The following is a 92,722-nucleotide window of genomic DNA, read 5'->3' as shown; positions in this document are numbered from 1 at the left end:
TGCGCGACTACATCGCAGACTGGTGCGCCCAAACATTCAACGAAATGGTGTAGACCTCATGGCTGACTTTACTTTCCATCACGGCGGCGTGTCGGTCCCCTCGCTCGAACAGGCGATCGAATGGTATGGCACGATCCTCGGCTTCACCGTGGAACACCGCTTCTACATCGAGGCCGCGAGAAGCCACACGGCCATGCTGCGCAAGGGGCCTCTCCGGTTCGAAATCTTCGAGGTCGAGGGGGCAGCCCCCCTTCCGGACGAACGCCGCTACCCACCGCGCGACGTTCAGACTCACGGCAACAAGCATGTCGCCTTCCAGGTCGCCGATCTGGATTCCTTTCTCGCGGAAATGAAACAGAAAGGTGCGGACATCGCGATGGTCGTGCGCGAAAGCTTCGGCAAGGGATGCTTTATACGTGACTGTGCGGGCAATCTGATCGAATTCGTGGAGGGCGCGGTCTGACTCCGCGACGAACGAGGCCCTGAATCCATTGACCCAAGGTCAGATTGGGGATCCTCTGCCCACAGCTGAAGTCTGGGCCTGCTCCGATCCCATGCAATGAGACGAATAGGGGCGCCTCTCTGTCGGGGCGCCCCTTTCTGCAATCTCAGATGGCGTGCTCGTCCTCTTCGGTCAGATTTGCCAGATCGCCCTCGATCGGACGTTTCCCGGGCTTGGAGCGACGATAGGGATCGAAGCTTTTACGGTCGAGGTCGAAGGTCATGTCCCAAGGGATGTCGTCGCCCCGGAAGATCTTGGGAGCGTTGTGCGACCAGAGCAGCGAGCCGAACTTGAAGTCCCACGCACGTGGCACCCACCCATCGTCGACATAATCCGTGTCGGCATGATATTCGGCCTCGCCGGCATGTCCCGGAATCTCGCAATAATAGTAGATTGCACTCGAGATACGGTGCCGGGAGATACCGCCACTCGTGTTCATGGTGGTATTTTTCCAGCCCTTGTTGTCCATGATGTTGGCGCCGAGCATGACCTCGTCGATGTCATCGCAGCCGAATGCGATATGCATGAACTTGAAGTGATCCGGAGCGATGGGAAGATCGCAGTTCACCCAGAAGATCGAATGATGCTCGAACGTACCCCCCGCCCGGGCGAAGATACCGGTCCCCTTCGAATGATCGACATAGCGGAAGCCGAGGTGCCGTTCGTAGAACTCGAAGCTGCCGACATAGTCGGTGCTGAAAAAGACGACGTGGTTGATCGTCTTTGGCCGTGCCCGCTTCCGCCAGATGCGGTGCTGGTTGAAGCGCGGCCAGCTTGACGGCGTGTTGACCGGACTGGCTTCCGAAACCACCGGCTTCTTCTGCCAGACACGCAGGGCAATGGGCTGACCATCCGGGCAAACGCAATGCACGGTTCCATCCGCGTCCCGGGCGACCGGCACTTCGCTGGCCAGGCTCGCGGCGAGCAACTCGAGATTTTCGGTCGTGTCTACCCCCCAGACAGTCTCCTTGATCCCGTCGCCGACATAGGGATCAGGTGAAGGCAGCCTGGCGTCCCCATGCGGCAGAAGCACGATGCGACTACCGGATGGCAGGAGAAAGGACGCCTCCTCTTCGCTGGCGTGTTCGATCTGCAGGCCGAAATCGACCCAGAAGCGGGTATGCTCAGCGATGTCGGTCACGCCGAAAACGACACGTTCGATACCGATGACGGCTGTAGAATCCTTGGGTGGCATGATTACTCCGGAAGTCCCCTTAGCCGGACTGTCATGCCTAATAACCGCAAGGTCCGGAAACCAAAGTTTCCGGACCCGTGATATCGATACCGCAAATGGATCAGACGGGTTCGGCAAGTTTCTTCCGAATCTGATCGGTCAGCTGCATCGGATCGCCGGACCTTTCCGGATGCATTTCCCACTCGCCAAGCCGGATTGAACTCAGGCCAACCAGCTTTGCGCGTTCGAACCGCCGATCCATGAACGCCGCCAGAGCGCTGTCTACTTCGCGCTCCGCGACTTCCTCGGCCAGCACAACCGCATCCTCGACGGCCATGGCTGCGCCTTGGCCCAAGTGTGGTGTGGCGGAATGCGCAGCATCGCCAATGAGAACAATCCGCCCTCGATACCAGGGAGCCGGCATGATGCAGGCTTCCAACGGGCGATAGACCACGAGCGAAGGGTCGGTGACATGCCGCGCCGCCTCAGCCAGGATGCCGCCGTATTCCTCTAGGCGCCGACGCATCTCGGCCGCGAGTGTTTCGGCAGGGAACCGGGGATTGCCAGGTTCTTCGAAGACCGCAAAGATGTACATCTCTTCAGGCGTCAGAGGGCAATACCCGGCCTTGCCCTTGTCCTTGCCGATGTAGATGTCTGCCCACTCCAGCCCTTCCGGTCGGGGCACGTTGTAGCGCCATACGCCCTGCCCCGTGTATTGGGGCTTCGCTTCGGGCCAGAGCGCCTTGCGGACGGCGGAGTAGTTGCCATCCGCACCGATCACCAGATCATACCTGCCGCAGGTTCCGTCGGTGAACTTGACATCGACACCGTCGCCATCGTCATCGAGACTATCGAACGACACGCCAAGCCGGACCGGAATGCCAAGCGCACGGACCTTCTCGGTCAGCACCTTGTGCAGGGCCGGACGGGTAAGGCCGAGGTCCGAGGGCAGGCCGTCGACTGCCGTGTCACCGGGCAATTCCTTCAGGACGTTCCCGTCGATGTCGAGGAATCGCGCGCCGCGGTAGGCGTAGCCCGCCGCGACTGCGCGATCGCCCAGTCCCAGCATGTTGAGCGCGCGGACGAAATTGGCCTGCACGATGATGCCAACGTGATAGACCTTCCAGTCTTTGTCGCGCTCGACGACTTCAACTTCTATGCCGCGCTGGTGCAGGCCGATTGCTGCCGCGAGGCCGCCCACGCCGCCGCCGATGATGAGAACTCGGTTTGCCTTTGACATCGTATCGCCTTCCTTATTCGGCTGCTTCGGCCAGCGGGGCCGGGTCTGCGGGGTGGTAATGGAGCTGATCCGGCCGGGCATAGGTCACGTCCCAGTCCGGTTCGCTCTTCATGAAATCGGGGAGGTTCGTCATGTAGATCGCCGTGCCGAAGGCGCCGTCCCAGATGCGCGGCTTCCAGCTGTCATCGACGCAATCACAATCGGCGCCATACTCGGCCTCGCCACCGGCGGGACAGGGAACGTAGAAGAATGCCGCTGATGTCAGGCGATGGCGGCCGAAGCCCCAGTTCCAGTCGCCATAGGTATAGCCACGCCGATCCAGGTAGTTCTTGGCCACCATGAGTTCGTCGATGTCCTCGACTTCCCAGTTGGCGTGATGGAACTTCAGCGTGCCATTGAAGCCCGGCATCGGTGCGTGGGCATCGGCGAGGAAGATGTTGTGGTGCTCGTACGCGCCATCGGCCCGCATATAGACCCCGAACCCCTTCTGCATGTCGGTGATGCGGAAGCCGAGCATGTCGCGGTAGAAGTCGACAGCTTCCTGCACGTCGGGAAAGGTCCAGACGCAATGGTGCGTGCGCTTGGGCACAGCGCGATCGATCCATTTGCGCGGCTGGTTGAGGCGGGCAATGCGGCCCACCGTGTTCTGCGGCGTTGGCGCGCCGAACACCTGTCGCGGCTGCCAGACCTGCAGACCGATCGCCTGGCCGAAAGCGGTGACGAAGTGCACCACTCCTTCGTCATCGGTCTCGATCGGCACGTTGCGCTCAAGACGCGCGACGAGACGTGCTAGAGCCTGCTCGCTGTCAAGCGCCCAGACGCACTCGTGCACGCCTCGCGCGGTCTGCGCCGTGCCCTTGGGCAAACGCTCGTGCCCGCGGGCGAGGAAGAGCGATTGAGAACCGTCCGCTGCTTCGAACAGTGCCGAAGCGCCATCCTGCTCGACCAGCGTCAGTCCGAAGTCAGTGAAGAAACGAACGCAGGCGGCGACATCGTCCACCAACCATGTCAGCCGCCTGATTCCAATAATCGCCATCGCTGGTCTCCCGAAACTACGGGAAGAGTCATGACGGCGCGCAGACCTTGGATTGTTGATCTATCGCAATTCGACGGGATGCATTGTTTCGCTGCGATCCAATCCAGAAAACCGATATCAGTTCTTGCGAAACAGGAATGTCAGCAGAAACAGCACGGTGCGCAGATCGAGCAGCTTCAGCGCCGCGCGCGCCTCGGCAGGCGTAAGCTTCGCCACCATCGGCATGGCCCCGAAGATCTTGCCGCGAATGACCAGAGTGTTGCCATCCGGCTCGATCTTGCGGATCGCCATCAGTTCCTTGTCGTTGGCATCGAGAATCGTCGCCACCGGCACCTTCTTGCGTGCGCTGCTCATTACACCGGCCCCCCGCATACTTTGTCGTAGTCAATCCCCATGTCGTCCATCATCTGGATCGCGGTGGCGCGCCCTGCGCCAAACACGCCGCCACCCGGGTGCATGAACGGACCGACCAGATACAGCCCCTCGATCCCCGGCACGCGCAGGTTGCCGAGGTCAGGCGTGGGGCGGTGCCCTGCCGACTGGTAGAAGAACGGCGCGCAGCCATGGATGTCGCCGCGCACGAAGCTGGCCGGGCTGTCGCGTTCATGGTCCACCGGCGATCGCACGAGGCGGCCGGTGATGTTGTCGTCGGTGAGGTTCGAATAGAACTTGCGGTACTGGGCCAGCGCCTTTTCCGCCACTTCCATCTTGCGCTCCTCCCACGATGCGGGGCCGCCGGGGTATAGGTCATAGGGCGCGAAGTTCACGCCATAGAACACGCCCGCCCCTTCCGGCGCGCGGCTGGGATCGAAGATGGTGTTGTCGCCGCCCGCGATCAGTCGCTCGCTCACTTCGCCGCGCCGCAGCTTGTCATACTCCAGGCACATGTCGCGCACGGTGTAGAAGTCCATCAGCTCGGTCATCATCGCGTTGCAATCGTTGCCGACCTTCAGCTTCAGGCGCTCCTTCAACGTCATGTGGGTGAGGTTGATGGAGAACGTGGACTGCGTCACGCGCTCGGCGCGGGCCAGCACCGGCTCGGGCGTTTCGGCCACGAACTTGCGCAGCACGTGCGGGTGGATCGCGCCGATCACGCCGTCGCGAGCCCTGAAGGTTTCGCCGTCGACCAGCTCCAGCCCCGTCGCCTTGCCGCCCGAAACGATCACGCGCTTCACTTCGGCATTGCAGCGCACTTCGCCGCCGAAATGCTCGATGGCGCGGACCAGCGCATGGGAAAGCTGGCCCGATCCGCCCTTCGGCATGGAACAGCCATAGGTGTGGACGATGCCCGGCATCACGAACGCCCCCATGCCGGTGCCCAGTTCATCGGGCATCTGCAGGTTCTCGGTGACCATGCGCACGATGTGCAGCTTCAGCAGCTCGCTGTCGAAATAGGCGTCCACGATGTCGAGCGCGGTGCGCTGCATCAGGTCGAGCAGGAAGCGCCCTTCGTCCGACTGATCCATCATCGCCACGAACGCGCCCATCGGAAACGGCGGACTGTACAGACCGCTGACCAGCATCGGCAGCGCCGTCTGGCTCATCTCCACGAACCGGCGATAGGCTTCGGCATCCTTGGGGCTGCAGACGCGGGCCAGTTCCTCGCAGGTCTTGTCCAGGTCCTTGTAGCTGCGGATGACGGTGCCGTCGTCCCAGATGGAGACGTGGATCAGGTCGGGGTAGATGTACTCCAGTCCGAATTTGGAAAGCAGGCCAAGCTCGTCCTCGCGCAGCATGGGATTGCCCTGGATCATGATGTGCACGTTGGAGTGCTCGTCGTGCCAGAAGCCGGGGTGCAGCAATTCGCGCGTGGAAACGCCGCCGCCATAGTGGGGCTTCCGCTCAAGCACGAGCACCTTCTTGCCCGCCTTGGCCATGTAGGCCGCGGCGACAAGGCCATTGTGGCCGGCGCCCATCACGACAATGTCGTACTGGCTCATCTCAATGTTCTCCCGAAAAGAAGCTGCGGAAGCCGGCAAGGCCGGGCACGTGGCTGGCGCCGCCGCCGTCGCAGACAAGCACCTGGCCGGTCACGTTGCGGGCCGCGTCGCTGGCAAGGAAAGCCGCCGCCTCGGCGATGTCTTCCGGATCGCCCAGCTGTTCGCGCAGGGTTTCATCCTCCACCACCTTGCGCAGCGCGGGCGGAAAGGCTTCGCGCAGCGCCGGCGTCATGGTCATGCCCGGCGCCACCGCGTTGCAGCGCACGCCCAGCTTGCCGTGGCTGGCGGCAATGGCCCGCGTCATCTGGATGATGGCGGCCTTGCTGCTGGAATAGGCGGCCTGGATCAGGTGGCCCTGCAGCGCAAGGTTGCTGACCGTGTTGACGATGTTGCCGCGCACCTCGCGCAAGTGGGGCAGGGCGGCCCGGCACGCGATCATCGTGCCGCGCACGTTGACGGCATAGGTCCGGTCCCACAGCGCGGTGGCCATGTGTTCCACGTCGCCATCCTGCTGCGCAATATCGGGGCCCAGCAGCGCCGCGTTGTTGTGCAGCACGTCCAGCCGGCCGAAATGCTGCACCGTGGTGGCGATCATCGCCTCGGTCGATGCTTCGCTTTTCAGGTCCAGGTGGATGGCAATGGCGCCGGGCAGTTCGGCAGCCAGTCCCTCGGCCCAGTCGATCATGATATCGGCCACGGCCACCTTGCCGCCCCGCGCGCTAATCAGTCGTGCGGTGGCTGCGCCAATACCCCCGGCACCGCCGGTGATGATGGCCACCTTGCCGTCAAAGCGGGTTGCGTCTGCGCTCATGCAAGTTGCTTCCTTTCAGTTCCAAGTCTGGCGTCCAGCTTGATGGGCCATGACCGCACCGTAGCCCGGCAGGCGCATGGCGTGCCGCTGCGCCCGAAGATCGTTACCAACCGCTGATCGAGATCTGCGCCGCCGGCAGTCTGCGTAGGTCTTAAGACAGCTTCCAGCTGCTCTGTCGCTGCGACCTGCTCTCCCATGCAGTTGGCCCGATGCTCCGCGAAGGGTCGGCGATTGTCATTGCTCTTGGAAAGTTGGCTTAAACAGTTCGCGCGAGAGCGGAAGAAGGCACTTTTTTGTGCCTTGGGGAATGCCAGTGAAAGGCGCACGCGCGTCTTCCGAGAAGATCAGATCGCATGCAAAATCGTCCGCCAGCGCAGCACGACCGTGATTTTCAAGAGATCAGGTGCCGTGTCGGACGGGAGGTACCAAACCGTTTCAGCAGTATGAGGGGGCGTGACCACATCTGCGCCGAAGGGGTCAACGCTGGGGATGGTTCATCCGGTACTCGACCTCGATCTGGTTGCGGTCGATCAAGCCACCTGAAAGGGCCAGAACATTGGCATCCGGTTTCGGAGTATCCTTGCTCGCCGCAAACATCAGCCGTTCGACCACCCAGCGCAGTGCACGGTCATTGTTGTTCGCGATGTTCCACTGCACCGCTTCCCGGATCGGGGGGATGTCGAATGGAATTTCGCGCATGACAAGCGGCATCGATCGCACCACGATCTCTGCCATGCGTCGATGCATGGTTGCAATGCGCTTCGTGCCCAGGATCAGACCGGGCAGCGACAGGAAGGAGGGAGCCACGACTTCGACCCGGCGCTGCTGCTTTTGCCGCCTGACAAACCAGTCCTCGAAGGCTGGCACGCGCGCCTTGCCGAAACGCGGACTGACGTGTCCCAGTGCGAAGTACAATTCCTTGGTCATCGGGCCGGCCAAAGCCGGATTATTCTGATCGCCAACCACGACGTAGTCATCCTCAAACAGCAGCTGGCTCGGGTGGTCGGCGGAGATGGCGTAGTCGATGGTCAGAAGCAGATCGATATTGCCGCGCTCGATCGCTTCGATCGGGGTGTCGTTCATCGGCTGAATTTCGAACCGCATGCCGGGCGCGTCCCGCTCCATTTCAGCCAGAACCCCAGCCAACAGGACTTCGGTTGAGTAATCGGAAGCCATAAGCCGGATCGTGCGATCCGCAGTTGCCGGATCGAATGGCGGCGCGACGGCAACCGTGGTGCGGATCTGCTCGAGCACCGCGCGTACGGGCTCGATGAGCTCTTCAGCCCTAGCGGTCAGGATCATGGTTCTTCCCTTGACCACGAGCAACTCGTCGCCAAAGTACTCGCGCAAGCGACCAAGCGCGCTAGACGTGGCAGATTGCGAAAGGCACAACCTGTCGGATGCAAGGCTTACGCTCCGCTCTGTCAGGAGCGCGTCGAGAGCCACCAGCAGATTTAGATCGAGACGCCCGAACCGCATTGCCATCTCCCGTGCTCCCGTCAGATCGCAGCGAGAGCGTTGGAGACCAGTCTAGCAAGATCTCCGTCATGCGCAAAACCTGCCCGCATGGCTGCCGGAGTCTGGAGAGGCGGCTGCGCAGCAAAGGCAGCTTCAAGTGCCTCGTCATTGCCATAACTCACCAGCGCTTCAGACACGCCGCATTGTCGCGCGATCTCCGCCGCGAGGTCGCCCATGGAGACGCGCAGTGCCGGAAGGGTCACGGCCCGCGTGGTGGGCAAGCTGGATGTATTCAACCCGACTGCATGGCGGAAGTTCTCGGCGCACTGCCGGACGGACTGTGCCCAGATCGTTCCCCCGGCGGAAACCGGGCAGAAGAACTGCTCGCCAGCCTTCAGCGCGTGGAACAGATCGGACATGAACGCCGACTTCATGCCGGACGGTCCCTTCGGCCGGGCGAGAATACCTGGCAGTCTGACAGTCACCCCGTCAATCAGGCCGCGGTTGGAGAACATGGCCACGGCATGCTCCATCATCGCCTTGTGCCCGCCATAGATCATTTTCGGGCTCAGCGGCGTCGCGTCATCCACGACAGGTGGCAGAGGATCGCCGAACACGGCAATGGAACTGGCATAGACCACCTTCACACCATTGTTTGCAGCCGAAGCCTCGAGCAATAGATCATACATGGCATCGACATTGATGCGTCGTGACGCTGCCGGGTCCGCCTCGGCGGCTCCACCCGGAACGGTGGCAAGGTGGACAAGGGCATCACACCCCGATCCTATCGCGCGTCTCCGGACCTCCGCCTCTCCGAGATCGCCGGCAATTGCCTTGGCACCTTCAGGGATGGCATCGGCAGAAAAGTCCATACCCGTCACCTGGTGGCCGGCATGGAGAAGCAGGCGGACAAGCTCGCGTCCAACGAAGCCACCAGCGCCGGTCACCAGGATATTCATCTTCAAGTCCTCAGAAGTTGGCCGAGAAGCGCAGCCCATAAGTACGCGGTGCGCTGTAATGCGCGACGGCAACGCCCATCGGCGAGGACTGCGGCGTAAGATTGCGACGCTCGTTCTCGATGTTCTGGACATATGCCGTCAGGCCCCAAGCGCCCTCGGGCGCACGCAGGCTGACAGAGGCACCAGTCGTCCAGTAGGCAGGGACGCGCTCGAAATCGAGAAACTCGAAGGCTGCCCACTGGCTGTCGCGCCACGCGGTATCGACATTGGCAACCAGTTCGAGATCATTGCCAAGCGGCACAACCTGTTCGGCCGAAAGGTTCACCGTCCACTTCGGGCTGAACAGGAGTTGCTTGCCAGAGCAGTCGTAGCTGATGATCGGCGAACCGTTGCTTGTCGTTCCGGCCGAACCCGAAACCGGGCAATTGAAATTGTCGAACGGTATGGCCGAGGTCAGGGTCAGTTCCTCGTACTTGCTGTCAAGATACTGCACTTTGGCACCAAGCGTCGTGCCGCTCGCAGGCTTCACGATCACGTCCACATCGAAGCCCTTGATGGTCGATCGACCCGCATTCTCGTTCGAACTGATCAGGGTGCCGTTTGAATCCACTGTGAAATACGTGATCTGCTGATCGCGGTACTTCCACATGAAGCCTTCAAGGTTCACCTGCAGCTTGTTGTTCAGGAAACGGTTCTTCGAGCCGATGGTGTATGCGGTGATGAACTCGGGCTTGTACTTTTCCTTCAAAGGGGAATCGACCATCTGGATGCCGCCTGCGCGATAGCCGGATTCCACCGTGGCATAGACAAGGCTGGTTGGCGTCACATCGAATTCGGCAGAGGCCTTCCACGTCACTCTCGAGAAGGTGTCGCTGTCGTTGATGTTGTTGTACGTCTTCAGGATGATCCCGTTGGCACCGTTCACCATGGGATAGATGATCTGGCCGGACTTTGTCGTATTGCTCGGCGGGCTGATCGCGACATTGGTGTTGATGAAGCCGTTGCTGCCCAGCCAGCCAATGGCATCGTCGGCGTTGAAGAAGTTGGGCAGGTGGGGCATCTGGCCGATGCAGAACGGCGGCGCGCTGTCGTTGCAAACGGCAATGATGTTGTTGATCAGGCCGTTCACCGTCTTCTTGTCATGCGTATAGCGCGCGCCGCCGACAAGGCGAACGCGGTCCGAAACATGAGCAGTCAGTTGGCCGAACGCGGCAAGGCTCTCGGTCTTTGCCGTGTAGGTCTGGATCGGGAGCACGAACTCCTGATTGTAGATGTTGTTGGCGTCGATCGTCTCGTTGAAATAGAAACCGCCGACGACGTAGTCGAACATCCCTGCCTTGCCCGCCAGGCGCGCTTCGAGGCTGCTCTGCTTGGTATCTTCGCGCACGTTGCCGGTATTGAAAGCCGGCCCATAGAATTCCGAACGCTCGCGGGTCTTGCGATAGGCCGGGATCACGGTGAGCTTGCCAATGCCGGTCTGCAGGTTGAATTCTGCGTTTACGCCCCAGTAAGTGATATCCTGGCTGGGATCGCTCTGCATCGGGCGGCGGAAATCCAGGCCGGGCCCGCCCAGTTGCGTCGAAATCCATGCGCGCGAGGCTTCGCTGTTGAAGCCCTCCGACTGCGCGAGGCCCGACGAGACGAAGGTATAGCCGCTCCCTGTAGGAACGAAGGCACCAAGATAATTGCCGCCCACGCCCTTGCCGCCGACGTGGCTGTAGTCCGCACCGAGACGCACCGACAGGTCCGTCGAAGGCTCATAGAGGAACTGCGCACGCAGCGAACCGCGCTTGGCGTCGTCCGTGCCGTCCTTGTTGTAGCCATCGTGGGTCATGTAGGCGCCGGCAATGCGCAACGCGGTGTTCTCGCCGGTGGCGATGTTCGCGCGGGCATCCACGTCGATCTGGTCGTAATTTCCGTAGGCGAGGTTGAAGCCCATGGAGTTTACGCCCAGTTCCGGGCGCGCCGGCAGCACGTTGATGGCGCCACCGGTGGCATTGCGCCCATACAGGATGCCTTGAGGGCCCTTGAGCACTTCAACGCGCTGCAGATCGTAGAATGCCGCGCCGAAGACGCCGCCGCTGCGGCCGAGCACGACACCGTCATAGCTGGGCGTAACGGCCGGGTCGTTGTAGCTGCTCGTCGTGATGTTACCCACGCCGCGGATGAATACCGAGGCGACACCAGCGCCAGGCGCGGGAATGCTGAGCGAGGGCACCGCACGGGTCAGATCTGCAGCGTTTCCGATGCCGCGCTGCAGCAGATCGTCGCCCTTCACCGCGTCGATTGGAATGGCAGCTTTCTGGATGCTTTCGGTCCGGCGCTGCGCGGTCACGACGATCTCGCCGATGCCGCTGTCGTCCAATACCTCGGCGGATTGCGGCGCAGCGTCCTGCGCGATGGCTGGCGTCGCGATCGCGAACGTCGAGATTGCAGTCGAGACTAGAAGCAGATTGCGCATTGTTCCCTCCCCAGGGCTGTTGTCGCGTGAATTTCTGCCGGGTCGATAGCCCGCATCCGCGCCAATATCCCACCGATTGTATCAATGGCTTTCCATCCATCGTTCGGATTTGAACACATCGCCGCGTTCGCTAGGTCATGGCACCATGACTGGGAAAGCTATCAGCAGCATCGCCACGGCGCTCGTCGTCGGCGGGGGAATTGGCGGTATGGCGTGCGCGATCAGCCTCGCCGAAAGGGGGGTGGCGGTCGAGTTGATCGACCTTGATCCGGATTGGCGCGTATATGGCGCCGGGATCACCATCACGGGCCCCACTCTCAGGGCCTATCGCGAACTGGGCTTGCTCGAGGAGATCAAACAGTTCGGCGCGGTAACGAACAGGACCCGCTTGTTCAAATACGATGGCAGCCACATGCTGGACTTGGATGAGCCTGCTCTGGAAGAGGGGATTCCGGCGAACGGCGGCATCATGCGCCCCGTGCTGCACCGGCTCATGCAGAGCAAGGTCAGGGCGCTGAACATTCCGGTACGGCTCGGGATCACCGTTTCAGCGCTTGATGACAACGGAACCGGCGTAGACGTTCGCTTCTCGGACGATTCAACAGGCAGGTTCGATCTGGTTGTCGGTGCTGACAGTGTTTTCTCGGGGGTAAGGGACCTGGCTTTTCCGCACATGAAGCCCGCTGAACCGACCGGCCAGGGGTGCTGGCGAATCTCTATCCGCAAGCCTCCCGAACTTGATTCCGCGGAGTTCCTTCTCGGCCATGCCCATCCTTGCGGTATAACCGTGTGCGCACCGGACATGATCTACATGTGGATGCTGACCCCGCACGTTGAGCGCGAGAGCTTCATGTCGGATGAGGAAATGTTCGAGACGCTCAAGGAGCTTCTGGCCGATTTCGGGGGCAGCGCCGGATGGATACGCGACAACATGTCCAAGGACGACTGGATCAACTATCGGCCGCTTTCGGCAGCCCTGCAGCCACGCGACTGGTTCAACGGACGGGTGGTCCTGCTTGGCGATGCCGTACACGCCACGACGCCGCACCTTGCATCCGGGGCTGGCATGGCGGTGGAAAGCGCGATCGTCCTTGCGCAGGAGCTGGCCAGCACTGATGACGTCCCGGCTGCACTTCTGGCCTACCAGGAGCGCCGTTTCGACCGCTGCCGCGACGTGATCGAGACAAGCGTTGCGGTGGGAGCGCTGCAGTTGCAGAACGGGGACCCGAGCATTCACGCAACGATGCTGGGAGACGCCCTGCACCGCCTGAGCAATCCATTCTAGGATTACCTGGCACGCAAAAAGATACAGCGCGAGACTCCGCTCTCGCGCTGTTTTTTTATGGACAATCTTCGTCCGGCAAAAAGAAAGGGCGCCGCAGCCATGCCACGGTGCCCCGAATGTCGTTTGCTTTTGGCTACCTCGTGGTCACCACGATCGCGCCCTTGATCTTTCCGGGCTTGAGCGCGACGGGACGGCCGTTGAGCGTTATGCCAAGCGTGCCGGTGGCAGCCTCGATCCGCGCGCCGGGTTCGGTCTCGAGCGAATTGAGATAGCTGGTGCCGGTGACAACCCAGCGGGATGACTTGTCCAACGAGACCGTCAGGCCACCCTTTTCGCCCTTTACGGGAATCGCCGTGTTCGTGACGTGGCCAATCTCCTGAAAGGTTTCCTTCACGGGATCCTTGCCGCTCGCCGGGGCAACCGAAGACGTCGAGATGGTTCCGATTACCTCGGCATTCTCAAAGCGCAGCGCCATGGCGCCCTGCTTCGGCCGGCCGTTCCAGAAGTTGCCGACCAGCTTCGTGTTGCGGAACGTGCCGATGATGTTCGGGTCTTTCGGCTTCTCGTCCGGACGCCCTCCCGTCGGGCCCATGCCGGGCGGTGGCGCCGAAGCCCCTGCTGGCGCATTCCCGCTCATCATCGCCTTGAGGAACGGATCGTCGTTCTCCATGCCCTGCAGGATGGTGCCTCCTGCCGCAGTGACCTTGGCCGAGTCCACGACGATCGTCGTGCCGATCCCCTTCACTTCGATGGCGACAAGCCCGGCGTGGAGTTCGCTGCCCTTGTCGATGGTAAGCACGCCGCCGCCGACGCCGGAATGCATCATCACGCCATAGCGCCCCGCGTCGACGAGGGTGCGGTCGGTCAGGGTGATCGACCCTTCCGCCGCCATGATCGCTCCGACATCTGCCGCACGGATCACGCTGCGGCGGAAGATGTTGTGCGAATCCCCGATGGAGTACGTGCCGTAGCCAGACTTCACCGCTTCGACGAGGCTGTCGGTGACCGTCATGCGCACGCGCTGGTTGTCATCGGTCGACAGGACGCCCCATCCCTCCGAGCGAATGTGCGAGTTGTTGATGAACATCGTGGCGCGGTCGACCAGGTTGCTTGACCGGACATTGCCCGAAAGGCCCAGCATCCATGGCACTTCCATCATCTTGCCGACGTCGACCGTGAACTGGTAGTCAGCCGGCAGCGTACCGTTGTAGGTCTCGATCTCGGCATTGTTGATGTGCATGACGCTGTCACCGCCCGCGAACAGCGCAGTGCGGATGGCGCCGCGGGTCCGGATGATCGGGCGATTGAGCGTTACTTCGGCCTTGCCCGTCGACATGACGGCTGCCCCGAACCCGGCAAAGTCATTGCCGCCGTTGCCGATGAAGTCGATCACCGGATGATCGATCGTGTACTTGCCTTCTCCGGTAACGATGATGCCGTTGAAGCGATCGCCTTCCGAGGCGATCCGGGCATCGGAAACGGTGCCCGCGCCGAACGATGCGGCACGAACCGCTGCACTTACCGATTTCGCCGCGACCGGTGCACCGTTCTCGACATAGAGCGCCGTGCGGAAGTGATGCAGCGGAAGCTCATGGTACTTGACGGGAATGTCGTCCGTCACCGTGAGCACGACGTCGCCCGAATAGCGTCCCGGCGCAATTGCGCGTTCAACACCGTTGATAGTCAAGGTGAGAAGCTTGCCATCCGGTGCCGTCGGCAGGTTCCCCGCCACCAGAGTCAGTTCGGGCAAGGCCACGGTCTGGCCAACAACACCGCCGACTTCCTTGGCCGATGCCGCCGGTGCGCAAACTGAAACCGCAAGAATGATCGGAGCAAACACTGCCCCGATCATTCCGCTCGATGCCATATAACGTCTTTTCATCAGCAAAGCCTCTCCACTGGTTCAGACACCCGGATTAACCTTGTGCAATCGCTCCCACAATCGCCTACGAATGATCCTGACCATCCTGTTCCGGCGATACGTTTAAATCTGTATCAGAGTGGCGCGCGAACTCGAATTTCCGATACAATTGATACCTCCCACTTTGTATTCTTAGATATTTATCCCGTCATCTCATCACATTGCACCCCGCCCGGCCCGGCAAGATCTCCTGCCACGGCAATCCGCCCGAAATGAACGGAACGTTCCCCCATAGGAAGTCGATATCTGCGACCGGTTTCAGAACTTGGTTGCCCGAGAATGACCTGCATTCTCGGATCTGAGGCGCAGGATCTTGTTGGCCGAGAACGGCCCGGCCGAACAGCAGTGTTTCATCGACACCAAGAGCGCCCAGATTTTCGTCCTGCGCACCGTCAGGGAAGGAACGGTCCCCTCCCTGCACTGGGGCCGTATCAGGATCGAAGACGCGAAGATCTCCGAGCGGGAACTTTCCCACTCCGGCGCGTGGCGATGCCGGCTGCCTGCACCCAGACCATTGACAAGAGCCGGTTGCCCAGCCGCGAGGAACTGCTGCACGTTCGCCAGGCCATGTTCGACAGCGCGATCGCGCTCTCGGATCAATGCCACTGATGGAGACGGCTGTCTCCCCGTCGAAGGAGCCGAATGAAGGAAGTACAACGGCCAGCCCGCCGACAGGGGCGCGCAATCGGCCCGGCGCCCTGCTTGTTCAAGTCAGTGTCATCACTCGGATATTCCCGATGTCATCCTCGCCCCGCCGCTACTTCCAGAAAAATTCCCTGTTCTTTCGGCGCTTGCGCAGGTCCCACCAGATCTGAAAGCCAGTCACGCTGAGGATCAGCAGCGCAATCCCGCACAACAGGCTGACGATCCGGCCCCCCCAGCTGAACGTGTAACCCGCGTGAAGGTCCTGCAGCACAATATGGAAATCAGCCGGGCGCGGCGGTTCGATAATGCGCTTGCCGGTTGTCGCGTCGATCTTGATCTGCTTGCTGCCGGGGGCAAGTCCATCTGCCGCGACCAGCGTCACGTGCGTGGCATCCAGATTGATCTGGAGGGACCTCACCGGAAAGTCGGTCTCGGAACGTGCCGTTGCCGTCAGCGCGTCGACCATGGCCTCAAGTTCGGCATCGGATGGCAACTTTCGTGGCGGCGTCTGGATGGCATGATCCGAACCCGGCGGCTTTTGCCCGAGACGGATCATGTCGACATGAAGCAGCGTTCCGGTCAGCGCGACGAAGCCCAGCAGAATGGCGGAGGGCAAGCCGAACCATCTGTGCCAGCGGCGCATCTTCATGACTGCATCCCGCCCCACCCTCAGCCGGAGAAGACCAGGCTTCCGCCCGAGGGCAGCTTGCGCGGCGCGGAGACGCCAGCCCCGCGAACCTGAACCGTCACGCCTGCCGTCGCATCGATCGCGCCCAACGTGGCGCTGTCAGCAGCAGTGACAACGGAGTTTTCGTTCGCAGTCCACTTGCCGCCGCCCTTGATGGCCAAAGTGACGTCCTTGAGCGCGCCGGTAAGGGAAGCATGGTCGAGCACGACCATCGTCGTGCGATCCGGGTCGGTATCGATGATGCCGCCCTGCAGTTCCGAGTTGGTGACGGTCAGGAGAACGCCGGGCACCGGCTTGCCATTGGTCTTCGTCGCGTTGGCGTCATCGTTCTTGCGGACTTCGAGCAGGACGTTCTTGGCGCTTGCGACCTTGCTCGAGGCGATGGCGAGATTGGCGTTGGCGCTCTTTACCAGCAGCGCGCTGCCCCCTGCCACGACGTTCGAATTTGCGATCTCGAAGGTTGCTTGCTCGGTGATGTCGAAGGCCATGACCGAATGGATCATCATCACGTTATCGGCCGCCGTGCCGGTCACGCCGTCGTAGCGCGTCCGTGCCTTGCCAGCGATGATTCCCATCATCCCTCCGCTATCGATGCTCGAGCGGTTGACGACCACGTTCACCCCAAAATCGGCGTAGGTGCCATAGCCGGCGCGACGCACCCTGATCACGCAATCGTTGGCTTCAAGATACAGGGCATCGCCCGCAGCATCGGTCGAAAGCGCGCCCCAACCGTCGGCTTCGATCGTCGAATTGTAAACGTAGGTCCGCGAGTTGCTCATCGCCAGCAGGGTGCGCGCGGTGCCGACGAGGCCGAGCGGCGCAGGCGGCTCCATCATGCCGGGACCGATGCGCGGCTTGTAGTCGGCCGGCAGCGGGCCGCCGTTGGCAACGAGCTTGCTGCCATAGATCTTCACGGTCGCATTCTCGGCCGCGACCAGCGCAGACGAGATCGGCCCGTTGGTCTCGATGGTGGAATCGGTCAGGACGAGCGCCGCGCCGTCGCGCGCCAGAATCCCGGCGCCAGTGCCGAGAAAGTCGTTGGTACCGGTGCCGGTCAGGCGGATTTTCGTGCGCTTGATTGTGATAGCCGTCTTGCCGCCTTCAGCCAGGATCGGGTTGAAGGCGTTCTTTTCCGAGGTGATCGTGGCACCTTCGACCAGCGTCGCGGTCGCGGTTGCCAAGGCAGCGTCCTTCGGCGACGCGGCATTCAAGGCACCGTCGGTAATGCGAAGGCCGGTAGCATACTTAGTCGCAGCCATGGTCGGCATGGCGGGCATGCCGCCCGGAGGGGGCGCTGCGGGACCGGGGCCATTGCCAGGGGGCGGCGCGGGCTGAGCGTGGGAGGCAACTGAAATTAGTGCTGCTGTAGTAGCCAGCATGACCGCAAGACGCATGCGTAACCTCTTCCCGATTTCGACAGGTGGCAAGCCGACCTGCGCTTTGAACATTCGTTTTCCGGAAATCTGAAGGCAGTGCCGTTCACGCGAACATGAACGGCACTGCCGCGACGCCCCCCAGCGTCGCTGATCAGAACTTGTAGTTGGCGGTAAGGCCGTAGGTCCTCGGAGCGGCAAGCTGCGCGTATCCGAAGAAGTGCGACTGCTTGATCGCCTGATCGTTCACATTCTTGATGTAGCCCGTGAATGTCAGGCTGTCCGAGAATGCGACCTGGACCGAAACGTCACCTGTCGCATAGTCGTTCTGCACCGAAGGATGCGTATCGGCCACCACGGTCGTTTCCGGATATACGTTCGATGCGGACGAGAACCGGAGGTCGGCGCGCGGGGTGATCCGGACGTTCCCGAACTCGAAGGCATGCTCGTAACCGGCCTTGACCGACCACTTCGGACTGTTGGGGAACGGCACGCCCACGTAGAAGCCGTCGAGACCGTCCAAACGGGAATCGAGATAGGTGACCGAGGCATTGAAGCGCCCGCGTCCGCCCACGGCGATCACCGTCTCGGCTTCAACACCGTATTCGCGGCCCGGCATCGTCGGTACGAACAATTGCGGCGGGAACACCGTGAAGTTCGCGATCACCAGCTGGAAGGCCGAGTAGTCGTAGTAGAAGCCGGTCAGGTTGAAGAGCATGTCGCCATCGGCGAGCTTGTTCTTCAGGCCGATCTCATAGGACGTCATCTTTTCCGGTTCGAACGTGCCGAGCCCGAAGCTATACCCGCCCTGACGATAGCCCGAGGCGATCGTGCCATAAAGCTTGGACTTGCCACCGAACAGGTCGGCCTCCAGGCCGGCACGATAGTCGAAGTGCTCGTCATTGAGCGGCGTGAGCGCTCCGGTCAGGTCGAGGCTGTCGACGTTCTCGCCGCTCACCTTTTCCCAAGTGTAGCGAACCCCGCCGATGGCGCGGACCGTATCGGTGATCGGAACGGTGATCTGACCGAAGATGCCATCGGTCTGCGACCGGCGGATTTCGGGCTCGTACGATTCAGCGCGCGCCTGATCTGCCGAGAGGCAGGTGCCCGAGGCAACCGGGCCCGGAGGTGAGCCGACCGGAAGCGCACTGAAGCCCGCCGCCGGGATGACGTAGTTGCCATCGACGTCCTGGCACGGCGTCGACACGGCCTGGGTAATGTTGCGGCTCTTGTAGTGGTAGAAACCCACACCCCAGTCGAACGGCGAGCCCGGCTGCGAAGCGTAGCGGACCTCGATCTGCTCCTGACGCGTGAGCTTGGGATCCAGCGAGTCCGCAAGTGAACCACCGAAGGCACCGATGGTGCGTCCCTTGGTGATCTGCAGCGACGGCAGGATGCTCAGGGTGCCCGGCCCGATGTCCGCGCGCAGTTCACCCCAGTACTTGTAGGAATTGACGCGCTGGAAGCCGACGGACACGTCGGTCGTCTTACGCGTACCGGCAAGGATACTGGCGATCGGCACGGCACCCGGACCCTGGCCACGCAGCGCCGAATGCTCGACGCCGAGCAGCAGGCTGACATCGTCCGAAGGCTTGAACAGCAGCTTCGCACGGCCGGCATACGACTTGTTGTCGTCATGGCCATTGCTCATGTAGCCATCGCGCGAGATCCCGGCACCCGAGACACGGATCGCAACCTTGTCGCCAAGGGGCACGTTCAGCGCACCCTCGCCGTGGATCAGCGAATAGTTGCCGCCTTCGAGGCCAACATAGCCCTCGACCTTGTCGAGAACCGGGTTCTTCGAAACTACGTTGACGATGCCGCCTACCGAGTTGCGGCCATAGAGTGTGCCTTGCGGACCACGCAGGACCTCGACGCGATCAAGGTCGTAGAAGCCGACCGAGGCGTTTTCGGCACGGCTTGAGTAGGCACCGTCGAAGTTTGTGCCTACCGCGCCCTGCCCCATCTGCGGCGGCAGCGACAGACCGAGGCCGCGGATTGAGACCAGGAAGCCGCGGGCGGCACCCTGCACGACGACCGCCGGCTCGTTCTTGAGCACGTCGTCGATCTTCGTGGCGCCCGACTTGGCGATCGCATCACCCGTCACGACGGTCAGCGCGATCGGCGTGTCCTGAATCGAACGCGAGAACTTGTCGGCAGTTACGACAATCTCGGGAAGGCGGCCGTTGTCGTCTCCAGCCGCAGACTGGTCAGCCGACGACTGGGCGAGCGCGGGAATGGACAGCGCGGCAAGGCCTGCGGCTGCGCAAGACGCCAAAAGGCGCGGTGTGATCTGTGACAAAATCCCCTCCTCTTAGACACAATTCTTATGTGCAGCTTCTGGTTGAACGTATGGGACCGGTTGCACAAACTGAAGGATTCGGACGATACCTATCCATCCGACCGATAGGTCGTCGGGTCCTCCGTCAAACCCCGACGAAGCGGAATATCTGGCTATTTGGTCCGCTGATCCCCGCCGTGCGATCAGTCGCGGGTAGCGCGCCCCACAGTGCTGCTGCGGATCACCAGTTCGCCCTGGACCCGCAGAACTTCCTTCGGCACTTCCGAACCGCGTATTGCCGAGATGAGGCGCTGCCAGGCGGTCTCGACGATTTCTGGGACAGGCACGGCATAGGTCGTGAGGTCGAAGGCAGGCCATGCGGCAATCGGAACATTGTCGAAGCCGGCGACCGCAACATCCTCACCGGGGACAAGCCCGCAACCGACAACCGCCTGCAGACAGGACAGGGCCATGAGATCGGTTACGCAGAAGATGCCGGTGGGACGGTCGGGCAACCGCAACAGTTCCGCTGTCACGCGGGCCGTAGTCTCGAAATCGTATTTTCCGCAAGCGACGATCGGCTCAGGCAACCCTGCTCTCAGCACGGCATCCCTGAAGAACGCCGTTCTCTCAACGCTGGCCGAACTTTCGGCAAGGCCGTTGATGACAGCCGTCCGGGTAATTCCCAAAGACTGAAAATGCTGCGCAACCGCCTCCCCGCCATGCCTGTTGTCCGCAGAAACCCCGCCAACCTGTGCCGTCAGATCGACATTGTTCAGCATGATGACCGGGACGCCGGCATCCTCGCATTCGCTGGCTACCCGAGTGGCAAAGGAGGTTGAAGCCATGATCACGCCATCAAGCCTGAAGCCGAGAAGTTCATCGAGAACTGGCTCGAGCCCGGCCTCGCCGCGCGTTTCGAAGAGCACGCAGCGGTAGCCATCCAGACTGAGGCGGTCGTTCAACCTGTCGACCAGCTCGGGATAGAACTGGTTATCGAGTGCCGTGATGGCGAGGCCAATCAGGTTCGAACGATTGGTCGAGAGGGCGCGGGCGGCATTGCTGGGTCGGTAGCGGAGCTTGCGCGCAGCCTCGAAGATCCGCTCGCGCACCTCGGGCGCCACATACCCACCGTTGTAGGCACGCGAAACTGCCGACTTGGATACGCGAGCCAACCGGGCAACATCCGTCCCGGTGGGCACCTTGCTCTTGCTCATCACAACGAGCTTTGGCGCACTGCACAACCCGCTGCAACCGGAATAATGCAGATCGGGTACCGCGACCATGTCTTTCCGGAAAAGGGGGTGGGCGCGAACCGAACATGGTCCGCGCCCCCCCTCACCTCAGAACGAACGGCGGACCGAAACCGACCAGGTCCGCGGGCGGCCCGGCTGTCCCGATGCCGTGCCTGCGCCGAACGCTTCCTGCAGCAGGGTCAGGAAGTAGTACTTATTCGTCAGGTTCTGCACTTCGAGCGTGACGCCCCAGTCCTTGGCATCCGATTGCCAGCCGAGACGGGCATTGGCGAGGAAATAGCCGTCAATCCGGTTGGACAGGCGCAGCGTGGTGATCGGCCCGCCGCCACCGGCATTGCTGAACGGCGAAGGCGTGACCGGGCTGTTGGCCGCCACCGTGCTGCTTACCGCCAGGCTGTCGATATTGGCGGCCTCGGTGTAGATCTTCGATTGATAGGCACCATCGAGGCGCACCGTAACCATACCCTTGAGCACGTCCGGAATGTCATACTGCACGCCGATCGCCGCCTTCCACTTCGGCGTATAGGGCGTCACGTCGTTCAGTGTCACCCCGGTCGAGAGCGTATCGACCTTCTGGTACTTGAAATCGAGGTAGCTGAGCGAACCGTCGATCGTGAAGTTGTCGACCGGACGGATCAGCGTCTCCACTTCGAAACCCTTCACGTGGGCCGACCCGACGTTCGATGGCCGCAGGCACGGGGTGGCCTGCGAAGACCCGCCCGGACCCGCCGTGGCAAGGTCGAGGCAGTTCACGCTCGACAGGATGATGTTCTTGTAATCGTTGAAGAACGCCGATACGTTGAGGCGCAGCTTGCGATCGAACAGGTCAGACTTGAACCCGGCTTCGTAGGCGGTGATCGTCTCGGGCCGGAAGGCCGTGGCCTGGCTCGGGAAGAACGGACGCGGATTGACGCCGCCGGCGCGATAGCCGGTCGATACCTGTGCGTAGAACAGGAACTCGGGGCTGAAGCGATAGTCCGCCGCCACGCGCCAGTCGACGCGGTTGTCGCGGAACTTCGCGGTCAATCCGTCAAGCCCGAAAAGCAGGCAGTTGGGTTGGTTGCCAATGCCGGTCGGACCTGCAGTGGGCGCGCCGAGGAAGAAGTTGCACGGACCCTGGATGTTGGTTCCATCCGGATTCTTGCGGACGTAGCCATAGTCCTTCTCGTCCCATGACTGGCGGATGCCGCCGGTCAGGTTGGCCGCATCGCTCAATGCATAGGTGAAGTTGGCGAAGATCGCCTTGTTCTTGGCCGGCGTCGGATCGGGCCCGTGGCGGAAGTCGATCCCGGCATAGTTCAGGTTGATGCGGCCGGTGAAGGTGCCACGCGTATCGAAGTAGAAGCCGCCCACGGTGAAGTCGAGCTTGTCGTCGAGCACCTTGCCCGACAGGCGCAGCTCCTGGCTCCACTGGCGGTTCTTCTGGGTCTGGTTGAGATTGTTGTTGGCAATCGGCGAACCGTCGGAATCGTAGGACCAGTCCGCCGTGTACCGGCGCCATGACGTGATCGACTTGAGCTTGAGCTGGTCCGAAACGTCAACGTCGATGGTCAGCGCCGCGCCATAGTTGTCCAGATCCGAATGCGGATCGGTGAACGTCGGCTTGAAGGGCATCTGGCTGTCGGGCCGGGCCGGGTCCGCATAAGTCGCATAGGAGATATAGCGGCGATCGTATCCGGTGATCGTGTCGCAGCTGTTCACCCCGTTGGGCACGAACATGCAGTTGAGCGGAATGCCCGCGCCGTTGGTACCTTGCAGGAACGGACGGCCACCGGTGAAGGTCGCATTCGGGCCGTCGAACACTGCAGAGGTATTTGCATAGAGCAGCACGTTTGCGCCCGGCTCGTTGCGCTCGCGCGTGTAGTCGCCAGAAAGATTGATATCCACCGTCTCGGTCGGCTGCCAGCGCAGCGAGACCTTGCCCGCCACCGACGACGTGCCGCCGACATTGCCCAGCACCGGGTTCGCGCCCTTGGCAAAGGTCGGGACGTTCGTGCCCGGATGGGTCAGGTTGTAGTCGAGCCGCTTGACGTAACCGTCGATGTTCTTGGTCACGCCGGCCACGCGCATGAACAGGTTTTCCGACAGCTTGAGGTCGAACAGACCGCGCACGTCGATGCGGTTGTAGCGCCCGTAGGTCGCCTCCATCGAACCGCTGTTGCTGCCTTCCGGCTTCTTCGAATAGAGCTTGATCGAACCGCCCAGCGAGTTGCGCCCGGCCAGCGTGCCCTGCGGCCCGCGCAGCACTTCCACGCGATCAAGGTCGGTCAGGTCGAGCAGCGATCCGGTCAGCGTCGGCAGGTACACGTCATCGATGTACATGCCCACGCCCGGCTCGAGCGCGAAGTTCGGGTCGGTCTGGCCGACGCCGCGGATGAAGGCGATGATGCCGGGGCCGAGTTCCTGGCCCTGCGGTTTGAGCGTGACGTTGGGCGCCTGCGCGGCGATTTCCGACACGTTGGTCTGCCCGCGCTGCTGCAACAGCTCGCCGCTCACAGCCGTGATCGCCAGCGGGGTATCCTGAAGGTTCTGGGCGCGGAACTGCGCGGTGACGACGATCTCGTCGGTCGTTGGCACCTTTTCCTCGGCAGCATCCTGCGCCAGGGCGGTTCCGGTCATCGACAGGGCAAGCAGGCTCGCGCCCGCGCGAAGCAGTTTCATCATCCTCTCCTCCCACGCCGTGCCCGGTTGCGACCTGGAGGCTTTTCACCTGTCGGCACGCTCCGATTTTTTCGGATCGCGGCCTTTCGGTCGAAGCATCGGCGATATCGGGAGTATGCCCGATTTCATGTTATGGTCAATAGCAACTTTTGGTAGAATTGATGTGACGGGTTGGTGATGCAAATCCGCTTCGGCGATGATAGGCAGCAGGCATGAAAAATCCGCTCGATCCCATGCTGGGCTTTCATCTGGTGCGGACCGCGAACCTCGCCCTGCGCGCCGTCAACGCCTCCTACGGCGATCTCGGCTTGCGCCATACGGATGCCGCGGTCCTGCTGGTCATCGAGGCAAACCCCGGCATCACGCAAAGCGCCATCGGCAAGATGCTCAAGATCCAGCGCTCCAACATCGCGACGATGGTTTCGCGGCTTGTCGATCGCGGCCTGCTTGAACGCCGGCCCGGCAGGGGCAAGACCATCGGCATGTTCCTGTCGGGCCACGGCCAGTCGATCATGCCCCGCATCCACGCCGCCTCGCACGAAGGCGAGGCCCTGCTCACCGACGCCATCGGCGAAGACGCCTACCGCGCCGTCCTCGAAACGCTCCGGCAGATCCGCTAGGCTACCCGCCGCAGTTCGCGCACCGGCTGGCTGTTGTGCCCCGAGAACACCGCCACTGCCGTGGCAAGCCGGCCCGATGTCGTGGCCATGCTGCGCGTTGCCGCAGCGCTCTGCTCCACCATTGCGGCGTTCTGCTGCGTGGCAAGGTCGATCTCGGTGATCGCCTGGTTGACCTTCAGGGCATAGGCGGCCTGCTCCTCGGTCAGTTGCGCGGCTTCGACCACGCCCGTGCTGATCTCGGTTACCTTGCCGATGATCGCGTTGAGCATCCCGCCCGTGCCCTTGACCAGTTCGGCGCCGCGATCCACCTGCTCCCGGCTTGCCGAAAGCAGCTTCTTGATGTTGTCCGCCGCTTCGGACGAGCGCTGCGCCAGCGCCCGCACCTCGTTGGCCACAACGGCAAAGCCGCGCCCCATTTCGCCCACGCGCGCCGCCTCGACTCCCGCGTTCAGCGCCAGCAGGTTGGTCTGGAAGGCGATGCCGTCGATGATCTCGGCGATCTGGACCACCTCCTGCGCGCTCTGCTGGGCATCGTCCATTGCGCTGATCGCCTCGCGCACCGCCTCGCGGCCCTGCGTCGCCTCGCTCTCGGTATCGTGCGCCGATACCCTCAGGTCTGCCATCGACCGTGATGTCTTGTTGAGACCACTGCTCAGTTCATCGATGGCGCGCGCGCAATCCTGCACATTGTTGGCCTGCCGCTCGGTGCGCGAAGCCAGGTTCTCGGTTGCTGCACGAATTTCGTCGGTCGAGGTGGCAATGTGGCTGCTGCTGTCGGCCACGAGGCCGATCGTCGCGGAAAGCCGTTCCAGCGCCTTGTTGAAATCGTCCTCGACCTGTCGGAAGCTTTCCGGCAGGTCGCTCATCCGCGTCGAAAGATCGCCTTCGGCCAGCGCACGCAACGATACGCCCATCTTGCCCAGCACGATGTCGCGCGTGGTCTTCTCGGCCATTTCGAAGTAGGTCGAAAGGGCGATGTCCATGTCGATCATCGACACCTTGACCAAGGCCACCAGATCCTTGGCCATCCGCCGCCTTGCCGGCGAAAAGCGCCCTGCCCCGCGCAGCACCATCGCCTCGATCATGTGCTCGAGAATCAGCGCATAGCCGCCGATGTACCACTTGGGCTCGAGACCGATGCGGGCATGGGTATTCCCGATCGTCAGTGCGCGCTCGTGATAGGCCTGGTCGAGCCCGTCCTCGAACACCCTGATCCAGTGGTCGGCTTGCGCATTGCGGGCATGGCGCACCCGGTCTGACGAGGAGAAGAACTTGCCCAGCGCCGGAGTGGCGCCGAGCTTGTCGTAGAACTTCTCCAGCCCGCCATCCACCGTCCGCGCCACGAAGCGCGCCAGCCGATTGAAGCTGCCCTCGTTCCTGCCCAGTTCGTAGAAGCCGATGCGTTCCTGCAGATCCCGTGCGACGACCATGTACAATCCTTTCCGGTACAGGCCGCAAGCTAGTTAACCGGACTGAATTGGTCGGAAATGGGGCGTTATGGGAATCCGTCTATGCACGAAGGGACAGGGTCAGGTTTGGCCACTCAGCTGACTGCGGCGCCCTTCGCCTTCACCTCCGCCGCAGCCCGGAAGACGGCATGGTCGAAATAGAAGGGTTTGATTTCGCAGCATTTCCCGTCGCGGAAGCGGAACATTTCGCACAGTTCGGCCGGCGCAAGCGAAGGGTCGGCGAACTGGAACGATAGTATCGTCACCGCGTGATCCTTGCCCGCCGTGGTCTCGACACGGTTAAGACCAGCAACATCCACCAGACCCATGACCTTGATGTAGAGTTCCTTGAGCGCATTCTTGCCGCGATAGACGCCTTCCATCGGCAGGCCCGGCGCTTCGCTGACGATGAAGTCGTCGGTCAGCATGGAGGCTGCCTTGTCCCAATCGCCCGTGCCGGTTGCGGCATAGAGGTCGTCGACAAACTGGATCATCTCTTGTGCGGTCATGGTCATGGCGTTGTCCTCTCTCGTTCTTGGCCACAGGATCAACCATGCGCTGCTTCGCGGAAACCTAGCGATATGGCTAGCGATGCGTTTGCGCAGGGCGCCGCTAAGGTCCGCTCATGGAGAGGACACGCCAGATCACGCTCGCCCGCCGCCCCGTCGGCATCCCGGTCCCCGAGGACTTCTCGCTGGTCGAGGTTGACCGGCCTGTGCCCGGCCCGGGGGAAATCCTCGTGCGCATGCGGGTAGGCTCCTGCGATCCGGCCATTCGCGGTTTTCTTGACGACCGCCCGAGCTACTTGCCGCCCGTTGCGCTCGGCGCGCCGATCAACGGCATGTCGCTTGGCGAAGTGGTGGAATCGAACAACCCGGACTGGCCCGTCGGCACCCTGCTGCGGACCTTCGCGGTCTGGTCGGAACACTACGTCGTCGGCGCAGATGCGCTCGGGATCGAGAAAGTGGAGCAAGCCCCCGGCGTGCCGCTCCAGCATTACATGGGCGCACTCGGGCCGGTCGGGCTCACTGCGTGGGTCGGCCTGTTCGAGATCGGCAAGGCAAAGGCTGGCGAAACCGTGGTCGTCAGTGCCGCGGCAGGCGCGACCGGCAGCACCGTGGTCCAGCTTGCCAAGGCGGCAGGGTGCCGCGTGATCGGCCTTGCCGGTGGCCCGGCGAAAGCACAGATCGTCAAGGAACTCGGCGCGGATGTTGCCATCGACTACCGCTCCGTGAGCAATCTGGCCGAAGCGATCAAGGCAGCAGCGCCAGACGGGGTCGATGTCTATTTCGACAACGTCGGCGGTGAAACGCTCGACGCCATCCTGCCGCTGATGCGCCTGCACGGCCGCATCGCCGTCTGCGGCATGATCGCGCAATACAACGATGCCGATAATCCCCACGGCAACCGCAACCTGTGGCAACTGGTGGTCAATCGCCTGACCATGCGCGGCTTCATCACTTATGACCACCCCGAGGTTCTGGGCGAAGCGCAGGCCATGCTCGATCGCCTCTTCGCCGAAGGGAAGCTCAAGCCGCTGGAGAACGTGCGTTCGGGCATCGAGAAGCTGCCCGAAGCCTTCATCGAACTGATGAGTGGCAAGACCACCGGCAAGACACTGGTGCTGATCTGATGGCGGTGCTGGCCGGAAAGATCGCGTTCGTAACCGGCGGTGCATCGGGCCTCGGCGAAGCCATCGCCCGCGCCTATGCCAGCGACGGCGCGTCGGTCATCATCGCCGACATAGACCAGGCCAATGGCGAAGCTCTCGCCACGGCAATCGGCGCGCGTTTCGTCCATCTCGACGTGACGCAGGAAGTCTCCTGGGCCAAGGCGCTCGCCCCGTTTGAGCGCATCGACGTGCTGGTCAACAATGCCGGGATCACCACCCTCGGCTCGATCGAGGAGATCACGCTCGACCAGTTCCGCCATGAACTCGATATCGACGTGCTGGGCGTGTTCATGGGCACGCAGGCCGTCCTGCCGAAGATGAAGGCCCATGGCGGGTCGATCATCAACATGTCCTCGCTTTCAGGGGTGAAAGCCTCGGCCAACCTCGTCGCCTACAACGCGGCCAAGGCGGCGGTGACGCTGATGACCAAGTCCTGCGCGCTGCACTTTGCCGAAAAGGGCTATGGCATCCGCTGCAACTCGATCCACCCCGGCGCGATCCACACGCCGATCATCGACAAGGTGCTGGCGCAGAGTGACGATCCGGACGCGCTTTACCAGAGCTTCGTCGATGTCCACCCGGTCAAGCGCCTGGGCAAGCCCGAGGAAATCGCGGCCATGGCGGTGTTCCTTGCCAGCGATGCCAGCGCCTTTGCCACCGGTGCCGAATTCCGCGTCGATGGCGGCGCCTCGATCTGATGAGCGGGCTTCCGATCCGGCAGGTGGCGTTCTTCGTCGAAGACGTGCGCGCGGCCGCCCGGGCACACCATGAAGCCTTCGGCTCCGGCCCGTTCTTCGTGGCCGACAACATTCCGCTGGCCCGCGCCGTCCATCGCGGGGTGGAGCGCGAGCTGGATCACAGCTCTGCCTATGGCCAGTGGGGCGATGTGATGGTGGAGTTCGTCGCCCAGAACAATCCCGGCCCCTCCCCCTTCCGCGATCTCTATCCCGAAGGCTCCGGCCGCTGGGGAATGCATCATGTCGCGGTCTTCGTGGACGATGTCGATACGGAGCTTGCCCGCTTTGCCGCACGTGGCGCACCTTGCGCCCTGCGCGCCGAGATGACCGACGGGTTCGTCTTCGCCTTTGCCGACACCACCGCCACGCTGGGCCTGTTCACCGAACTCTACGCCCCCACAAAAACGCTGGTTGATTTCTACGCCATGGTCGCGCAGGCGGCTAAGGATTATCGGGGATCCGACCCGATCCAGACCATCCGAATGACTTGAGGACCGAGACGTTGAGCGAGACCTGGCACAGCCTGATTGCCGAAACCGAATTCCCTGCCGAGGGCAAGGTCGCCACGAAGATCGCCGGCTGGCACGTTCTTGTCGCAAAGACCGAAGACGGCCTGTTTGCCGTCAACGATCGCTGCACCCATCAGGCCGCGCTCATCTCTACCGGCCGCATCCGGCGCGGCGCGGTGATGTGCCCGCTGCACGGCGCGCGGTTCGAAATGGCCTCTGGCCGCTGCATCGGCGGTGCCTACAAGGACCTGCGCACCTTCCCCGTCCGCGTCGAAGGCGGACAGATCGAGGTGTGCATTCCCGATGATGCTCCCGGCATGGACGAGTTGCCGGTCGTCCTCTGAACTCGCTGCCTGAATTCTCTGGCCGAACTCGCTCAAAGCGCAGGTTCACCCTGCCCGCAGGCGCGTTAGTCTCCCCACAACCAAACCCAACGGGAGAGACAGGACCATGCCCTTCACTGGCCCCGCCGAAGACCGCCTCGCCATCCGCGAGCTGCTCGAAACCTATGCCGACGCCGTCACCCGCGTCGATGCCGACGACTGGGCCGCGACCTGGGCCGAGGACGCCGAATGGTCCCTGCCTGATTACCCGGAACTCGGCACCACCCGTGGCCGCGCAGCGATCAAGGCGATGTGGATCGAGGCGATGAAGAACTACCCCGGCATCATGTTCGAAGCCTGGCCGGGGTCGATCGAAGTCAATGGCGATACCGCCACCATGCGCAGCTACACCAGCGAGGTCTACGACCAGAACGGCACGACCATGCGCGACCGCGGCGTCTATGAAGACACCTGCGTCAAGATCGATGGCAAATGGCTGTTCAAGAGCCGCTCATTCCGCAACATCCACCGCCAGCACGCCCCCAAGGGCTGCTGAGCGGCAGCGCGGTTCAGGGTGCGCGGAACCACGCACCCTTGAACCACAGCGCCAGATTGACCAGCGCGATCAGCACTGGCACCTCCACCAGCGGACCGATCACCGCGGCAAAGGCCACGGGCGAGGCAAGGCCGAATGCCGCAATCGCCACGGCAATCGCCAGCTCGAAATTGTTCGACGCCGCCGTGAAGGCCAGCGATGCCGTGCGTTCATAGCCTGCGCCAATCGCCCTGCCCGCAGCGAACGCGGCGACGAACATCACCACGAAGAACACCACCAGCGGCAGACCCACCTTCAGCGCATCGAACGGCAGGGCAAGGATTTCGCCACCCTTGAGGCTGAACATCGCCACGATGGTGAACAGCAACGCCGCCAGCGTCAGCGGGCTGATCGCCGGCACGAACTGCGTTTCGTACCAGTCGCGCCCCCGCGCGCCGACCAGCGCCTTGCGCACCAGAAATCCGGCGAGGAACGGCACTCCAAGATATGTCAGCACCGCCTTGGCGATCATCGCGAAGTCGATGTCCACCACCTGCCCTTCCAGACCGAAAACCGGCGGCAGGAAGGTCAGGTAGAACCAGGCATAGGGCACATAGAACAGGATCTGGAACAGCGAATTGAAGGCGACCAGCCCGGTCACGTACTCGGGGCTTCCCCCCGCCAGCTGGTTCCACACCAGCACCATGGCAATGCACGGCGCAATGCCGATCAGGATCAGCCCGGTCATGTATTCGGGATTGTTCGGCAGCAGCAGCGCGGCCAGTGCGAACATGAACGCGGGCGCAACGATCCAGCACAGCCCGAACGAAACCGCCAGAATCTTGCGATCGCGGAACACCTCTCCCAGTTCCTCGTAGCGGACCTTTGCAAGCGGCGGAAACATCATCAGGATCAGGCCGATGGCAATCGGGATGCTGGTCGAACCGACCGTCATCGCCCCCAGCGCCTGCGGCACCGCCGGCACGAAACTGCCGAGCGCAATGCCCAGCGCCATCGCGGCAAAGATCCACAGCGTAAGCCAGCGATCGAGGAACGACAGGCGCGGACGCTCCGGCGCCAGTGCTGCAATCGTCGCCATCAGGCAGCTCCTTCCATCTGCCCGATGCGGGCAAGTTCGCGCGTCAGTTCGGCGCGCTCCATGGTTTCAAACGGCAGGGCCAGCAGCGCGGCCACGCGCATTTCCAGCCAGGCCCAGGTCTGCTCGAACGCGGCATCGACCGCAGCGTCATCACCTTCGACATCGGCAGGATCGGGCAGGCCCCAATGCGCCTTCAGCGGCGCCCCCATGAACACCGGGCAGGCCTCGCCCGCGGCATTCCCGCAGACCGTGATGGCCAGATCGATCGGCGGCGCATCCGCCCCGGTAAACTCGTTCCAGCTCTTTGACCGGAACGGCGCCACGTCGATCCCCTTGCGCGCCATCAGCCGCAGCGCGCCGGGATGCGGCATACCCTTGGGCTTGCTGCCGGCACTGTACGAAACGATCCGCCCAGCCCCCATGGTGCCAAGCAGCGCTTCGCCAAGGATCGAGCGCGCCGAATTGCCGGTGCACAGCACCAGTATCGAAAACGGACGGTCGCTCATCAGCAGCATCCCGCCTTCGCTGCCGGGGCGGCAACCTTCGGGGCGCAGCACGCCATGTCCGAGGCATGGGCCGAAGCGAGCGGCGCAAAGTCCGGGCTCTCGCCATAGACCGTGCTTTCACCTTCGGTCAGGAAAGCCTCCCAGATCACGCCATCGGGATCGGCGATCCAGCTCTTCTCCGACTTGGCGTAGCAGCAGGTCGTCGCGCCTTCCTCGATGACCGGTCCCTTGGCATTGGCCAGCCGGCCATAGACTTCGGCCAGGTCTCCGGCACTTTCCACCTGCAGGCCGATGTGTTCGATCCCCTTTGCCGCCCCGTCCTTGCACGAGATGGCAAAGTTGATGCGCGGGTCCTCCAGCATCCACTTGGCGTAATCGGCCTTGGTCACGGTCGGCTCTGCGCCGAACAGGCCGGAATAGAAAGCGATCGAGGCATCGAGGTCGGCGACGCCGACGTGAACATGGAAGCGCTTCATGCGACGTCCTTTTCGGTTGAGCTTGAAGGATGGCAATCGATGGCGGGCACGCAGGCCGCGCCGCCACAGCAGTTCTCGGTCAGAAAGCCCATGACGGCGGCCATCGCCCCATAATCGGCGGAGTAAAGGATCGACCGGCCCTGCCGCCGTTGCCCGACCAGCCCGGCATTGGCGAGCTGGGCGATATGGAAGCTGAGCGAGGACGGCGCGATGTCCAGCGCTTCGGCCAGCGCGCCGGCGGCAATGCCCTCGGGCCCGGCCTGCACCAGCAGCCGGAATGCGGCAAGCCGGTGCTCCTGCGCCAGCGCTGCCAGCGCGCGTACGACGAGTGCAGAATCCACGGCCTCACCTTTTCGATTCGATAATTCAAGAATAATTGAATTGATCGCCGATGCAAGGCGCAATCGTGCCCCCAAACGCAAAAGGGCGGAGCCGAAGCCCCGCCCTTTCAGTGTCGCTTGCGCCTGATGCGATCAGAAGCGCTTGATCACCGAGACCTGCACCGTGCGCGGCAGGTTGCCGAAGCCGAGCTGGTCGGCGCGGACGCCCGCCGCCGTGCCCGTGCCGCCACCGGTCGAAGGCCCATCGACCACGCCGCTGACGTAGAAGCGGTTGGTCAGGTTCTTGCCGATCACCGCGATCTGCCAGTTGTCGTCCTCCGCCCCGAAGCGGATACCGGCATCAAGCACGGCATACTTGCCCTGGCGCGAGAACGGATTGCCGAAGCCCGAGGCGAGGTAGCTTGAGGAATAGCGGGTATCGACGTTGAAGCCCAGCTTCAGGCCTTCGCCCGCAGCGGTCTCGTAGCCCACGCCAAAGGCCCCGGTCCATTCCGGCGCCACCGAAAGCGGCGCCCCGTTCAGGTTCTGGCGCGCATCCAGCCCGCCCACCAGCGTGCAGCCCTGCGACGGAGTCTGCCCGGCATAGCACGGTGCCGAGGGGAAATCGGTGTAGCGTGCCTTGGTGTAGTTGATCGAACCGTGGACGTTCAGCCCGTCAATGCTGCGCGGGGCGTATTCGAACTCCAGCTCCACGCCCTTGGTCCGCGCATCCGCCGTCAGCGTCTGGAAGGCGAAGATCGGGGAGTTGAAGAAGTCGACCTGCAGATCGTTGTAGGCATAAGTGAACGCCACCAGATTCAGGCGCAGCTGGTTGTCGGCCAGCGTAGTCTTGATACCGGCCTCGAAGCCACGTGCCTTTTCCGGATTGAAGGTGAGGTCCGCCAGCGGATCGGACGAGAACTTCGAGTTGATGCCACCGTTCGAAAATCCGCCCGACTTGTAGGCCGTCTTGTAGGCGCCATAGACAAGGATGCCGTCCTGCGGCTTCCAGGTCAGCGTGACTTCCGGCGACCAGTCGTCGAACACCTGCTTTGCGGTCACTTCGCCCAGGCCGTCGGGATCGTTCTGGTCACGGAAGATCCCCTGCACGCCCAGGTTGTTGTAGGGCTGCGTGAAGAAGCTGTCCTTGGTCTCGTGGGTATAGCGCACGCCGCCTGCCAGCTCGAGCGTGTCGATCAGCTTCCACGTCACCTGCCCGAACAGGGCCGCGGTCTCGCCATCGGTGAAGCTTGTCTTCGACGAGGCGACAAAGCGGTTGGCGGCAGAGGCGGTATCGTCACGCAGCCCGGCGAACATGACGTACTGCGCAAAGTCGCGCTTGGTCTTCTGGTACAGCCCGCCCACCATCAGGTTGATCGGACCGTCGAACGAGGTCTGCGCACGCAGTTCCTGGCTGAACGCCTTCCAGGTGCTGTTCTCGGTAGCCCAGGTGCCGTTGTTGCTGCTCTGGAAGTCGCAGGCACAGGTCCAGCGGTTGTTGTTGGTGTTGTAGTTGGTGACCGAGCTGATCGTCACGTTGTCCAGCTCGTACGAAACCGCGCCGTTGATCGCCCACGAGCGATAGCGGTTGTAAAGCTCGCCATTGTCCTTCGCGAAGGGGAAGTCCTTGGCAATATCGGCGGGCATGTTGTTCTGGTGCGTCACGAAATCGGTGCCGCAGCGATACCCGGTCAGCTGGCTCACGCCCGTGGCGAGGCCGCAGTTGTAGGCCACGTAGTTCCACGAGGAATTGTTGACCTGATTGTAGTTGTACGAACCCTTGAGCGTCATCGTCAGACGGTCGGTCGGGGTGTACTTGAGCGTCACGCGGCCCAGGAACTCGTCTTCACCCGGCGCGCGCGATGCGGCAGGCTTGGCCACCGAACCGATGGGATTGCCGCTGCCGCCCGCCAGCAAGTTGCGGATGTCGACGGTGGTATAGGTGCGGTCGACCGAGACGTTGCGATAATAGCCGCCATCCATGATCGAACCGCGCGCGGCAAAGCGCACGCCCAGCGTATCGCTCAGCGGGATCGAGGCGATCAGCTCGCCCTGATACTGGCGCGAACGGAACTCGTAACCGGCACGCGCGATGAATTCGCGGTCCTGGCCCGGATCGTTGGTGGCCAGGCTGATGACGCCTGCGGTCGCGTTCTTGCCGAAGAACAGCGCCTGCGGACCCTTGAGCACTTCCACGCGCTTCAGGTCGAAGAAGCCTTCCTGAATGATGCGGCCCTGCCCGTAATAGGCTCCATCCACGACTACGGCGACCGACTGCTCGATACCGATCGAGGTCGAGGACGAGCCGATGCCGCGCATCGTCAGCTGCGCGCCCGAACCGTTCGAGGCACGGCCGACGTTGAGGTTGGGCGTGGCCGCAGCGATCTTTTCGATCGAGGTGATGTCGCGCTGCTGGATGGTCTTTTCGGATATGGCGGTTACCGCCACCGGAACCGTCTGCACCGATTCCTCGCGCTTGCGCGCGGTTACGATGATTTCCTCGAGGCCGCCTGCAGATGCGCCTTCCTGTGCTGCATCCTGCGCCATGACCGGTGCGCTGACGCCAAGTGCGCAAGTGGCGAGAAGAATTCCCTTTATGGTGCGCATGACCGCATCCTCCCTTTGTGATTAGTCTCGCGCGTTTACGCCTCCTGTAACGAACGCTCGCCTCGCCAATGCGTTAGCCTCTTCCTTTGGCTAGGTGCTGCGCTGCCGTAGCGTCGGCACCTCTGTGCCTTGAGAGGAATTCCCATGACCGAAAACCGCTTCTGGCGCCTTGATCGTCACCCTGAAGGCTCAAACTTCGAAGCCGCGCTCAGCCTGCAGACCGGAGCCCTGCCGCCGCTGGCCGATGGCGAAGTGCGGGTAAGGGTCGGCTACCTGTCGATGGACGCGGGCACCCGCATGTGGATGAGCCCGCGCACCGATGGTTATCAGCCGCCCCTGCCGCTGGGCGCGAAGATGGCGGGCCTCGTGCTCGGCCACGTCAGCGAAAGCCGCGATCCCGCCTACCCCCTTGGCGCACTGGTGCGCGGCTTCGGCCAGTGGGCGGAATATGCCACGATGGTCCCTGCCCTCGCAGGCCTCGAAATCGTCGATGATACCGTGACCGACATCCGCCACCACTTCGGCGCGCTCGGCATGAACGCCTGGACGGCCTATGTGGGCGTCAAGGAAGTGGCCGCGATCAAGGCGGGCGAATGGCTGGTGGTCTCGGCGGCTGCCGGAGCCACGGGGTCGATGGCCTGTCAGGTCGGGCGCAATCTCGGCGCGAAAGTCATCGGCATTGCGGGCGGACCGACCAAGTGCCGCTACCTGACCGAACAGTTGGGCGTCGATATCGCCATCGACTACAAGAGCGATGATGTTGCCGCCCGCCTTGCCGGGATCGAGGGCGGCGTTCACGCCTATTTCGACAATGTCGGCGGGCCGCTGCTCGACGCGGTCCTGCCCAACATGGCGCATTATGGCCGCGTCGCCGTCTGCGGCATGGTTGCGGCTTATGACAACGATGCCCCCCTGCCCGGCCCCGCCCGCTTCGATCAGGTGCTGATGCGCCGCTTGCGCATCGAAGGCTTCTTCATCCCCGATTTCCTCCATCGCGGTGCGGAATTTCTGCCCGTCTTGCGCGAATGGGTCGATGCCGGGACGCTGACCGTCAATCTTGACGAGACACAGGGGCTGGAGAACACGCTCGTCGCCTATCGCCGCATGCTCTCGGGCCAGGCGATCGGCAAAGTCATCGTGAAAGTCGCCTGATGCCGATCATCAAGCACCGCGCCCCGCTCCAGTGCCTCGTCGCCGTGCGCGGCCATCCCTTCGATCGCACCGCCTTCGACGCCATGTTCCAGGCCATGGACAGCATCTCGGCCACCATGGTCGATCAACCCGCCGCCGCGCTGCTGATGAACCCCGATGCCATGCGCGGGTTCGATGCGCTGGTACTCTACGACATGCCCGGCCTCGATTTCGAAGCCCCGGAAAATGCCCCGCTCTACCGCGAGCCCTCGGCCGAACTGCAGGCCGGATTCCGCGCCCTGCTCGAACAGGGCAAGGGCGTGGTCGCGCTGCATCACGCGCTGGCAGGCTGGCCGACCTGGGGCGAATATCACGATTGGCTGGGCGGGCAGTTCTTCTACCATCCCGGCCAATGGCGCGGGGCTGCCGTGGAGGACAGCGGCTATTGCCACGATGTCACTCACGAGATTTCGGTCGTCGCCGATCATCCCGTCACCGCCGGCCTGCCTGCAAGCTTCACGCTCACCGACGAACTCTATCTCGGCCAGATCAATGAAGCAGGCATGACCCCGCTCCTGCGCTCAAGCGCCGCTTTTGATCGCGATCACTTCTGGTCGGCGGACCTTGCCGTCAAAGGCCAAATGTTCAGCCGCGAAGGCTGGGATCACCCGCCCGGCTCCAATCTCGTCGGCTGGACCCGGCAGGCTCTCAACAGCCGCCTCGTCTATCTCCAGCCGGGCGATGGCCCCTCGGCCTACGACAACCCGCACTACCGCCGCCTGGTCGAGAACGCGATCCGCTGGGTGGCCTCGTCCTGAAACAATGCGTCCCCGCGCAGGCGGGGACCTCGGTGATGTGACTGAACTTCAGCTTAAGCCGACTGCGGTCCCCGCCTGCGCGGGGACGCATCGGCCCGGCGCAATCAAAGCGCCGTCATGCCTCCATCGACCACCAGCTCGGTCCCCGTAACATAGCGGCTCTCATCCGAGGCGAGGAACAGGTTCATGTTGGCGATATCGAGCGGCGCGCCCATGTAGCCCATCGGCACCAGCGCGAGCGTGGCGTCATAGTTCGCCGCATTGTCTTCCTGCGCCACACCCTGGATGTTGGTCAGGATCATGCCCGGATGGACCGAATTGACGCGGATGCCGTCCTTGGCGGTTTCGACCGCGATCGTCTTTGAAAACAGACGCACGCCGCCCTTCGCCGCGGCATAGGCGCCGCAGGCGGGCACGCCGATCAGCCCCGCCACCGACGAGATGTTGATGATCGAGCCCTTCACCCCGGTCTTGCGCATCAGGATCACCGCGCGCTTGGTGCCCTGGAACACGCTGTCGAGGTTGACCGAGTTCTGCAGGGCCCAGTCGGCGCTGGTCATTTCCTCGATCGGGCGCAGCACCGCGATGCCGGCATTGTTGACGCACACGTCCAGCTTGCCGTCCTCGGCCTCGATCGCGGCGAAGACTTCGTCCCACTGCGCCTCGTTGGTCACGTCATGCAGCAGGGCCCGGGCCTCACCGCCAGCCGCCCGGATGCCTTCGGCCACCTTTTCGGCCCCTGCCAGGTCGCGGTCGGTCAACCACACCTTGGCTCCTTCCTCGGCAAAGCGCTGCGCGGTGGCGCTGCCCAGACCCGGCACCGAAGCGCCACCGGTGATCAATGCAACTTTTCCGGCAAGACGGCCCATTTGAAACTCTCCCTATAAAAAACCGGAGGGACGGAAAGGAACGTCGCCTAAGCGACCCTCCCCCGCCCCCCCGGCAAGGTGGATCAGGTTATATGCGCCGGCCTCAGAACTTGAAGCCCGCGGTCACGCCGTAGGTCCGCGGTTCAAGCGCCATGCCGAACGACCACAGGCCAGCCACGGTGAACGCGTGGGTCGTGGTCTTCTCGTTCAGCAAGTTGCGGGTGAACACGCGCAGGTAGGCCTTGCTGTCCTTCAGGTCGAAGTTGAAGGTCATCGACGCATCGACCAGATCCTGCGTGGTGGTGCGCACGCGCGGATCGTTGCCGCCCACCGTGATCAGCGTCGCCTGGCCCGAACCGTTCAGCGTCGGCGTCAGCGAAGCTGCCGAAAGCTGTTCGTCATAGGGCGAGATGTGGCGCCAGCCGACATTGGTGGTGATGTCGCCAAAGCCGGTCGGTGCGACGTATTCCGCGCCCAGCGACGCGGTGAAGTCGGGCGCATAGATCAGGCGGTTGGCCGAGTAGTTGAACGGCACCAGCCCCGCACCGCAGGCATTGGTCGCCACCGGCCCTGCCGCATAGGCGCCGCAGGTTACGAAGTTGCGGAAGTGCGAGTCCATTATCGCGATCGAGCCGGTGATGCGGAAGTTCTCGGTCACGCGCAGCGTGCCGTCCGCCTCGATGCCCTTGATCAGCGCGCCGCCCGGCACGTTGCCGGTGATCGTCTGGTTGCCGGTGGGGCCGCCCGGAACGGTCAGGTTCTGCTGCATGTCCTTGTAGTCCGACACGAAGCCGGCAAGGTTAAGCTCGAGCTTGCGGTCGAACGCCGAAAGCTTCACGCCCACTTCATAGGCGTCGACCGTTTCAGGCTGGAACGGCGTGCTGGCGGTGGCAGCCGTTGCCGCGCGCGGGCTGAACCCGCCCGAACGGTAACCGCGCGACCACGAGGCATAGACCATCAGGTCCTGGTTCGGGCGCCAGTCGATGCCGACCTTGGGCGTGAACTTGTTGAAGCTCGCCTTGCCGGTGCCAACGGGCACGAACTGGGACTTTTGCACGCTGTCCGGATCGATCAGCTTGCCACCGGCAAAGCCGTTGAACAGTTCCTTCCGGTCGTGGCTGTAACGTCCGCCGAACGAGACGCGAATCTGGTCGGCAACCTTCCAGTTGAAGTCACCGAACACCGCATAGCTTTCGGTAAGGCCTTCAACGTGCTGGGCGTTCTTGTCAAAAAGGGTCGGGGCGATGTTCGGGCTGTTGGCCAGCACCCGTGACCACTGCGTCAGGTCGTACTTCGAATGGAAGTAGAACCCGCCAACCACGTAATCGAGGCCATCCAGCAGGTTGCCGGCAGCCCGCAATTCCTGGCTCCACTGTTCGTAGTGCTGGCGGCGATCGACATAGTAGAGATCGACGGACATGCCGTCGAAATCCTGCGTCTGCGCCTCGGTGCTCTTGCGCCAGCCGGTGATGGAGGTCAGCGTGACGCCACCCAGATCGTAGTTCATCTCCAGCGTGGCTTCAGGAGCCCTGTAATTGCTCGAGGCCGCCGAACCGAAGGTCGTGTAAAGATCCGTCGTGTTGTTGCGATTGCATTCGCGCGGCGGCGCAGCAAGGATCGACCCGGCCGGAAGCCCTGAAAGACTGCCGATGAAGTCCAGCGTGGGTTGCGAACAAAATGCTTCGCCGCTGTTGGCAAGGCTGCTGACCACGGGGTCGAACACCTGCTCGACCTGGGCAACGGTCAGCTGCGCATCGAAGCCAGAACCGGTCGGCTTGAACAGCAGGCTGGCGCCGTAGTTCTCGCCATTGCTCCAGCCCGCGTCGACATTGCGGGTCACGTTCTTGTAAAAGCCGTCGGTCTCGTTGTGGAAGTACCACGCCTTGACGCCCCAGCTCTCCTCGTTGCCGAAATTGGCCAGGACCTTTGTCGAGAACGTTCCGAACTTGGCGAAGGTCGCCTCGGCCTTGAGGCCGGTCTTCATCGTCGGCTTGGTGCGCTGGATGTTGATCACGCCGCCGATGGTGTTGGCGCCGAACAGCGTGCCCTGCGGCCCGCGCAGCACTTCGAGCTGGGCGATGTCGAACGCATCCTGAAGCTGGCCGGTGTTGGTGCCGATCACTACGCCGTCGACCAGCACGCCCACGGTCGGCGTCTGCGACTTTTCGATGTCGGCATAGGTCAGGCCGCGGATCGAGATGTTGGCCGCCTGCGCGCCCGAATTCTGCTGGGTGATGAGCAGGCCGGGAGCCGCGCCCTGCAGATCGCCGATGTTCACGGCGGCCTTGCTCTCAAGGAAGGCGGTGTTGACCGCGGTGATTGCCACCGGCGTGCTCTGCAGCGTTTCCGAACGGCGGCGGGCGGTCACGATGATCGCGCCGGTATCGCCTGCATCGGCTGCTGTGGTCTCGTCGGCCTGGACCGCCTGCGGCTCGTCTGCTTCGGTGGCAAATGCCGGCAGCGCAAGGCCAAGCGCGGTCGTGGTCATGGCAACGGCAAGCATGCGCCGTGCAGCAGTGGTTCTCATGTCTATCCTCCCTCCAAGGGTAACCTCGTCCGCTCAGGGACGATGGCTCGCCTCCTTCATCCACCGCTGCGGGCATCGAACCAACTGCGACTTGTTACAGGTGCATGTGCCAGTGCATCATCCATCCTTGCCGTAGCGTTCGGACAAGAATCCGGGAGAGATCACAATGACCGTCAATCGCCGCTTCCTGCTGGCTCGCCGCCCTGTCGGCACACCGGTGCCAGAGGACTTTTCCCTTGTCGAACAAGCCGTTCCCTCCGCGCCCGAAGGCGGCTTCGTGGTGCGCAACTGCTATGCCTCGCTCGATCCCGCACAGCGCGGGTGGATGGACGATGCGCCCAGCTACATGCCGCCGATCCCCTTGGGCGATCCCGTCAGGGCGACGACGGTTGGCGTTGTCGCCGCTTCCAACTCGCCTGATTTTGCCGTCGGAGACTGGGTTCTGGGCATGAATGGCCTGGAAGACTATTCGGTCAATGGCGCAGGCGGATTCACCATGAAGGTTGATGTCGCCCAGGTCGATTCGCCATCGCGGTTCCTGTCGGCAATGGGCGCAGTCGGCCTCACCGCCTATTTCGGCCTGATCGACGTCGCAAAGCCAAAGCCGGGCGAAACGCTGCTGGTTTCGGGCGCCGCAGGGGCGGTTGGCTCCGCGGTCGGTCAGATCGGCAAGATTCTCGGCTGCCGGGTGATCGGCATTGCCGGGGGTGCCGAAAAGTGCCGCCGCCTGATCGAAGACTACGGCTTCGACGTCGCGATCGACTACAAGAACAAGTCGGTCGAACAGCTCGCCGCCGAAATCCGCGCCGCCGCGCCGAACGGGGCTGACGTGGTGTTCGAGAACGTCGGCGGCGACGTGTTCGATGCCGAACTGCTCAACCTTGCCAAGCATGCCCGCATCGTGCTGTGCGGGTTGATCAGCGAATACAATTCGCCCGCCAAGGTCGGCGCGCGCAACCTCTGGTCGATCCTCATCAACCAGGCCACGCTCTACGGCTACCTCATCATGGACTACGCCCCGCGCTTTGCCGAAGGCGGCGCGGTCATGGCGCAGTGGATGGCCGAAGGCCGCCTGCGCATCGACGACGACGTGCAGGTGGGCCTCGAAAACGCCTACGATGCCTTCATGCGCCTGTTCACGGGCGCCAATACCGGCAAGCTCGTGCTGAAGATCGCCGATGGCCTCTGATCGCCTCAAGAACCGCAAGGCCATCGTCACCGGCGCAGCCTCGGGCATTGGCGCGGCCACCGCTGCGCGCCTCCGCGCCGACGGGGCGCAAGTCTTCACCGCAGACGTGCAGGGCGATGTCGATTTCTCAGGCGATCTCACCGCCCCCGATGCCAATGCCCGGCTTGTTGAACACGCCGTGGCGGCGATGGGCGGGCTCGATACGCTTGTCCCCTGCGCCGGGATCAGCGCGTTTCACCCCCTCGAAGGCCATGACGACGCCTATTTCCTGCGCGTGATGGAGGTGAACCTCGTCGCCGTCTTCCGCCTCGTGCGCGATGCCGTGCCGCACCTCAAGGCCGCTGGCAACGGCCGCATCGTCACCATCGGCTCCACCACGTCGAGCCACGGCGACGAGGGCCTCAGCGCCTATTCCGCCTCGAAGCACGCGGTGCTCGGCTTCACCAAGTCGGTCGCGGCGGAACTCGGCCCGTTCGGGGTGACGGTGAACTGCGTCCAGCCCGGCGCCATCGCCACGCCGATGACCGCGCCGCCTTTACCCAGATGCCCGAATTCCGCACCTTCTGGGAGAACAAGGCCCCCTTGCGCCGCCTCGGCCAGCCCGAAGACATCGCCGACGTCATTGCCTTCCTGTGCAGCGACGATGCCCGCTTCATGTCCGGCCATGGCGTATGGGTCGATGGCGGGGCCATGGTGCGGCACTAAAACCCGTTCAGGCCGTTCCTTTTCCAAAGCCGGTCAAGGGCTTGGGCCAGGGGCAGGAACGCAGTTGATGAAGGTCGCGGCATTCGATGAAAGCAGCGCACGGGCCGATCCGCCGGCGGCCATGCGCATGGATTACTGGAAGCCCTCCCCCCGGCTCGAAGGGCTGGTCAGCGGCTACCATCTTTACGCCGTCGCGCCGCCGCAAGGGCAGGTCCACAGCGATGTGTTCCAGCCGGCCTGGTTCAACTTGCGCGTGCTGCTCGATCCGCAGACCCGCTGGCAGGTCCGCTGCGGCTCGCCCGAAGCCGTGCGCGTGCCCGATGTCGCGCTGTTCGGCCCCTCATCCACGGCCTGCTGGTCGCAAAGCGATGCCGGCACCGTCATCGGCGCAGGGATCACCCCGCTGGGGTGGGCGCGCCTCGGCAGCTGCTCCACTGCCAAGATCGCCGATCGCGTCGTCCCTGCGCGCGACGTGCTGGGCGAAGATGTCGAAGCTTTGGCCCGGCACCTGCGCAGTGCGGCGCCCGGCGCTGTCCCCGCAATCTTCGATGCCTGGCTGATCGACCGGATGGGCACGCCTCACCGCGACGAGGACACCATTGCCCGGATCTTTTCGGCCCTGCTCGATCCCAATCTGCGCACGGTCGGCCAGCTCTCGCACAGTCTCGACATTGCCTCGCGCCAGCTGGAGCGCCTTTGCCTGCGCTCGTTCGGTTTTGCGCCCAAGCTGCTGCTGCGCCGCGCCCGCTTCCTGCGTTCGCTCCATGCGCTGATCCGCGGCGGGCCGGGCCGACGCGCGCTCGCCATCGACGCCGGCTACACCGATTACTCGCACTTCATCCGCGAGGCGCACGAGTTCCTCGGCATGAAGCCCACGCAGTTCCTTGAAGCCTGCGGACCGATGTTCACCCGTTCGCTCCAGTTGCGCCAGGCCGTGCTCGGCGCACCGGCCCAGGCGCTCACCCGCCCGGCCGATTAGGCCTTCATCACCGGCATCGGCGTGCTGCCGCTTTCGTCGAGGTAATAGGCGATCCACTTGTGGAAGAACTGGTTGCCCGGCTCGTTCCGGCCGAAGGTCTGGTGCGTCATCGCGCCGGATTCCAGCCCGTTCTGCACTTTCAGGCCAAGGAAGTAGTCCTCCTCCTCCACCACATCGAAGAAGAAGTCGCACATCTGGTCAAGCGCGGCGAGGCCTTCCTCGGTCTCGGGCTTCACCGGGAAGATGTAGTTCATCACGGTGGTGTTCTGGTTCGCCTTCGGCCCGGGGAACAGCTGCGCCAGCTGGCCCATCTCGGGCGCCAGGAAGAAGCTCATGTTCGGAAAGAGCATGCGGGTGAAATCATAGCCATTGTTCTCCTGCCGCCCCCATTCCTCGCGCGGCAGGTCGGCCAGCCGGGTGATCGAGTTCTGCGGGAAGCCCAGCCGGATATGCGGCCCGAAGCCTTCGTAATGGGCGCGGTTCGAAGGGCTGCGCGTGGCCACCGTATTGGTGTGCGCGGCCTGGAAGTGATAGCCTTCGAGGTAGCCGTCATAGGCCACCTTCCAGTTGGCGCCCTTCATCGTGCGCGCCTTGTGGAAGTACCACGACTCCAGCTTCAGCGCGGCGAAGTCCTCGTACATCCCGCCCATCCATTCGATGGCGCTGATCGGCAAGCCGCCCTCGCTTTTGGGAGTCAGGATCACGAAGATCAGACCCGCCGCCTCGTCGCACGGCAGCTCGGTCATGTTGAGGGTGGAGCGATCCACCTCGCCGAAGGTGCTCGCCTCGGCAATGCCGATCAGCTTGCCCTCGTTGGAATAGGTCCAGCCGTGGTACTGGCAGGCAAAGGCCTTGCAATTGCCTTTGCCCTCCCGGGCCAGATGCATCGCGCGATGCTTGCACACGTTGAGGAACGCGCGCGCCTTGCCATCCTTGCCGCGGGTGATCAGCACCGGCAGGCCCATCACTTCCATCGCCTTGTAGTCGTTCACCTGCGGCAGCTCGATGGTCAGCGCCAGCATCAGCGGCAACCGCTTGAATATCCGCGCGATCTCCGCCTCGAAGCGCTCCTCGCTGAGGTAGTCGGCCACGGGCACCCGCATCGTGCCGCTTGCCATGTCGGTCGTCCTGGTCTCGACGAAATGGAGCATCCGTTCCGCAGCGCGGGCATACTTGTCGTAAAGTTCGGTCATGTGGGTCAGCCTTTCAATTCAAATCCTTGTCGTAGCTTATGCCCACCCCCGCCCCCTCCCGCCTGCGGGAGGGGAGTTGCAGCGCCGCTCTTCGCCATCCCGCAGGCGGGAGGGCCGCGAGACTTGGAGAGCGCAGCGAACCTAGTCGCAGCGGGGTGGGCATTCAGCGTCAAGCGTTCAGATAGGAATCCAGCGTCTGGTGGATGTGGCGGATGCGCACTTCCTGATAGTCGGCGAGTTCGACGCGCCCGTTCTTCGAAACCTTCAGCCCCTCGTGGCACAGCGCCATGTTCTCGCTGTCCTGATCGAGCACTGCGCCCAGCACGCCAAGCTCGGGCGCGTCGGCCCAGATCTCGTCATCGCCGAGCAAGTGCATTGGCACGCCAGCCGGGCGGGGTTGCCCTTCCGGAACCCGGGCGATCACGCGCACTTCCATCAGGCACTTGTCCTGATCGGGCCAGGGCCGCCAGCGATAGACGATGTTGGGCATGAACCCGCCCCACGGCGCAAAGTTGGGGAACACGTTGTAGACCAGCGCATCAAGCAGTTCGCTTTCGGAAACGCCCGAATAGTCTCCGCCGAACTGCTTTTCCGAAACCTCGCGCATCTTCGCGCCCAGCGCGGCGCGGGCGCTGCGCCCTTCCGGCACCGTGATCGCATAGTTGTCCTTGTCCGCATCGTAGTTGTCGGCGCTGCGGCCGTTGTACTTGCGGAATTCGTCGATGATGCGCTGCTGCGGCCAGTGTTCGGCCCTGGCCTGCGCCTCGATATGCGGGCTGACCACGCCGAACGGGGTGTAGTTCACGTTCACGTGCCGGCCCAGCACGTGATAGGCAGCATTGGCATCGCCGGTGAACGGCATCAGCTGCGGGTGGGTGACATAGGCGTGGTAGCTTTCCATAAAAGCTTCCATCGCGATCTTCCAGTTGGCCGGGATGACCTTGGCCACCCAGGCCACCGTCACGCAATCCTCGTGCCGCCAGCGCTTGAAGAACTCGGGAAGCGGATCGAGATATTCCTCGATCGTCGGCCCTTCGGCATTTTCGCGGATGAAGATATAGCCGCCCCATTGCGCCACATGGCCTTCGGGCAGTTGCATCTTCCGGTCCGTCAGGTGGGCAAAGTCCCAGCGGCAGGGAATGTTGCGTAAGGACCCGTCCGGGTTCCACGAAAAGCCGTGGAACGGGCAGAGGAACTGTTCGGCGCTGCCGCTGTCGGTCTTGAGCTTGCGGCCGCGATGCAGGCAGACGTTGTGAAACGCCTTCACACTGCCATCCTCCTGCCGCACGATCAGCCAGGACCGGCCCGCATTGTCATAGGTCACATAGTCGCCCGGCTCGGGCAGGTCCTCCTCGCGCGCGGCGAACTGCCACACCGCGGGCCACATCTTCTCGCACTCGGCGCGGAAGAATTCGGGGCTGTAATACCGCGCCGCATCGATCGGCTCGGAACCGAGATACTGCGAACGGTCTTCGCCCATGAAAGCGGGGGGCTGCACCTCGTCGGCAGCCAGAATGTCCTGCCAGCTGGTGCCGGGGCATCGGGCCTGTTCGAACGCGCCGGGATCGCGGTCTGCCATGTCTTTCCTCTCCATCCTGGTGATGGCGGGAAAGTGTCATGCCAGAGGCCCCCGTCGTTTGACCAAGGTCAAGAATCCCCGCCCAGCCCCCCTGTGACTTAGGCTAGGCCGCCGGGAATATCTGGGGTGACGACCGCTGTCATGACGCGCTGACGGGGCAGTGAAGGGCTGGAATGGGGTGGAAAAGGGTTGATTTCGGACTAGCATACGCGAATGGATCAAGCACTCGGGTCATGGCGGCAGGACGGGCGGGTTAGCCTTTGGCGTTACCGGAAAGCCCGCAGGATGTATGACGATTGGCACTTCACAGCAGATGCAATGGGCTGTGCCAGCCTGATCGAGTTGTGTTCTATTCTTTCCAGTGCGACAGAACCCGCTCATCGGACTATCAGGGTGACGGATCCCCGAGTGGTTGGGGCAGATAACATTTTCGGCGGTCACGACCTTCGCCTTGAAGTCCCCGCAAAACTCCGCCTTGGCAATGACCTAGAAGGAACCGGGTCGATCGGCCTTTCAGCCGAGATTTTTGCAATGCCCCTCAGACCGGAAGATATCTCCAATCTCTCGGAAGCTGTGAGAGATGTATCAGCCAATCGCGCTGACTTTGGAGTGAGCTTCGGCGCGAGCGACACTATCTTCAGGTTTTGGTGGTGGCCGAAAAACCGCTAGGGCTGAACGTCCGCAATGGCATCGTGTCCTGACAGTCCGCTTTTGGTCGCAAATGCCCGAAAGCCGCCAGTCTGCACCAACGGCCAGTCCGCCTGCCATGCCCTCCAATCAGCAGAAATGGGGCTCGGATGCAAAAATTGGCGCCATAACCGCTCAAGGCCCGTCACACCGGGCTTTACTATACAGCCTGCCCCGGGGCCCCGCTGCCCCTTCCCGCACCCCCAAGCAAACAAAAATCGGCCCGGAAAGCGCATTGCCTTCCGGGCCGTTCAGGTATTGCAGCAGCCTCAGGAGGGAGGATAGAGACCGCCGCAGGGCACTTCTTCAGATCACTTCGAAACCTTCACCACCGTTACCGAGCGCGGCGGCAAGGTGATCGTCACGCCACCGCCCGCTGCCTTGCCGCTGATCGCCTTTGGCGCGACGACCGATGGCGCGGCGAAGGTGTTGACGCTGTCCACCTTCGGCGCGGTCAGCACTTCGCCGCTGGCGCTCCGGAAGCCGGGGATCGTCACGCTCGTGCCCGCATCGGGATCGACGTTGACGAGCGAGACCCACACCTGCCCGCCCTTGTCCTTTGCCGCCATGGCATCGACGCGCGGCAGCTTGCGATCGCCCACCGTGTATTCACCCGCTGCAAACTTCACCGGCGCGAACTGCGCGTCCTGGAACGGCACGTACATCTTGAACACGTGATAGGTCGGCGTCAGCACCATCTTGCTGCCGTCGGTCAGGATCATCGCCTGCAACACGTTGATCATCTGTGCGATGTTGGCGATCTTCACCCGGTCCGCATGGCGCGCAAAGATGTTGAGGTTGAGCGCCGCGATCACCCCATCGCGCATCGAGTTCTGCTGCTGCAGAAAACCGGGATTGCTGCCCGGGGTCGGTGCAAGCCACGCGCCCCACTCGTCCACCGCGATCAGCAGCTTCTTGGCTGGATCGTACTTGTCCATGATCGCCTTCTGCTTCTTGAGCAGGGTGTCCATGGTCAGCGTATCGGCAATCATCAGGGCGTATTCATCGTTGCCGAAGCCGGTTGCCGGACGCACCGGCGGCCAGCCACCGCCGACGGTGTACTTGTGCAGCGAGACGCCTTCGATATCCCAGGAATAGACGTGCGTGCTCCACGCCTTCATCACTTCCTCGGTATAGTCGAGCTTGTCGCTGTCCCAGCCCACGGCATTGCGCTTCATCCGTGCTGCGCCTTCACGCTGCGCCGGGTTGAAATTGCGCGTAAAGTTGGCGAAGCGCTTCATTTCCTCGACATAGTGGTCGGCCGACATCGCGCCGCCGCAACCCCAGTTCTCGTTGCCGAGGCCAAGGATCGGCACCTTCCACGGCGCCGGATGCCCATTGGCGGCCCGCTCCTTGGCCAGCGTCGTGTCCTTCTCGGCGGTCATGTATTCGATCCAGGCCGAAGCTTCCGCCGCCGTGCCCGAACCGATGTTCACCGAGATATAGGCCTCCGACCCGATCTGCTCGGCAAAGTCCATGAACTCGTGGGTGCCGAAGGCATTGGATTCCGGCACGCCTCCCCAGTTGGTGTTGATCTGCACCCGGCGCTTGTCCGCCGGGCCGATGCCGTCGCGCCAGTGATATTCATCGGCAAAGCACCCGCCCGGCCAGCGGACGTTGGGCACCTTGAGCGCCTTGAGGGCAGTGACCACATCAGTGCGGATGCCGCGCACGTTCGGGATGGGCGAATCCTTGCCGACCCACACGCCGCCGTAGATCCCGGTGCCAAGGTGCTCTGCAAACTGGCCAAAGATATGCTTGTCGATCACCGGGCCGGTCGTGGCGGTATCAATCGCAACTTCGACCGCAGCATCCTTTGCCAAGGCAGGCATGCTCAACCCAGCTGCAAAGGTCGCCGCCAGCAGCACTGTCCGAAATTTCTTGGCAATCGGCTTCATCGAATTCGCTCTCCTTTGCGCCGGGGGCCGTTCATGCCCCCGGTCGTATTCTTCACCTGCGACGGATCAGTGCCCGCCCCAGCCTTCCATCTGCTCCAGTTCCTTGCCCTTGGTCTCGGGCAGGAAGGCCTTGACCAGCCAGAAGCTCACCGCCGCGCTCACGGTGTAGAGCACGTAAGTTTCGGCAAGGCCCAGACCGCTCGCCATCGCGGGGAAGCTCTGCACCACTGCATAGTTCGCGCCCCACTGCGCCAGGCCGCACACCGCCAGGGCCGATCCGCGCAGCTGGTTGGGGAACATCTCGCCCAGCATGACCCACATCACCGGGCCCCAGCTGACGTTGAAGAAGATCACGTAGATGTTGGCTGCAATCACCGCGATCATGCCCAGCGACGGGTCCATCTGCAGTGCCCCGGCCGCATCCAGCGTCCCTTGCGAGAACGCCCAGCTCATCGCGCCCAGCGCCAGCGTCATGCCGGCGGAACCGACCAGCAGCAGCGGCTTGCGCCCCACCTTGTCGACCAGCGCCATCGTGATGAAGCAAGCCGCGATCGAGACCACGCCCGAGATGATGTTGCGTTCGAGCGCGGCTTTTTCAGATACGCCCGCCAGCTTCCACAGCGTCTCGCCGTAATAGAAGATCACGTTGATGCCGACGAACTGCTGGAACACGGCAATGATCAGGCCAGCCCACACGATCGGGCGCAGCACCGTGCCGGGCGCAAGCACATCTGCAAGGCGCGGGCGGTGATCGGTCGCGAACGAGGCGCGGATTTCCTCGACCTTGCGGCTCGCTTCGGTCTCGCCGAAAATGCGCGTCAGCACGGCCTCGGCGTCATCGGCGCGGCCACTGCTCACCAGATAGCGCGGGCTTTCCGGGATGAACTGCAAGGCCACAAGGAACACCACCGCCGGCACCGCCTGCGCCAGGTACATCCAGCGCCACGCCGGAACGCCCGCCAGCTCGCCGAGCGAATCCCCGGCCTGCTGCGCCAGCACATAGTTGACGACGAAGGCCGCGGTGAGGCCGGTGATGATCATCACCTGCTGCACACTCGTCAGTCGGCCGCGAATCGCAGCAGGGGCAACCTCGGAGATATAGGCCGGGGACAGCACGCTGGCCGCGCCCACCGCCATGCCGCCGAGGAAGCGGAACACCACGAACAGCGCGTGATTGCCCGTCAGCCCCTGCACCAGCGCACCGACCAGGAACAGGATCGCCGCCAGCACCATGATGCGCTTGCGCCCGAAGCGGTCGGCCAGACGGCCTGCCATGAACGCGCCGGCAGCACAGCCGACGAGCAACGAGCCAACGGTAAAGCCCAGGCCATTGTCGTCGAGCGCGAAAGCCGCCTTGAGGCCGGCCTGCGTCCCGTTCACCGCGCCGCTGTCGTACCCGAACAGCAATCCGCCGATTGTCGCCACCGAGACGATTGCGCCGACAAGCGCCATGTTGACCCGGTCCTGCTGCACTGCAGCCATTTCCCTCTCCCAACTCGTTGAACTGGCCCGGACATTGCCATGCGCGATGCACAGCGTCGACGGCCCTGTTTACGTTCTCACCAGTTATCCCGGCCAGTCGCCTGGCGCGGCCACCGTTCATTTGATAGCGCTACCTTTGTATCCGAAGCCGAGCAGCATGCAAGCGCCAATTGCGTTTAAGTCTGCTTTATTCACAAACCCGCTTGCAAAGGGGATGTTGCAGCGTCAGGACTTCACGCAACGGGAGCCTGCAGAACATGAATGATACCAAGTCCCGCCGCAGCGCCGGACGTCCCACGGTCAACGATGTGGCGCGCCTCGCGCAATGCTCGCCGATGACGGTCAGCCGTGTCGTCAATGGCGGTTCCGGCGTGCGAGAGGAGACGCGTCTCGCGGTTGAAGCGGCAATAAAGCAGCTCAATTATGCTCCCAACCGCGCCGCGCGCAGTCTCGCCGGCGCCTCGCAACTGCGCATCGCCCTGCTCTACGCCAACCCTTCAGCCTCCTATCTCAGCGAGCTGCTGATCGGTTGCATGGACGCCGCAACCCGTCTCGATGCACACCTCATGGTCGAACGCTGCGAACCGGAAACGGATCAGTCGAAGATGATTGCGCGTCTTGTCGACAGTGCGGTCGATGGCTTCCTGCTGCCCCCGCCCTTGTGCGATGATACCGCCCTGCTTGCCCGTCTCCGCCGCGCCGGCACGCATGCGGTGCTGATTGGACCGGGGCAGGCCGAGGCGCACCACGGCGTCGTCATGATCGACGATTACCAGGCCGCCTACGACATGACGAAGCACATCCTCGGCCTCGGCCACAAGCGGATCGGCTTCATCATCGGCAACCCGCAGCAATCCGCCAGCGCCCTGCGCCTCGCCGGATTCCGCGATGCCATGGCCGAAAGCGGCGCCACTGTTGATCCGGCGCTCGTGCAGCAGGGTCACTTCACCTATCGTTCCGGCCTTGATGCGGCGATGGACATGCTCGCCCTGCCATCCCGCCCCACCGCAATCTTCGCCTCGAACGATGACATGGCCGCAGGCTGCGTCGCCGCTGCCCATCGCAACGATCTCGAAGTTCCGCACGACCTTACCGTCTGCGGATTCGACGATACCGCCTTTGCCTCGAACATCTGGCCGGAATTGACCACGATCCGCCAGCCGATCCGCCAGATGGCGGAAACTGCGCTTGATCTTCTGGCACAGGAAATCCGTGCCGAGCGGGCATCGGAAAAGATCAGGCCACGCCTGGCCACGCTCGACTACGAACTGGTCCGCCGCGAATCCGATGCGGCCCCGCCACAAGGCTGATCAGCGCACCACGTCCAGCGCAAACCCCGGCACGGCCTGCGCGCGCCCGTCGAACAGATTGACCACCGGGTTATCGGCCCAGCCGTAGCGAACTTTCGCCGCCGGCTTGCCATCGGTGGCCAGGACCACCGCATCGCCATCAACGCGGCCCGGTGCGAACCGGCAGGCGCCAGCGGCGTCGCACAGTTCGAACCCGATCGCGGTGTCGGAACTCCAGGCGTGAAGCCCGCCCTCGATGCCGCTGAAGGAAACCCGCACCGTGCTGCCTTCCGCCTTCGCCGCAAGTGGCATCGGCAAGGCCTTGCCTTGCGCGCCCATCGCCAGCCGCTGCGCCACCAGCAGCTTGTTGGCCGGATGAATGTCGGTCCGCTCCCCAAGATCGATGGCCGTCGCAAGGAACGCCTTCGGATCGTCGACAACGATCTGCCGCTGCACGTTGCGCGTTTGCGCCCAGCCGCTTTCGACCGGCTTGTCCGAAGCGGGACCATAATTGGCAAGCTGCACGATGCCGACCTTCAGCTCCGGTCCGAACTGCGCGCGCCATCCGGCAATCAGTCCCTTCATCCGGCGCGCGTAGTCCGCCGTGTCGACATCGCTCTCGCCCTGGTACCAGGCCGCGCCATCCATCGCGAAGTGTCCCAGCGGCGCGATCATGCGATTGTGCATCAGCCCGATGCCGGCATTGGCATCCCACGGTGCACGCGGCGGATAGGTCCTGGTCGGCGCGATGGCATAGCGCCAGCCCTCGCCCAGCGGCAGCTTCTCGCCCCCCGCCTGCGTCAGGAACAACCGCTCCGGGGCGCTGGCAAAGCCGCCGTTGCCATAAGTATTGGTCACCGCGACCATGATCTCGTTCACGCCGGACTTCAGGAACTTGGGCGGCACCGCATAGGCGCGCTCCTCGTCCCAGCCGAAGGTATTGCCCACCGCATGGCCGTTGACGAAGGTCATGTCCATGTCATCGAGCACGCCCAGCGCCAGCGTAACGCCCGCCTTGGCTTGCGCTGCGGTCAGCGTCACTTGCCGCCGCATCCACACCGTTCCTGTCGGCTTGGCAGCAAGAGGCGTAGCGTCCCAGGCCAGCCAGCCCTTGATGGATGGAACCGGCTGCCACTGCAGGGCATCGGGCTTTGTCCACGGAGTGCTACCGCCGCTCTCGCCCCCGTACCATGCCGTCCAGCGCGGCGCGAACTGCGTAACGGCCGCCAGCTTGTTCTTGGCGAACAGGCCGAGCAGCGCCATCTCCTGCGCGCCGCCGATCTCGGCCCCGGCTGCAGGGTCGAGCCATGGGGTCACCTTCGATCCACCCCAACTGGCGTGAATCGCGCCAATCGGCACGCCGCGCGCCCGGCGCAATTCACGCGCCATGAACCAGCACACCGCAGAGAAGCCGCCGCTCGTCTCCGGACCCGAAACCGCCCAGCGCGTCACCTTGCCGAATTCGCGCTCGGGCAGGTAGGACATCGCCTTTGGCACCTGCAGCAGGCGCAGTGCAGGATCGGCGGACATCGCCACTTCCATGCCACCGTTCAGCGCGCGAGAAAGCTGGAACTCCATGTTGGACTGGCCCGAACACAGCCACACATCCCCGACGAGCAGGTCGGCAACAGTCACGGACTCGGAACCTGAAGTTACCTTGAGGTCGATCGATTCCGCCGAAGCCTTGCGCGCCGGGAAGTTCAGTGCAAAGGCACCGTCAGCCCCGGCCTTGGCTTCGGCCTGCTCGGAACCCAGAGTTCCCGATACGACCGCGCCTGCTGCTGCACGCCCTTCGACCACCACCAGCCGATCGCGCTGGATCACCGCATGATCGCTCCACACCGCGCCCAACTCCAGCGCGGGTGCGGCCATCGCTGGTGCGGAGACGCCCGCGGCCAGCACCACCAGCAATGGCCGCATCACGCCCTGAACTCCGCGAGCGGGGCGGCAAAGCCCGGCACTGCCACATCAAACGCGAACAGGTCGCCCGCCATGGGCTGCGCGGCCAGTGCCTCGCTGTCCAGACCTTTGCGCGCGGTCGTCACGAAGGCGGTCTTCAAGTCCGTGCCGCCTAATGCCAGCTTCGTCACATTGGCGACGGGCAGGTCAACCTTCTGCAGCAGCTTGCCCTCGGGCGAATAGCGCGCCACGCCCCAGCCGTTCCACAACCCGGTCCAGACACACCCTTCCGCATCGCACACCGGCCCATCGGCATAAGCCTCGGGAAAATCGTCGGACACTTGCGCAAAGACCCGCGCTGCCCCGACGCTGCCGTCTTGGGCCAGGTCCGCCACATGAATTGTCCGGGCAAGCGTATCGGTGAAATAGAGCTTCGTCCCGTCGGGCGATACCGCCGGACCATTGGTGATGCACACCCCGTCCGGCCCTTGCGCCACCACTTCGCGGACATGGGCGCGGTAAAACCGCCCGCTCGGCGCTTCCTCGCCGTCATCCATCGAACCGAACCAGACGCGGCCCTGCAAGTCGACGCAGGCATCGTTGAGGCGGTTGCCCTCAGGCTCCCCCGGAACATCCGCCACGTGTACGCTCGTGCCCAGCGCCGGATCGAACAGGTGCAACCCGTCCTTCATCCCCGCCAGCAGCCTGCCACCGGTGGCAGGCACCACCCAGCCGACCTGCTCATGCACGCCGAAGCTTTCGTGCCGCCCGGTAGCAGGATCGAAGCTGTGGATGCGCCTGTTCTTGATGTCCACGAACCACAGGCACTCTCGCGCCGCGTCCCACACCGGCCCTTCGCCCAGCGTGCAGCCAAGCTCCAGAACCCGCCGCACAGCTGCCATCACCGCCATCCCCCGTCGACCCAGTATTCGTGCCCGGTGCAGAACCGCGCATCGTCAGAGGCAAGGAACAGGGCCATGGCGGCGATGTCAACCGGCTGGAGCCGGCCCTTGAGGCATTGCGCCGAAACGATTTCCGCCTCGCCTTCCGGCGTGTACCAGCGCATCTGCCGCTCGGTCTGCACGTTGCCGGGAATGATGGTGTTCACGCGGATGTTATAGGGCCCAAGCTCGCGCGCCAGGCTGCGGGTCAAGCCTTCCACACCGGCCTTGGCAATCTGGTAGAGCGCCAGTTCATCCAGCCCTAGGTGCCACGAGATCGACCCGAGGTTGAGGATCACCCCCCCGCCATTGGCCTTCATGTCCGGCCACACTGCCTGCGAGGCAAAGAACTTGTGCTTCAGGTTCACCGCCAGCCGCTCGTCCCAATAGGCCGGGGTGATATCGTCGAGCACGTGCCGGTCGTCACTGGCGGCGTTGTTCACCAGAACGTCGCAACCGCCAAGCTCGTCGACCAGCGCTGTCATCGCCGCGCCCAGTCCTTCGACATCCGATACGTCCTGCACTTTCAGCACCGGAACGTGGTGCGCGGAACCCAGCCGCGCGATGAGTTCCCTTGCGGGATCTTCCTGTATGTCGATGAAGCCCACTTGCGCGCCCTGCAGGGCAAAGCCCTCCACGATCCCCTCGCCGATGCCGCTCGCACCGCCGGTCACGATCACGCGCTTGTCGCGCAAGCTGGGGTATTGCGCCGCCATCAGCCGCGGCTCTGCCTGCTGGCCCGCAGCGTGATTGGCAAGGGTATGCGCGGCCATTCAGATCTTCTCCACCAGGCCGCGCGCGGCCAGATTGCGTATGTATGCGCCAATGCCCATCGTCCACTTGGGCGCATCGCGCGATGTCGTGACGGTGTTGCTCAGCGCGCCGAGCCGATCGGAACGGATCGTCACCACATCGCCCACCTTGTGGGTAAAGCCGCCGCCCGGCTCGTCGCGGTCCTGCACCGGGGCAAACAGCGTGCCGCAGAACAGCACGAAGCCATCGGGATAGCTGTGCTCGCTCATCGTCTGGCGGACCAGTTCCAGCGGATCGCGGCTGATCTCGGTCATGCGGTTGGTGCCTTCCATGCGGAAGTTGTCGGTGCCCTCGACCACCAGTTCCACTTCAGCGGCGCGCACGTCCTCGATGCCGAAGCCCTCGTCGAACAGGCGGATGAACGGCCCGATCGCGCAGGACGCCGTGTTGTCCTTCGCCTTCGACAGCAACAGCGCAGATCGCCCTTCGAAATCGCGCAGGTTCACATCGTTGCCCAGCGTCGCGCCGACAACTTCACCAGCGCCATCGCACACCAGCACCACTTCAGGCTCAGGATTGTTCCAGCTCGAATCCGACCGCACGCCGATCAGCGCTCCGTGCCCGACGGTCGACAGCACCGGCGATTTCGAGAAGACCTCGGCATCCGGCCCGATCGCGACTTCGAGATATTGCGACCACATGCCCTGCGCAATCAGCGCCGCCTTGAGCGCCATCGCCTCCTCGCTGCCGGGCACGACGGCGCGGATACCGGCACCCACCGTATCTTCCAGACCTTGGCGGATACTGGCCGCAGCGGCGGCATCGCCACGCGCACGCTCCTCGATCACCCGTTCGATAGCGCTAACAGCAAAGGTCACGCCACAGGCCTTGACGCACTGCAAGTCTATCGGCGAAAGCAGGGACCACCCCTCGGGCAAGCCATCCTCAATGGCACCGAGATCGCTTCCCCCCGCGAAAGTGCGGCGCGCAATCGCGCCCGACACGGAACTGGCCGTCTGCGTGATGTCGAGGATGCGGCCATCGCGCAAAACGATGACATGCGGCCCGTCAGGCGCTTCGGCCCGACCGATGAAAACGCCATCCGCGTAGTCGCGTGGCAGGCAAGCCGTGAGACCCAAACCCATCAAAACATCCCCCGGCATCCCATTGTCTGATAGCGCTACCTTAGATGGTCGGCGACGCAAGATCAAGAGCGCCTGACCTGATTTTCAGCATTGCAGGTTTGGCAAGGGCGACCCGGAGCCCCCAGGCATTTGCATCAGCTCCGACACACTGATACCGCTATCATAAATCGGGCCGGAAACCCCTGCAGAGAGGATCGGGAAATGACACGCCTGCGTGCAGCAATCGCCCTCGTGATGGCAACCTTGGCGTGCCTTGCCGCAGACACAGCGAGCGGGGCAGAAATCGAAGTCCCCCGCCGCTCCTCCACCATTGACCGCGCCGCTGCCGAATTGCGCCGCAGCCTGCCTCACCTGCCAGCCGCCGTGATGCTGGCCACCAGCAACGCCTCGCATCTCGCCTTGCTTGATCTCGATACGCGGGCGCTCGGCCATGAAGGCTATCTGATTCGCGAAGTCAGGATCGGCAACCGCGCTGTCATCCTCGTCACCGGCAACAGCGATGTCGCCGTGCTCTACGGCGCTTTTGCCCTGCTGCGCCATGTTCGCGCGAGCGAATCGACCGCAGCCATCAACATCGCGTCTGCCCCCGCAATTCCGCTGCGCCTGCTCAACCACTGGGACAACCTCGATGGTTCGGTCGAACGCGGCTATGCCGGGCAATCCTTGTGGGACTGGTGGACCCTGCCTGACTTCAAGGACCCGCGCTATGATGATTACGCCCGCGCCAATGCCTCGATCGGCATCAACGGCACCGTGCTCAACAACGTCAATGCCAAGGCCGAAAGCCTCACCGCGCCCTATCTCGCCAAGGCCGCCGCGCTAGCTGACGTGTTCCGCCCATGGGGCATCCGGGTCTATCTCACGGCGCGCTTTTCCGCGCCGATCGAACTTGGCGGCCTCAAGACTGCCGATCCGCGCGATCCGGCGGTCGCTGCGTGGTGGCAGGCCAAGGCCGACGAGATCTACCGCTTGATCCCCGATTTCGGTGGCTTTCTGGTCAAGGCCAACAGCGAAGGCCAGCCCGGCCCGCGTGATTATGGCGCCAGCCACGCCGATGGTGCCAACATGCTCGCCGCCGCGCTGCGTCCCCACGGCGGAACCGTCGTGTGGCGCGCCTTCGTCTATGCCGATACTGACCCGACCGACCGCGCCAAGCAGGCTTACAGCGAATTCCGACCGCTCGACGGCAAATTCGCGGATAACGTCATCGTTCAGGTCAAGAACGGCCCGATCGATTTCCAGCCGCGCGAACCTGTACACCCGCTATTCGGCGCCATGCGGCGTACAAGACTGGCTGCGGAATTCCAGATCACCAAGGAATACCTCGGCTTTGCCACGCACCTCGCCTACCTCGGCCCCCTGTTCGAGGAAGCGCTCGATACGCCAACCGGCCAGGCCCCGGGTCAGACCGTGGCGGCAACGCTCGGCGCGATCTCGGGCGTAGCCAATATCGGCCGCGATCGCGATTGGGCGGGCAGCACTTTCAATCAGGCCAACTGGTATGCCTTCGGTCGTCTCGCCTGGGATCCGAAGCTTTCATCGCAGACAATTGCGCGCGAATGGTCGCGGCAGACCTTCGGCAATGATGCGCAAGTCACCGATACGGTCACAGCGATGATGCTGCGCTCGCGCGAGGCGGTCGTCGATTACACCGGTCCGTTCGGGCTTGCCCACCTGTTCGGCCCCGATCATCACTATGGCCCCGGCCCGTGGATTGCCGATCTCAAGCGGCCCGAATGGAATCCGGTCTACTATCACCGCGCCGACTCAGATGGCATCGGCTTTGACCGCACGGCTTCCGGCAGCAACGCCATTGGGCAATATGCCCCGACCATCGCCGCACGCCTCGCCCGCCCCGAAATCACGCCGCCGCAGTTCCTGCTGTGGTTCCACCATCTGCCATGGACCTATCCGATGCCCGGTGGAGAGACGCTGTGGTCGGCCGTGGTCCGCCGCTATGATCATGGCGTTGCCGAAGTTGAAGCCATGCGCAAACAGTGGGCCACGCTGAAATCGCGCGTGGATGCCGAGCGTTGGGCCAAGACTGACGCCTACCTCGGCATTCAGGCCCGCGAGGCGCGCTGGTGGCGCGATGCCAGCCTCACCTACTGGATGTCGCTCAACCACCTGCCCCTGCCCGCCGGTTCACCACCGCCCGCGCACGACCTTGCGTGGTACAAGCAGCAACGCTTCCCATTCGCCCCCGGAGCACCACACTAGGCATCTCACCTATCCAAAACGCCAAGCGCGCCAGGGCCTGCTGTCCCGCATGATCATCGCAAAAGGATCAGGAGAGGATCAGGTCATGCAGCGCCCGTCGCACGTCCCCGCAGATCGGGTGGTCGATATCGACATCTATCTGCCGCCCGGGCTTGAAGCCCAAGGCTTCCATCGGGCCTGGTCTGCGCTTTCTGCCGACAATCCTGCCGTCGTCTGGACGCCGCGCAACGAAGGCCACTGGATTGCGCTGGGCGGCGAGGCCCTGCAGGAAGTCCAGTCCGATCCCGAACGCTTTTCCTCGCGTGTGATCGTCCTGCCAAAGTCGGTGGGCGAGATGCACGGCCTCATTCCCACCACCATCGATCCGCCCGAACATCGCCCCTATCGCCAGCTGCTCAACGCCCATCTCAATCCCGGCGCCATTCGCGGCCTGTCCGAAAGCATCCGCCAGACCGCCATCGACCTGATCGACAGCTTCGCGCACAAGGGCCACTGCAACTTCACCGCAGACTATGCCGAACAGTTCCCGATCCGGGTATTCATGGCACTGGTCGGCATCGATGCGGCAGAAGCTCCGAAGATCCGCCACTGGGCCGAATGCATGACAAGGCCGGGCATGGACATGACCTTTGACGAGGCCAAGGCCGTGTTCTTCGACTATGTCGGCCCTCTGGTGGATGCCCGCCGCGAAAATCCCGGCGAGGACATGATCAGCGCCATGCTCCATGCCGATCTTGGCGAAGGCCGCACGCTGAGCCGTGACGAGGCCCTGTCCATCGTCACGCAGGTGCTGATCGCGGGGCTCGACACTGTCGTCAACGTGCTCGGGTTCATCATGCGCGAGCTGGCGGAAAACCCGGCCCTGCGCGCCGATCTGAAGCAGCGCGGCAGCGATATCGCGCCGGTCGTCCACGAACTGTTCCGCCGCTTCGGCCTCGTCTCGATCGCCCGCGAAGTGCGCCATGACATCGCCGATTTCCATGGTGTCGCCCTGAAGGCGGGCGACATGATCGCCATCCCCACGCAAGTCCACGGGCTTGACCCGCGCGTCAATCCCGATCCCCTGGCCATCGACCCCGCCCGCAAGCGCGCCCGCCACTCAACCTTCGGCTCCGGCCCGCACATGTGCCCGGGGCAGGAACTCGCCCGCAAGGAAGTGGCGATCACGGTTGAGGAATGGCTGAAGCGCATCCCCGAATTCGCTCTGGGCGAAGGCTCCGACCTGTCCCCCGTCCCCGGCATCGTCGGCGCATTGCGCCGGGTAGAGCTTGTCTGGACTCCTTGAACCGCAAGACCGTCCTGCGTTGATCGTCACCCCGGGCAACGACCCGGGGTCCCGCTTTCTGTGCATCCACGCCCGAACCTAGCGCAACCGCTAGGTTGAGCCGACTCGCGCCTGCGTCCATAAAACAGGCAACACTGCCGGTTTTAATGAAGGCAGTCCCGGAGAGCCTGATGCTGGACGCGATCAACCCCCACGGACTGCCCGAGCCCGCCGTTGCGGATGACCTCGCCGCAATCCGCTGCCCGGACGCCCCGAGCGTCCAGCAGATCGTTGCGGCCGATGCGCTTCCCCCGCCCGCCGTGCTGACCATGGAAGAGCCTGTCTATCTCGGCAGCGCGCCGGTCAGCGTGAACCGCTATTTCGACCAGTCGATCTTCGAGGCCGAGATCGAGCGCATCTGGAAGCGCACCTGGCAGTGGGTCTGCCGCGAGGACCACATCCCCGAGCCGGGCGACTACTACACCTACGAAGTCGCCCACCTCTCCTGGGTCGTCGTCCGGCAGGAGGACATGTCGGTCCGCGCCTTCGTCAATTCCTGCCTGCACCGCTCGACCAAGTTCAAGCGCGGCGAAGGCGTCGGCTCGGGCGACAACTTGCGCTGCCCCTACCACGGCTGGACGTGGAACAACGACGGTACGCTCGCTTCCGTGCCCTGCGCCTGGGACTTCAGGCATATCGATCCGAAGACGGCCAACCTCCCCGAAGCGCGCGTCGGCCATTGGGGCGGGTTCATCTTCATCAATCCGAGCGCCGAGGGTCCCCAATTAGGCGGTGAGAGCCTCGAGGAATACCTCGCCCCCCTGCCCGAGCACTTCAAGGACTGGGACATCGCCGGGCGCCACGTCGCGGTTCACGTGGCGAAGGAACTGCCCTGCAACTGGAAGACCGCGCAGGAAGCCTTCCTCGAATCCTACCACGTGCTCGAAACCCATCCCCAGCTGCTGAAGGGCGTGGGCGATGCCAACGTGCAGTACGATTGCCATTCGGACCACGTGACCCGGTTCTATGCCGCCAGCGGCGTCAACTCCCCGCACCTCGCCACCCCCCTCAGCGAGGAAGAGCTCCTCGCCACGATGATCCTTGGCGACAAGGATTCCCGTGGCGAGGGCCTCACCGTCGGCCCCGGGGAAACCGCCCGAACCGTGATGGCCCGCCATCTGCGCAAGGTCATGGGCGAGGCCTATGGCTGCGATCTGTCGAAGGTCTCGGACAGCGAGATGATCGACACCATCGAATACCATGTCTTCCCCAACATGGTGCTGTTCCCGGGCCTGTCGCTGCCGATGGTCTATCGCTTCCGCCCGATCGGGACCGACCCCAACCGCACCCTGTTCGAAATCCTGTTCCTGCGCCCCAATCCCGAAGGTGGGCCGGCGCCCGAACCGGCCGAGCCCTTCCACGTCGCCGAGGACCAGAGCTACGCCACCGCTCCCGGCTTCGATCCTGCCATGGGCCACGTCTACGATCAGGACACCGACAACCTGCGCGCCCAGCAGCAGGGCTTCCGCGCCAGCGCGACAGGCGTTCAGCAGCTCGGCAACTATCAGGAATCGCGCATCCGCCACTTCCAGATGGTCGTCGACAAGTATCTGGCGGGGGAAGCCTGATGGCCTTCGACATCGAAGCCGAGTTGCGCGACCTCTGCGCCCGGCGCGACATCCATGATGCGCTGTGCCGCTACATGCGCGGGCAGGACCGATTGGACCCCGACCTCCACCGCAGCGCCTTCCATGATGACGCCTGGGTCGATTGCGGGCTCATGCAGGGCAGCGCCGACGAGTTTGTCAGCTTCGCGCAAGGGTTCCTCGCCGATCTCGATGGCAGCCAGCACGTCATCGGGCAGGCACAGATCAGCGTGCGGGGCGACGAGGCCAGCGGCGAGGTTTACTTCTACGCCTGGCACCGCATCCGCGAAGACGGCGAGCCCAAGGACCTCGTCGTCGCCGGACGCTATGTCGACGAGTATACCTGCAAGAATGGGGAGTGGCGTATCAGTCGCCGCCGCGAAATAGTGGACTGGGCGCGTACCGACCCGGCAGCCGACGGATTCCTTGAAGGCAATCCGCTGGTCCGGCCGGGACGGCGCGGAACGGACTTCAGCCAGACCCGAGACTGGCCGGTCTGAGACAGTATCAGAGGACGCCGAAATGACCGCTCAGGACAAGATTTCCCGCTATTCCCCGGAGTTCGACGTTGCCGTGCGCGGCGACACGATCACCGCCGACCGCTACATCACGCGCGAGTGGATGGAGCTGGAGAACAAGCACCTCTGGCCCAAGGTCTGGCACCTTGGCGGCGTGCTGGCCAATCTTGAGGAAGAGGGCGATTTCATCCGCCACAACTTCGGCAAGGAATCGGTCGTCATGGTCCGCCAGGCCGACGGTTCCGTGAAGGCGTTCTACAACACCTGCCCCCATCGCGGTAACCGCCTGGTGCTGGGCGATGTCGGTTCCGCCCCGCGCCTGACCTGCGGCTATCACGGCTGGCAGTTCGATCCCGATGGCACGCTGGTCCACGTGCAGGACCCGGACGACTTTGCCGGCGGCAACCCTTGCGGCAAGGTTACCCTGTCCGAACTGCGCTGCGACACCTGGGGCCCGTTCGTGTTCTGGTGCATGGACGATGACGTCGCCCCCCTTCACGAATGGCTGTGGCCCTATACCGAGCGGCTCGCCGGCTACAAGCTCGACAACTGGGTGCGCGTGCTCAATGTCTCGGCGGACTGCGACTTCAACTGGAAGATCATCCGCGACAACTTCAACGAGAGCTACCACCTCCCGACGATCCACCCCGAACTTGCCACCTTCATCAACGATGGCCTGCCGACCACCGTGTTCGAGATGTACGAGAACGGCCACAACGCGATGTGGATGATCGGCCATCAGGCCACCAGCCGCAAGGACTACGTGAGCGGCGACGTGCCGCCGGGCCTCTACGAAGCCGCGGAAGCCTGGGGCATCGATCCCAAGGAATACCGTGGCCGCACCGCCGACATCCGCGAGGCCGTGATCAAGGCCAAGCGCGAGCGCGGGGCCGACGAGGGCTACGACTACTCGTCGATGACCGACCAGCAGCTGGTGGACTACTTCCACTGCACGCTGTTCCCCAACCTGACGATCACGATGTCGCCCGAACAGTGCCAGATCCTGCGCACCGAACCGCACCCGACGGACCCCGAAAAGTGCGTGTTCCAGCACTGGTGCCTCTATCCGCCCAACGCGAAGATGGCCGAAGTCGTCACGCCCGTCGGCCCGGCGCCCCTCCGGCACGACGCGATCGCGCGCCATTCGGTCTATGGCGACGGCGTTTCATTGGGCTTTGTTGCGGATCAGGACCTGTCGATCGGCACCACGCAGCAGCAGGGCCTCAATTCGCGCGGCTTCAAGGGCTGCCTGCTGCCGGGCCAGGAAAAGCGCGTCCAGCGGTTCCATGAAAAGCTGAATGACATGGTGCTGGGGCATCCGACGGCAGCGCGGGAGTGATCTGATCACTGGCGCCCCCGCGCAGGCGGGGGCCTCGGTGTTGCTACAGAACGACAGCGTAAAACGACTGAGGCCCACGCCTGCGCGGGGGAGCAGGAAGGTTTTCCGCCTTGGAGAGGGACAAGGAATGAGCAACATCACCATCACCCCCGGCCAAACCGGCCCGCACGTCATGCAGGCAGCCTTCATCGTCGAGGACGTGGAAGAGGCGGCAAAGGCGTGGATCGCGGCAACCGGAATCGGGCCGTTCTTCATGGTCCCGCACATCGAACTGGCCGAGGCGACCTATCGGGGCGCACCTTCCGAAGGCATCGACTTCTCCGTTGCCCTCGCCCAGTCCGGCGGCGTGCAGATCGAACTGATCCAGCAGCACTGCGACCGCCCCAGCGCCTATCGCGATACCATCGCCAAGGGCCAGACCGGCTTCCACCATTTCTGCATCTACACCGCCGACTACGATGCCTGCCGCCAGCGCTATGTCGACCAGGGCTTTGCCGTGGCCATCGACGGCAAGTTCGGCGCGATGCGCTTCTGCTACGTCGACACGGCACCGGCGCTCGGCTGCATGATCGAGATTGTCGAAGAGGACGATAACCAGACCTCCGCCTTCACCCGCATCGCGCAGGGCGCCGCCGATTGGGACGGCGTGACCGACCCGATACGGCCCCTGTTCGATTAATATGTTCACGTAATGTTCCAAGCGATGTTTCCCCGGGGAAACATCCAACAAAGATAATAAGTATCTGAAAGGACACGACAATGAATTGCCCTATCGAGGATCGCCTGGCGATTCAGGACCTGATGATCGCCTATGCCCATGCGGTTGACACCATCGGCAATATCGATGGCATTCTCGATGTCTTTACCGAGGATGCGGTGTTTGACCTTTCCGGCATCGGCCTGACGCCGCAGGTGGGTCACGATGGCATCCGCGCCTTCTTCACCAACGTCTTCGCCAACATGGCGCATCACGCCCACTACCTGACCAACTTCGCGGTCACCGCCTACGACGGCGATACCGCCTCGATGCGCGCCTATGTGATCGGGATGGGACAGGGCAAGAATGGCAGCAGCGTGACTGTCAACGGTCGTTACTACTTCGACGTGCGCCGCACCGAAAAGGGCTGGAAGGCAACCCGCTACACGATGGACTTCCTGATGCCGCTGTCGGGCACGTTGGACAACGCGAAGTAAGATTGTGCCGGGTGGTGCCCACCCCGTCCGACTAGGTCCTGCTGCGCAGAACCAAGTCTCCCGGCCCTCCCGCCTGCGGGAGGGCGCCTATTCCCCCTTCTCGCTGGCGGGAGGGGTCGGGGGTGGGCACCCGCGCAAGCTGACGAAGAAAAGATAACTCGACCCAACCCCATCCGGCGCTCGGGGAGAACGCCGGTTACAGGAGTGCTGCACATGGCCACCTATATCCAGGTCCCCGAAGCCGATGCCCCCTACCCAACCCACGCCAGCGCGCAGTTCCCCGAACCGCGCGGCGATGCCATCACCGGTGACCGCTACTGGTCGAAGGAGTTTGCCGCGCTCGAATGGGAGCACATGTGGAAGCGCGTGTGGCATGTCGGTGGCCGGGAAAGCCAGCTCGAGGAGCCGGGCGACTTCATCACCCACAACTTCATGCGCCAGTCGGTCATCATGGTGCGCCAGAAGGACGGCGGCATCCGCGCCTTCCACAATGTCTGCCGCCACCGTGGCAACCGCCTTGTCACCGTTGAGGAAGGCGGCGTGGGCGAGCACTTCACCTGCCCCTATCACGGCTGGAAGTGGAACATAGACGGCGCGCTGGACTGGGTGCAGGACGAAGAGGATTTCCCGCAGGGCTCCCCTTGCGGCAAGTTGCGCATGAAGGAAGTGCCCTGCGAGACCTGGGGCGGCTTCATCTTCTACAGCTTCGATCCCAATGCCGTGCCGCTGATGGAATACCTCGATCCCATCCCCGCGCTGCTCGGAAATCGCGATCTCGCCAGCTGGAAGCGCGTGGTGTGGCGCACGCTGCGGGTCAACACCAACTGGAAGTTCGCTTCCGACAACTTCAACGAAGCCTACCACATCCCTGCGGTCCACCCGCAGTTCGAGGGCATGATCGACGATCACTACTCGACCACCGTGTTCGAAATGTACCCGACCGGGCACAATCGCATGATCGAGAAGCTGCAGCCTTCGAGCCGCTATCAGGACGCGCAGCAGATGAAACCGCTGTGGGCGCAAGTGCTCAAGGAGTGGGACCTCGATCCCGCAGCCTTCGAAGGCCGCGCACAGGAAGGCCGCCTCGCGCTGCAGCAGGCGCGGCGCAAGCTCGGGCCGGAGCGGGGCTACAAGCACTTCGAGAAGCTGGCCGATGACGAGCTGACCGACCAGTTCCACCACACCTGCTTCCCGAACCTGACGCTGACCGGCACGCCCGAAGGACTCCACGTATTCCGCACCGAACCGGACATGGAAGATCCCAACTGGTCAACCTTCGACTACTGGTATCTTGCGCCGGAAGTGGCCGGGGGCGCGGATGTGCCGACGCTTTATGGACTGCGCCCGTGGAAGGAAGCCGAGCATCAGAGCGGCGACTTTGACGCCTACAGCGCAGAGATCCCGCAGGGCGACTTCCTCATCCAGGATCTCGATGTGGCCGTGACGCAGCAGCAGGGCCTGCACTCACTCGGGCACGATGACGCCTATCTGGCACGGCAGGAAAACCGGGTGCGGCGGTTCCACGAGGTGATCAACGATTACATCGCGGGGCGCAGATGAATAAGCCCACCCCCGACCCCTCCCGCTTGCGGGAGGGGAGACGAAGGTAACGAGTACGCCCTCCCGCAGGCGGGGGAACTTCGATGTTGGTGCGTCCCCGCGCAGGCGGGGACCTCGGTGGTGTTACGGAAGGGTTCCGTAAAACGGCTGAGGCCCCCGCCTTCGCGGGGGAGCAGCAGCCCTAGAAATTAAAGAATTTGGACGGGAGAACAACCAATGACCCAACCCGCAAAGGGTATAGACCGGCGCCAGATGCTAGCAGGCGCTGGCCTGACCGCAGCAGTCGCCGCAACCGGCGGCATCGCCACGGCAGCACAGGCAGCAGACGCGCCCGCAGCAGGCTGGGACCATGAATGCGACGTCCTGTGCGTCGGCAGCGGCGCGGCGGCAGGGACTGCCGCCGTCACCGCGCTGGCTGCGGGCGCGAAAGTGATGATGGTCGAGAAGATGCCGATCCTTGGCGGCACCACCGCCAAATCAGGCGGCGTCACCTGGATCTTCAATCACTTCATCTTTCGCGAACAGGGCATTGAGGACCCCAAGGCCGATGCGCTGCGCTACGTCGTGCGTTATGGCTATCCGCGCCAGTACAACCCTAACAGCCCGACGCTGGGCCTTGATGAAAACCGTTACCGCGTGGTCGAGGCCTTCTATGACCATGGCTCTGCCGCGGTAGATCACCTGCGTGAGCTGGGCGCGGTGCAGTTCAAGCAGTTCCGCCTGTTCCAGGTGGACAAGCCCGCCCCGGACTATGCCGACCATCTGCCCGAGAACAAGGTGCCGACTGGCCGCGCGCTGGAACCGGCGGTGGGTTCGGGCTCGACCCAAGGCGGCGGCAGCCTTGCCTCGCAGATGCATGCATATCTGAAGGCCAAGGGCGTGCCGATCCTCACGCGGACCCGCGTTACCCGGCTGGTCAAGGATGGATCGGGCCGGGTGATCGGGGCCGAGGCCAAGCAGGGTGACAAGACCATCCGTATCAAGGCGAACAAGGGCGTGGTCTTTGGCACCGGTGGTTACAGCCACAACGTGCAGTTGTGCGATGTCCACCAGCCCGCCGTCTACGGCTCATGCTCGCTGCCGGGTTCGACCGGAGACTTTATTCCGATCGCGCAGGAAGCGGGCGCGATGATGGGCAACATGGGGCTTGGCTGGCGGACGCAGGTCGTGCTGGGCGAGGCGCTCAAGACGCGAGGCATCGGCCTTGGCGCCTTCGTTCTGCCGGGGGATTCGATGATCCTCGTCAACAAGTACGGCAAGCGCGTGGTCAACGAGAAGCGCGATTACAACGACCGCACGCAGGCCCACTTCTGGTATGACCCGGCGCACGAGGAATACCCCAACCATCTGATGTTCATGCTGTTCGACCAGCGCAGCATCGATGCCTTCGGTGGGGCCTTCCCCTTCCCGGTGAACAAAGCAGAGCAGCCACATCTGGTCGAAGGACAGACGTGGGACGAGGTCTTCGCCGGTATCGACGCACAGCTGGCAGCGTGGCAGGACCGGACTGGCGGCGCCCGCCTGGCGCCGGAATTCTCAAGCAATGCAAAGCAGTCAATCACGAACTTCAATGCTTACGCCAAGAAGGGCGTCGATCCCGAATTCGGGCGGGGGAAGTACCTGTACGACCGCGAATGGCACTTGTTGTTCTCGGCGCGTCGGCAAGGCACCAGCCAACCTGAAAACCCGTTCCCGAACAATACGATGCACCCGTTTTCTGCAAAAGGACCTTATTACGCGATCGTGCTCGCACCCGGCACGCTCGATACGGCGGGAGGTCCGCAGATCAATGCCGATGCGCAAGTGCTGGCTGCAAACGGGCAACCCATCCCGGGCCTCTATGCTGCCGGCAACTGCATCGCCGCGCCGACGGGCCAGGCCTATCTCGGCGCTGGCGGCACGATCGGTCCTGCGGTGACTTTCGGCTACATCGCCGGACGGCACGCGGTGTCGGCATGAAACAGCTTGCCTTGGGCGCTGCCCTGCTCGCTCTCGCCTTCTCGGCACGTGCTGAAGAACCTGCGCCAACCGTCTCGTATCAAACGGATATTGTGCCGATCCTGGAACAGAACTGTGCAACCTGCCACCTGACCGGCGAAGAGGCAGGGGGCATGTCGCTGGTTGGCGATGCGGCGATCGGCTTCCTTGTCGGCAAGCCTGCGGAAGGGGCGCCTGCGATCATGCGGGTGGCACCGGGCGCCCCGGACAAGTCCTATCTGGTGATGAAGCTGGAAGGTACGCATAACGATCATGGCGGACAGGGCGCGCGCATGCCCTTCGGCGGAGCGCCCTTGAACGAAACCGACATGGCCAAGATCCGCACGTGGATCGCACAGGGAGCTACATCGTGAATCCGAACCTCGTATCGCTTGAAGGCAAGGTCGCCATCGTTACCGGCGCGGGCGTGGGGATGGGCGCGGCAACCGCGCGCCTCCTCGCCGCGCGTGGGGCAAAGGTCATCGTCTCGGACATCAACGCAGACACCGCTGCCGCCACTGTCGCCGCGATCCGCGAGGCTGGAGGCAGCGCCCATGCCGTGCGCACGGACGTGGCCGACGAAGCCCAGGTCGAGGCGCTGGTGGCGGAAACGGTCGCCACGTTCGGCAGGCTCGATTGCGCGGTGAACAACGCCGCGATCACACCAGATGTCCTGCCGATCCACGAAGCCGACATGGCAGTGTTCGACAAGGTCCTGAGCGTCGACCTGCGCTCGGTCATGCTCTGCATGAAATACGAGATTCGCCAGTTGCTTGCGCAGGGCTCTTCAGGCTCGATCGTCAATATCGGGTCGGTCAGCTCGTTCCGTCCGCAGCCCAACAACGCGGCCTATGTTGCGGCCAAGCATGGCGTGATCGGCCTGACCAAGACCGGCAGTCTTGAATATGCCGGCAAGGGCATCCGCGTGAACGCGGTCCTGCCCGGCGCGATCGACACGCCGATGCTGCGTGGTGCGCTGGAGACGACCGGCTTCACCGAGGAAGAGTTCGCCCCCGCGCTCAGCCTGTTCGGGCGCTTCGGCAAACCGGAAGAGGTGGCAGAGGCAAGCGCGTGGCTGTGTTCGGACGCGGCGAGCTATGTCACCGGGCACAGCCTTGCGGTGGAAGGCGGCTACCTTACGCGCTAGGCGCTTTCGCGGGCGACGAGGCGGAAGCCGACATCGACCCAGCGCTCGGCCGGGGGCTGGTTCGGGCGGTGCTTGCGGATTGCGGCGATGGCCTCGCGCGCGATCCGGGCACCGTCCACCTCGACCGAGGTGATCGTGGGGCGCATCTCCCCGGCAATCGAGCTGTTGCCAAAGCCGACCACGGCAATGTCTTCAGGCACGCGAAGCCCGGCGGCCAGCGCCTCGACGATGACCCCTTGCGCGAGATAGTCCGAGCCGCAGACCACAACGTCGGGCATCTCGGGCAAACGGCGGACCTCGGCAAAGATGCGGCGGGCGTGCCCAAAGCTCGAGGGCACCTGCACGGAAGATTCACTGGGCGGTTCGTGCCCGGTTGCCTGCCATTCCTCGACGAAACCGGCGCGTCGCATATTGGCGCGTACACCTTCGGCGGTGACGACATGCGGACGGCGATAGCCGCGCGACATCAGGAAGCGTGCGATGTCACGCCCGGCGGCATGGTGCGAAAAGCCGACCGCCGTGCCGATCGGGTCTTCGGGCAGATCCCACATCTGGATGAACAAGGCGGGGCTGCGCCGCACCATGGCATCGACCTGCGGTGTGACTGGCCCGGTGAAGATGATCGCGTCGACTCGCCGGCTCAGGGCTGCGCGGATCAGGTCTTCGGTGCGCTTCTCCGAAACGCCGGTCAGGCCGAGCATGACCGTTGTCCCTGCTGCCGAAAGTTCTTCGACCATGGCCTGGATCGTATCGTTGAAGATCGAGTCGGTGAGATACGGAATCAGCACCGCGACCATCTTCGACCGGCTCGAGGCCAGGCCGCCCGCCAGCAGATTGGGAATGTAACCGGTTGCAGCGATCGCAGCACGGATGCGCTCTGCCGTACCCTTTGCCACGACCTCGGGATTATTGACGAAACGGCTTACGGTGGCGGTGGACACCCCAGCCATCGCCGCCACGTCGTCCAGTGTTGGCGTCTTGTCGATCGATGCGCTCATCCTGTCGACGCTAGCGCGACCGAGGGCGATGATGCAATCGCTCTCTTTTGCCGGATCAGGCGAACCGCAACGGTACCGAGAGCGCGCCGATCTCTGGCCAGCGGCTGACCGTGACCGGCCCGGAAAGCTCGAACTCGCTGGTTGCAGCCAGGATTTCCTCGAGCGCGACGCGCAGCTGCATGCGGCCGAGGTGGATGCCCGGGCAGTTGTGCGGGCCGCGCCCGAAGGCAAGGTGCTGCGCGATGTTGGGCCGATCCAGAATGAACTCGTCAGGGTTGGGGAACACGGCCTCATCCCGATTGGCAGAGGCATAGATCAGCGCAATCGCCTCGCCCGGTTCGATGGTGCGACCGCCGAGGTCCACCGGGCAGACAGCGGTTCGCGCAAAGCCGCGATAGGGCGTGTAGAGCCGGAGAAACTCTTCTATTGCCGCCGGAATGAGCGAAGGGTCAGACCGCAGTTTCTGCTGCAGCGCCTTGTCACGCGAGAGATGCACGCAGATGTTGCCGATCATCACCATCGGCGCGACCATGCCGACGACAAGGACCTGCCGGACGGTGCCGACCAGCAATTCGTCGGGCAAGGGCTCGCCTTCGTGCCGCGCCTGAAGCAGCGCGCTGGTGGGATCGAGCGCCGGGTCCTGCGGCTCGTCATGGCGCAGCGCGATCAGGGCGCGGGCCATGTCGTAGAGGCGGAGCGAAGTCTCCTTCATCACCTCGGGCTTGTTGGAATGCACGGCAAGGATGAAGGCGCGGCCATTGTTATGGAGCGTATCGAGCCAGTCCTCGGGAATGCGCATCCATTCGCCGAACACGTGGACCGGAAGATAGCTGGACAGTTCGACGCAGATATCTCCGCCTCCCCGGGACACCATCGGCGCCAGCAGGGCACGGGTCAATTCGCGGGCACGCGGAGCGAAGGTCTCGGCCCGATCGAGCGAGAGCAGCGGATTGAGCGCCTTGCGATATGGCGTATGCTCCGGCGGATCGAGGTGCAATGGCGGCCGACGCCCGGTATAGGCAACCTTCGGGATCACGTTCTGGACCGAGGTTATGAAAGTGGCGGAGTCCGAAGCAACGCGTTTGACGTCTTCATACCGCGTCACCGCCCAGAAGCTGCCGAGGCCTTCTGTCCAGGCAACGGGGCACTGCTGGCGCAGGCGCGCATATTCGGCATGGGGGCTGTCAAAGTCTTCCGGAAGTTCCGGATCGAAGTCCTGCAGTCGATCGGTCATGATCGGTTGCATAAGCACGCGTTCAAGCGCATGCAAGCGCTATCATTCAGTTTGCATGACATATGAACCATGGGACGCATCGGCGGTGAACCAGTGAGGGTGGAAAGAGGCTATCGCGCAACGATCGTGACCTTGGCGGCCATCGCCGCGACAGGATCGGTGGCCATCCACATGCTGGTGCCCGCGCTTCCGCTGATCGCGGCAGACCTGGCCATTGGCGAGGCAAAGGCGCAGCAGGTGGTCAGTGTCTATCTTGCCGGCCTTGGCTCCGGACAATTGGTGGCAGGACCACTGATCGACCGCGTGGGGCGCCGGCCGGTGATGATTGCCGGGTTGCTGCTGTTCATCGCGGGCGCATTGGCCGGAGCGCTGGCGACAACGACGGGACTGCTGCTCGCGGCGCGGGCGGTCCAGGCAGTGGGCGGTGCCTGCGGCGTGGTGACGGCGCGGGTCATGGTGGGAGATCTGTTCGGCAAGGAGCGGGCCAAGGGCGCGCAGGCCACGCTGATGACCATCGTTCTGATTTCGCCCGCAGTTGCGCCGGTGATCGGCGGAAGCGTGGCCGACCTCGCCGGATGGCGGGCGATCTTCGCGCTGCTCGCCGTTGCGGGGGCGGCAACGTTGATGGCAGCGTGGCGAGGGCTGCCCGAAACGGCGGTTCTCAAATCACCCAACCAGCGCAGCGGACTGATCGCTTCCTACGCCAAGCTGGCAAGAAACCGCCAATTCGTGCTAACGGCGGCTACCTTGGGCGCCGCCAGCAGCGGATTGTTCATGTTCCTTGGTGCCGCCCCCTTCCTGCTGGTCCACCGTTTCGGCCTGTCCTCGGGCGAAGCCGGCACCGCGCTGCTGTGGGTGGCCGCCGCAAGCATCGTCGGAACGCGTCTGGTCGTGCCGGTGGAGCGGCGTTCGAGTGCTCTGATCATCGGCACGGGCAGTTCTGCTCTGGGCGCGGGGATTGCGCTGGTGCTGGCGCTGGTGGGGATCGAAGGTGTCTGGCCTCTGATCGTGCCGATCATGCTGCTGGGTCTGGGAGCGGGCCTTGCCGGACCTGTTGCCTTCAACGCAGTGGGCTTTGCCGAACCCGGCCTTGCCGCCACGGCAACCAGCCTCGCAGGCGCGCTGCAGATGCTGGCAAGCGGCTCGGCGATGAGCGTGCTGGGGCTGTTTGCGCCCATAGATCCGCTGCGGTTGGCTGTGGCGCTGGTTATCACGACATCGACGGCATTGTGCTGCGCACTGGCGCGTTCACGGCTGGCGTCGGCGCGAGGCTAGGCCGCGCTGATATCGGCGACGACCGCGTCCAGCAAGCGCGCCGCGTCCGTTCCGGCCAGATGCACCTGCAGGCCGCGCTGGCCACCGTTGATGAAGATCGCGTCCCATAGAAGCGCGGTCTCGTCGATCACCACGGCCACGCGTTTCATCTGGCCGAACGGGCTGATCCCGCCGACCTTGTAGCCGGTGAGGCGTTCGGCATCGCCGGGACGCATCATCGTTGCAGACTTTGCCCCCAGCGCTGCCGCGACGCGCTTCATGGAAACCTCGCCGTCACTGGGCGCGATGGCACAGGCGGGCTTGCCGTCGATCAGCACCATCAGCGTCTTGAACACCTGCGCCGGTTCCACGCCCAGCGCGGACGCGGCGGCTTGCCCGATGGAGTCCGCATCGGGATCATATTCGTAGCTGCGCAGTTCGAACCGGATATCGGCCTGTTCGAGCGCTTTCGTTGCCCGGGTTGCCTGTGCCATAGGCGGTCCTTTGGCAGGACCGCCAATCGGAAGCCAGCCTGTTTGGAGTTTTGTGCATGAGCGTCGCGTTTCGCCGGGAAAGTGATGACGAACATCTTGAACCGGTGTTCGAACTGCCGATCCCGCCGGGGCCGAATCTGGTGACCGAGCGGGGACTGGCGTTGATCCGGACGCAGGTGGAGGCTTGCGAAGACAAGGTGCAGGCTCTGGTAGCCGAGGGCGCGGATGAGGCAGTGATCAAGAAGGCGCGGCGCGAACAGCGCTACTGGAGCACGCGCGCCGCAACGGCCGAGTTGATGCCCGCTCCCGATGGCGACACCGTGGCGTTCGGCTGCTCGGTCCAGTATCGTCTCAACGGCAAGGCGCGGTGGATCACCATCGTCGGCGATGACGAGGCCGATCCCGCCGCCGGGCTGATCGCATGGTCCGCGCCGCTGGCACGGGCGATGATGGAGGCCGAGGAAGGCGAGCTTGTCGATTTCGGTGGCAAGGCCGAGGCGATCGAGGTTCTGGCGATCCGACCGGCGTGTCTCGACGCCGAGGGCGCTTACTCCGTCGGCTGAAACAGCGCGCCAACGTCAGCCAGAGAATCGAGCCCGAGGATCGCATCGGCAAGGCGGCTGGCGGCCTCGGGCATGACGGGGACGGCTGCACGCCCGACGCAATCGATGAACTTGGCGCGTTGAGCTGCCGGGGAGAGTGGCCGCGCAGGGCAGCCCAGCGCGTTCTCGAGCCAGGCGTGATGGCTTTCGCCATCGTCCGTCACGATCCGCATCGCGCCGCCCACGCCGGGTTGCCATTCTGGCCGATGCTCCACCGTGGCCTGGACGCGGGCGACCATGGCCAGAACTTCGGGATCGGTGAGGCTGGCGGCGTCGAAATCGTCAAGCCGCACCGCGCCGCGCACCAGGGCCAGCGCGGTGGTGAAGGGAACCGAGAACTTGGCGTCAATCGCCGTCTCGGGCGCTTGCTTGCGGGCCAGCGGCTCTACGAGCATTGACTGGATGGCATCGACGCTGACTTCGACGCATTCGATGCTGGACTGCCTGATGCCGTGGCGCGCGGATAGGTCCAGCGCCATTTCGATGAACGGGTGCGTGCCGCGGCAGGACGGCCAAGGCTTGAAGGTCAACTCGCTGCCCCAGTAATGGGTGCCGAGGCGGTCCGTCAGGTCAGCCGGATCGAACTGTCGGCCAGCGTAGAGTGCGAAAAAGGCGGACTTGCCCTCGAGCGGCTCTTCGAAGCCGGCGACGCCTTCGCGCGCCAGCAACGCGGCGGTCAGCGCGGCCTGGGCCGGAAAGGCTTCGCGCACCGCGCGCAAGGTGGTGCGGCGGCTGTGTTTGATCTCGCCCGGCATCGTCACCTGGCACAAGGTCAGCGAGAGCGCATCCTTGGTCTGCTGAGGGGACAGGCCCAGCAGATTGGCCGCCCCCGCCACCGCGCCGAATGCCGCAACGATCGGCGGGGGGTACCAGCCACCCTGCTCCATCGGCTGGCGTAGCGAAAGCGCGATCCGGCAGGCCACATCGCCACCGACGGCCAGCGCGGTGAGGAAGCGGCGGCCATCGACCGGGCCTTCCGATTGGGCGAGCGCGAGCAGCACCGGGAAGAGCGAGGCGTTCGGGTGGGCCGGGGCGCGATCAAAGGCGTCCTCATAATCCACGGCATGGGCGAGCGCGCCATTGGCAAGCGCTGCGCCGAGCGGCTGGACACGATGTGGCGTCCCGATGATCGAGCACGGCCCTGCCCCGTTGGCACGGGCCAGCGCGATGAACGGTGCGGCCTCGGGCGCCAAGCCACTGGCCGCGTGCATCACGCCGATGGCGTCGAGCGCGACGCTGCGTGCGCCGTCCCGGGCATGATCGGGCAGGCTTTCCCATCGGGCCGTGGCAATATGGCGGCAGAGCAGGTCGCTGAGAGTTTCAGTCATCGTTTCAGCCGGGCAGAGGGCCATGCCAGCAGGGCGGGATCGTGGCGGCAGGTCCATTGGCCATGCTCAAGCCGGGCCGATGCCGGGAAGGCGCAGATCGGTCGAGTGAAGCTTGTGCCATCGGCAATCTTGCGCGCCTCGATGCGCGCGGGGGCGATGCCTTCCTCGACCCAGCGGATCAGCGCCCAAAGCATGTCGCTGGCCGGATCTTCGCTGATCGGCGCATGACCGGAAGCGCCAAATGTGTCCGCTCCCGGACCACCACGGCAATGGTACATGCCGGGGGCCATGAAGAGGCGCACGGCTTCGGACAGCTTCGCCAGACCGCCGTTATCGCGGGCCAGCGCGCCGTAATATTCGAGCGTCGGCCCGGCGTTGGTCGATGGATCCTGCCACCCCTGATAGACGATCGCGCGGTGCCCGGCTGCGAGGAAAGGGCTGATCGCCGTGCTGTCAGCCCGCAACTGCGGCATCACGCGGTTGATCGTGGCAAGATCACCGGTGCGGCTGAAGGTCAGCGCATCCCATTCGGGATCATCGTGCGCGGCGTCGGCCCTCATCGCACGCAACAGCGGCGACGGCGGGCCGGGGCGCGTGCGGACAGCGGGGAACAGGCCCCGGTCCATCGCCCTGCCCCGTTCGTCGCGCAATGGTGCAATGACGGCCTTGAGCATAGCAAGCTTGGGCGCGGTCAGGCAGCCTTCGGCCTGCCCCGGCTTGCACAGGAGCGTCGCCGTGCGGAAGCGGCATTGCAAGGGGTTGGTGATGATCCCGTCGACCTTGCCGTCCAGCGGATCGCAGGCGCGGGTCACCGCGTTCTCGTAGAGCGACCAGTCAGCGTCACTGAGCGCGGCCGCCGGCTTGCGCTGTGCTTCGAGCGCGAACCACATCATCCGCACCGATTGCAGCGGCATGTTAGGCCCCGGCGCACCTGCAATCACGCCGTCATAATCGAGCGGGTGAACCTGCATTTCCTTGAGCGCCTGCCGACCGCCGCCCGAGCAGCCGGTGAAGTAGCTGCGTTCGACTGGCCTTGCATAGAACCGTGCAGCGAGCGCCTTTGCGGACTGTGCCGACAGGTGGACCGCGCGATGTTCGTAATCGGTGCGGGCCTTCGGCACACGCATCCAGTGGGCCTCGGTCACCTTGTGGCCACTGTCGGTTGTGACGGTGGCGAAGCCCTGGGCGACGCGCAGGCTCATGTCCAGGTAGTTGAACACCCCGGCATCACCGCCGACGCCTGCACCGAGCAACCGCCCGTTCCACGCCATCGGCAGCCAAAGTTCGAAGCCGATGGTGCCCTCGATCCGGCCCTCGACCCGGCAGAACGGCGTATCGACCGGAACGGACTTGTAGAAGGTGGTCTTGTCGTCGGGCCTGAAGGCAACGCCTGCGGGGATCGCGGTGGCCTTTTCGACCACCACGTCCCCGCTGGCGCCCTCAAGCGCGCTGCAATCGCCGGGGCTGGCGCTGGCAACCGTGGCCGCCGCCAGGAGCGATAGCAGCGCCGCCATCAGAACTTCACGCCTGCCGTCATCGAGAACATGCGCGGGATCGGGTTGGCCGACTGCGGATCGTAGCCGCGCGAGGTATCGACGAACGGCGGGTCTTCGTTCAGCAGGTTACGCACGTCAAAACCGATGCGCAGATGCTCGTTCACCTCGACATTGAGGCCCAAGTCGAAGGTATCGTAGTTCGAGACCTTCTGCACCGGCGTGACCGTGGTGTTGGTGTAGGCAGCCAGGTGATTCCAGGTCAGGCGGCCGGAGAAGATGCCCAGCTTCGCGCCGATATCAGCCTGCGAGCGGAACTTCTGCGGGAAGTTGATCAGGCCGATCACGTTGGACACCGCAGCGCCGGGCAGCGGCTGGAACAGGTACTTGGTATAGTAGGTGCCCGAAACGCCCGCATCGAACTTCACCGCGCCCATTTCCCAGTTGGCGTAGGCGGCAAAATCGATCCCGCGCACGCGCGAACGGCCAAGGTTCTGGCGGCGGCCATCGACGATGAACTGCACCGCATTGGCATTGATCGGCTGGTTGATCGGCAGGCCCGAAGCGATCAGCGCGTTCACTTCTGTCTGCGTCGGGTTCAGCTTCACGAACGAGGCATAGAGCGGGTTGGTGAGGATGCCCGGCGTGCCGCGCAGAGCCTGGATCTGATCCTTGTAGTCGATGTCGAAATAGGTCAGCGACAGGCGCACCGCGCTGATCGGGCGGAATTCCGCGCCGACGGACCAGGTCGTCGCAGTCTCGGGCTTGAGCCCCGGATTGCCGCCCGCGATGCCGATGCCGGTGAGATTGCCCGAGGCACCCGGCAGGTTATCATAGTAGAGCCCCGCCCCGCCCGCGATGGTCGAGACCTCGGTGAAGGTCGGCGCGCGGAACGAGGTGCCATAGCTGCCGCGCAGGGTCAGAGATTCGACCGGCTTCCAGGTGAGGCCGATCTTCGGATTGGTGGTGCTGCCGAAATCGCTGTACTTTTCGTGGCGACCCGCGATCGACAGCGAGAGCTGCTCTATCCCCGGCATCGCATTGCCGCTGCCGACGATCGGCACGAAGAGCTCGCCGAACACTGCCTTCACGTTACGTGTGCCGGAATCGGCAGTGCGGCGCGGAGTGGCGGCCTGCCCGGTGAGCAGGTCGGTGTAGGTGTATTCCTCGCGATATTCGCCGCCAAGGGCCACGCGGACGGCGCCACCGGGAAGGTCGAACAGCGAGCCATCGAGCTGGACGTTGGCAACGTCTAGCTTGGTGCGGCCGGTGATCACGAACAGATTGTCGCGGATGTGTATAAGAGACAGGGGTTGTTCGGCCCGCCAAACACGTTGAGCGCGGTGGCCGGGTTCGTATCGGCAAGAGCAGCGTTGAGCGCGGCGGTGTTCACGCCGAGGCGACGATCGGCCACGTCCTCGGATTCACCGTGGGCGTAATAGGCGGTCGCCTTGAAATCGCCGACCAGCTTGGCCTCGATCCCGCCGACGACGTTCCAGGATTCACCGTGGTAGGGGTTGAAGTCAGGCCCCAGCGTCGGGACCATCGACCACAGGACCGTCTGCTGCGTGGTGCCCGGAACAGGGGTAACGAAGAACGGGTTGGTGTTGCGCACCGTGGCGCTGATGTTGTTGATGCCGGCAATGGTACCGTTGCGATAGGAATAGAACCCGTCGGCGAACAGGCGCACGCTCTCGCCCACGTCCTGCGAGACGGCAGCCGTGACGTTGTAGCGCTTCTGTTCGGGAATTACGGTATCCAGCGCGTTGTAGAAGCAGCGGTTGGCAGTGCCAGCGACGAGCGAGCCGACATTGGCCGCTGTTACCCCGCCCTGCGGAATCGCGTAAGTCTTGCCGCCAAGGCTGATCGTGCCGGGATTGCAGTTCTGCACGCGCAGATCGCGTCCACCCCGGTTGCGGTTATCGTCCTGGTAGAAATCGAGATCGTAGCCGCGCAGGTGGGTGTTGTCGGTGTATTCGGCGGCGATCATGGCCGAACCGCCATCCCACTTCTTGCCGAAGATCCCGGCGAACTGCTTTTCAGTATATCCGCCCTCGGCGATACCGGCGCGGGCGCGCACCTCTACGCCATCGAAGTTGCGGCGCAGAATGAAGTTGACGACGCCGGCAATGGCATCGGAGCCATAGACCGCCGAGGCACCATCGGCGACAACCTCGACCCGCTCGAGCGCGATGGCCGGCAGGACCGAGGGATCGGTGTACTGGCCTTGCGTGCCCTGCGGCGGGAAGCGGCGGCCATCATACAGCAACAGCGTGGCGTTGGTGGAGATGCCGCGCAGGTTGATGCCCGCGCCACGCGTGGCGTTGGCCGCACCATTCTGGGCCGAGCCGCCGTTGCGGTTGGCACCGAGCGACACGACCTGCGGCACGCGGCGGAGCAAGTCATTCGTCGAGGTGACCGGCTCCTGCGCGATGTCGTCCGCGCCGATGGCGATGACGTTCGAACCGACCGGGGCTATGCCGCGGATGCGGCTGCCGGTGACGATAATGGACTGGTCTTCGGGCGCGTCCGCAGCTGAATTCTGCGTCTCCTGCGCATGAGCAGATGCGATGCAAGCGATTGCAGATGTTGCTGCAAGCAAAACCTTGAAAGAGTTCCGGTTCCCCATCTTCAGTCTCCCATTTGTATCTTCACGGCCCGACGCACTCCGCCGGGCAAATCGTTCAATTCAGGCAGTTTCGCTTCGCGCTTGCCGATGCGCGGAAAGGCGCGGGGCGAGCGAGAGCAGGACAATCGCGCCGACCAGCACGCCCGCGCCGATCAATTCGGCATTGCGCGGCATCTTCAGGCCCCAGAACCATGCGAGCAGGACCGAACCGCCGATCCCGGCGACAAGACTCGCCGCGCGCTCCAAAGGCACGCAGTAGGCGTTCTCGCGCGGGTCGAGCAGGATGATGATGGCCAGCACGGAAATCACGGTGAGCGATGCGCCGATCCAGAAGAGGTCGAGCAGCACCGGATCGCTCCACACGCCGATGAAGCCCCAGGCAAGCTCACCCGATTGTCCGCCGATGCCGCTGGCCGAGATGACACCCAGAATCACCACCGACATCGGCAGCGCGATCATCTTTTCTTCGACGAAATAGCGCCTTACCGAGGCCGGGTCACCGCTCTTGGAGATCTTCGTCATTACGAACAGGCGCAGGAAATATCCCAGCGTGTAGAGCACGACGGTGAGGATCGCGATCGGTGGGAGCTTGAGGCCACCCCGGTCGGACAGGGTTATGACCAGCGCGAACAGGACCATTGCCAGCGCGGTCCAGCTCCACCAGCGCACGCGGCGACCGAACATCACGTCGACCAGCGGCGCGATGATCAGGATGTCGCCGCGCATGACCAGCTGGATGAACGGGATGCTGACATTGGGGATGGTGAAGCTGAGCGGCACGGTGAACAGCACCAGCGAAGTGCCGAGGCCGGAAAGGAAGGTGTAGAATGTCGGGAACGGCAGGCGGACCGGCCCCAACGAGACTTTGTTGGCATCACGGTGCCAGCCCGACAGCCAGATGAAGGCCCAGGTCAGCACCATGTTGATGATCAGCGACGCGGGCAGGGTTTCGAGGCCGGTGAGCGGACGGCCAAGCCCGGCGTGCGGCTGCGAGGTGACCAGCTTGGTCACGATCACGTTCGGCAGGTACGCCAGCAGGTAAAGCAGGACGTAGCCCTCGAGGGGAAACGCGGCGGCGCGCGGCTTCATGCTGCCTGCTCCAGCACGACCATGCCTGCCTCTTCGCGGTACGCGGCGTTGAGCCCGGCTTCCCGCGTGACGGCGGCCAGATAGTCAACCACCGCGGCATGGTCTTCGCTGCCCGGCTCGGCCAGGCGCGGCACGGCATCGCGGCCGATGACAAGCGGCAGCAGGCCCGCGCGCAGCACCTTGCCACCGGCGATTTCGAGCCGCGCGATCATGGACAGGCGCGCGGCCTTCGGGAAGTTGTAGAGACTTTCGAAATCCGGCTCCCACTCTTCGGCAAGGACGCGGATCTCGTTGAAACTCTTCGAATTGGCGTGGGCCTCGTCCATCGCAAGATCGGTGGCGAAATTGCAAAGCGAATAGAACACCGGCTTGCCGTCGATCAGCTCGCAGCCCTTGAGGACATGGGCATGGCCGCCGAAGATCGCATCGGCCCCGGCGGCAATCGCGGCGCGGGCAACATCGCGCTGGTAATCGGCAATCACTGCACGGACGAAGTGGATGCCCCAGTGGTGCGAGACGAGGACTACGTCGGCCTGCTGTTTCGCGGCGCGGATGTCTGCCTCCATTGCGGCGAGGTCTTCGCGATGGGGATAGGTGTGGACTCGCGCCGGGGTGCCGGGCTGGTCGTGCTCGATCTGCTCATAGACAGTGAAGGCGCGCATCGGGGCGCAACCGGGCCGACGCTCGTCAGCCCAGTAGGAATGCGGGAGAATGCTGGAATAGGCGAGGAAGGCCACGCGCGTTCCATCGCCCAGCGTGCGGATCACCGGGCGGCGAGCCTCGGCAATGTTGGCCCCGGCCCCGACAACGCTCATTCCCGCCTTTTCAAGATGCCCGCGCGTTTCGAAGAAGGCTTCGTGTCCCCAGTCCATCACGTGGTTGCCGGCCATGGAGATCACATCGAACCCGGCGCGACCCAGAGCGGCTGCACCTTCGGGCCTGGCGAGCACGGCATGGCGCGCCTGAGGCAGACGGACACCCTTTTCGGCAAAGCTGGTCTCGAGCTGGCCGAACACCACGTCCGCAGCGCGCAGGACAGCCGCCGTCCCGGCAAAGCAGGCGTCGTAATCATCGCGGTCCATCGCGAGATCGCCAGTGGCCAGAACAGTGTGAATCACGTCTCTCCCTTCATTGTTATGGTCCATTGCTTAAAGGCGGCAAACGTTTTACGCAAGCGCTTGCATTGCAGAACCTGTCAGACAAATGTGCGGTGCAGGAGAAGGAGGATCGCTTGAGCAGACATCACATCATGGGCGCAGCGCTCGGCATGGCCATGATGGCAGCGCCGCTGGCGGCGCAAGACCAGCCCAACAGCTTCGACACGATGCCGAATGGCCCCGGCACCGGGCCCTATCCGGCAGTGATGACGCAGGATCCGGCCCTGCCCGCGCATGTGATCTATCGACCGGCGGATCTTGCGAAAGCCAAGGCGCTGGGAGTGCTTGTCTGGGGCAATGGCGGGTGCAGTGCCGATGGCGCGAGCGCAAGGCAGCATCTGATCGAGATTGCCAGCCATGGCTATGTAGTGATTGCGCCCGGCGACATCATGAGCGGTCCGGGCGCGACAAAAAAGCGCGAACTGCGGGCGCCGGATAAATCCGGCCAGTTGCCGCCAGTTGCAACGACCAGTGCCGACGTGAAGGCGGGCCTCGACTGGGCACTGGCCGAGAACGCCAAGGCTGGAAGCGCGCTCTACGGCAGGATCGACGACAAGGCGCTGGCCGTGGCCGGGCACAGCTGCGGCGGCCTGCAGGCGCTCGAAGTGGCGCCCGATCCGCGCATCCGCACCGTACTGGTCCACAACAGCGGCGTGTTTACCGACGGCACCAACCCGATCCGCGGCATCACCGTGAACAAGGCGATGCTCGAGAAACTGCACACGCCGGTGCTTTATGTCCTGGGCGGGCCGGACGACATCGCCTTTCCCAACGGCACCGATGATTTCAAGCGGATCGACAAGGTGCCAGCTGCCCTGGTTCAACTGCCCGTGGGCCACGGTGGCACGTTCCGCACGGCAAACGGTGGTGCGGTGGCGGCGCTGTCGGTCGACTGGCTGGAGTGGCAGCTGCGTGGCGACAAGACTGCGGCGCGCACCTTCACCGGCAGCAATTGCCGCTTGTGCGTGGTGCCTGGCTGGACGATCGAGAAGAAAGGGATCGACTGACACGGGCGCGCCTGGTGCCTAGCGGCAGCGCGGGCCGGACGGGCCCTCCTGCCGCAGGCACGAACGCAACATCGGTGGCGGCGTGTGATCGACGAACTGGGTCGGACGCGCAGGCCACTTGCCCGAAGCGATGCGCTGTTCAAGATGCGCAATCGCCGCAAGGACCTGTTCGGGGGGCAAGCGGCAGTGCCCCGCTCCCTTGTGCCAGAGCGGCTGCATCATCGCAGGCGGCGCAGCGTCGGCATAGGCGCGCTGCAGCGAAGGTGAGGTCAGCCCATCGCCCACCGCCTGCAGCGACACCAGCGGCACGCGCGGGCGGGCTGATGGCGTATAGTTATCAAGCATGTAGCGCACGGCTGATGGCTTGGCCCTGACCCTTGGGGCGCGGGCAAGCGTGGCGAGATCGCGGCTCAGGCTCAGCCCGGCCTTGCGATACATCGCCTCCACGAAGGGCCGACGTCCCGAACGATCCAGTTGCCGGGCGTAGTTCACGCCGGTGTTCCACGAGAAGACGCCGCCCGCGCGGCTCTCCTGATCATTGCGCGGCATGAAGGTGCCCATGACCAGCGTTGCGGCGATCTCGTCAACCTGCGCTTCGGTATCGTCGGCAGCGGGTTCGGGACGCTCGGGCCGGGTCCAGCCGGGAATGCCGCCGAGCACACCCGCCAGTGCGATCCGCGCCCTGCCTTCGCGGGTTTGACGGGCAGCATCGATTGCCGCCATGGCCTTGCGGCCATTGGCCATGTCGTCAGCGACGTTGACCAGCGACAGCCCGGAATTGGGCGCGATCAGGGCGGCGGTGGCAAAAGCCCCGTCCAGCCCCATGTTCATCATGCCGACCGCGCCGCCGATCGAAGGGCACATCGCGAGAGCGCCGTCGATCACCGGCCTGTCCTGCTCGGCCAGCGCGGTGGAAATGAGGCCGCCCATCGACGACCCCCAGGCCAGCACGCGTGCCGGGCGCCCTTCGCGCGCGACAAAGGCCTCGACCGTGGCGCGCTGCGCGGGCACAGCCTGTTCGAGCGACCACCCTCCCGCGCCATAGTCCGACGCCACCAGCGCATAACCCTTGGCGAGCAGCAGATCACGGTACTGCGCAGGCGCGGGTTCGGCCGGGTCGATGCGCGGGGAGTAGCCGTGGCTCCACAACAGCAGGCTGCCGTTGAAGTTTGCCGGAACCAGTGCCTGCCATTTCGCCCCGCTGGCAAGTGTGCCCTCGATCATGCGCGAAACGGGCGCTGCATCCTGCGCGACGAGCGGAGCGGCAAGCATCGCCAGAGGGGCGAGCAGCAGACGCAGCTTCACGCCACTGGCTCCTGCGCCAGCCACGCGAGAATATCGGCACGGTCTGCATCTAGACGGGGCGGTGCGGCAAGCGTCGGACCCGCCTGCCCCGCCACACGGTAGCCGGGGCCGGGAATTTGAACGCATTCCTGGGGGAGACCGGGAATCTGAAGATCCACCAGTGCGCCCTTGCCTGCAAGCGCCCCAGCCTCGTCCACGCGACGCACCATGCCGCAGGGAATGCCTGCATTGCTCAGGCGCTGCTCCCAATCCGCCGCATCGCCCGTGGCGAACACGGCCGAGAGAGCGGCGTGCATGGCATCGAAATTGGCGCGGCGGGCATCGGGCGTGGCAAAGCGTTCATCGCCCAACCAGTCCTCGTGTCCGAGTTCGCGCGCAAGTGCAGCGAACTGCGGCGGCTGGACTACGCCGAGCGAGATCTGCCGCCCATCGCGCGTGGTGAACAGCGACGCCGTCGGCAATCCGCTATAGCCGGTGTTGCCCATGCGGCTCATCGGCTTGCCGGTCACGAGGAACGGAGTCAGCGCCGAGGTCATGAAGGCGAGGCTGGCATCGAACATCGATACATCGAGCTTGCTGCCCCCACCGCCACGCTCGCGCTGCATGAGCGCGCCGAGGATCGCCATGGCGGCGGTCTGTCCGGTCAGCGTATCAACGATGGGGAAGCCCACGCGCACCGGCGGATCACCCTCGTCGCCACTCAGCATCATCATGCCACTGGTGGCCTGCACGATATTGTCGATGGCCGGCCAATCGCGGTGCGGGCCTTCCTGGCCATAGCCGGAAACCGAGCAGTAGATCAGGTCGGGACGCAGATCGCACGCAGCCTCGTAGCCAAGACCGAGCCGCGCCATGACGCCGGGCCGGAAGTTTTCGAGCAAGACGTCGGACCGGGCGATCACGCCCCTGGCAATGGCAAGATCGCCCTCGTCCTTGAGATCGAGCGCGATCGACTTCTTGCCGGCATTGGCAGCGATGAACGCGGGCGACATCCCGTCGTAGCGCCGGTCAGCGCCATAGTTGCGGAAGCCATCTCCGCCCTTGGGCTCGATCTTGATGACCTCGGCCCCCATCATCCGCAGCAGGTGCGAAGCGTAAGGCCCAGCCATGACGTGGCTGAAGTCGGCAATCCGGATGCCGGAGAGCGGGCCGGTGGCTGGAGGCGAAATCATGGCTTCTCCGGAAATTGCTTGCGGACCACGGTCCATTGCTTGTCCTTGCACAGCCCGCAGTCGGGGCCGGTAAACATCGCGCCCGCCCTGGTCCTGCGCTTCAATTGCCAATCGAGCCAGGCCGCGCCGATGCGGCCATAATCGCCACCATTGGCAAGGCCGAAGGTGCCGCCATGGCCGATGGCCGAGTTGGCGAAGAAAACCGGCACATGGGCGATGCGCGAGACGTCGTCAGACCCGTTGGGGTAGGCAATGTCGTCAGGCCCGCCGAGGATGTAGGCAACGGGCGTGTGCAGCCTGGCGAGATCGTCCTTGGTAATGCCGACGCCGCTCAGGCCCGAGCCTGCGCGCACATAGACTCCGCTGTTGAAGGCGACGACCGCGCCGATGCGTGGATCGGCACCAGCTGCAAGGGCTTGCAGGCCGCCGCAGGAGTGCCCCATGACGGCAATGCGTGAAAGATCGGCATGGGGCGCGAGATCGCTGCCCCTGACCCAGTCGATCGCGCCGAGCAACTGGCTCACCTGCGTTTCGTCCGGCGTTGCGCGGGCCGGCGGAGCCCCTGTCGGGCGCGGGCCGTTTGCGGGAGGAAGTGCGGCAAGCACCGGCCGCTCCTCGCGCGGGGTGCCATTGGCAACGACCAGATAGCCGTGGCTGGCTATCTCACGCAGGAAATGGCTGGCCGACAGGCCGTTGTCGCGGCAGCCGCCATTGCCCCACAGCACCAGTGGCAAGCGCTGCCTTGGCCAGATTGCGGGGCGGTAGATGGTGTAACCCGGCGCATCGGCGCGGCCTTGCGCAATGGCAGGCATTCCGCCGGAACCAGCAGGCATACCGATCGTCCGGGCACTCTGCGCCTCTGCTGTGAGCGGGGCGATGCCGAGCGCGAGGCCCAGCAGGAAGGATGTCATCTTCTTCATGTGCCACTCCCGCAGGTAATCCGGTCCCGTCCCTTCACCGCTGCGCGGGCGGAACGGAATGCAGCCTCGCCATCGATGCCATAGGCGGCAAGGCCGCGCGCATTGGCTTCTGAATCGCGCAGGTAGATTGCGTCGAAGCGCTGCTGGTCTGCCACGCTGGCAGGGTTGAAGGTGACCTTGGCCGCCACGGCTTCGGCCTTGCCCTTCTCGACCGCGGCGCGAACCTGGTGAGCCAGCGCCGCTTCCCACACGACGATGCCATCGGTCAGGACCTGACGATCAGCCTCGGACAAGGCGTTCCAGCGCTTCTCGCTCATCGCGCGCGCTGGATAGGCACCTCGGGGCACGGCGATCTGGTAGAAGTGCTTCGAGATTTCGGCAAAGTGCAGCGACTTGAAGGTGTCTTCCGGCGCGATCACGCCGTCGATCACGCCCTTGGCCATGGCAGAGTAGACTTCGCCCATCGGCATGTTGACGGGGTCCGCACCGAGGGAGTCCAGCACGCTCAGGAGTTCGGTCGGCGCGCGGATGCGCAGGCCCTTGATGTCGTCCAGACTGCGCACCTGCCGGTTGGCCGTAACGAGACCGGACAGCGTGCCGCCCTGCACCGCCAGCACCTTGAGCCCTGCCAGTTCATGCCCGACCTGCGGATTGGCGCTGGCGATGCACCCATAGAGCGCAACCTGCGATTCCACGCTGTCCGCGCCCTGATAGAAGCCCGACTGGATGCGGATGAGGTGCGTGCCGCCGCGCACGTAGATCGGCGTGATCAGGCCGATATCGGCCACGCCGTGGCGCAGTTCCTCCATCGACATGTCCGATGAAAGCAGCGCGCCCGACCATACCGGCCTGATCCGGATGCGCCCGTCCGAGCGCTTTTCGACAAAGGCCATCCATTCCTGGTCGGCCTTGGAAAACGGATGGTTGGGGCTGTAGGGCGAGGCATAAGTCAGTTCGGTCACGCCCGGATCGACCGGGCGCGCGCAGGCCGCCAGGAGCAGGATCAGCAGGGCGGCGAAGAGCCTCACGTCAGCCCTCGCTTCTGCAGGAACTCCGCCACCATGCCGACCATCCTGTCATGATCCCAATTGGCGGCATCGACCATGTCGGCGTCGATCATCAGCACCGGCACGCCTGCCTTTTCCAGCGCCTCGGCGGTGATCTTGGTGCCGGATTGCGACAGGCGGTTCTCCGGTGGCAGCAGGACAACGCAAGCATCGATGCCGCAGCGCTCTGCTTCGCTGGTCATCCAGCCGTTCATCCATGGCGGCAGGTGCAGCACCTCGTTCATCGAGCAGATGCGGCTGGCCAGCGCCTCCATCGGACGGCCCTGCACTTCGCGGATGTACTGCGGACCTGCAAAGGGCATGTACATCGACCAGACGAAGACCGCGCCCATGCGCTCTTCCAGCGCCTGATAGAAGCCGGGATCGTGCCACACGCCCGCGCCGATCCACATCAGGCGAATCTTCTCATTCGCAGCGGTGCCCTCGCCCGCGGCGATGCGGTTCATCACCTCGTCGCGAAAGCGCCTGGCATGCCCCACCGCCCAGTCGGAGCCGCGATGCCACTGCGGAATCATCGTGTTGGGCATCTGCTCTGCGATCGAGACCGGGCACGGCCGTGCCTTGCCGATGGCCTGTGCCGCTTCCCAGATATAGCCTTCCTGCTCGTTGATGCGCTCCATCAGGTAGTGGAGCTTTTCCTCATCGAACTTGCGACCGGTGCGGTTCTCCAGCAGCGCGATCAGGTCGCGCATTTCCGAAACGGCCAGCGCGATGCGATCCGCGTCATAGACCTGTTCCCACTGGTCCTTCGAATGGGCGAACCAGCGCGGATCCTTGTGCTCCCACGCGGGCGCTTCCATCGGGAAGAATTCGCTGCCCAGCGCATCGGCCCACTGCGCGAACACGTGCTGGATGCAATCGCAGGTCATCCGCGCGACAAGCACCGTGGGCTTTGGCAAGCCGCCCCATGGCGCGGTCCTGGGGTCGTTGGCCAGCGTGCAGGCAAGGCCGAGCGAGCAGTACTTGCAACTGTTCTTGGGGTAACCGGCCTGCGCCATCACCTCGAAATAATGGTTCGAGAGCTGCTTGGCCGAGATGTAGGCCGACCACCACTGATTGGTGATGATCGGTATGTCCATCACGTGGAATATTTCGTGCGGCGTATCGGCCTGGACGATGGCAAAAGGCTCGCCCTCGTCGACGACGCGGCGCCTGAGGTCTGCTCCGAACTGCTTCTGGTAGGCACTGGCAGCGGCGGTGCAGGCAAGGTCCTTGCGGCTGCGCTGGCCCGAGGGTTTCGTGATGGGTTCGGCGCTCACTGGAAGACTCCTGCCTGTTCGAGCTCGGCAATCCGGGCCTCTGACAGGCCGCACAGATCGCGCGCGATTTCATGGACATGCTCGCCCATGCCGGGCGCGCGGAAGGGTTGGAACCGATCGCGCGAGAAGCGCAGCGGCGTGGCGATGTGGCCGAAGGGGCCGAGCAGGGGATGGTCGAGCGTGACCAGCGCGCCGCGCCCGATCAACTGGGCGTCGCGCTCGATCATGTCCTCGCAATCCTGCACCACGCCGCAGGCGATGCCGTGGGCCTGAAGCTCGGCGGCGATGGCGTGGTCCCCGCGCAATGCCGTCCATGCGGCGGGATCGGCGCCAGTGATCGCCAGAAGCTTCGCATGGTCAGCCGCGGTCGGGCAGGAGACCGCCACCCAGCGGTCCTCGCCCGCCGCGGGGAGCACGTCCTGCCAGAACACCCGCGCATCGGCATTGCCCATGCGCTGCGGCCGCTCGCCCCGCTTGGCCTGCTCAAGATAATCGCGCATCTGCTGGACGCAGATCTCGTACATCGAAGCATCGATATGGCAGCCGCGCCCGGTCTCGCGCCGATATTGCAGCGCGCCGGCGACCCCTGCCGCCATGACATAGGGCACGATCACGTCGCCGAACGGGACCGCGCCGGGGATAACCGGATCGCGATCCGGCCAGCCGGTCAGGTAAGTGCGGCCCGAGAGCGCCCCGCCGGTGCCATCGACGCCCCATTCCTGCGCCATCGGCCCGGTCTGGCCGAACACGCTGCCCGAGACCATCACGATCCCGGGGTTGCGCGCCGCAAGGCTGTCGTAATCCAGACCCAGCTTGGCCATCGTGCCGGGCGAGAAGTTCTCGACCACCACGTCGGCCCAGTCGATCAGGGGATCGATCAGCTCGCGGGCCTCGGCCTTCTTCATGTTGAGCGAAAGGCTGCGCTTGGAGGTGTTGAGGTGCGAAAACCACGGCTTGTCGTCCCAGTTGCCGGGCTTCGAGGCCGAGACTTGCACGTCCAGACGGGCCAGATCGGGCCTGGTCCGCGTCTCGATCTTGACGATTTCCGCGCCAAGGTCGCCCAGTGTCTTGGTGGTGATCGAACCGACCAGCGCCCACGCGAAATCGAGCACCTTCACGCCCGAAAGCGGCCCCGGACGGGTGCCGGTGTGGATGGCGGGCGCGGCAACTTGCGCGCTGCCTTCACGGAACGCAGCGAAGCGTTCGGGCAGGCCATCCGCCGTGTCGAAGAAGCCCCGCGCGGCAAGATGCGGGTCCGCCAGCACGTCTGCCGGTTCGTTGGCAACGCAGGCGTTGATCCCGCGCCGCAAGCCTTCGGTCGCGATCTCGTGCTTGGTTCGCGAGAGGAAGAATGCGGCGATGGCCGCTTCCCACAGGCTGCGGGTTTCAGCAGGGAGAGTGGAGCGGTTGTAGGAAAGCCAGTCCGTCCCAGCCATGGGATTGGGCATGCCCGCTTCGTCGATCCAGTCTGACAGCGCCTGGTTGGCGGGCGCGCCGAGGCGCCCGGTCATCAGCGAATGGAAGCACCAGCCATCGGCGAGCCGCCAGATCGCCCGCACCGTCGCCTTGCCATAGGCGAGTGCGCCGCCAACGCGGACCAGCTTGCGCCTGTCGAACTGCCACACCAGCACGCCGTTGAAAGTCCGGCTGAAGGCGACTTGCTGGATCGAAACATCGACGTGCTGGCCCTTCCCGTGGCTCCCACGTGCATAGTGCGCCGCCAACGCGCCTGATGCGGCCACCATGTCGGCGTGGAAGGTGCAGGCGTCGCCCGCCTCCTTGACCGGGGGCAGGCCGGGTTCGCCCGTGACCCGCAAGGCCCCGCCCATCGCCGAGGCGACCAGTTCGCCGCCCTTCCAGGCCGAGCGTGGCCCGCCCGAACCGAAGGGGGTGACGGATACGTGCACGGCCGCTTCGGGAATGCTGACGCCCTCGAGCCCTTCCAGCCCAAGGTCATCGATCACGAACGACGCGCCTTCAACCGGCCCGCCCAGTTCCGCACCAAGCGATGCCAGGAAGCGTGCGAGCGCGCGATCCGCCATGCCGCCGAGTACGGCAACGCGGTGTCCGCTGAGCAGCTTCATGCGGCCACTCCTGCGAGAAAGGCAGAGATTTCGGCATCGATCCCGTCACGGCACGACCAGTCGCGACGGGTGGCGACCATGACTGGCAGGCCCTGCGTCTCGAGCGCGGCGCGCATGGCCGGCAAGTGCCAGACGGTGGTGTCATCCTCCTCGATCAGCCACAGCACAGCCGCTTTTGCGCCAACCGCCAGAGCCCTTTCGGTGAGCGCACCGGAGCGATCGAAAAAGCCGCGCGTGTCGAGGCGAAGGGCATGAAGCTGGCGGGCAAGCGCGGCAAAGGGATTTCCGATCTCTTCCACCAGCAGCCCTGCGTCCTGCCACTCGTCGGCCAGCGTGCGACCGGTTGCGGTCCAGCCCTCGCGCTCGATCATGCGATGCATGCGCTCATCGGGCAGCGGACTCCCGGCAATCAGGCATACCTTGCCCTCGGCGGACGGAATGCCCGGCTTTGCGCGGGCTGCGTTGCCGGCAACGATAGCCGCAGACAGCGCCGCCTCGCCCACGCCCAGCCGCTCCGCCAGCTTGCGCAGCGCCACTTCGTCGCGGGCGATACTGCTAGGCCTCTGGCTCTTGGCGATATCCAGCACCAGCGGTTCCGGCCCCTTGATCGCGCCGGAACGCCGCAACTCGCACAGGTAGTAGTAAAGCCGCTGCGCGCTGTCGTCGGCGCGCGAGAAGACGACCGCCTCGAGATGGTCGAGCGCGCCGTCGGCCCAGTCCTGGAGCACCGACCGGGTCCACGGCGCGAACTTGCTTTCCAGCCAGCGGTCCGCCGCGGGCATGGCGCGATCCACGTTCCACGTCAGCGGTCCGGCATTGCGCCCGGTCGCCTCCAACAGGTCATGCGGCAAGTTTGGTCCGGCATAAGCAAACATCGTCAGTTTCCAAGCAATTCGGGCAGCCCCAGCGCCAACGCGGGGAACAGGATCAGGATAAGCAGGTGCAAAAGGTCGCTCGCCAGGAACGGCAGCACGCCCTTGAAGATGCGGTTGATCGAAACGTCCTTGGCCACGCCCTGGATCACGAACAGGTTCATGCCCAAGGGCGGATGGACGAAGCCGATTTCCATCGCGCGGCACAGGAAGATGCCGAACCAGATGGCAGACATGCCCACGCCTTCGACCACCGGCAGCAGGATCGGCGTGGTCAGAAGCATCAGAGCAAGGCCATCGAGCACCGAACCCAGCAGCAGCAGGATCACCGCAACAAGGATCAGCGTGGGTATCGTGCCGAGGCCAAGGCCGGTGACCCAGGCGCCGATGGCGTCGGTCAGCCCTGTAACCGAAACGAAGACCGAGAAGACCAGGGCGCCAATGATGACCATGAGGATCAGCCCGCTCGTGCGCAGCGTTTCCTCGAAGGCCTGCATCAGCATGGCGCGATTGAGGCGCTTGCGCCACGCCGCGATGGCGAGCGCGCCCGCTGCACCGATCGACGCTGCCTCGGACGGGCTGAACCAGCCGAGCGCAATGCCGCCGATGACCAGCGCGATCAGCAAGATCATATCGGCGATCCTGCCGATAGCCTGCCACCGCTCTGCCCACGATGCGCGGTCGCTGGCCGGGGCAATATGCGGGCGCAGGCGCACGGCGATCCAGATGACCGCGCAATAGAGCAGCGCCTGCGTCAGCCCCGGCACGATTGCTGCGGTAAACAGCTTGCCGATGGACTGTTCGGCAATGATCCCGAACACGATCAGCGCGCCTGAAGGCGGAATCATCTGGCCCAGCGTGCCGCCCGCCGCGACGGTCCCGGTCGCCAGTGCGTCCGAATAGCCGCGCTTGCGCATTTCCGGCAGGGCAACAAGGCCGATGGTCGCTGCGGTGGCGAGGCTCGATCCGTTGATCGCCCCGAAACCCGCGCACCCGCCGACCGAGGCATAGGCCAGCCCGCCGCGCCGATGGCCGACCAGCTTCGCCGCCGCATCGAACAGGTCGCGGCTGGCGTTGGAAGAGAAGAACAGGTGCGCCATGAACATGAACAGCGGCAGCGTGCCCAGTTCATAACGGGTCAGCGTATCGACCAGCACTACCCCGCCCTTGATCAGTGCGGGTTCAAGGCCGAGCACAAGGCACAGCCCGCCAAGCCCGACGAGGCCCAGCGCCACGCCGATCGGCAGGCCCGACAACAGCAGCGCAAAGAGGATCACGACACCGATCACGCCGGTCGCGGGCGTCGCAAACATCACTTGCGCCCCCTGACGGCTTGCGCGAGCAGCACTGCGGTCGTCGCCAGCAGTGCCAGGTTGGCGAATAGCCGCATCCAGCGCCACGAGATGCCGAGCAGTTCGCTCTCCTCGTGCCCGCTCCACAGATCGGCCATGAGCCACAGCGACCCGGCGAGAAGCCCGGCAAAGAACACCGCGCCCAGCAGGCCCGAAAGCCGCGCCATGGCGGCCTTCCCGGCATCGCCCATGCGGTCCACCACCAGATGCACCTTGGCGTGCGCCCGCTCCGCAGTTGCCACCAGCAAGGCCAGCGATCCGGCAACGAGGACAAAGAACTGGACCAGTTCGATGGAGCCCCGCAGCGGCAGGCCGACATTGCGGCCGATCACCGCAACAGTATCCGTTGCTGTTGCTCCCAGCAGCGCGACCCCGCCGAGCAGGGTGATGGCGTTGCGCACCCCGATCATGCGCGCACCATGCCGTCAGCGGCGATGGTGATCGGCGGCAGTCCGGCCTTCCGCGTGATGTCTTCGATATAGCGGGCGATCTCGGATTTCCTCTCGCCTTCGGCCAGAACCGGCCTTCCGGGTGCCAGAACGTCCACCGGGATGATCCCGGCTTCGATCCGGCCATCTTCATGGACTGTCAGTCGCCCGAGCATGGCATTGACCGCTTCCGGATGAAACGGCGCGAGGGTAAAGGCAGGGTCCGGTTCGAAACCGAACAGTGCCTTGCGCCTCTCGGCCCACTCGCGCCGCGCCGGGTGGTCCTGCGCCGGGCTCAGCGCACTCGTCACGACGCAACCATTGCCGAGGCCATGGAAGATCGGCTTGCGCTGATGGAATTCGATCCCGCGAACGATATGCGCGTGATGCCCGATGACCACGTCCGCCCCGGCCTCGATGGCTGCATGGCTGATCGCGCGCTCGTAGGGGGCGAGGCGGGCGGGCGTGTGCACCACCCCCTTATGT

Annotated in this window: 80 protein-coding genes and 1 pseudogene; 30 read left to right on the top strand and 51 right to left on the bottom strand. The window is 64.1% G+C overall.

Annotated elements, in window-relative coordinates; genetic code table 11:
* Nucleotides 1-58: 58 nt before the first annotated feature.
* Nucleotides 59-463 (top strand): VOC family protein, encoded by a 405-nt coding sequence (locus AX703_RS13310; protein ID WP_062344701.1) that lies wholly within the window; start codon nt 59-61, stop codon nt 461-463.
* Nucleotides 464-608: 145 nt separating this feature from the next.
* Here the strand turns inward: AX703_RS13310 and AX703_RS13305 are convergent, their stop codons facing one another.
* From AX703_RS13305 to AX703_RS13265, 9 genes are all read right to left on the bottom strand, one after another.
* Nucleotides 609-1,697 (bottom strand): VOC family protein, encoded by a 1,089-nt coding sequence (locus tag AX703_RS13305; RefSeq protein ID WP_062344699.1) that lies wholly within the window; start codon nt 1,695-1,697, stop codon nt 609-611.
* A gap of 100 nt (nt 1,698-1,797) precedes the next feature.
* Nucleotides 1,798-2,916: an FAD-dependent monooxygenase gene (locus tag AX703_RS13300; protein WP_062344723.1), complete on the bottom strand. Its 1,119-nt coding sequence runs from the start codon at nt 2,914-2,916 to the stop codon at nt 1,798-1,800.
* Between the two features lie 13 nt (nt 2,917-2,929).
* Complete coding sequence (locus AX703_RS13295; RefSeq protein ID WP_062344697.1) at nt 2,930-3,952, bottom strand: VOC family protein; 1,023 nt, start codon at nt 3,950-3,952, stop codon at nt 2,930-2,932.
* Nucleotides 3,953-4,069: 117 nt separating this feature from the next.
* Nucleotides 4,070-4,306, bottom strand: coding sequence for a hypothetical protein (locus AX703_RS13290; RefSeq protein ID WP_039336705.1), 237 nt, complete (start codon nt 4,304-4,306; stop codon nt 4,070-4,072).
* Entirely contained in the window at nt 4,306-5,892 is a 1,587-nt protein-coding gene (locus AX703_RS13285) for an NAD(P)/FAD-dependent oxidoreductase (protein ID WP_062344695.1), read from the bottom strand. The genes AX703_RS13290 and AX703_RS13285 overlap by 1 nt, the downstream gene beginning before the upstream one ends.
* Nucleotide 5,893: 1 nt before the next feature.
* Nucleotides 5,894-6,703: an SDR family NAD(P)-dependent oxidoreductase gene (locus AX703_RS13280; protein ID WP_062344693.1), complete on the bottom strand. Its 810-nt coding sequence runs from the start codon at nt 6,701-6,703 to the stop codon at nt 5,894-5,896.
* A 477-nt stretch (nt 6,704-7,180) separates the two neighbouring features.
* The gene (locus AX703_RS13275; protein ID WP_231735531.1) at nt 7,181-8,188 is read right to left on the bottom strand and encodes a LysR family transcriptional regulator; all 1,008 of its coding nucleotides are present in this window, start codon (nt 8,186-8,188) and stop codon (nt 7,181-7,183) included.
* Nucleotides 8,189-8,202: 14 nt separating this feature from the next.
* A complete protein-coding gene (locus AX703_RS13270) occupies nt 8,203-9,120 on the bottom strand; it encodes an NAD-dependent epimerase/dehydratase family protein (protein WP_062344691.1) in 918 nt (305 codons plus the stop codon).
* A 10-nt stretch (nt 9,121-9,130) separates the two neighbouring features.
* Nucleotides 9,131-11,581 carry a TonB-dependent receptor gene (locus AX703_RS13265; protein WP_062344689.1) on the bottom strand — a complete coding sequence of 817 codons (2,451 nt, stop codon included), beginning with the start codon at nt 11,579-11,581 and terminating at the stop codon, nt 9,131-9,133.
* A gap of 145 nt (nt 11,582-11,726) precedes the next feature.
* On the opposite strand from AX703_RS13265, the gene AX703_RS13260 reads away from it, so the two are divergent.
* Entirely contained in the window at nt 11,727-12,866 is a 1,140-nt protein-coding gene (locus AX703_RS13260) for an FAD-dependent monooxygenase (RefSeq protein WP_062344687.1), read from the top strand.
* A 133-nt stretch (nt 12,867-12,999) separates the two neighbouring features.
* On the opposite strand, the gene AX703_RS13255 is transcribed toward AX703_RS13260, so the two are convergent.
* A complete protein-coding gene (locus tag AX703_RS13255) occupies nt 13,000-14,748 on the bottom strand; it encodes a hypothetical protein (protein WP_156452051.1) in 1,749 nt (582 codons plus the stop codon).
* 522 nt (nt 14,749-15,270) lie between these two features.
* On the opposite strand from AX703_RS13255, the gene AX703_RS28675 reads away from it, so the two are divergent.
* Nucleotides 15,271-15,396: a hypothetical protein gene (locus AX703_RS28675; protein ID WP_255355062.1), complete on the top strand. Its 126-nt coding sequence runs from the start codon at nt 15,271-15,273 to the stop codon at nt 15,394-15,396.
* A 148-nt stretch (nt 15,397-15,544) separates the two neighbouring features.
* Here AX703_RS28675 and AX703_RS13245 read toward each other — a convergent pair whose 3' ends face one another.
* The 5 genes from AX703_RS13245 to AX703_RS13225 all read right to left on the bottom strand — a co-directional run bounded on the left by AX703_RS13245 (nt 15,545) and on the right by AX703_RS13225 (nt 23,691).
* On the bottom strand, nt 15,545-16,081 hold the full coding sequence (locus AX703_RS13245) for a PepSY-associated TM helix domain-containing protein (RefSeq protein WP_062344681.1): 537 nt from the start codon (nt 16,079-16,081) through the stop codon (nt 15,545-15,547).
* Nucleotides 16,082-16,101: 20 nt separating this feature from the next.
* Complete coding sequence (locus AX703_RS13240) at nt 16,102-17,379, bottom strand: hypothetical protein (protein WP_156452050.1); 1,278 nt, start codon at nt 17,377-17,379, stop codon at nt 16,102-16,104.
* Between the two features lie 268 nt (nt 17,380-17,647).
* Nucleotides 17,648-19,795, bottom strand: a complete 2,148-nt coding sequence (locus tag AX703_RS13235) for a TonB-dependent receptor (RefSeq protein WP_197423713.1) — start codon at nt 19,793-19,795, stop codon at nt 17,648-17,650.
* 182 nt (nt 19,796-19,977) lie between these two features.
* Entirely contained in the window at nt 19,978-20,991 is a 1,014-nt protein-coding gene (locus AX703_RS13230) for a LacI family DNA-binding transcriptional regulator (protein ID WP_197423712.1), read from the bottom strand.
* 126 nt (nt 20,992-21,117) lie between these two features.
* Nucleotides 21,118-23,691, bottom strand: a complete 2,574-nt coding sequence (locus AX703_RS13225; RefSeq protein WP_231735530.1) for a TonB-dependent receptor — start codon at nt 23,689-23,691, stop codon at nt 21,118-21,120.
* Nucleotides 23,692-23,903: 212 nt separating this feature from the next.
* Here AX703_RS13225 and AX703_RS13220 point away from each other — a divergent pair, with 212 nt between their 5' ends.
* Nucleotides 23,904-24,311, top strand: a complete 408-nt coding sequence (locus AX703_RS13220; protein WP_062344672.1) for a MarR family winged helix-turn-helix transcriptional regulator — start codon at nt 23,904-23,906, stop codon at nt 24,309-24,311.
* Here the strand turns inward: AX703_RS13220 and AX703_RS13215 are convergent.
* Together AX703_RS13215 and AX703_RS13210 are read right to left on the bottom strand one after the other, a co-directional pair.
* Nucleotides 24,308-25,741, bottom strand: coding sequence for a methyl-accepting chemotaxis protein (locus tag AX703_RS13215; protein WP_062344670.1), 1,434 nt, complete (start codon nt 25,739-25,741; stop codon nt 24,308-24,310). The genes AX703_RS13220 and AX703_RS13215 overlap by 4 nt on opposite strands.
* Before the next feature lie 113 nt (nt 25,742-25,854).
* A complete protein-coding gene (locus AX703_RS13210) occupies nt 25,855-26,274 on the bottom strand; it encodes a nuclear transport factor 2 family protein (protein ID WP_082013445.1) in 420 nt (139 codons plus the stop codon).
* Nucleotides 26,275-26,384: 110 nt separating this feature from the next.
* Here AX703_RS13210 and AX703_RS13205 point away from each other — a divergent pair, with 110 nt between their 5' ends.
* From AX703_RS13205 to AX703_RS13185, 5 genes are all read left to right on the top strand, one after another.
* Entirely contained in the window at nt 26,385-27,392 is a 1,008-nt protein-coding gene (locus tag AX703_RS13205; RefSeq protein ID WP_062344668.1) for an NADP-dependent oxidoreductase, read from the top strand.
* The gene (locus AX703_RS13200; RefSeq protein ID WP_062344666.1) at nt 27,392-28,129 is read left to right on the top strand and encodes a glucose 1-dehydrogenase; all 738 of its coding nucleotides are present in this window, start codon (nt 27,392-27,394) and stop codon (nt 28,127-28,129) included. Before AX703_RS13205 ends, AX703_RS13200 begins: the two co-directional genes overlap by 1 nt.
* Entirely contained in the window at nt 28,129-28,659 is a 531-nt protein-coding gene (locus tag AX703_RS13195) for a VOC family protein (protein WP_062344664.1), read from the top strand. Before AX703_RS13200 ends, AX703_RS13195 begins: the two co-directional genes overlap by 1 nt.
* A gap of 11 nt (nt 28,660-28,670) precedes the next feature.
* Entirely contained in the window at nt 28,671-29,021 is a 351-nt protein-coding gene (locus AX703_RS13190) for a Rieske (2Fe-2S) protein (protein ID WP_062344663.1), read from the top strand.
* Nucleotides 29,022-29,127: 106 nt separating this feature from the next.
* Nucleotides 29,128-29,556 carry a nuclear transport factor 2 family protein gene (locus AX703_RS13185; RefSeq protein WP_062344660.1) on the top strand — a complete coding sequence of 143 codons (429 nt, stop codon included), beginning with the start codon at nt 29,128-29,130 and terminating at the stop codon, nt 29,554-29,556.
* A gap of 13 nt (nt 29,557-29,569) precedes the next feature.
* Here the strand turns inward: AX703_RS13185 and arsB are convergent, their stop codons facing one another.
* The 5 genes from arsB to AX703_RS13160 form a co-directional block, all read right to left on the bottom strand.
* On the bottom strand, nt 29,570-30,634 hold the full coding sequence (arsB, locus tag AX703_RS13180; protein ID WP_052242604.1) for an ACR3 family arsenite efflux transporter: 1,065 nt from the start codon (nt 30,632-30,634) through the stop codon (nt 29,570-29,572).
* On the bottom strand, nt 30,634-31,140 hold the full coding sequence (locus AX703_RS13175) for an arsenate reductase ArsC (RefSeq protein ID WP_062344720.1): 507 nt from the start codon (nt 31,138-31,140) through the stop codon (nt 30,634-30,636). The genes arsB and AX703_RS13175 overlap by 1 nt, the downstream gene beginning before the upstream one ends.
* Nucleotides 31,140-31,616, bottom strand: coding sequence for an ArsI/CadI family heavy metal resistance metalloenzyme (locus tag AX703_RS13170; protein WP_062344658.1), 477 nt, complete (start codon nt 31,614-31,616; stop codon nt 31,140-31,142). Before AX703_RS13170 ends, AX703_RS13175 begins: the two co-directional genes overlap by 1 nt.
* A complete protein-coding gene (locus tag AX703_RS13165; RefSeq protein WP_039336738.1) occupies nt 31,613-31,957 on the bottom strand; it encodes a helix-turn-helix transcriptional regulator in 345 nt (114 codons plus the stop codon). Before AX703_RS13165 ends, AX703_RS13170 begins: the two co-directional genes overlap by 4 nt.
* A gap of 132 nt (nt 31,958-32,089) precedes the next feature.
* Nucleotides 32,090-34,543, bottom strand: coding sequence for a TonB-dependent receptor (locus AX703_RS13160; protein ID WP_039336740.1), 2,454 nt, complete (start codon nt 34,541-34,543; stop codon nt 32,090-32,092).
* Nucleotides 34,544-34,687: 144 nt separating this feature from the next.
* Here AX703_RS13160 and AX703_RS13155 point away from each other — a divergent pair, with 144 nt between their 5' ends.
* Together AX703_RS13155 and AX703_RS13150 are read left to right on the top strand one after the other, a co-directional pair.
* Nucleotides 34,688-35,695, top strand: a complete 1,008-nt coding sequence (locus AX703_RS13155; protein ID WP_062344656.1) for an NADP-dependent oxidoreductase — start codon at nt 34,688-34,690, stop codon at nt 35,693-35,695.
* The gene (locus tag AX703_RS13150) at nt 35,695-36,492 is read left to right on the top strand and encodes a ThuA domain-containing protein (protein ID WP_062344654.1); all 798 of its coding nucleotides are present in this window, start codon (nt 35,695-35,697) and stop codon (nt 36,490-36,492) included. Before AX703_RS13155 ends, AX703_RS13150 begins: the two co-directional genes overlap by 1 nt.
* A gap of 104 nt (nt 36,493-36,596) precedes the next feature.
* Here AX703_RS13150 and AX703_RS13145 read toward each other — a convergent pair whose 3' ends face one another.
* The gene (locus AX703_RS13145) at nt 36,597-37,361 is read right to left on the bottom strand and encodes an SDR family NAD(P)-dependent oxidoreductase (protein ID WP_062344652.1); all 765 of its coding nucleotides are present in this window, start codon (nt 37,359-37,361) and stop codon (nt 36,597-36,599) included.
* A gap of 103 nt (nt 37,362-37,464) precedes the next feature.
* Nucleotides 37,465-39,888, bottom strand: a complete 2,424-nt coding sequence (locus tag AX703_RS13140; protein WP_062344650.1) for a TonB-dependent receptor — start codon at nt 39,886-39,888, stop codon at nt 37,465-37,467.
* Nucleotides 39,889-40,054: 166 nt separating this feature from the next.
* Here AX703_RS13140 and AX703_RS13135 point away from each other — a divergent pair, with 166 nt between their 5' ends.
* From AX703_RS13135 to AX703_RS28905, 4 genes and pseudogenes are all read left to right on the top strand, one after another.
* Entirely contained in the window at nt 40,055-41,077 is a 1,023-nt protein-coding gene (locus AX703_RS13135) for an NADP-dependent oxidoreductase (RefSeq protein ID WP_062344648.1), read from the top strand.
* Nucleotides 41,067-41,546: pseudogene (locus tag AX703_RS13130) on the top strand (SDR family NAD(P)-dependent oxidoreductase); the annotation flags it as partial. The gene AX703_RS13135 and the pseudogene AX703_RS13130, both read left to right, overlap by 11 nt.
* 74 nt (nt 41,547-41,620) lie before the next feature.
* Entirely contained in the window at nt 41,621-41,782 is a 162-nt protein-coding gene (locus AX703_RS28670; protein ID WP_255355063.1) for an SDR family oxidoreductase, read from the top strand.
* The gene (locus AX703_RS28905) at nt 41,721-42,761 is read left to right on the top strand and encodes an AraC family transcriptional regulator (protein ID WP_082734573.1); all 1,041 of its coding nucleotides are present in this window, start codon (nt 41,721-41,723) and stop codon (nt 42,759-42,761) included. Before AX703_RS28670 ends, AX703_RS28905 begins: the two co-directional genes overlap by 62 nt.
* On the opposite strand, the gene AX703_RS13120 is transcribed toward AX703_RS28905, so the two are convergent.
* The 4 genes from AX703_RS13120 to AX703_RS13100 form a co-directional block, all read right to left on the bottom strand.
* On the bottom strand, nt 42,758-43,954 hold the full coding sequence (locus AX703_RS13120) for an SRPBCC family protein (RefSeq protein WP_062344644.1): 1,197 nt from the start codon (nt 43,952-43,954) through the stop codon (nt 42,758-42,760). The genes AX703_RS28905 and AX703_RS13120 overlap by 4 nt on opposite strands.
* Before the next feature lie 169 nt (nt 43,955-44,123).
* A complete protein-coding gene (locus AX703_RS13115) occupies nt 44,124-45,533 on the bottom strand; it encodes an SRPBCC family protein (protein WP_062344642.1) in 1,410 nt (469 codons plus the stop codon).
* 998 nt (nt 45,534-46,531) lie between these two features.
* Nucleotides 46,532-48,118: an alpha-N-arabinofuranosidase gene (locus tag AX703_RS13105; RefSeq protein WP_082734572.1), complete on the bottom strand. Its 1,587-nt coding sequence runs from the start codon at nt 48,116-48,118 to the stop codon at nt 46,532-46,534.
* 66 nt (nt 48,119-48,184) lie between these two features.
* Complete coding sequence (locus AX703_RS13100; RefSeq protein ID WP_062344638.1) at nt 48,185-49,600, bottom strand: sugar porter family MFS transporter; 1,416 nt, start codon at nt 49,598-49,600, stop codon at nt 48,185-48,187.
* Nucleotides 49,601-49,857: 257 nt separating this feature from the next.
* Between AX703_RS13100 and AX703_RS13095 the strand changes: the two genes are divergently transcribed.
* Nucleotides 49,858-50,910 (top strand): LacI family DNA-binding transcriptional regulator, encoded by a 1,053-nt coding sequence (locus AX703_RS13095; RefSeq protein ID WP_062344636.1) that lies wholly within the window; start codon nt 49,858-49,860, stop codon nt 50,908-50,910.
* On the opposite strand, the gene AX703_RS13090 is transcribed toward AX703_RS13095, so the two are convergent.
* The 4 genes from AX703_RS13090 to AX703_RS13075 are packed head-to-tail and all read right to left on the bottom strand — an operon-like array spanning nt 50,911 to nt 55,627.
* Nucleotides 50,911-52,809: a sialate O-acetylesterase gene (locus AX703_RS13090; RefSeq protein ID WP_062344633.1), complete on the bottom strand. Its 1,899-nt coding sequence runs from the start codon at nt 52,807-52,809 to the stop codon at nt 50,911-50,913. It lies immediately after the preceding gene.
* Entirely contained in the window at nt 52,809-53,699 is an 891-nt protein-coding gene (locus tag AX703_RS13085) for an SMP-30/gluconolactonase/LRE family protein (protein WP_369821019.1), read from the bottom strand. Before AX703_RS13085 ends, AX703_RS13090 begins: the two co-directional genes overlap by 1 nt.
* The gene (locus AX703_RS13080) at nt 53,690-54,448 is read right to left on the bottom strand and encodes an SDR family NAD(P)-dependent oxidoreductase (RefSeq protein WP_156452054.1); all 759 of its coding nucleotides are present in this window, start codon (nt 54,446-54,448) and stop codon (nt 53,690-53,692) included. Before AX703_RS13080 ends, AX703_RS13085 begins: the two co-directional genes overlap by 10 nt.
* A gap of 54 nt (nt 54,449-54,502) precedes the next feature.
* The gene (locus AX703_RS13075; protein ID WP_231735529.1) at nt 54,503-55,627 is read right to left on the bottom strand and encodes a fumarylacetoacetate hydrolase family protein; all 1,125 of its coding nucleotides are present in this window, start codon (nt 55,625-55,627) and stop codon (nt 54,503-54,505) included.
* Between the two features lie 234 nt (nt 55,628-55,861).
* Here AX703_RS13075 and AX703_RS13070 point away from each other — a divergent pair, with 234 nt between their 5' ends.
* From AX703_RS13070 to AX703_RS13020, 11 genes are all read left to right on the top strand, one after another.
* Nucleotides 55,862-57,847 (top strand): alpha-glucuronidase family glycosyl hydrolase, encoded by a 1,986-nt coding sequence (locus tag AX703_RS13070; protein ID WP_369821020.1) that lies wholly within the window; start codon nt 55,862-55,864, stop codon nt 57,845-57,847.
* Nucleotides 57,848-57,932: 85 nt separating this feature from the next.
* Nucleotides 57,933-59,132 carry a cytochrome P450 gene (locus tag AX703_RS13065; RefSeq protein ID WP_062344712.1) on the top strand — a complete coding sequence of 400 codons (1,200 nt, stop codon included), beginning with the start codon at nt 57,933-57,935 and terminating at the stop codon, nt 59,130-59,132.
* A gap of 146 nt (nt 59,133-59,278) precedes the next feature.
* Nucleotides 59,279-60,739 (top strand): SRPBCC family protein, encoded by a 1,461-nt coding sequence (locus tag AX703_RS13060; RefSeq protein WP_231735528.1) that lies wholly within the window; start codon nt 59,279-59,281, stop codon nt 60,737-60,739.
* The gene (locus tag AX703_RS13055; RefSeq protein ID WP_062344626.1) at nt 60,739-61,257 is read left to right on the top strand and encodes a nuclear transport factor 2 family protein; all 519 of its coding nucleotides are present in this window, start codon (nt 60,739-60,741) and stop codon (nt 61,255-61,257) included. The genes AX703_RS13060 and AX703_RS13055 overlap by 1 nt, the downstream gene beginning before the upstream one ends.
* A 22-nt stretch (nt 61,258-61,279) precedes the next feature.
* Nucleotides 61,280-62,614 carry an SRPBCC family protein gene (locus AX703_RS13050; protein ID WP_062344624.1) on the top strand — a complete coding sequence of 445 codons (1,335 nt, stop codon included), beginning with the start codon at nt 61,280-61,282 and terminating at the stop codon, nt 62,612-62,614.
* 127 nt (nt 62,615-62,741) lie between these two features.
* On the top strand, nt 62,742-63,293 hold the full coding sequence (locus AX703_RS13045; protein ID WP_052242608.1) for a VOC family protein: 552 nt from the start codon (nt 62,742-62,744) through the stop codon (nt 63,291-63,293).
* Between the two features lie 80 nt (nt 63,294-63,373).
* Nucleotides 63,374-63,808, top strand: coding sequence for a nuclear transport factor 2 family protein (locus AX703_RS13040; protein WP_062344622.1), 435 nt, complete (start codon nt 63,374-63,376; stop codon nt 63,806-63,808).
* Nucleotides 63,809-64,021: 213 nt separating this feature from the next.
* Nucleotides 64,022-65,368: an SRPBCC family protein gene (locus AX703_RS13035; protein ID WP_062344708.1), complete on the top strand. Its 1,347-nt coding sequence runs from the start codon at nt 64,022-64,024 to the stop codon at nt 65,366-65,368.
* 216 nt (nt 65,369-65,584) lie between these two features.
* Nucleotides 65,585-67,327 carry an FAD-dependent oxidoreductase gene (locus AX703_RS13030; protein WP_062344619.1) on the top strand — a complete coding sequence of 581 codons (1,743 nt, stop codon included), beginning with the start codon at nt 65,585-65,587 and terminating at the stop codon, nt 67,325-67,327.
* Nucleotides 67,324-67,719, top strand: coding sequence for a hypothetical protein (locus AX703_RS13025; protein ID WP_062344618.1), 396 nt, complete (start codon nt 67,324-67,326; stop codon nt 67,717-67,719). The genes AX703_RS13030 and AX703_RS13025 overlap by 4 nt, the downstream gene beginning before the upstream one ends.
* Entirely contained in the window at nt 67,716-68,492 is a 777-nt protein-coding gene (locus AX703_RS13020; RefSeq protein ID WP_039336777.1) for an SDR family NAD(P)-dependent oxidoreductase, read from the top strand. The genes AX703_RS13025 and AX703_RS13020 overlap by 4 nt, the downstream gene beginning before the upstream one ends.
* On the opposite strand, the gene AX703_RS13015 is transcribed toward AX703_RS13020, so the two are convergent.
* Both AX703_RS13015 and AX703_RS13010 read right to left on the bottom strand, forming a co-directional pair.
* The gene (locus tag AX703_RS13015) at nt 68,489-69,490 is read right to left on the bottom strand and encodes a LacI family DNA-binding transcriptional regulator (protein ID WP_062344616.1); all 1,002 of its coding nucleotides are present in this window, start codon (nt 69,488-69,490) and stop codon (nt 68,489-68,491) included. The two genes, AX703_RS13020 and AX703_RS13015, sit on opposite strands and share 4 nt — an antisense overlap.
* A gap of 55 nt (nt 69,491-69,545) precedes the next feature.
* Entirely contained in the window at nt 69,546-70,724 is a 1,179-nt protein-coding gene (locus AX703_RS13010; RefSeq protein WP_156452048.1) for a cytochrome P450, read from the bottom strand.
* A gap of 69 nt (nt 70,725-70,793) precedes the next feature.
* Here AX703_RS13010 and AX703_RS13005 point away from each other — a divergent pair, with 69 nt between their 5' ends.
* Nucleotides 70,794-71,999, top strand: a complete 1,206-nt coding sequence (locus AX703_RS13005) for an MFS transporter (RefSeq protein ID WP_062344614.1) — start codon at nt 70,794-70,796, stop codon at nt 71,997-71,999.
* Here the strand turns inward: AX703_RS13005 and ybaK are convergent.
* The gene (gene ybaK / locus AX703_RS13000; RefSeq protein ID WP_062344612.1) at nt 71,996-72,472 is read right to left on the bottom strand and encodes a Cys-tRNA(Pro) deacylase; all 477 of its coding nucleotides are present in this window, start codon (nt 72,470-72,472) and stop codon (nt 71,996-71,998) included. The two genes, AX703_RS13005 and ybaK, sit on opposite strands and share 4 nt — an antisense overlap.
* 56 nt (nt 72,473-72,528) lie before the next feature.
* Here ybaK and AX703_RS12995 point away from each other — a divergent pair, with 56 nt between their 5' ends.
* Nucleotides 72,529-73,035: a GreA/GreB family elongation factor gene (locus AX703_RS12995; protein ID WP_062344610.1), complete on the top strand. Its 507-nt coding sequence runs from the start codon at nt 72,529-72,531 to the stop codon at nt 73,033-73,035.
* Here the strand turns inward: AX703_RS12995 and AX703_RS12990 are convergent.
* From AX703_RS12990 to AX703_RS12965, 6 genes are read right to left on the bottom strand one after another with little or no spacing between them, the layout of a single operon-like run.
* Complete coding sequence (locus AX703_RS12990) at nt 73,020-74,402, bottom strand: MmgE/PrpD family protein (RefSeq protein ID WP_062344608.1); 1,383 nt, start codon at nt 74,400-74,402, stop codon at nt 73,020-73,022. The two genes, AX703_RS12995 and AX703_RS12990, sit on opposite strands and share 16 nt — an antisense overlap.
* A complete protein-coding gene (locus AX703_RS12985; protein WP_062344607.1) occupies nt 74,399-75,916 on the bottom strand; it encodes a tannase/feruloyl esterase family alpha/beta hydrolase in 1,518 nt (505 codons plus the stop codon). Before AX703_RS12985 ends, AX703_RS12990 begins: the two co-directional genes overlap by 4 nt.
* Complete coding sequence (locus AX703_RS12980) at nt 75,916-77,172, bottom strand: TonB-dependent receptor domain-containing protein (RefSeq protein WP_062344605.1); 1,257 nt, start codon at nt 77,170-77,172, stop codon at nt 75,916-75,918. Before AX703_RS12980 ends, AX703_RS12985 begins: the two co-directional genes overlap by 1 nt.
* Nucleotides 77,169-78,524 carry a TonB-dependent siderophore receptor gene (locus AX703_RS12975; RefSeq protein WP_062344603.1) on the bottom strand — a complete coding sequence of 452 codons (1,356 nt, stop codon included), beginning with the start codon at nt 78,522-78,524 and terminating at the stop codon, nt 77,169-77,171. Before AX703_RS12975 ends, AX703_RS12980 begins: the two co-directional genes overlap by 4 nt.
* Nucleotides 78,525-78,584: 60 nt before the next feature.
* Nucleotides 78,585-79,613 (bottom strand): hypothetical protein, encoded by a 1,029-nt coding sequence (locus AX703_RS12970; RefSeq protein WP_062344601.1) that lies wholly within the window; start codon nt 79,611-79,613, stop codon nt 78,585-78,587.
* A complete protein-coding gene (locus AX703_RS12965) occupies nt 79,610-80,758 on the bottom strand; it encodes a CapA family protein (protein WP_231735527.1) in 1,149 nt (382 codons plus the stop codon). The genes AX703_RS12970 and AX703_RS12965 overlap by 4 nt, the downstream gene beginning before the upstream one ends.
* Nucleotides 80,759-80,844: 86 nt before the next feature.
* Between AX703_RS12965 and AX703_RS12960 the strand changes: the two genes are divergently transcribed.
* The gene (locus AX703_RS12960) at nt 80,845-81,777 is read left to right on the top strand and encodes a hypothetical protein (protein WP_231735526.1); all 933 of its coding nucleotides are present in this window, start codon (nt 80,845-80,847) and stop codon (nt 81,775-81,777) included.
* An 18-nt stretch (nt 81,778-81,795) separates the two neighbouring features.
* Here AX703_RS12960 and AX703_RS12955 read toward each other — a convergent pair whose 3' ends face one another.
* From AX703_RS12955 to AX703_RS12910, 10 genes are all read right to left on the bottom strand, one after another.
* Nucleotides 81,796-83,082 carry an alpha/beta hydrolase gene (locus AX703_RS12955; protein ID WP_062344597.1) on the bottom strand — a complete coding sequence of 429 codons (1,287 nt, stop codon included), beginning with the start codon at nt 83,080-83,082 and terminating at the stop codon, nt 81,796-81,798.
* A complete protein-coding gene (locus AX703_RS12950) occupies nt 83,079-84,254 on the bottom strand; it encodes a CaiB/BaiF CoA-transferase family protein (RefSeq protein ID WP_039336792.1) in 1,176 nt (391 codons plus the stop codon). The genes AX703_RS12955 and AX703_RS12950 overlap by 4 nt, the downstream gene beginning before the upstream one ends.
* A complete protein-coding gene (locus AX703_RS12945) occupies nt 84,251-85,174 on the bottom strand; it encodes a hypothetical protein (protein WP_062344595.1) in 924 nt (307 codons plus the stop codon). Before AX703_RS12945 ends, AX703_RS12950 begins: the two co-directional genes overlap by 4 nt.
* Nucleotides 85,171-86,202: a TRAP transporter substrate-binding protein DctP gene (dctP, locus tag AX703_RS12940; protein ID WP_082734570.1), complete on the bottom strand. Its 1,032-nt coding sequence runs from the start codon at nt 86,200-86,202 to the stop codon at nt 85,171-85,173. The genes AX703_RS12945 and dctP overlap by 4 nt, the downstream gene beginning before the upstream one ends.
* Nucleotides 86,199-87,500 (bottom strand): 2-hydroxyacyl-CoA dehydratase subunit D, encoded by a 1,302-nt coding sequence (locus AX703_RS12935; RefSeq protein ID WP_062344593.1) that lies wholly within the window; start codon nt 87,498-87,500, stop codon nt 86,199-86,201. Before AX703_RS12935 ends, dctP begins: the two co-directional genes overlap by 4 nt.
* On the bottom strand, nt 87,497-89,584 hold the full coding sequence (locus tag AX703_RS12930; RefSeq protein WP_062344591.1) for a CoA transferase: 2,088 nt from the start codon (nt 89,582-89,584) through the stop codon (nt 87,497-87,499). Before AX703_RS12930 ends, AX703_RS12935 begins: the two co-directional genes overlap by 4 nt.
* The gene (locus tag AX703_RS12925) at nt 89,581-90,420 is read right to left on the bottom strand and encodes a hypothetical protein (protein WP_231735525.1); all 840 of its coding nucleotides are present in this window, start codon (nt 90,418-90,420) and stop codon (nt 89,581-89,583) included. Before AX703_RS12925 ends, AX703_RS12930 begins: the two co-directional genes overlap by 4 nt.
* A gap of 41 nt (nt 90,421-90,461) precedes the next feature.
* On the bottom strand, nt 90,462-91,769 hold the full coding sequence (locus AX703_RS12920) for a TRAP transporter large permease (protein WP_039336799.1): 1,308 nt from the start codon (nt 91,767-91,769) through the stop codon (nt 90,462-90,464).
* The gene (locus tag AX703_RS12915) at nt 91,769-92,218 is read right to left on the bottom strand and encodes a TRAP transporter small permease (RefSeq protein ID WP_062344586.1); all 450 of its coding nucleotides are present in this window, start codon (nt 92,216-92,218) and stop codon (nt 91,769-91,771) included. Before AX703_RS12915 ends, AX703_RS12920 begins: the two co-directional genes overlap by 1 nt.
* Nucleotides 92,215-92,722, bottom strand: a 508-nt coding sequence (locus AX703_RS12910; protein WP_197423711.1) for a CapA family protein, incomplete at its 5' end; no start/stop codon positions are given. The genes AX703_RS12915 and AX703_RS12910, both read right to left, overlap by 4 nt.

The sequence above is a fragment of the Novosphingobium sp. CCH12-A3 genome, from assembly GCF_001556015.1.
Classification (GTDB): Bacteria; Pseudomonadota; Alphaproteobacteria; order Sphingomonadales; family Sphingomonadaceae; genus Novosphingobium; species Novosphingobium subterraneum.
The sequence above is the reverse complement of the archived record's forward strand: the minus strand, read 5'-3'. Positions and strand labels throughout refer to the sequence as shown.

Excerpts from the sequence above, each read along its gene's own strand:
- AX703_RS13230 (WP_197423712.1), bottom strand. The coding sequence starts at position 20,991 with ATGAGCAAGAGCAAGGTGCCCACCGGGACGGATGTTGCCCGGTTGGCT.
- AX703_RS13095 (WP_062344636.1), top strand. The coding sequence starts at position 49,858 with ATGAATGATACCAAGTCCCGCCGCAGCGCCGGACGTCCCACGGTCAAC.
- AX703_RS13295 (WP_062344697.1), bottom strand. The coding sequence starts at position 3,952 with ATGGCGATTATTGGAATCAGGCGGCTGACATGGTTGGTGGACGATGTC.
- AX703_RS12920 (WP_039336799.1), bottom strand. The coding sequence starts at position 91,769 with ATGTTTGCGACGCCCGCGACCGGCGTGATCGGTGTCGTGATCCTCTTT.
- AX703_RS12950 (WP_039336792.1), bottom strand. The coding sequence starts at position 84,254 with ATGATTTCGCCTCCAGCCACCGGCCCGCTCTCCGGCATCCGGATTGCC.
- arsB (WP_052242604.1), bottom strand. The coding sequence starts at position 30,634 with ATGGCGACGATTGCAGCACTGGCGCCGGAGCGTCCGCGCCTGTCGTTC.
- AX703_RS13305 (WP_062344699.1), bottom strand. The coding sequence starts at position 1,697 with ATGCCACCCAAGGATTCTACAGCCGTCATCGGTATCGAACGTGTCGTT.
- AX703_RS13290 (WP_039336705.1), bottom strand. The coding sequence starts at position 4,306 with ATGAGCAGCGCACGCAAGAAGGTGCCGGTGGCGACGATTCTCGATGCC.
- AX703_RS13010 (WP_156452048.1), bottom strand. The coding sequence starts at position 70,724 with ATGACCGATCGACTGCAGGACTTCGATCCGGAACTTCCGGAAGACTTT.
- AX703_RS13145 (WP_062344652.1), bottom strand. The coding sequence starts at position 37,361 with ATGGGCCGTCTTGCCGGAAAAGTTGCATTGATCACCGGTGGCGCTTCG.
- AX703_RS13035 (WP_062344708.1), top strand. The coding sequence starts at position 64,022 with ATGGCCACCTATATCCAGGTCCCCGAAGCCGATGCCCCCTACCCAACC.
- AX703_RS13245 (WP_062344681.1), bottom strand. The coding sequence starts at position 16,081 with ATGAAGATGCGCCGCTGGCACAGATGGTTCGGCTTGCCCTCCGCCATT.
- AX703_RS13115 (WP_062344642.1), bottom strand. The coding sequence starts at position 45,533 with ATGGCAGACCGCGATCCCGGCGCGTTCGAACAGGCCCGATGCCCCGGC.
- AX703_RS12985 (WP_062344607.1), bottom strand. The coding sequence starts at position 75,916 with ATGGCGGCGCTGCTATCGCTCCTGGCGGCGGCCACGGTTGCCAGCGCC.
- AX703_RS13265 (WP_062344689.1), bottom strand. The coding sequence starts at position 11,581 with ATGCGCAATCTGCTTCTAGTCTCGACTGCAATCTCGACGTTCGCGATC.
- AX703_RS12990 (WP_062344608.1), bottom strand. The coding sequence starts at position 74,402 with ATGACTGAAACTCTCAGCGACCTGCTCTGCCGCCATATTGCCACGGCC.
- AX703_RS13045 (WP_052242608.1), top strand. The coding sequence starts at position 62,742 with ATGAGCAACATCACCATCACCCCCGGCCAAACCGGCCCGCACGTCATG.
- AX703_RS13160 (WP_039336740.1), bottom strand. The coding sequence starts at position 34,543 with ATGCGCACCATAAAGGGAATTCTTCTCGCCACTTGCGCACTTGGCGTC.
- AX703_RS13005 (WP_062344614.1), top strand. The coding sequence starts at position 70,794 with ATGGGACGCATCGGCGGTGAACCAGTGAGGGTGGAAAGAGGCTATCGC.
- AX703_RS13275 (WP_231735531.1), bottom strand. The coding sequence starts at position 8,188 with ATGGCAATGCGGTTCGGGCGTCTCGATCTAAATCTGCTGGTGGCTCTC.
- ybaK (WP_062344612.1), bottom strand. The coding sequence starts at position 72,472 with ATGGCACAGGCAACCCGGGCAACGAAAGCGCTCGAACAGGCCGATATC.
- AX703_RS12965 (WP_231735527.1), bottom strand. The coding sequence starts at position 80,758 with ATGGACCATAACAATGAAGGGAGAGACGTGATTCACACTGTTCTGGCC.
- AX703_RS13260 (WP_062344687.1), top strand. The coding sequence starts at position 11,727 with ATGACTGGGAAAGCTATCAGCAGCATCGCCACGGCGCTCGTCGTCGGC.
- AX703_RS13030 (WP_062344619.1), top strand. The coding sequence starts at position 65,585 with ATGACCCAACCCGCAAAGGGTATAGACCGGCGCCAGATGCTAGCAGGC.
- AX703_RS13150 (WP_062344654.1), top strand. The coding sequence starts at position 35,695 with ATGCCGATCATCAAGCACCGCGCCCCGCTCCAGTGCCTCGTCGCCGTG.
- AX703_RS13100 (WP_062344638.1), bottom strand. The coding sequence starts at position 49,600 with ATGGCTGCAGTGCAGCAGGACCGGGTCAACATGGCGCTTGTCGGCGCA.
- AX703_RS13195 (WP_062344664.1), top strand. The coding sequence starts at position 28,129 with ATGAGCGGGCTTCCGATCCGGCAGGTGGCGTTCTTCGTCGAAGACGTG.
- AX703_RS13070 (WP_369821020.1), top strand. The coding sequence starts at position 55,862 with ATGGCAACCTTGGCGTGCCTTGCCGCAGACACAGCGAGCGGGGCAGAA.
- AX703_RS13105 (WP_082734572.1), bottom strand. The coding sequence starts at position 48,118 with ATGAAGCCGATTGCCAAGAAATTTCGGACAGTGCTGCTGGCGGCGACC.
- AX703_RS13090 (WP_062344633.1), bottom strand. The coding sequence starts at position 52,809 with ATGCGGCCATTGCTGGTGGTGCTGGCCGCGGGCGTCTCCGCACCAGCG.
- AX703_RS12930 (WP_062344591.1), bottom strand. The coding sequence starts at position 89,584 with ATGAAGCTGCTCAGCGGACACCGCGTTGCCGTACTCGGCGGCATGGCG.
- AX703_RS13285 (WP_062344695.1), bottom strand. The coding sequence starts at position 5,892 with ATGAGCCAGTACGACATTGTCGTGATGGGCGCCGGCCACAATGGCCTT.
- AX703_RS13170 (WP_062344658.1), bottom strand. The coding sequence starts at position 31,616 with ATGAAGCGCTTCCATGTTCACGTCGGCGTCGCCGACCTCGATGCCTCG.
- AX703_RS13065 (WP_062344712.1), top strand. The coding sequence starts at position 57,933 with ATGCAGCGCCCGTCGCACGTCCCCGCAGATCGGGTGGTCGATATCGAC.
- AX703_RS13085 (WP_369821019.1), bottom strand. The coding sequence starts at position 53,699 with ATGGCGGTGATGGCAGCTGTGCGGCGGGTTCTGGAGCTTGGCTGCACG.
- AX703_RS13270 (WP_062344691.1), bottom strand. The coding sequence starts at position 9,120 with ATGAATATCCTGGTGACCGGCGCTGGTGGCTTCGTTGGACGCGAGCTT.
- AX703_RS12945 (WP_062344595.1), bottom strand. The coding sequence starts at position 85,174 with ATGAAGAAGATGACATCCTTCCTGCTGGGCCTCGCGCTCGGCATCGCC.
- AX703_RS13175 (WP_062344720.1), bottom strand. The coding sequence starts at position 31,140 with ATGAGCGACCGTCCGTTTTCGATACTGGTGCTGTGCACCGGCAATTCG.
- AX703_RS13200 (WP_062344666.1), top strand. The coding sequence starts at position 27,392 with ATGGCGGTGCTGGCCGGAAAGATCGCGTTCGTAACCGGCGGTGCATCG.
- AX703_RS13015 (WP_062344616.1), bottom strand. The coding sequence starts at position 69,490 with ATGAGCGCATCGATCGACAAGACGCCAACACTGGACGACGTGGCGGCG.
- AX703_RS12975 (WP_062344603.1), bottom strand. The coding sequence starts at position 78,524 with ATGGGGAACCGGAACTCTTTCAAGGTTTTGCTTGCAGCAACATCTGCA.
- AX703_RS13220 (WP_062344672.1), top strand. The coding sequence starts at position 23,904 with ATGAAAAATCCGCTCGATCCCATGCTGGGCTTTCATCTGGTGCGGACC.
- AX703_RS13155 (WP_062344656.1), top strand. The coding sequence starts at position 34,688 with ATGACCGAAAACCGCTTCTGGCGCCTTGATCGTCACCCTGAAGGCTCA.
- AX703_RS13055 (WP_062344626.1), top strand. The coding sequence starts at position 60,739 with ATGGCCTTCGACATCGAAGCCGAGTTGCGCGACCTCTGCGCCCGGCGC.
- AX703_RS12970 (WP_062344601.1), bottom strand. The coding sequence starts at position 79,613 with ATGAAGCCGCGCGCCGCCGCGTTTCCCCTCGAGGGCTACGTCCTGCTT.
- AX703_RS13185 (WP_062344660.1), top strand. The coding sequence starts at position 29,128 with ATGCCCTTCACTGGCCCCGCCGAAGACCGCCTCGCCATCCGCGAGCTG.
- AX703_RS13025 (WP_062344618.1), top strand. The coding sequence starts at position 67,324 with ATGAAACAGCTTGCCTTGGGCGCTGCCCTGCTCGCTCTCGCCTTCTCG.
- AX703_RS13210 (WP_082013445.1), bottom strand. The coding sequence starts at position 26,274 with ATGACCATGACCGCACAAGAGATGATCCAGTTTGTCGACGACCTCTAT.
- AX703_RS13040 (WP_062344622.1), top strand. The coding sequence starts at position 63,374 with ATGAATTGCCCTATCGAGGATCGCCTGGCGATTCAGGACCTGATGATC.
- AX703_RS13205 (WP_062344668.1), top strand. The coding sequence starts at position 26,385 with ATGGAGAGGACACGCCAGATCACGCTCGCCCGCCGCCCCGTCGGCATC.
- AX703_RS12995 (WP_062344610.1), top strand. The coding sequence starts at position 72,529 with ATGAGCGTCGCGTTTCGCCGGGAAAGTGATGACGAACATCTTGAACCG.
- AX703_RS13135 (WP_062344648.1), top strand. The coding sequence starts at position 40,055 with ATGACCGTCAATCGCCGCTTCCTGCTGGCTCGCCGCCCTGTCGGCACA.
- AX703_RS28670 (WP_255355063.1), top strand. The coding sequence starts at position 41,621 with ATGCCCGAATTCCGCACCTTCTGGGAGAACAAGGCCCCCTTGCGCCGC.
- AX703_RS13050 (WP_062344624.1), top strand. The coding sequence starts at position 61,280 with ATGACCGCTCAGGACAAGATTTCCCGCTATTCCCCGGAGTTCGACGTT.
- AX703_RS13255 (WP_156452051.1), bottom strand. The coding sequence starts at position 14,748 with ATGAAAAGACGTTATATGGCATCGAGCGGAATGATCGGGGCAGTGTTT.
- AX703_RS13075 (WP_231735529.1), bottom strand. The coding sequence starts at position 55,627 with ATGGGTTTGGGTCTCACGGCTTGCCTGCCACGCGACTACGCGGATGGC.
- AX703_RS12915 (WP_062344586.1), bottom strand. The coding sequence starts at position 92,218 with ATGATCGGGGTGCGCAACGCCATCACCCTGCTCGGCGGGGTCGCGCTG.
- AX703_RS13310 (WP_062344701.1), top strand. The coding sequence starts at position 59 with ATGGCTGACTTTACTTTCCATCACGGCGGCGTGTCGGTCCCCTCGCTC.
- AX703_RS13215 (WP_062344670.1), bottom strand. The coding sequence starts at position 25,741 with ATGGTCGTCGCACGGGATCTGCAGGAACGCATCGGCTTCTACGAACTG.
- AX703_RS13280 (WP_062344693.1), bottom strand. The coding sequence starts at position 6,703 with ATGAGCGCAGACGCAACCCGCTTTGACGGCAAGGTGGCCATCATCACC.
- AX703_RS13225 (WP_231735530.1), bottom strand. The coding sequence starts at position 23,691 with ATGAAACTGCTTCGCGCGGGCGCGAGCCTGCTTGCCCTGTCGATGACC.
- AX703_RS13240 (WP_156452050.1), bottom strand. The coding sequence starts at position 17,379 with ATGGCTGCGACTAAGTATGCTACCGGCCTTCGCATTACCGACGGTGCC.
- AX703_RS13140 (WP_062344650.1), bottom strand. The coding sequence starts at position 39,888 with ATGAGAACCACTGCTGCACGGCGCATGCTTGCCGTTGCCATGACCACG.
- AX703_RS13300 (WP_062344723.1), bottom strand. The coding sequence starts at position 2,916 with ATGTCAAAGGCAAACCGAGTTCTCATCATCGGCGGCGGCGTGGGCGGC.
- AX703_RS28905 (WP_082734573.1), top strand. The coding sequence starts at position 41,721 with ATGCCCGCTTCATGTCCGGCCATGGCGTATGGGTCGATGGCGGGGCCA.
- AX703_RS13120 (WP_062344644.1), bottom strand. The coding sequence starts at position 43,954 with ATGACCGAACTTTACGACAAGTATGCCCGCGCTGCGGAACGGATGCTC.
- AX703_RS13060 (WP_231735528.1), top strand. The coding sequence starts at position 59,279 with ATGAAGGCAGTCCCGGAGAGCCTGATGCTGGACGCGATCAACCCCCAC.